Source organism: Ruegeria sp. THAF33 (assembly GCF_009363615.1).
In the GTDB taxonomy this organism is placed as follows: Bacteria; Pseudomonadota; Alphaproteobacteria; order Rhodobacterales; family Rhodobacteraceae; genus Ruegeria.
Genome location: NZ_CP045384.1, coordinates 879,559 through 993,461 on the forward strand (window position 1 = coordinate 879,559; position 113,903 = coordinate 993,461).

A 113,903-nucleotide genomic window follows, 5' to 3' on the forward strand; every position below is an offset into this window, starting at 1 on the left:
TGACACATACAACAGCGCATTGCCAACGGATTTTGCACGCTGAAACCTCAATAAGCAGGTTCATTTCAACGGATCAGGTGCAGATGGATTCGTAAGTTCCATGCATGCTGACCGTTTCGAAAATTGCACAAAAGCCTGTTCAAGCCTTGTGAGTGTTTACCAAATCGCCCTGGGAGCGCGCTGAGACGGCCCAAATTGGGCATAAATATGTCCGAAATAAGACAGTCCCGGTTTTTGATGCTAGCTGTTTTGCATAGTGAGTTTGTGCCAAAGGGGGTTAGGCACGTGTCTGAAGTTACGAGTATTTCTGTTTATCTTGATCAGTCGTCGGAAACTGATCCATCCGGTTTGAACCACGCAGTGAACGCGCGCCGTGGTGGTTTTTTGAGCGGCACGAAGGTTGCGACGACCAGCGGGTGGAAACCGGTTGAGCGCATTGCAGTCGGCGATCTTGTCCGAACTCTGGATCACGGGTTCAAAGAGGTGCGCCGCATCTCGACCAGCGTCGTGGTCATTCCTGCCGAAGAGCGCCGTTCCGAGTATTTGCCGGTTTTCGTACCGGCACGCGCCGCGTATAACGGGCGCCCCGTTTGGCTGATGCCCGAACAGGGCATTGCTCTGAACCTGTCGCAGATTGATGCCGATGTCAGCGGATGTTCCGTCGTATCCGCAAGACTGCTGAATGGCGTGGGTCGGTTTATGTCGCAGGCACCGGGATCGTCGTTTGAGGTCCGTTCCCTGTTTTTCGACGAAGATCAGGTGATTTTTGTCGAGGGCGGCCTGCAAGCTTACTGCCCTTCCGGCCTGTTCAACATGCGCGGCAGGGTCAGCGGGGCTGGTTACGATGTCGCCGATGAAGAGACCGGCACAAAGCTGGTCAACCTGATTGCAAGCAGGGGAGATATGTCAGCCCTTGCCAACCCATTGGGTGCCCTGCCTGCACCCATTCCGCAGGAACCGATATTTCCGATCCGTCCGCCCTCTGGGGTCAGGCGGCCGGGTCGACCGGGGCGTCCAAACGCGCCGGTGCTGTTTCTGCGGCCCGAATGGCAGATCTAACCAAACACTGACAAAAACGATGCAGGCGCGTGATTTCACGCGCCTGCGTCACTGATTCAGGCAGCCTTTGCTTCGGGGTTGAAACGCCCGTAGAAGGTTTGACCCTTTTCTGCCATCTCACGCAGCAGCGGCGGGCAGGCAAAGCGTTCGCCATACTTCTCGGCCAGCTGATCACATCTTTCGGCTGCGTAGGGCGTACCGATTATGTCGAGCCAGCTGAGCGGACCACCGGACCACGGCGCAAAGCCCCAGCCCAGAATGGCGCCCACGTCGCCTTCACGGATGTCTTCCAGCACACCTTCTTCCAGCGCCCGAACCGCTTCCAGAACCTGAGCGAACATCAGGCGTTCCTGTACCTTGATCAGGTCGGGCTGGTCTTTGGCAAGCGGATACTTATCCTGAAGACCCTTCCAGTATTCGACGCGCTTGCCTTTTTCGTCATAGTCGAAGAAGCCGGCGTTTGCCTTGCGGCCCAGACGGCCCTGTTCTTCCATCCAGAAGATCAGATCGTCCGAGGGGCTTTCCGGATAGGCATTGCCCATGGCGGCCTTGGTCGCACGGGCGATCTTGGCCCCCAGATCAATCGAGGTTTCATCGGTCAGCTGGATCGGACCAACCGGAAAGCCCAACTGACGTGCGGCGTTGTCGATCAGCACGGGGCTCACGCCTTCGGTGATCATCCGTGCGCCTTCGTTGATGTACGGAATGATGCAGCGATTGGCGTAGAAGAAGCGCGCATCGTTGACCACGATCGGCGTCTTGCGGATCTGGCGCACGTAGTCGAGCGCCTTGGCAACAGCGCGATCACCGGTTTCCTTGCCCTTGATGATCTCGACTAGCAACATCTTCTCGACCGGTGAGAAGAAGTGGATGCCGATGAATTGGTCGGGACGCACGCTTGCCTTGGCCAGATCGGTGATCGGCAGGGTCGAGGTGTTCGAGGCAAAGATGCAGTCCTCGGGGATGATCGCTTCGACCTTTTTGGTCATCTCGGCCTTTACGCCCATGTCTTCAAACACGGCTTCAATGATCAGGTCACACCCTTTCAGATGGTCCAGATCCGGTGTCGCCGTGATGCGGGCCAGCATGGCCTCTTTCTTTTCGGCCGTGACCTTGCCGCGCTTGATACCCTTGTCCAGATAGGTTTCGGTATAAGCTTTGCCTTTGTCGGCCGCCTCTTGATCGCGGTCGACCAGAACGACTTCCATGCCAGCTTGGGCAGAAACCAGCGCGATACCGGCCCCCATCATGCCAGCGCCCAGAACGCCGATCTTCTTGACACGCTGATCGGGCACATCTTTCGGACGGACCGCGCCTTTTTCAAGCGCTTCCTTGTTGAGGAACAGTGACCGGATCATCCCCGACGAGGACGGGTTCATCAGCACGTTGGTGAACCAGCGGGCTTCAATTTTCAAAGCGGTGTCAAAGTCGACCAGCGCGCCTTCATAGATCGCGCTCAGAAGGGCTTTGGCCGCGGGGAAGGCGCCTTGTGTTTTCCCGTGAACCATGGCGCTCGCGCCCACGAAGGTCATGAAACCGGCAGGGTGGTAGGGCGCGCCACCGGGCATCTTGTAGCCCTTCGCGTCCCAGGGTTTCACCAGATCAGCGTCCTTGGCATTCAGAACCCATTCCTTGGCTGCGGCAACCGGATCGTCGGCAACCGCGTCGATCAACTGCGCGCCCTTGGCCTTGGCCGGGTCCATCATCTTGCCTTCAAGCAGTACGGGGGCCGCCGCCATGGCGCCCACCATGCGGCTGTAACGGATGGTGCCGCCGCCGCCGGGGAAGATGCCCAGCAGGATTTCGGGCAGCCCGATCTTGGACTTTGGATTGCTTGTCATGACGCGGTGATGGCAGGCCAGTGCGATCTCGGTCCCGATCCCGGCGCAGGTTCCGTTGATCGCGCAGGCGATGGGCTTGCCACCTTTCTTGGTTTTGGGGTCCATGCCCGCCAATTCCAGCTTGCGCAGGATGTGATGCCCGCCCATGACGAAATCAAACAACGCCTGCGCAGGTTCGTCCCCGGCTTCCTGACGGATAGTGGCCAATGTGTTCAGGTCCATTCCGCCGGCAAACGAGCCTTCCTTGCCCGAGGTAATGACAATACCTTTGATCTCGTCGTCGCTCAGGGCCTGATCAATCAGTTGGCTGACTTCTTGAAAAGCCTCGCGGGTCAGCACGTTCATGGATTTTCCCTGGGCGTCCCAGGTCACAAAGGCGACGCCGTCCGCGTCTTTGGTCAGAGTGAAATCAGTCATTGTCATCTCCAATCTGGTCAGCCGTCAGCGGGCTGCCGTCTTTCCGGGTGAAAGAGAATCCGTTTTCATCATCCTTCACCATCATGTCTATGTCGCTGTAATAGCCGGTCTCGGTCGGGGTCCGCGTGCCCACCACCAGAAAGGTCGCGGGCGCATCGGTCTTGTTCACAAGGTGGTGGCCATTGGCCTCACCAGCGGGCCAAGCGGCGCAGTCACCGGGCAGCATCTCATGCTCACCATCGTCATCGATCAGCACGCATTTGCCGCTGAGCATGATGGCAAACTCGTCCTGCTCCATATGGTAGTGGCGCAGCGACGAGAGGCCCTGAGGCTCCAGCCGCACGATGTTGACCCCGTACTGGGTCAGCCCGCCCGCATCCCCGACGCGCTGCACGAAACGACCAGCGGTCGCCTCGGCCAGCTTGCCCGGATAGGACGAGCCCCCCTTGAACGGGATCTGAGAGAGATCCAGCTTGGGCATCAGACCCGCTCGATAATCGTTGCCGCACCCATGCCGGACGCAATGCAAAGCGTGGCCAGACCGGTTTCCTTGTCCTGACGCTCCAGTTCATCCAGCAAGGTGCCGATGATGATCGCACCGGTTGCGCCCAGCGGGTGACCCATCGCGATTGATCCGCCGTTGACGTTGACCAGCGCCGGATCGACGTCAAACGCTTGCTGGAACCGCAGCACGACCGAGGCAAAGGCTTCGTTGACCTCGAACAGGTCCAGATCGCTGATCTTCATGCCGTTGTCGGCCAGGATCTTCTCGGTCACAGGAACCGGGCCGGTCAGCATGATGGTCGGGTCGGTGCCGATTTTGGCGGTGGCCTTGATGCGGGCGCGCGGTTTCAGGCCGTATTTTTCACCAAATTCCTTGTTGCCGATCAGGACGGCCGCAGCCCCATCCACGATGCCCGAGCTGTTGCCCGCATGGTGGATGTGATTGATCCGCTCAAGATGCGGGTATTTCAGCATCGCCACTTTGTCGAAGCCGGGCATCTGCTCGCCCATCATCTGGAAGGACGGGTTCAGCGCGCCAAGGCTTTGCATGTCGGTGCCCGGCCGCATGTACTCGTCGCGGTCCAGAATGGGCAGGCCGTTCTGGTCTTTGACCGTGATGATCGACTTTTCGAACCGGTTTTCCGCCCAGGCTTCCGCCGCGCGCTTTTGCGACTCAACTGCCAGAGCGTCCGCGTCATCGCGGCTGAACCCGTATTCCGTGGCAATGATGTCGGCCGAGATGCCCTGCGGCACAAAGTAGGTCTCCATCGCCAGAGAGGGGTCAACGGCAATCGCCGCCCCGTCGCTGCCCATGGGAACACGGCCCATCATCTCAACGCCACCTGCGATGTAGGCGTCGCCAGCGCCGCCTTTGACCTGGTTTGCGGCCAGGTTCACGGCTTCCATCCCGCTCGCGCAGAAGCGGTTGATCGCCAGGCCGGGGATCGACTGGTCCAGATCCGAGGCCAGAACAGCCGAGCGCGCCAGACAGCCGCCTTGCTCCATCACTTGCGTGACGTTGCCCCAGATCACGTCCTCGACGGCGTGGCCTTCCAGGTTGTTGCGTTCCTTCATCGCATTCAGGGTCAGGGCGGACAGGCGCACCGAGGTCACCTCGTGCAGGCTGCCATCCTTGCGGCCCTTGCCGCGCGGGGTGCGCAGGGCGTCATAAATATAAGCTTCGGTCATGGGTCTTCTCCTCAAGCTCGATCCGACGGATTGCCGGGCATCAGGTCATAGGGGTGTTTCCAGCCGGGCTGTTCGGACAGGCGAGTCAACCAGGCGTCGATGTTGGGCCAGTCGGCACGGTCAAAGCCGAATGGTTCGGGGTAATACAGATAGCCGCAGCAGCTGAGATCGGCGTTGGTCACGCCGTCACCGACGATCCAGTCGCGGCCTTCCAGATGCGCGTTCAGCACCTGATAGGCGGCCTTCAGGCGGCCCTGGTTGAAGGCGATCACATCCGGGTTGCGGTGCTGTTCGGGCAGAAAGTTGATCAGGAACCGGGTCAGGCCCGCCATCGAGCTGAGCTTGTGATTGTCCCACAGCACCCAGCGTAGGACATCATAGTTCTCTTCCCGGTTTTTACCGCCGAACTTGCCGGATTTTTCAGTCACATAGGCTTGAATGGCACCGGATTGGGAGGTTTGGAAATCACCATCGACCATGAAGGGCGCTTCGCCCATCACGTTGATTTCCGAACGGAATTCGGGGCTGCGGGTGACGCCGTTGAAGAAATCGACAAAGACCGGTTCCCAATCGAGGCCGGACATCTCCAGCGCCAGAGCGGCCTTGTAGGAATTGCCGCTTTCTCCGAAGCAGTGCAGTTTTATGGTCATCCAATCGCCCCTCCCGTGGCGTTTTGTGCGTCTTTCATCCTAGCTTGGCGGTTTTGGTGCCTAGCGCTTGCGCGCCTCCAGCTCGGAATTGAAAAGACGCAATCGATGGGTAAGGTTGTCTTCATCAATGACGCTGTTGAAGTTTTCGAACAGAAAAGACAGCGCTTCGCCTTCATCTAATCCTGCCTCACGGGCAAAAGCCCTGAGCTTTCGATAGCCGTCCTCGGTCATGGCGACCGGGAATCGGCGGGTCAGGCGAAATCGTTTTGGCATTGTATCTCCTCCGAAAACCGGCTCCGGGGTGGGACCCCGGAACCGGAGAAAGATCAGAAGTTTGCAGCCTCCAGCGCCATGACCGTGTCTGCGCCGGTTTGAATGCGCGACAGATGCAACGCCGTGGCGGGCAGACGGCGGGCCATGTAGAAGCGGCCGGTGTTGATCTTGGTCTCGTAGAACTCTTTGTCCGACGTGCCACTGTCCAGCGCTTCTTGTGCGGCCTTGGCCATACGGGCCCACATCAGGCCCAGGCAGACATGACCGAACATGTGCATAAAATCGTAGGAACCGGACAGCGCGTTGTTCGGATTTTTCATGCCTTCCTGCATGAAATACATGCCAGCCGCCTGCAGATCCTTGGACGCAGCCTTCAGCGGTTCGATGAAGGCTTTGTCATAAGCCTCGTTCTGGCCTGCGTTTTCCTTGCAGAAGGTTTTGACCATGTCGAAGAAGGCCATGACGTGCTTACCGCCATCCTGCGCCAGTTTGCGGCCAACAAGGTCCAACGCCTGAACGCCGTTGGCGCCTTCATAGATCATGGCGATCCGGGCATCGCGGGTGTATTGCGACATGCCCCATTCTTCGATGTAGCCGTGCCCGCCATAGACTTGCTGCGCCTGAACGGTCATGTCGTAACCTTCATCCGTCAGGAAGCCCTTGATGACTGGGGTCAGAAGCGAGATCAGCCCGTCCGCGTCCTTGTCACCCGATCGGTGCGCTTTATCGATCATGGTCGCGCCCCAAAGGATGAACGCGCGTGCGCCTTCGGTGAAGCTTTTCTGATCCATCAGATTGCGACGGATGTCAGGGTGAACGATCAGCGGATCAGCCGGGCCATCGGGGTTCTTTACACCGGTTACATCGCGGCCCTGCAGGCGGTCTTTGGCGTATTCCAGAGCGTTCTGATACGCCGCTTCGGCCTGCGACAGGCCTTGCATGCCCACACCCAGACGCGCTTCGTTCATCATGGTGAACATCGCACGCATACCTTTGTGCTCTTCGCCCAGCAGCCAGCCGGTGGCCTCGTCATAGTTCATGACGCAGGTCGAGTTACCGTGGATGCCCATCTTTTCTTCGATCTTGCCGACCGAGACGCCGTTGCGTTCGCCCAAAGAGCCGTCTTCGTTGACGATGAACTTGGGCACGATGAACAGCGAAACGCCCTTAATGCCTTCGGGTCCGCCGGGGATTTTGGCCAGCACCAGGTGGATGATGTTATCGGCCATGTCGTGATCGCCAGCCGAGATAAAGATCTTCTGGCCAGAGATTTTGTAGCTTCCGTCGCCCTGCGGTTCCGCTTTGGTGCGCATCAGGCCCAGATCGGTGCCGCAATGCGGTTCGGTCAGGTTCATGGTACCGGTCCATTCACAGCTGACCATTTTGGGCAGGTACTTGTTCTTCTGCTCGTCCGTTCCGTGCGCCAGAATCGCCGAGGCCGCGCCGTGCGTCAGGCCCTGGTACATGGTGAAAGCCTGGTTTGAGCCCGAGAACATCTCACCCACAGCAGTGCCCAACACATAGGGCATGTTTTGGCCGCCATACTCTTCCGGCATGTCGAGGCCAGTCCAGCCGCCTTCCTTCATCTGCTCGAAGGCTTCCTTGAACCCGGTCGGGGTGTACACAATACCGTTTTCCAACCGGCATCCTTCGGTGTCGCCGACAACGTTCAGCGGATGCAGAACATTTGTGGCAACTTTGCCGGCTTCTTCCAGAACCGCGCCGGTAAACTCGGCTTCCAGTTCGTTATAGCCGGGTATGTCCGACTCTGAGACATTCAGCACGTCGTGCAGGATGAACTGCATGTCTTTGGTTGGCGCGTTGTAAACGGGCATGTGAAGCTCCCTTAATTCATATGTCCGGATGACAGGTCGAGGTTACTCGGCTGCCTTCTTTTCCTGTTTCATCGAGGCGATGACTTTCTCGCCCCAGCGCAACTGCTCTTTCAGATCGTCGATGGCCTGCGTCAGCTCTTCGCGGCGCGCTTCCATGTCCTCCAGACGCTCGCACGCGATTTCATAGGTGCGGGTCATCTGTGTGACCTGCTGGTCGCCTACATGGTACAAATCCAGCAGTTGTCGAATTTCTTCCAGGCTGAACCCAAATCGTTTGCCGCGCAGGATCAGTTTGAGCCGCGCCCGATCACGCTTGGTGAACAGACGTTTCTGGCCTTCACGGATCGGGAACAGAAGTTCCTTGGCCTCATAGAACCGCAAGGTGCGTGGCGTGACATCATAAGTCTCGCACATCTCACGGATGGTCATCACATCTTCGGTCATTCGTCATACTCTCGTCACTGGCGTCATGAGATATGAGTTGCGCAGTTGGTACGCGCTTTACAACATGAGAGTGACGTTTACGTAATCCAGACGCTGCGTCATTTCAAAGTTGACGTAACATCCGGTCACGTAAGCACGGTCTGACGCAATTTTCTTTCCGTAGCGTCATGCGGAATTTCCCGCCAAAGCTGTCGCAATTGCGGAAACACCGCGCATCTGCTTGCGCAGATTCAGGGTGATCAATTCGATTTTTCGGATGGGGGGCGGCTATCCCAAGGACTTGGCCGTCTGGTCGCGCAGACGCTTGAGTTCGTCCATGGCTTCGTCCAGTTGCTGGCGCTGCTGCTGAAGCTCGTTCATCTGGCGATCCGCCATCTCGACGAAGGTGGCCATTTGCGCCTCATTGCCCTGATCTTCGTAGATCAAAAGCCATTGGCGGATCTCTTCCAGGGGAAATCCGAACTTGCGGCCGCGCATGATCAGCTTCATCCGCGCGCATTCGCGCGGGCCGTAAAACCGGGACCGACCTTCACGGTCCGGTTGCAAAAGTTCGATGTATTCGTAATAGCGCAGAGTGCGCGGGGTCACGTCGAACTCGGCGCACATCTCTTTGAATGACAAACGGTTGTTGGACATTCCCGATCTCCTTGTCAGCAACCTAGGCGGTCCCGATCCCAAGCGCAACAGGTGGGCTTGCCCTTTGCGGAAACAGCGGCTCATAAAGGACGGGCAGAGAACAGGACGCAAACCAATGGTCGACAAGACAGTTTTAGCCCGCCAGTTTATTGAGGCGATCCCCCATGCGCGGGCATTGAACCTCAAGCTCACGCAGATCGGTGAGGGCGAGGCAGAGATCACTTTGCCCTACAATGAGGATCTGATCGGGGATCCGCGCACAGGGGTGATTCACGGTGGGGCGATTTCCACAATTCTGGACACATGCTGCGGTGCTGCTGTGATGAGCCACCCCTCGGCCCCCGGCGGGACAGCCACGATCGATCTGCGCATTGACTACATGCGCGCAGCGACACCGGGTCAGACGGTGACAGCGCATGCCGTCTGCTATCACATCACGCGGAACGTGGCGTTTGTACGAGCCACGGCTATGGACCATGACAAAGACCTGCCGGTGGCCACGGCCTCGGGGTCCTTTACGGTTGAGGGGAAATAACATGGCAAGACCTCGTCCCGAACCAATGCAGGTGGTCAAGCAGCGACGCGACGCAGCGTTGCGTGCGCTGGTTGACGGTGTCCCTTACATCCGATTTCTCAATATCAGCTTCGACCGGCGCGGGGATGAACTGACCGGCGTTCTGAACTTCGATGACAAGTTGATCGGCAACCCGTTCCTGCCTGCGATTCACGGCGGTGTAACCGCGGCATTCCTCGAAGTGACCGCTGTCATCACCCTTAGTTGGGAACATATGTTCCCGCGTATCGAAAGTGGCGAGATCGACGGAGAGGCCATTGTGACCGATCCGAATATCCGCTTTCCCAAGACCATCGACTTTACCGTCGACTATCTGCGCTCGGGCCTTCCACGGGACGCATATGCACGGGCTTTCATCAGCAGATCCGGGCGGCGGTATGCCTCGGTCCGAGTCGAAGCCTGGCAGGACAACCACGCGAAACTGTTCGCGCAGGCTTCCGGACATTTCCTGATGCCGCAACCTCCCAGAGACAAGAGCTGACCGTGCAGGACTCCTCGGCGCCCATCACGCACAGGCGGGTGCTGAAGATCGCGGTGCCCATAGTCCTGTCGAATGCCACCGTGCCGATACTGGGTGCGGTGGATACCGGCGTTGTCGGTCAGATGGGCGAGGCGGCCCCGATCGGGGCGGTCGGCATCGGGGCTGTGATCCTGTCCACAATTTATTGGATCTTCGGTTTCCTGCGGATGGGCACAACCGGGATGGCGGCGCAGGCACGCGGGGCAGGCGACACCGTTGAAACCCGGGCGCTGCTGATGCGCGGCCTGATCCTGGGAGGCGCGGCAGGACTGTTCTTTATCCTTGCGCAGGTGGCCGTGTTTGCGGGTGCATTCGCGCTTTCCCCGGCAAGCCCCGAAGTCGAAGCCCTGACCCGATCCTATCTGGAAATCCGCATCTGGGGGGCGCCTGCAACCATCGCGTTATATGCCGTTACCGGCTGGCTGATCGCCGTCGAGCGTACGCGCGGCGTGTTCATCCTTCAGGTCTGGATGAACGGGTTGAATATCGGTCTCGACCTGTGGTTCGTTTTGGGCCTTGGCTGGGGGGTCGAAGGGGTTGCGATTGCCACCCTGATCGCAGAATGGACCGGTTTGGCCTTGGGGGTGTGGCTTTGCCGGGATGGGTTCGCGGATGGAATCTGGCGCGATTGGGCTCGGGTTTTCGATGCCGCCCGGCTGCGGCGCATGTTGCAGGTCAACGGTGATATCATGCTGCGATCGGTTCTGTTGACCGGATCGTTCACGACATTCCTTTTTGTTGGCTCGGATCTGGGTGACGTGAATCTGGCGGCCAATCAAGTCTTGCTTCAATTTCTTGAAATCACCGCCTTTGCGCTTGATGGGTTCGCCTTTTCCGCCGAAGCGCTGGTCGGAGGCGCAGTCGGTGCCAGAGACAGGTATCAGGTGCGTCGCGCCTCTGTCATGGCCTCGCAATGGGGTGTGGGGGGGGCGCTGTTGCTGGCTGCGGTTTTCTTCGTTGCCGGTCCGGCGCTGATCGACCTGATGTCAACTTCACCGCAAGTGCGTGAAGCCGGGCGCGAATACCTGTTCTGGGCCGCAATCGCCCCGGTGATCGGAGTGGCAAGCTGGATGTTCGACGGTATCTACATCGGTGCCACCTGGACCCGCGCCATGCGAAACGCGATGATTCAGTCGGTGGCGATCTATGTGGTCGCTTTGTTCATGCTGGTGCCTGTCTTCGGCAATCACGGCCTGTGGGCCGCGCTGATGGTTCTCAATATCGCACGTGGTGTGACAATGGGCTGGCGCTATCCCAAGCTTGAAGCCCAGGTGGCCTAGAGCAACGTCAACAGGTTTTCCGGCGGACGTCCGATGGCGGCTTTGTCCCCGGCAATTGCAAGAGGGCGCTCGATCAGGATCGGGTTTTCGGCCATGGCACGGATCAGGTCTTCGTCGGGCGAGGTTTTGGCCAGCCCCAGTTCCTTGAACCGTTTTTCTCCTGTGCGCATCATTTCGATGGGCGACAGCCCAAGCGCGGATTGCGCAGCGCGCAACTCGTCGATTGACGGCGCGTCTTCTAGGTACTTTCGAACGCAGACCTGCGCACCGTTTTCTTCCAAAAGCGCCAGACCGGCGCGGGATTTGGAACAGCGGGGGTTGTGCCAGTATTCGATCACAGCCAATCCTCTCGTTTGCTGCCTACGGCTTGCGATACAGTGTCAAAACCGTCACGCGCCAGCAAGTCATCCAGCCCTTTGGCGATGTCGGCCGCCAGGGAAATGCCGCCATACACCATTGCGGTATAGAACTGCACGGCCGATGCCCCAGCACAGATCTTGGCATAGGCTTGCTCGGCAGTGCTGATGCCGCCCACGCCGATCAGGGGGATATCCCCGTCCGTCAGTTTGCTCAGCCGAGCCAGTACGCGGGTCGACTTTTCAAACAGCGGGGCGCCCGACAAACCACCACTTTCGTCTTTCTGCGCGCTGCGCAACCCGTCGCGGGACAAGGTGGTATTGGTGGCGATCACAGCGTCCACCCCGGTTTCGCGTGCGACTTCGGCGATGTCCTGCAATTCCGCCTCGGTGAGATCCGGAGCGATTTTCAGAAAGATCGGCAGCGGGCGCGGCAGCGCATCACGTGTCTCGATCACACCGCTCAACAACGCGGTGAGAGCGGCTTTGCCCTGCAAATCCCGCAGCTTCTCCGTATTCGGAGATGATACGTTGACGGTTGCAAAATCCAGGTGTTCGGCACAATGGGCCAGCACTTTGACAAAATCGCCCGCGCGGTCTTCGCTGTCCTTGTTGGCCCCCAGATTCAGGCCGATGACCGCGTCTTTGGGGCGGTCTGCAAGCCGTTTGGCCATCATCTCCATGCCTTCATTGTTGAAGCCAAAGCGGTTGATGGCTGCCTTGTCCTCGGTCAGGCGAAACAGGCGGGGTTTGGGGTTTCCCGGTTGCGGGCGCGGCGTGACCGCCCCGACCTCGACAAAACCGAACCCGGCGCGGGACAGCGGGGCCAAAACCTCACCATTCTTGTCGAACCCGGCGGCCAGCCCAACCGGGTTCGGCAGCGTCAGCCCGGCAACGACGGTTTTCAGGCGCGGGGTCGTTACCGGCCCGGGTGCGGGTGCAAGCCCTGCCTTCAACACTTTGATCGACATCCCGTGGGCTGTCTCGGGGTCCATGCGGTGCAGGGCGGCAAGGCCCAGTTTCTCTGTCAGTTTCATCCGAACGTCGCCCCGGCTTCACTTGAACCGCATCGGATTAGGCGCGACGTTTCCACCGCCGCCTGACGGTGGATCACCGCCGCCCGATAGGCTGGGTCGGTGACCATTTCCAGAAATGCGTGTGCCGTCGGATAGCGGGCGATGAAGACGGCATCCCACGCCTCGTCCGCCGGGCCAATCAGGGTTGATTCAAACACCCCACGCCAAAGGATGCGCGCCCCGATACGTTCAATGATCGGAGCGGTTTCGGCCCCGTAGTTCTGATAGGCTTGCGCTCCGGTCAGCCCTGCATTCTCCAGTTCATGCGCAGGTGGGTACTGCGCCTTGGCCCGAAACTTCACCAGGTTGAGCATTTCGATCGGCTGGTCCCGATCCAATGCCTTGAAGGCCTCGAACTGGTCGCGGTCCGGGTCGATATAGGATGTCATGACATGTCCTTTGGGAACTGGTGCGCGGTGCCGTCAAACGGCAGAGGGCGTGACCAAACAACATCGCTCATCCGGATCTGGCGATAGAGATGCGGGAACAGGGCACCGCCGCGCGAGACCTCCCATTTCAGGTCGTCGCCCATCGCATCTGCGTCACAGGCCAGCAAAACCAGACCATCGACACCGGCAAAATGTTTGGCTGCGGTTTCAGCTGCTTGTTCAGCGGTGGAAAAGTGGACAAACCCGTCAGCGACGTCGATCGGAGCACCGTTCGAGGCACCTTGGTCCTGCAAGGTGGCCCACTCTTCGGCTCGGAAAATCTTGTAAATCAGCATACGGACCTGATGCCCCGCGTACGCGTTGGAATCAAGCCGGATTTCTTCTTTGACTCTTTGGCGTCATCGGCGCACGATCCCTGCAAATTAAAACAGGGAGATTCAATATGTTGACGCGTTTCCTGGCTTCGGCTGCAATTCTTGGCCTGACCGCTGGCGTGGCGGCGGCAGAATACAAGCTGACCATTCTGCATACTAACGACATTCACAGTCGTATCGAGTCGATCAACAAATACGACTCGACCTGTGACGCAGAAGGCGAAGCCGAAGGTAAGTGTTTCGGCGGCGTTGCACGCCTCAAGACCATGGTAGACGCCCGACGCGATGCGCTGGCGGATCAGAATGTGCTGCTGCTGGATGCGGGGGATCCGTTCCAGGGATCGCTGTTCTACACAACATATAAGGGCGCGGCAGAGGCCGAGTTCATGGAAGCCATCGGTTACGATGTCATGGCTGTTGGCAACCACGAATTCGACGATGGCCCGGAAGGTCTGGCGTCGTTCATCGACGCGGTCAGTTTCCCAGTGATCTCGGGCAATCTGGACCTGTCGTCGTCGGCCGAGTTGAAGGACAAGGTCGGCAACCATGTTGTGCTTGACGTTGGCGGTCAGAAGGTCGGCATAATTTCAGCACTGGCAACGGACACGGTTGAAACGTCAAGCCCCGGCAAGGACGTAATTTTCAAGGATGAGATAGAAAGCCTGCAGGCTGATGTAGCTGCCTTGCAGGATGAAGGTGTCAATATCATCATTGCTTTGAACCATGTTGGATTGGCCAAGGATCTGGAGATCGCAGAGCAGGTGCCGGGGCTTGACCTTGTTGTCGGCGGCCATTCGCACACGCTGCTCTCGAACACGCAGGAAGGTGCGGCTGGGTCATATCCGATGATGGTCGGTGATGTCCCGATCGTGCAGGCCTATGCCTATTCCAAATATCTGGGCGAGATCACACTTACCTTTGATGATGACGGCAACCTGATTTCAGCGGAAGGTGAGCCTATCCTGCTTGACGCGTCTGTCACGCCCGATGCGGATATCGCTGCACGCGTGGCCGAGATGGGCGCACCGATCGAAGAAATGAAGCAACGCGTCGTTGCCAACTCGGCCGCTGCAATTGAAGGCGATCGGGCGGTTTGCCGCGTACAAGAATGCGAAATGGGTAACCTTGTCGCCGACGCCATGCTGGCGCGGGTTGCCGAACAGGGCGCTCAGATTGCGATTGCGAATTCTGGCGGTCTGCGCGCGTCGATTGACGAAGGCGAAGTGACCATGGGCGAAGTGCTGACCGTGCTGCCGTTTCAGAACACGCTGTCCACTTTTGAGATCACCGGGCAGACCGTCATTGACGCTCTGGAAAACGGCGTAAGCCAGGTTGAAGAGGTCAAGGGCCGGTTCCCGCAAGTGGCGGGCCTGCGCTTTACCTGGGATCCCAGCGTAGCGCCGAACGAAGGGCGTATCATTGATGTGATGGTCGCCGAGGGTGATGGGTTCGTTCCGATTGATCCGAACAAAACCTACCTGGTCGTAACCAACAACTACGTCCGCAACGGTGGCGATGGGTATTCGATGTTCGAGGGCGACGACAAGAACGCCTATGACTTCGGTCCGGATCTTGCGGATGTAACCGCGGAATATCTGGCCGAAAACGCGCCGTACCAGCCTTATGTCGACGGACGCATCCAGCAGAAGTGACTCTGTTTTTGAAAAGGAAAAAAGCCGCGTCATCATGATGCGGCTTTTCTGCTTCTGCGGATCAACTGAAATCGTATTCCGGCCAAAGTTCCGGGTCAAAGCCATCCAGCATCGGTTTGATCTGATCCGCGACCTCGCGCCAGCGCCCGATTGACTTGGTCGAGATCTTGTTGCGCACCTGATCCACGCTGGCCGTACGCACCTGTCTGGTGTTCTTTTCGGGGTGTACCATGGATTGGCACCACTCAATACCGCAAAACTCGGCAACGCGCTGGCTGTGGGTCAGGGGGTCCGCTACCAGATCTTCATAGGGCATTGTCAGAATGCGGTTTCCGAACAGCTTATCCCAATGAGACATGTAACGGCGATACAGATTTGCGGTATGCGCGATCGCTTCAAGGTTGGATGTGTCGTTCATGCCGTCTGCTAGGAACCGCTGGATCCATTTTGACAAACCGACATCGCGTGGATCCCGCAGCATGTTGATGATCCGGGCATTCGGGAAGGCTGCAAGAATGAAGCCGACATTTTGGTAGTTGTGCGGCATCTTGTCGACAAAGGCGATTGAATCCGTCGGAATCCCAGGCATCTGGTCCAGGTAGCTTTGGGCAATCGCCTTCGCGGCTTCTGAATCGAGCGACGTGCCGGACGTATAAAACTTGGCGGAAAGGTCGGTTATCAGCATCAGTTCACCGCAACCGGCGATACCGGGCGCAGAGCTCAGCATCATCTCCATCAAAGTGGTTCCGGATCGCGGCTGACCGATAACAAAAATTGGTACCGGCATACTGTTTTGCTCTGCATTGACCCGAGGCGATCCTTCAGGGAACAGGTCCAGAATATCGGATATTTTATTCTCTTCAGCTTCGGGGTCGTAGGGCAGGATGCTCTGTTGGATTGCGTTTGCCTTTGCAAATTGCGGCAACGCCTTGGCCAAGCCTTCGCTTTTTTCGATCAGATGTGCCTTGGCAAACTCGAGCTCTTGCAAAGGTTGATCTGTCTGAGCGATGGCCTCGTTCAACGCAAGGATCATCTGCGGCACGTTTTCCGGTGCGGTCAATATTGCGGATTGCAACAGGGCATTCGGGTTGTGGGGATCGGTTTCCAGGATGTTTTGCAGAACTTTGATCGCTTGGGCTCTGTCACCGGCCTGATGCAGATTGATGGCCATTTGCAATGCAATCGTTGTATTCTTTGCTGCCAGCTCGTACGCGCGTTGGATATCCCGCGTGCTTTCCTCGACAAAACCGATGCTTTGGTAGGCGCGGGCACGCTTTGAAAGCAATTCCGCGTTGTCCGGATCTGACGCCAGTTTGTGTGTAGTGAACTGGATGATGGATCGCCAGTTTTCCCCTTGGCGCTGTATTTCGTCAATGACTCTGGTGAGTTCCCGATTGTTTGGAAATCTTTCAATCTTTTTCTCTGCGTAGGTCAATGCCTGCACAATTTGCCCTGTTTGCATCAAGGCGTTAGCCAGATTCTCGGCAAATTGCGGATCATCGGGCTTCATCCGCGAGGCTTCAACAAAATACGGAATGGATTTCCTGTACTGCTTCATCTCTGTCAAAACGAAACCGGCGATGGCTTGGTAGTCCGAGTCCTTCGGGAATTTCTTGATACCCAGCTGGGCCTTTTTCAGCGCCTGTGACAGCTTGCCCGCATCCAAAAGGGCCATTGCTTTGCTCTTGAGGGATTGCGTTATTTGGTTTTCCATATGACCCCGTAAGATCCTGCGCCAGTATCAATTTAGTATCGGTGGTTCATTACCCATGTGCGGACGGTTTGCAATAACTCTTCCCAATGACGCGATGGCGCAGCTGTTCTCCGCGCGTCCGGCAAACGCGTTGCCGACAGTACCGAATTTCAATGTTTGCCCGACAAATCAGGTGCATGTGGTTCGGGGTGGTGACTCAGGTCGGCGTCTGGATGCGCTGCGCTGGGGGTTCCTGCCACATTGGTACAAGACGGAAACCGCCGGGCCTTTGCTGATCAACGCCCGCGCCGAGACTTTGGCGGAAAAGCCTGCCTTTCGCGATGCCTGCCGGTCGCGTCGCTGTCTGATTGTCGCAACGGGGTTCTACGAATGGACCAAGACGGACGAGGGAACGCGCTTGCCATGGTACATCCATCGTAGGGACGGCGCCCCCATTGCCTTTGCGGGGATCTGGCAGGATTGGGGGGTGGATGAAAACCGTCAGGGCACCTGTGCCATCGTGACGACGGCGGCCAACGAAAACCTTGGCACCATCCATCATCGGATGCCCCTGATCCTCGAACCCGAACATTGGTCCTTGTGGCTGGGAGAAGCGGGAAAAGGCGCTGCTCGTTTGATGCAGCCGGGGGCAGAGAATGTGCTGACGTTTCATCGCGTTGATCCAGTCGTGAACTCAAACCGGGCCAGCGGACCTGATCTGATCACGCCTTTGCACGAGTGAGGGCGTGCGGCCTTTTCTTTGCAGACGCGGCAAGCTAGACCATCGGCATGGCCCTGACCTTTTCTGATCTGACACAGCTTTATGCGCATGGTTTTGACACGGTCATCGATGTGCGCAGCCCGGCAGAGTTCGCTGAAGATCATCTGCCAGGCGCGATCAACCTGCCGGTTCTGAACAACGAGGAACGCGCCCGCGTCGGAACCATGTATGTACAGGAGAGCCCGTTTCTGGCGCGTAAACTCGGGGCCGCTTTGGTGTTCCGCAATGCGGCCAACCACATCGAGCAACATCTAAGTAACCACGAAGGCAGATGGCGCCCTCTGATCTATTGCTGGCGTGGCGGACAGCGTTCCGGGTCGTTCACTTGGATGCTGCAACAAATCGGCTGGCGAGCGGATGTGATCGAGGGCGGCTATCGCACCTACCGCAGGCTGGTGAATGCGTATTTGTACGATGATCCGTTGCCGCATCGGTTGGTGGCGCTGGATGGCTATACCGGAACGGCCAAGACAGAATTGCTGGCACGTTTGCAGTCACGCGGGGTGCAGGTTCTTGACCTCGAAGCACTAGCCAATCACCGAGGGTCTCTGCTGGGGGAAAGACCGGGCGGCCAGCCCAGCCAGAAAGCTTTTGAATCGGCCCTGGCAGGGGCGCTTTGTGCGATGGATACGGCGCGCCCGGTCGTCATCGAAGCGGAATCGTCCAAGATCGGCAGCCTGATACTGCCGCCCAGCCTGTGGAACGCTTTGTGCGCAGCCCCACGGGTGAACATCACGGCTCCGCTCGAGGCGCGCGCCGCCTATCTCGTTCAGGCCTATGACGACATCCTGTCTGACAGTGACCGTTTGAGGGACCGTTTGTCGCCGCTGCGCTTTCATCGCGGGCACGAGGTCGTGGATGGTTGGATGCAGCTGATCGAAGCAGGTCAAAAACAGGTGCTGACCCAGGCCCTGATGGAGCAGCATTACGACCCGGCATACGCAAAGTCGCGGCGATCCCGTTCCGTCAAGGTTCTGGCCGATATTGAGATCGCCCTTCTGAACGATGCCGGCCTGAGCGAGGCGGCCGCCCGGATCGAAACCCTGCTGGATCAGTCCTGAAGGCGCAGTCCCGGTGCATCGGTGAGCTCGCCGATTGCCATAGCCGGATATCCAGCGTTCCTGAGGTCATTCAGGACGGTATCGGCGTCCGCTGCCGCCACCGCGGCCAGCAGGCCGCCTGCTGTCTGCGGGTCGAATATCAGGGCGGCTTTGCCCTCGGCGGGCAGGGCAGGTGCTATTGCCCTGTTGTCTGCAAAAAGGGTTGATCGAACGCCCCGATCCGTCAGTTCCTGCGCGCCATCCATCACCTCCACGGCACCCAGATCCATCATGGCCCCGCATCCGGAAGCGTCGCAGATGCCTTGCAGATGTCCGGCCAGACCAAACCCGGTCACGTCGGTCATCGCATGGGCCCCGGCCAATATGCGGGCCGCCTTGCCCTGCGGCTGCGCCATGTGCCGGAAGGCTGCGGCCACCCAGGCGCCATTGGCCTGGCCTGCCATCTCGGCCGCCATAAGAACGCCGCTTCCTATGGGTTTGGTCAGGATCAGACAGTCGCTCGGTTGCCCGCCGGCCAGCGTAATCGGGTCGGCGTCGCACAGGCCGGTCAGTGTGAAACCGATTGTCATCTCGTCACCCATGGAACTGTGCCCGCCCACGATATCGGCACCGGCGTCCCGCATGACGTCTCCTGCGATCGACATGATTTCCGACATGGTACGGCGTTGCAGGGCAGCAGACATGCGCGGAAGGATGATCGTTGCCGTGGCAGCCTGAGGCGTGGCCCCCATGGCCCACACATCCCCCAGGGCATGTACAGCGGCGATGCGCGCCATAAGTGCGGGATCATTGGTAAAAGCCCGCAGGTGATCTGATGTCATGACCTGCCGAACCCCGCCCGTCTGAAGCAGAGCCGCGTCGTCGCCGGGCAGGGGGATGATATCCGGGCGAACGGGATCGGGCTGCGATTTCAGCGCCACCTGCAATGCTCCGCGCCCGACCTTGGCACCGCATCCGCCACACATCGGTTTTTCGCCCAGCACCTCGACAAGCCCGGCGGCATGTGCACGCGGCAGCGCGGGGGGCTTCATCTGCGGCAGGTCCCGGAACTTGTTCATGAAAGTCCGGTCGATGTGGTTCTTCCATTTCCACATCATCGCTCCGCTGTGGGACAACCCCAACCGCTCGCCCAGCGCTGATTTGCCGCCTAGCGAAATCAGCTTCAGGTAATCTTTCTGCGGGACGTACTTGCGCATCCGTCCAGCCCCCAGCGCCGCGCGCAGATTGTCGAACAGAACCGGTGCTTCGCGCACTGCATATACACCGGCTTTGGGTCTGGGATTGTCCGTCAGATGGGCGCAATCACCGGCGGCAAAAACCACGGGATCGCTGGATTGCAGGTAGCTGTTTACCCGGATGAAGCCATCCTCAAGGTCCAGCCCGGTCTTTTCGATCCAGCCATAGGGGCGGGCTCCGGCCGCCCCTGTCACGAAACCAGCCGGGATCTTGCGCCCGTCCTGCAATGCGACGTGATCCGAAGCGATCCGGTTGATCGCGGCGTTTTCGATCACCTCTACACCAAGATCCTGCATCGCACGGCGGATCGTCTCTGCTGCTTTGGGTTTGGTGGCCGTCAGGGCAATGGCATTGTCGATCAGCGTAACCTGCGCTGGCCGACCCTTGGCCCCGAGCGCGTGAGCCATCGCCATGACCAGTTCAACCCCGGCGATTCCACCGCCGATCACGACGACCGAGGCAGGGCCGCTGCCCGCCAGATAAGCAGCCCATTCTGCCGCGAATGGTCCCAGTGGTTTGGCCGGTACGGCATGTTCCGCAAAGCCGGGCATTGCGGGCATGTCCGAAGTGATCCCAACATTGACCGACGCCACATCGAAACCTACCGGAGGACGCCCGGGAACATGGATTTCCTGACGATCGGTATCGATTCCATCGACCGCGCCCAGAATGACGCGCGCGCCTGCGAAGCGGGCCAGTCTGACCAGATCGATGTCCAGCTCCGACCGGTCATAATGCCCGGCGACATAGCCTGGCAGCATCCCGGAATACGGGGCCGTCGGGCCGGGGTTTATCACGGTCACACGCGCCCCCGGCAACGGGTCCATCCCCCATTTGCGCAGCAGCAGCGCGTGGGTGTGACCTCCGCCAACAAGAACCAGATCGCGGGTCAGGGGCAGCGGAGGAATATGCATCGGTTTCAATTCGCGCTATGATCCGGAACGTCTTCGACCTGCTCGACGGCGTGGGTGGCCCAAAGTTCATCCTCGCCGGCATCCGGCAGGTCTTCGGGTTTTTCATGCCGGTGTATGTGCCACTTTGCAATGAACAGGGCCGTGATCGGAGCGGTCAGGAACAGGAACAGAGTGATCAGCAGCTCGTGCAGGGACAGCTTTCCTTCCAGAAGAACAGAATGCACGATCGAAGCCAGAAGCACGCCGCCCACCCCCAAGGTCGTTGCCTTGGTCGGGGCGTGCAGGCGGGACATCGGGTCTTTCAGCTTGATCATGCCAAAAGACCCGACAAAGCCGAAGATACCCGAGACGATCAGGAAAAAGGCGATCAGCAGTTCCACGATGAATGTCATCCCGCCCTCATTCGATAATGTTGCCGCGCAACATGAAGCGCGCATAGGCCACGGTGGAAACAAAACCGAGCATGGCAATGATCATGGCGGCCTCGAAAAAGATCTCGGTCCCCTGATCCAGCCCATATAGGATCATCAGGGCGATGGTGTTGATCACCATAGTGTCTAAGGCCAGAACCCGGGTGCCGACCCCGTCAGCGGTTATGATACGCCACAGACACATCATGATCGCCGCACCGAAACAGGCAAATGCAAAATAAATCGCGTAGTCGATCATTCGAAAATCTCCTTCAGGCGACGTTCATAGCGCTGTTTGATCTGGTCCCGCACGGCTTCGGGGTCCGGGGCATCAAGACAGTGCACCAGCAGATTATGCCCCTGAGCTGACAAATCACAACTGACGGTGCCCGGAGTCATCGTGATGGTGCCCGCAAGAACCGTGATCGCTTCGGGTGTGCGCAGTTCAAGCGGGACGCAGATCCAGTTGGGCTGGCGGCTATCATTGCGTTTGAACAGGATGATCCGGGCCACTGTCACGTTCGCAACCACGATATCCCAAAGCACCACCAACATGTATTCCACAACCATTGGCCAGTTGCGAAGCTTGGGACGATCCGGCCAGTAGGGTTGCGTGACGAACGGAATGATGATCCCGAGGATCAGACCAAAGATCAAAGAGTTCAGCGAAGGCTTGTTCGCCAGCAGAATCCAGACAAGCGTCAGCAAAATCGTCAGGTGGGGGTGCGGGAAAATTCGGCGCAGCAGTTTCATCACTCTTCCCTTCCCAAGACGGCAGAGATGTAGTTTTCAGGGGTAAACAACTGCTCTGCGGTTTTGCTCGTGTACTCCAGGGCCGGACCCGCGAACAGGGTCAGCAGGACCAGACCTGCCACGGCCCCGAACACAGCCGTAAAAGCAAGGCCGGGTTGCGGTTCGGGGGCGGCGGGTGCAGACGCGTTTTCGCCTTCGGCGGTTTCATCGGTTGTGACAACCTCAGCGTCGTAGCTTTTCCAGAAAATCAGCGTCCCGGCACGGGCCAGCCCGACGATGGTGACGAATGATCCAATCAGGATAACGGCCCAGACCGAGGTGGCATCGGATGCATCACGCGAAGCGTCCAGAACCAAAAGCTTGCCAACAAAGCCGGACAACGGCGGCATTCCAGCCATCGCGATGGCGCCGACAAAGAACAGGGCAGCAATCAACCCGCTTTGCGGCATCGGCGGCTTGGGGGCTATGGCCCCTCCCTGCCGTTCCATGATCAGGTCAGCAATGAGGAACAGCAACGCGGTCGCAAGTGTCGAATGGAACACGTAATAAAGGGCGGCTGCCGTCGCGCCGGGCGTGAACTGCGAAATCGCGATCAGCAAAGTACCCATGGACGCGATGGCGCAAAAGGCAACCATGCGGGCAATATGCTGCGATCCCAGAATGCCGATGGCACCGACGGCAAGCGTCAGCAGCGCCGCGGGTTGCAACCAATCGCCAACCAGACCCTGCGTGACTTCGACGTCGGGACCGAAGGCCAGAGTGTACATTCGCAGGATCGAATAGGCCCCTACCTTGGTCATGATTGCAAACAGGGCCGCAACAGGCAGCGGGGCGTTGGCATAGCTGGCGGGCAGCCAGAAGTGCAGCGGCAGAACGGCAGCCTTGATGCAGAAGACCAGCAGCAACAGCACCGCACCAACCCGCAGCAATGCGGTATCTTCAGCCGGAATCTCCGCAACGCGCAGGGCGATGTCCGCCATGTTCAGCGTACCGGTCACGCCATAGATCGTGCCAAGGGCAAACAGAAACAGGGTCGACCCCAACAGGTTATACGCCACATACTGCACACCCGCTTTCAACCGTACCGCGCCACCGCCATGTGTCATAAGGCCGTAAGACGCGATCAGCAGCACCTCGAAAAACACGAAAAGGTTGAAGGCGTCGCCGGTCAGGAAGGCGCCACAGACGCCCATGAGCTGGAAATGAAACAGCGCGTGGAAATGCTTGCCCCGGTCATCCCAGCCCGAGGCGATGGCATAAAGCACGATCGGCAGGGCCAGCAGGGCGGTCAGCAGAACCATCATTGCGGACATGCGATCCAGCACCATGACGATGCCAAAGGGGGCGGGCCAGTCGCCAAGCTCGTACACCTGAATGACCCCGCCCGAGGCCTGAGCCGTGATTGTCAGCGCAATCCCAAGCAAAGCCACGACGCCCGCGACCGAGAAGATGCGTTGCAGGTCCAGATGGTATCGCAGGACCATGATGATGAATGGGGCCAGAATCGCGGGCAGGACGATCGGCGCAACGATCCAGTGGTTCATGCGTCATCTCCCGGCGCGTCAACACTGTCCTGGGCGGTCATGTCGATATGGTCATTCTTGGCAGACAGGTATGCGCTGAGCGAGATCATCACGATCACGGCTGTCATCCCGAACGAGATCACGATGGCCGTCAGGACCAGCGCCTGTGGCAATGGGTCGGTATAGGGGACGTCCTCGTACTTGTTCAGAACCGCTGGTGCGTTCAGCGCCAGTCGTCCGGTCGCGAACAGGAAGACGTTCACCGCGTATGTGATCAGAGACAGGCCCAGAATGACCGGAAACGTCCGACGGCGCAGGATCAGGAAGATCCCGGCAGCGGTCATGATACCGACGGCAGAGGCTACGAGCGCTTCCATCAGGCCTGCTCCTTCTCTTGTTCTTCTTCCGGAGGGTTGTCTCGCAGCGGGTTGATATCCATCGGGAATTCCTGTGCCATCCCCGGTTGCCACGCAAAGCGGGACAGGCTGTCCAATGCCAGCATGACCGCACCCAGAACCGCCAGGAATACGCCTGTATCAAACAGCATGGCGGTGGCCCATTCGAATTCCTCCAGCGGAGGCCAGTTGATGTAGCCGAAATCGCTGGTCAGGAAGGGGCGTTCATTGAACCAAGCACCCAACCCGGTTGCCGCGGCGATCAGAACGCCCCAGCCGATGGTGCCGTGGTAATAGAACCTTTGCCGCTCGATGGCCCAGGTATAGCCGCTGGCCATGTATTGCATCAGATAGGCGATGGCGACGATCAGGCCGGCGATAAAGCCGCCACCGGGCTGGTTGTGCCCGCGGAAAAAGATGTAAGCCCCGACCATCAGTGCGATCGGCATCATGACACGGGTGACCACAACCATCATCAGCGGATGCGAATCCCCGGATTGCGGCCAATGCGGTTTGCGGTTCAGCAGATAGCTGCGGACATTTGTACCGAGAACGGATTCCGTCAGCGCAAAGATGATCAGTGCGGCAATGCCCAGAACGATGATCTCGCCAAAGGTATCAAAACCCCGGAAGTCGACAAGGATCACGTTGACCACATTGGTGCCGCCGCCGCCTTTGTAGGAATTGGCCAGATGGAACTCTGAAATCGTCGGGAACGCGAAATCGCGCATCATCATCGCGTAGATCAACGCACCGGTGCCAAGGCCCGCGACCACGGAAATCGCCGCGTCCCGCCAGCGCCGTGCCGCCGAACTGTCCCAGGGCGTTTCGGTCGGCAGGAAGTTCAGCGACAGCAACAAAAGGATCATTGTCACCACTTCGACCGAGATCTGCGTCAAGGCAAGATCGGGGGCCGAGAGATAGTTGAAGGCAACCGAAACGATCAGGCCGACGACACCGATCAATACCAGTGACAAAAGACGATTCCGGTGGAACCACATAATGCCCAGCGTCGCACCCACAAGACAGATCCAGCCAAGGATAGGAATGATCTGAGCCGGCAGCGGAACGCGGGTTTCTATGCCGATGGTTCCGGTCGAATACGCGTAATAACCCAGGCCAACGGTAAAGGCGACGAAGATGATTGCATAGCGGCTAAGGACCCCGTTGTGCAACTCATCCGTGATCCATCGGCTCAACCTGGTCAGCGCTTCTATGATTGCTTCAAAGATCTGCTTGGCTTCGGGGCGGGGCAGAGCGTTCCAGATCTGCTCACCTCGTCTGTGCAACGCCAGCAGGAACAGACCGCCCAGCGTGGCCACGACCGACATGTAAAGGGCCGGTGTGAAGCCATGCCAGAGTTTCAGCGAGTAATACGGAAGCTTCTCGCCGCCAATCACCGCGCTGGACACCACTGCGACCAATGGGCCGACAATGGCCGCGGAATAGAGGCCGATCAGGATGACAAGTACGACCAGGAACGCGGGCGCGATCCACAACCCAACGGGCGGATCATGCGGATGTGCCGGATAATCTTCCCGCTGTGGTCCAAGAAAGACGTGGCTGACGAAGCGGAAGGAATAAGCGGCCGAGAACAACGCAGCCAAAAGCGCCAGCCCCGGCACCAGGTAATGAGAGTGCAGCCATGTGGTGTGCACGGTTTCTTCAAGCATCATCTCTTTGGACAGGAAACCGTTCAGAGGCGGCAGCCCGGCCATTGAAAGGGCGGCAATCGTGCCGATTGTGAAGGTGATCGGCATCAGGTGGCGCAAGCCACCCAGTCTTTTGATATCGCGCGTGCCTGTTTCGTGATCCACGATCCCGGCGGTCATGAACAAGGCGGCTTTGAACGTTGCGTGGTTGATGATGTGGAACACGGCAGCGACGGCGGCAATTTTTGTGCCAAAGCCCAGCAGCATGGTGATGAGGCCAAGATGCGAAACGGTCGAAAACGCCAGCAGCGCCTTAAGGTCGTCCTTGAACAACGCGATAGACGCGCCAATCAGCATGGTGATCAGCCCCGTCGTGGCGACGATGTAGAACCACGCATCCGTGCCGGCCAGAACCGGCCACATCCGTGCCATCAGAAACAGGCCCGCTTTCACCATTGTGGCAGAGTGCAGATAGGCCGAAACCGGTGTTGGCGCGGCCATGGCGTGCGGTAGCCAGAAATGAAACGGGAACTGCGCCGACTTGGTGAAACAGCCCAGCAGGATCAGGATCAGCGCCGGCATGTAGTAGGGTGAGGCCTGGATCAGTTCTTTGTTCTGCAAAATGACGCTGAGGTCATAAGACCCCACGATATTGCCGAGGATCAGCATCCCGGCAATCATCGCTAAACCGCCAGAGCCAGTGACAGCCAAAGCCATGCGCGCGCCCTGACGACCCTCGGGAAGGTGCTTCCAATAGCCGATCAGCAGGAATGAGCTGAGCGATGTAAGCTCCCAGAATATAAGCAGAAGCAGGATGTTGTCGGACAGGACAATCCCGACCATCGCGCCCTGAAACAGCAAAAGATAGGTAAAGAACTGCCCCATAGGATCTTCGCGCGACAGATAGAACCTTGCATAAAGGATGATCAGCAGCCCTATGCCCAGGATCAGCAACGCGAACAAAAATCCCAGGCCGTCCAGCATGAAATTCGCGTTCAGCCCCAGCCCCGGTATCCAGTCGAACCGGGCGGTCACGACGTCTCCGCGCATCACCGCAGGGATATGGATCAACAGGCCCATCAGGGCCAGGAATGTGGTCAACCCGGCGGCGGATGCGGCTGCGTTCCGGCCTGCCCGGATCAGCAGGGCAGGAAAAACAGCGCCGAGAAAGGGAAGGGCCGCGATGAGGAATAGGGACAAGTGCGATACTCCGGTCTGGGCGGTCAGTGTGAAGCCAATTTTGTAAGGATATTTTCCCGACTGTCCAGATATTGTAACTTTTTTACAGAGTCCTATAGGCCGCATCAAAAACTCTGCAAGGATTCGAAAAAATGACGTGATCTTGATGCGGGTCGGGTTTTTCGACGCCCCGGTTTCAGACCATCTGTGATAGAACACATGTCAGCGAACAGGAGGCTGAATCTTGGCCGAGAAAGTGAACCGAGCCCGAAGATGGATGTTGATCGGCGCATGCGCGGCGATTGCAGGCGGGTTTGCGATCAGGGAATACCGTTTGATCCCCGAAGACCACGGCGGCGGCCGGATAACGGTTGCCGAGGCCCATGAGCAGGCCTCGAAGGGAAACGTTCTGTTGATCGATATCCGCACGCCGCGTGAATGGCGCGCATCGGGCATTGGCGAAGGTGCCGTGCCGCTGGACATGCGGCGCGAGGATTTTGTCAAAGCACTGACGGAATTGGCTGGCGGCGATCCGGCGACCCCGGTGGCCTTGATTTGCGCGCGCGGCGTGCGCTCGGCGCGCCTGAGCAACCGCCTGATCGAAGCTGGATTCACCAATGTGATCGACGTGCCCGAGGGTATGTTGGGTTCGGCCGCAGGGCCGGGATGGGTTCGGGCCGGATTGCCGGTGCGCAAATATGATAAGGATGCAGGATGATCCGGGAATTCAGCCTTGTTTTGGCCTTGGCAGTGACCGGGCAGATCGCTTTCGCGGGGTGTGCCGGACAAGAGGATACCTGTGAGACACCCATGGGGGCCTATCACATCGAACTGCCCGATGTGGACAATGCGCCCATGGTGGTGTTCCTGCATGGGTATGGCGGCAGCGGGTCGGGCACGATGCGCAACCGCGGGATGGTCGAACCGCTGTTGAGCCGCGGTTATGCGGTGATGGCCCCTGAGGGGTTGGAACGGCCCGACCGGGGCAGCACCAAAAGCTGGAATTTCTATCCCGGTTTTGGTGAGCGGGACGAAACCGCCTTTCTGGCCGAAGCGGTGCAAGATGCGGCACGGCGGTTTGGCATCGACGCTGACCGTGTCCTGCTGGGCGGGTTTTCCGCCGGCGCCTTCATGGTCAACTATCTGGCCTGCGAGAGCCCCGATACGTTTTCGGCCTATGTCCCGGTGTCCGGTGGTTTCTGGCGCCCGCACCCCGAAACCTGCAACGGTCCGATCCGCATGTTCCACACGCATGGCTGGACCGACAATGTGGTGCCGCTGGAAGGGCGCTTGCTGGGCGGAGGACGCTTTCAGCAGGGTGATATCCATGCGGGTCTCGAAATCTGGCGAGATGCGAACGGTTGCGTCGATCACAAACCGACCGGGTTCAGCACGACGGGGGATTTCATGCGCCGCCGCTGGACCACATGTGCCAAAGGCAGCGCGCTGGAATTTGCTCTGTTTCCCGGAGGGCACACCGTTCCCGCGGGCTGGGCCGATATGATAGTCGATTGGTACGAAGGGCTTCCCGGCAGTTGATCACTCGGCCGGGGTCATGTTGCCTTTGCCTTCGACCAGTCGCTTCAGTTCATCGCGATAGCGGCGCGCTGACCGGGTAATGGCGGGTTCGCTGAAGTCTTCCCGCATTCCGACCATCTTGCGCGCGGCACCTGCCGAGACACCGCTGAGCGCTGACAACGGGATAGCCAGCGCCAGACTGATTGCGATCGGGGCCAGCCAGATCGACACCAGCCCGGACAGGATACCGACACTCAGCGCCACTCCAATGATGGTTTCAAGCGCATGGCACAGGATCAGCGTTCGCAGACCATAGGTGCCACCGTCGCGCGCCTGAGGCGACCAGCCGCGCTGAATGCCGAAAGCCGTACGGAATACAGCGATCATCTGTTGCACCATCAGGATCGGAGCGTAAAGGATTGACAGCAGAACCTCGGCCAGGAAAGAGGCAAGGAATTTGCGCCCGCCACCGAAATCCGCGTAGCGTACACCGCTCAACGGCAGGGCTAGAACGCCCAGAACCTTGGGGGCCAACAACATCGCGTACATGACCAGAATGATCAGCACGTGACGGGTTTCCGACATCTCGGGCCATTGCGGGAACAAAGGATTGTCAGGGCTGAAATAATGCAGGACAGAGGCATCCTGACCCTGACCGATCAGCGCCCACATCAACAGTAGCGCAAACCACAACGGGGACATCAGATAGCCGACCGCGCCGTGGAACATGTGAAACCGCGACACGGCACGGAACCCGGAAGAACCCAGCAGTTTCAGGTGTTGCAGGTTGCCCTGACACCAGCGGCGGTCCCGCATGGCGTGATCGATGAGGGTCGGCGGTGTTTCTTCATATGACCCGCGAATACGCGGCAGGAATCGCACGGCCCACCCGGCGCGGCGCAGCAGGCCGGCCTCGACGAAGTCGTGGCTCATGATCAGCTTGTCCTGACCGCTGAACGACCGCAGCTTGGGCAGGCCGGCGCTGGTGGCAAAGGCCTTGGTGCGGATAATCGCGTTGTGGCCCCAATAGTTGCCCTCTTGCCCGCACCAACGGGCCAGACCTTCGGCAAAGGCGATGCCATAGACGCCATTTGCAAATTGCTGCATCCGGGCAAAGACCGACTGTGCGCCGATCAACTGCGGATAGCTTTGAATCAAGCCCGCACCCGGATCGCATGCCAGTGCATCGGTCAGGCGATGGATCGCGCGCCCGGTCATCAGGCTGTCGGCATCCAGCACCAGCATGGCATCCCAATCCGCGCCCCAGCGGCTGACCCAGTCGGCGATATTGCCGACTTTGCGGTCGGTATTCTGTTCGCGGCGGCGATAATACAGCTCGAGCCCGGGTGCCAGCGTGGTGCGCAGTGCTTCGACGCTGGCCTGTTCCTGCGCCGCAATCTCGGGATCGCGCGTGTCCGACAGAATGAACATGGCATAGTGGTGTTTGCCGCCGCGCGCCTGAAGATCCTCCAGCATGGTGCGGGCATTGCCCAACACGTTCCAGGGGACTTCATTGTACACCGGGGTCAGCAGGGCCACCCGCAGGGGTTGCGCCGCGGTCCGGCGCTCGGGGCGTTCCTGTTTCGCCAGCGACACCATGCCCAGCAAAACGGTGCAGACGGTGAAGGAAATCCAGAAGAAGTTGAACGAAATCAAAGCCAAAAGGATGGCTTCGACCACGTTTATGCCTTCCGCGCCGAACCAGTCGCACATGACCCACAGCAACGCCAGAGTGGCGGCCATGGCAGGCGAAAAAACCAGCGCGCGCCAGAATCCGGCAGTTGATTTGTGCTGACTGGAAGGCGCATCGGCATCCCGGAACCGTGCGCCAAAATTCTGCGCCGGCATCGCCAGAGGGGCCTCGGGCGGCATGATATGCAGATCGCGGCTCATGCGGTCCAACGGTACAGCCAGACTTCCGAGGCGGGCTGTTTGTCTTTCAACAATTGCGCGCGCAACTCGACATGGTTGCGTTCGCCGGGCTGGAATGAAAACGCCAGGCGTGGACCACCGGTATCCGGGTTGCGCTGCAAGACGCCTTCCGAAGTTTCCGCATGTGGCGAATCCACAAAGACAGTGATTGCGCCCAGGTCCTCGAACAGCTCGCTGTCTTCAAAATCGATGACGGCCAGCCGGCCTTCGCCAAAGGTGTTTTCGCCCATCGCGGTGTTGATCACGCGCGGCATCGGTGTGCGCTGGGGTTCTTCCCCCCAGATCAGGCGATAGGACAGATCAACCTGACTGCCTGCCGCATAGGGTTCAGCGGGCCTCCAGTAGGCGACGATGTTGTCATAGATTTCCTGATCTGCCGGGATCTCGACCAGCGTGACCGAGCCTTTGCCCCAGTCTTCCTGGGGCTCGACCCACAGGCCCGGGCGCTTGTGGTAATTGGCCTCGAGATCGGCATAGTCCGAAAACTCTCGTTTGCGCTGCATCAGACCAAACCCGCGCGGGTTTGTATCGACGAAGGATGAAACCTGCAATCGGGTCGGATTGGCCAACGGACGCCACAGGACCTCGCCCGCGCCATTGCGGATCATCAACCCGTCGCTGTCGTGCACAGCAGGGCGGAAATCGTCGAACCGGCTGTGGTTGGTCTGGTCGAACAGGAACATCGAAGTTCCCGGAGCGATACCCACATGGGGCAGGTCTTCGCGCGGGAACAGCGTTGCCTCGATATCCATGATGCAATCCGCGCCCGCCGTGACGTTGAAACGATAGGCGCCGGTCACGCTGGGGCTGTCCAACAATGCGTGCACGACCATGTTGCGTTGGCCCGGTTCGGGACGTTCCAGCCAGAAACGGATGAATTCGGGAAATTCCTCGCCATCCGGGTCGCCGGTTTTCAACGCCAGACCCCGCGCGGACAGTCCGTAAACCTCGTGCAGGCCAATGGCGCGGAAATAGCTGGCCCCCTGCCAGACGCAGAATTCATCTGTCTTGCCGGGGCGGTGCATTTCAGTGCGCAGGCGCAGGCCCGAGAAGCCCAGCGTGTCATCGATCGGCAGTTGCGGCACGTCTTCTGACTTGTCGAACATATCCAGATCGAAGGCGACCGGCTTGGTCATGCCGTTCTCGACCGTTTCCACCTTGACGGTGCGTGGGAAATACAGGCCGGGGGTGAAGAAATCCACGTTGAAGGGCGTCTCGGTTTCATACCACAGCGCCCGGTCAAGCCGGAACCGGATGGAACGGTATTGCTGATAGGTCAGGTCCTGCCATTCTTGCGGTACCATCTCGCGTTCCACATAGGGGCGGCTGGCCAGATCGCGGGCCATCTCGATCACATAGTCGCGGTCAAAAGGCGTCTCACCGCCCGTCGCATAGGCGGATGGAGCGAAGGCCAAAGCAGTCGTCGAGACGAGGAATGCGCGACGGGTAAAATTCATTTCTTCGACTTCCAGGGTTGTGACTTGAACCAAGCTGCCAGATAGGCAACGCCGATGATCATCGCAAACCCAATCATGTTGGCGATAAAGACAGTGGCGACATCCCGCCCAGCCTGATCCAGCGCGACGCCGATCAACCGGGCCGCGGCCATGGAAAACACGAAAACGGCAAGGGATTGCTGGCCGACCTTGGTGATAACGGCCAGCAGGAATTGCCAGATGCGTGCGCCCACACCATGACCCGTCGCGATCAGGCGGTGGCCGTGCTCGCCCGCTGCAACCCATCCCAGATAGGCCAGCGACAGAAAGTGGACATATCGAAGAAGGCCGAACTCGGTTTTGCCACGCAGCTCTTCGGTCAGGGGCCAGCCCTTGCGGATCACTGCGCCAAGCTCGGGTGCAGCCGTGTTGATCCAGGTGAAGACTTTCCATGACCCGAACGGGGCTGACAAAACGACGAAGGCAATCGCCACCCAGATCAAGGATTTCGACACGGGCGGGGCCGGAATCCAACCGCGCATGAAGGCGAAGCCGGTGAAAAACAGCAATTGCCATCCGAAGGGGTTGAAGAACCACTGGCGCTCGGACCAGGGTTCGGCGGGAAGGGCAAGCGCGCCGGTTTGGGCGATGAACCAGATGGCCACGCAAACTGCCGCCATCAGCCAGAAACTGACGCGGTAGAGCGCCATATAAAGCGGCATCAGCGCCAGTACGACCAGATACATCGGCAGGATATCGAAGTAGTTCGGCACATAGGTCAGTGTGAAAATCCCGACCAATTGCGGGGCCGGGTCATTGAAGAAATGCTGAAGGTTCAACGACGAGACATAGGTCTTCTCGAACGCGCCGGTCTGATCCAACGCGGCCATTGTCATTGCAACAAAGAAGAACAGGGCAATATGCGCCCAATAGACCTGCCAGATGCGGTAGGCCACTCGGGCGGTGCCCATCCACCATCCCTTGCGCAGAAATGCCCCGCCAAACGCAATGGCCGAGGCCATGCCCGAGCAGAACACAAAAATCTCGGTTGCGTCCGAGTACCCAAAGCGGGCAGGAATCCACTTTGCCCAGGGATCGTTGGGAATATGGGCGATCAGAATGATGAACATCGCGATGCCGCGATAGAAATCCAGACGCGGGTCACGCGCACTGGCAGGGGCTGCGGCCGGGGCCGCAGCGGGTACAAAATCAGAAGCGGGCGATATGGTCGCCATACGTTTTCTGTCCTTCTTGGTCTTCTTGTTATTCGGCAGGGACGCTTTGGACGTCACCGCTGTCGCGGGCCGCGTCGATCAGGGCGCGACGCGCGATGGCATAATTGTCTTCGCCCCCGGCGCGCTTGGCGCGACGGTCATCCAGAATGCGTTCCACCGCGTCCAGGCGACCCGCGCGCAGGCCGGAATCAATGGTAATGCGTTCAAATACATCACGTTGCGCGTGGCTGCCACCGGCCAGTTGCATGGAATCGCGCGCCGCGAGCAGATGATCAAACGCCGTTCCATAGTGGCCGTCACCAAAGGCCTCTAGGCCCATGGCCGCAGCGATACCGGGGTCTGCCATACGGCGGGTGGTGTCGTCGTCGGCGCGGGTCGCATCCTTGTTCATGCGGTTCAGCATCTTGGCCGTGGCATCGGCGCGATTGTCACCGGTCAGTGCCAGCAGATAGTGCAGATCGGCAAAGATCAGGCAGCCGTCTTCCGTTCGTGCGGCGCTTAGATCAGCCAGCTCTTCCCAGCGATTTCCGACATTCACGCCCTCAAGTTCAAGCCGCATCAGCAGCGAAGTACCGTTCGAGATGTCACGATAATCGTCGGTTTTGTCCTTGCGGATATGGTTGTCATACAGTTCCATCACCTGATCGACCTGACCCAGATCCAGATGCATCAGTGCCTTGTGCCACCACACGTGGTACCGGAAGTTGTTGCAGTGGGCCCAGGCCGCCTCGCGCCCGGCCAGCCAGTCTAGGCCCAGCTGCGCATTGCCCGTCATCTCATGGACATGGGCCACCGCGTGCAGGCCCCAGGCATCATCGGACACCATCCACAGCGCCTGACGGCCCGCGATTTCGGCTTTTTCATAAGCGCCTGTTTCTTCCAGCGCGAAGGAATGACATCCCAGCAGATAGCCGCGCCCGGGGTGGTCCGGCTTATAAGCGGGCATCACCCGCTCGATCGAGCGGCGCATTCCGTTTGCATCACCCAGAACGAAGCGGGTCGCATGGCTTAGTTTCATCGCCAGAGTGTCCTGCGGATGGTCTCGCAGAATCGCTTCGAATTTCTGAACCGCCTGTGCCTGTTGTCCGGCCAGATACAGGGCCAGCGCATCCACGTAGAGACGTTCGCGTTCAGTTGCAGGTTGACGTTCCATCGCCGCGTTGGCAGCAGCCAGCGCTTCGACAGCAACCGCCATCATCTCGCGCCGCCCAAGCAGCGCCATGAACAGACCTTTGACCGCTTGACCCAGCGCGAAGTCGGGCTCGAGTTCCAGCACTTTGCCCAAGTGCTGCGGCGTGACAGCGGCATGAGCCATGAACCCAAGCAGAACACCATTCCACGCTTCGACTGCCGCCGGCTGGGTCAGGGTGTTCATCTGTCCGAAAACGTCTTGTTTCATACTTGGGTCCAATCTGATTGCGATATTTGACACTGTTCGATGTACCAGAGTGTGCGAGAGGGACGTAACAGTATCGACGCTGCTCTCGAATTGGTGAAATGACGTGTGCGAAAAAGATGAAAAAAACCGCCGATTCAAGGGCATGTTTCAGCGACTTGCCGCCTAAATGTGCAAGTATTTCAATCCTCGAACGGGTTTTCGGCGTTCAGAACAGCCTCAGTATCGGCCCCACAGACCGGCGGGGCGTTACGATATGTTACAGGTGTCCGAGACAGGTTCAGAGGATTCCCGATCAGGTTGACCTGACCCGGCTGGGCCTGCATGGCAATCTGCATCTGTCTTGCGGCCACTTGTTCCGTGTTGAACACCTGATCCAGCGTCTGCACCGGGCCGACGGGCACTTTGACAGCCTCCAGACCGGAAATGACGGTCTGGGTGTCCAGCGCTTTCACAGCGGGGCGAAGAATCAAATTCAGCGCGTCACGATGCTCCAATCGGGCCGGGTTGGTCGCGAATCTCGGATCGTCTGCCAGTTCAGGAGCATTGATGAAGTTGCAGAGTTTTCTGAACTGGCCGTCATTTCCAACCGCGAGAATCACGTGCCCATCGGCGGTTTCGTAGACGTCATAAGGGACGATGTTGGGGTGCCCGTTTCCGCGCCGTTGCGGAACATTGCCTGACGTCAGATAGTTGACGCCTTCATTGATCAGCCAGGCGATCTGAGAATCCACCAGCGCCAGATCGATCTGCTGGCCCTCGCCGGTCAAGTCGCGGTGGCGCAGCGCGGCCAGGATACCCACGGTTGCATACATTCCGCACATCACGTCGGCGATGCCAACACCCACCTTCATGGGCGCGCCCTCGGGGTCGCCGGTCAGCGACATGATCCCGCCATAGCCCTGCGCCATCAGGTCATAGCCGGGCTTGCTGGCATTCGGGCCGGTTTGGCCGTAGCCCGAGATTGAACAGTATACGAGGCTTGGAAACGCTTGCGACAGGGTGGCATAGTCCAGCCCGTATTTGGTCAGCCCGCCCGGTTTGAAGTTTTCTATCAGGATGTCCGCATGTGACGCCAAGCGTCTGATTTCCGCCTGACCCTCGACCGAGGAGATATCCAGCGCGACGGATTTCTTGTTGCGGTTGGCAGACATGAAATAGGCGCTCAGATCCGAGCGGTTGCCCTCGGCATCGCTAACGTAGGGCGGGCCCCATTGCCGCGTGTCATCGCCCCCGGTTGCCGGGTTTTCGATCTTGATGACGCTTGCGCCCAGATCACCCAGAAGCTGCGTGCATGTCGGGCCTGCCAGGATCCGGCTAAGGTCCAGAACCTTGACACCCTTCAACGGGCCTTCAGATGCGGCCATCATAGCCTCCACGCTCAACTTCAGCAGCAATCACCGTAAATGTCTTAGCCTTTACAGCAGCTTCCAGCGCGGCGCGCAACTCTGGCCTGTTGCGAACCGTATGGCCATTGCCGCCAAAGGCCCGGCCCATGGCGGCAAAATCATGATGGCCGAAATCCACGCCTGTGTTGCGCATCTGTCGCTGGCGTTGTTTCAGCTCGATCAGGGCAAGGCTGGCATCCACGAAGACCAGAAAAATCGGGTTGCCGCCCATTTCAGCCGCTGTCGACAACTCGCCCGCAACCATCAGGAACCCCGCATCCCCCGAGAAGCTGATCACCGGGCGGTCGGGTTCGGCCAGTTTCAGGCCAATGGCCATGGGTAGGGCGCACCCCATCGTGCACAACGCCGAGGACTGGATCAGCCCGCGTTCTTCGCTGCACGCCCACATCTGGCTCAGCAGAATGCGGTGTGCGCCGCTGTCGGCCGTGGCCAGTGTTTCAGGCGGCAGGACGGCGCGGGTTTCGGCAATGACGGCAGCGGGCCCCCAGTTGTCATCGGTGGGGAAGGCCTTTGCCAGCGCGGCCTTGACCTGCTCGGGTTCGTTGCCCGGCCATGTTTCACGCGCCGGGTTGCCCTTGGCGATTGCCTCCAATGTCTCGCCCGTGTGGGCAACAAGGTTCAATCCAGCCTGATGCATGTAGTGGTCGTTGACCACGGCAGAGATATCGATGACGCGCTTTTCTTCCGGATCCCAGATCTCACGCCAGCCGGGGCGCATTTCGATCGGGTCATATCCCAGGCACAATACCAGATCCGATTGTTCGATCAGAGGCACAAGATGCTTGTCAGCCAGCGGCGACAGCCCCGCGCCACCCAGACACAGCGCGTGATCCTCGGGCACGACGCCTTTGGCCTTATAGGTCGTCACGAAAGGAATGCCAAAATGCTCAAGGAACGCCTGCACGACACTGCGCGAGTCGTCATAGAGGACATCCAGGCCGATGATGGCAATGGGGCGTTCGGCCTCGGCCACCCAGCGGCGGGCCTTCTCAAGGCATTCACCACCGGGGCTGACCGGCGCGACCTTGGCCAGCCGGCGGCGTTTCACGCCGTTAACAGGCGTGTCGGCAACCGAGATCGGGACGTCGATATGAACCGGACCGGGTCGTGGCTGCATGGCCAGCGACACCGCCTTGTCGGCAATGATATCCGCGCCTTTGGCTGTCAGCGTATAAGTGCCTTTGGTGATCGAGCGATAAACCCGGCTGTGATCCATGACCTGATGGGTATAGGTCAACGCTTCGTCCGCATCGACGCATCCGGTCAGAACGACCATCGGCACACGATCCTGCAAAGCGTTCGCCACGACATTGATCCCGTTCATTGCGCCCGGACCCAGAGTGGCCACCAGAATCGCAGGTGCACCGTCGCGATGATGAACGGCCTCGGCCATGAACCCGGCAGAGTTTTCGTGCTTGGTCAGATGAAAGGTGATCCCAGCCTTTTCCAGCGCATCGACCAGCGTCAGGACCTCGCCCCCCGGCATCCCGAATGCGTGTCGGCACCCCGCTTCATAAAGGCGTTGGGCCAGAATATCCGCAGAGCGGGGCGAGGGGTCTTGCATCAGTCATGCTCCGAAAAAAACCGTTTCAAGCAGATTGCGGAGGACGTTCCCGGACGCAAGGCGGTTCACGCCAGTGTGACTATTTGACTGCGCGTTCAGCGATCGATTGAAACGTCGAGTCAAGCTCGGCGGCAATATCCATCAGGTTCTGACCGCCTTCCGAGACGTAGGGCGCAAAGACGAAACTGGGGGTTTTATACGACAGGTTTGCCGTCCCGTCTTTGTTCTCGGTAATGTAAAACCGGATCGGGGCCTCGATCATCGCGTGGACCGAGGTTTCCAGAACCCGCACGGCGTAGTCATTGTTGAAAGCGCCGATCACGCGATTTCCGGGAATCGAAATCCCACGTGCTGCCGCCGCTTTGGTCGGGCCCGCCTGAGTCACGACGATCAGCCCGTTTTCCTTGATCGCGGCTTTGGTTGCGTCAACCAGTTCTGCATACGGTTTCCGGGTTGGGTATACGGCCCAGCCATCGGGCGCAGTCTGAGCCCACAGAGGTAAAGCGATCAGGCAGAGCAGGGGAATGAAGGCTTTCATCAACGCGTCTCCGGTATCTTGCTCTGACCTGTGTGCCAGACTGGAGCGTGCTGCGCAGTCACGAATCCGTGTTCGCCGCGCGCTGCTGCACGTCGCGTTTCTTCAGCAAGTAGATATCCATGATCCAGCCATGGTCGGCTCGGGCGCGGGCGCGCGTGTCAAGGATCCGCTGCGCGACCTGATCCAAAGGGCCGCTGATCAGCAGTTCTTCTTTCATGCCCACATAGGCCCCCCACCAGATGTCATACTCTGCCATCCTGAGGGACTGGAACGAACATTCCCCGTCCAGCATGACGGCGACTTTCGAAGCGGTTTCAGGCCAGCCTTCATCCCGGATACGGCGCCCGGTGGTCACGACATAGGGTGCGCCCAAGTCATTGATCGGGATCGCATGAGCCGCTGTCAAAGCCTGCAAGGCCGTGATGCCCGGGATCACCCTGGTGTTGGGCTTGGGGTCCAGCCGCGCCGCAATGCGCAGCGAACTATCATACAGGGACGGGTCGCCCCAAATCAGCAGCGCAATGTGCTGCGCCTCCGGGTGGGCCTCGATCGCCTCTTGCCAGCGCAGCGCAATGGCGTCGTGCCATTCGTCCACACCGCGCAGATAGCCGTCATCCGCCCGGCGCTTTGGGATGTCAAAATAGGCTACCCTTGGTGGTGTTTCGGTTACCCGATCAATGATGTCCTCACGCAGCCCGGCCAGATCGGCCTTGTTTTCGCCTTTGCGGGGGATCAGAATCAGATCGGCCGACCGGATCGCCTGCGCGCCCTGAAAGGTCACGTGATCCGGGTTGCCGGTGCCGATGCCAATCAGGCTCAGATCAATCATCTTCGAACTCCGCCAGCGGCCCGTAAAGGATCAGGGCCGGAGCCGTGCCGATCTCGGATTTCAGCTGTTCGGCCAGGGCACCGATGGTGGCGCGCGTCAGCTTCTGATCCGGGGTCGAAACAGATTCAGCCATCAAAGCAGGCGTATCCAAAGGCAGGCCGTGTGAATGCAGCGCTTCTGCCAGAAGCGGGAAAGTACGTTTACCCATGAATACGACAGTGGTGGCCTGAGAATCGGCCAAGGCTGTCAGGTTCAGGTCGTTCGGCAACGCGCCACTGACGTCATGTCCCGTCACGAACTGCACCCGCCGTGCGGTCAGACGACGCGTCAGCGGGATGCCTGCAGCAGCAGCGGCAGCCACCGCAGACGGTACGCCGGGGATGATCTCGAATTCAATGCCCGCATCACGAAGGGCAACAAGCTCTTCTTCAAGCCGCCCGAACATGCCGCCATCGCCGGATTTCAGCCGCACGACATGTTGGCCGGTCTGGGCGTAGTCCACTAGCAACCTGCTGACATGGTCCTGTTTGGGCGAGGGGCGACCTGCCCGTTTGCCCACGCCCACAAGATCGGCGTCCTCGCGCGCGTGGCTCAGAATCGGCCCGCTGCTGAGGTCATCGAACAAAATCGCATCGGCTTTTTTCATCCTGTCGACGGCCTTCAGCGTCAGCAGTTCCGGATCGCCGGGGCCCGAGCCGATGAAAGAGACAAATCCGCTCATGCAGTTGCCTCCGCAATCAGGTGAAAGAACGTACCTGTGACATTGCCGCGAACGGAGCCGGTCTGAGGTCCCTCTGCGCCTTCGGCATCAAACACACGGGCCAGCGGCGGGTCAGGCTGATCCACGATCGAGGAATAGTGGAACTCATGCCCGCGCAGCGCTGCATTCCGCGCAAATCCCGGCATCGGGGCCAAAAGTTCGGCCTTGCGATAGCCTAGGTTGAATTTGCGTTTTTGGTACGACGTCACCAGCCCCAGCAGGCCAGCCATTTCATGCCGCACGCCATCCTTGTCGATCAGCGCATGACCCAGCGCCATGTATCCACCGCACTCGCCATGCACAGGCCTTGTTTCCGCGTGCTTGCGCAGACCCGCGAGGAAGGTTTGGGCAGCAGCCAATGTCCCGGCATGCAGTTCAGGATATCCGCCGGGAAGCCAGACCAGATCGGCATCCGCCGCCGGGGCTTCATTAGCCAGTGGCGAGAAGGGTAGGATTTCGGCCCCGGCGGCGCGCCAGCCTTCCAGCAAATGTGGATATGTAAAAGAAAAAGCCGCATCCCGTGCCAATGCAATCCGCTGGGCTGGAGGGCGCGGCAGCGCGTCTGACGATGGCCCAATGGGGCCTGAGGAAGCCGCCCGTTTGATCGCCTCGAGATCCACATGTTCGCGCAGAAATGCGGCATAGCCCACGATGGCGCTTTCCAGATCCGGGTGTTCGACTGCCTGGATCAACCCCAGATGCCGCTCGGGTAGGGTCAGATCGCCTCGGCGCGGCAGCACACCCAGAACCGGCAGGCCTGCGCGTTCCATCCCCAGCCGGGTCAGGCGCTCGTGCCGGGGGCTGGCACAGCGGTTTAGAATGACGCCGGCAAAGGGCAGATCGGGGTTGTACATCCTGAACCCCAGCGCGGTTGCCGCCGCAGATTGCGCCTGGCCGCCGACATCCAGCACCAACACAACCGGCCAACCCATCCGTGCAGCGGTCTCGGCGCTGGACCCATGACCCAACTCACCCGGCTTGGCCACGCCATCGAACAGGCCCATCGAACCTTCTGCCACCACGATGTCGGCGCCTTCGGCCTGCGCGGAGATCGCGTTCAACAAAGGATCGCCCATCGCCCAGCTGTCAAGATTGAACGAAGCCCGCCCGGACGCGGCTCGGTGGAAGGCGGGGTCGATATAGTCCGGTCCGCTCTTGAACGGTTGAACGGTCAGGCCATCCTCGGCGAACGCGCGCAACAGGCCCAGCATGACCGTTGTCTTGCCCGTGCCCGAGGACGGTGCTGAAATCAGAAGGCCCGGAGGGTTAATCATCACCATGGCTCCAGCTTGACCAGGGGCTCTCGGCGCTTTGCGGGCGATAGCGGCGGTCGTAATCTTTCGAATACAGGCAGCTTTCGTCGAAACCTTCGCCCGCCAGCGCCGGACCAACCATGATCAACGCAGTCCGCGAGATGCTGTCATCCAGCGCCGCTTTTAGCGTTCCCAGCGTCGCGCGGATGATCCGTTCATCCGGCCAGCTTGCGCGATAGACCACGGCGACCGGACAGTCGGCCCCATAGGCCGGGGTCAGATCGGCAATGACATTGTCCAGATTGCCGATGGACAGATGAATGGCAAGTGTCGCCCCTGTGTGTGCGAAATTTTCCAACGTCTCGCCTTCGGGCATAGAAGATGCACGGCCCGGCGTTCGGGTCAGAACCACGGATTGCGCCAGCCCGGGCAGAGTCAGTTCGGTTCCCAAAGCCGCCGCAGCCGCCGCAAAGGACGGAACGCCTGGGGTCACGCTGACCGGGATGCCCATTTCCTTGAGGCGGCGGATCTGTTCCCCCATCGCCGACCAGACCGACAGGTCGCCCGAATGCAGACGGGCCACATCCTGGCCGGCCTGATGTGCGGCCTCGATCTCGGCCATGATCTGATCCAGATCCATTGGCGCGGTGTTCACGATCCTTGCGCCTTCGGGGCAGTGGCCAAGAATTTCTTCCGGAACTAGGGAACCCGCATAAAGGCAAACGGGGCAGGATGCGATGATGTCGCGCCCGCGCAGCGTCAGCAGGTCGGCGGCGCCCGGTCCGGCGCCGATGAAATGAACGGTCATGTCTGTCCTCCGATGGCTATGGCGCAGGTCGCCAGCCGGTCGTCTGAAATCTGTCTGGGTGAAAGCAGCCGCGCACCCGGGCCAAAAAGTTTTCCGGCGGCCGCCAATGCGGATGCTTCGGCCACGCTTCCGGTGCCATAGGTTGCGCGGCTGCGGTTCGAGCAGGTGAGTGTACGTTGACCGGCCAGATCGGCGGCGGCAACGAAATGCAGGGGAAGTGACAGTTCTTCGGCAAAGGTCGTCAGGGCCGAATGACCTTCCTTGTCGGCAACGGTTGCCAGGGCGGCGACATCGTGGTTTGCGGCCGCCGTGTCAAATACGGCGCGCAAGCTGTCAACAGTGGCGGCGGACGAGAATCCCAAACCGGCAACGATCATAGCGTCACGCTCCATTGCACGACCGGATAGGCGGATTTCCAGCCGCGGCGCGGTCCAAGCGGCGCTGACTGCGCGAGTTCGATCCGCAGAAGCTCTCCGCCCAGTTTCTCATGCCATTGGGTCAACGTGGCCTCGCTTTCCAAAGTCACGGCATTGGCAACCAGGCGGGTTCCGGACGGCAGGTTCTGGTGCAGCCAGTGCAGCAGGTCTGGATCAAGCCCCCCTCCGATGAACACCACGTCGGGCAGTTCCAACCCATCCAGTGCAGCGGGCGCGGTGCCATGGATGACATTCAGCCGATCCTGACCCAGTGCATCGGCATTCCGACGAATGCGCTCAGCCCTGTCAGCACGGGGTTCAATGCTGGTCGCGGTCAGGGTCGGATCGCACATCAGCCATTCGATGCTGATCGAGCCGGTGCCCCCTCCGATATCCCACAGGTGCTCGCCCCGTTGCGGAGCAAGCGCCGAGAGTGTCAGCGCGCGGATCGGGCGTTTGGTGATCTGCCCGTCCGTCTCGAAGATGTGGTCCGGTTTGCCAGACGCCTTGGAAAGGGCAGGTCCTGCACCGGAAACTTCCAGACCGACGCAGACCGGGTGGTCGAACGTACCCAACAGCGCCTCGGTCAGCGTGACTGTTCGGGTGTTTTCGCGCGGACCGCCAAGCGCCTGCATCACATGCAGGGCCGAGTCGGCAAAGCCTGTCTCGGTCAGATACCGAGCCAGTTCCGCCACGGACTTTCCGTCACGCAGCAACAAGATCGCGTGCGCTCCCGGCGCCAGATGAGGACGCAAACGGGTCAGCGGCGCGGCGTGCAGGCCGAAGGTCAATGTGCTTTCCAAAGGCCAGCCGAGCCGGGCAGCGGCCAGCGAGAAGGTGGATTGGCCGGGCAGGGCGGTCCATTCACCGGCATCGAAATTGCGCGCAATGACCGAACCCGCGCCAAACCAGAACGGATCGCCCGAGGCCAGAACAACCGTCTGCCGGCCACGCAATCCCTTCAGGATCGGCAGCCCTTCCGAGAACGGCACGGGCCATTCGACACGTTCCGCCCCTGTTTCGGGCAGCAACGACAGGTGGCGCGGCGGCCCCATGATCACTTCGGCCCGGTCCAGCACTTGACGGCTGGTTGACGACAGGCCATCAAACCCATCTTCGCCCAGTCCCAGAACGGTCAGCCACGGAGATTCAGACATGACAACCCTCCTGATCCTTGGCGGCACGACCGAGGCCAACGCGCTGGCCAAAGCTGTTTCGCGACAAGGGATTGCTGCTGTGTATTCCTACGCCGGACGGGTGGAAAACCCGCGACCGCAGCCCTTGCCGGTAAGGGTTGGCGGTTTCGGCGGTCCGGAAGGTCTGGCCGCCTATATCCATGAGAACGCCATCACCCATGTCTTGGACGCGACCCATCCATTTGCGGCCCGGATGAGCCGGAACGCGATCGAGGCATGCGCCGCGACGCGGACGCCATTGGCCGCGTTGACCCGCGCGGCCTGGGTGTCGCAGCCCGGCGATGTCTGGCGTCACGTGCCCGACATCGCTGCCGCCGTCGACGCATTGTCCGGTGATGCTCAGCGTGTCTTCCTTGCCGTTGGCCGCATGCATCTTGAAGATTTTTCGACCCGGCCTCAGCACAGTTACCTGCTGCGCCTTGTGGATGAGCCCGACACTTTGCCCTTGCCGAATGCAGAGGTGGTCGTCGCCCGAGGGCCGTTTACCGAAGCCGACGACCGGGCGTTGATGCAGCGCCATGGTACGCAGCTGGTCGTGTCCAAGAACGCCGGCGGCACGGGCGCGCGCGCCAAGCTGGACGCGGCGCGGGCGCTGGGCCTTCCCGTGCTGATGATCGACCGCCCGGTTCTGCCGAAGCGGACCGAGTTTTCGCAGGTCGCACAGGTTCTGGACTGGCTGTCTCATCCCTGATCCTCATCAGGGGTGAAGCGAGGGGTGTAAACGATGGGTGCGCCATCGCGCTCGATGACGCGCGTTCGGGATGACCCCACGATCACCACGGTCTGCATATCCGCCATGTCGGGCGTGGCTTCGGCCAGTGTCGAAATACGCATCTCTTCATCGGCCCGCGATACGGCGCGGGCGAACAGGATCAGACGTTCGGGCTCACACTCTTCACGCAGGATTTCCAGCGTTTTTACAAAGCCTTCCGGGCGGGACTTCGAGCGCGGATTGTAAAAGGCCATCGAGAAATCCGCCTGTGCAGCAAGGCGCAGGCGTTTTTCGATCAATGACCATGGTTTGAGGTTGTCGCTGAGGTTGATGGCGCAGAAATCATGCCCCATCGGGGCGCCCGCGCGCGCGGATGCAGCCAACATCGCCGTGATCCCCGGCAGCACATCGATCTGAAGGCCACGCCATTCCGCAGGGCCGTTTTCCAGTGCTTCGAAGACAGCCGCCGCCATGGCAAACACGCCGGGATCGCCCGAGGATACAACGACCACCCGTTTGCCATCGGCAGCCATTTGCAGCGCGTGCTGCGAGCGGTCGATTTCGACCCGGTTGTCACTTGCATGCAGTGTAAGGCCGGGGCGCTCGGCAATACGCGCCACATATGGGATATAGCCCACAACATCGGTGGCTTCGGCCAGCGCGGCTGTTACTTCTGGTGTAACAAGCGCCTCGTCACCCGGCCCCAGACCGGCAATCTTGACCCAGCCGCTCATGGTCGCCGTCCCTGACCGTGCACGACGATGATCGAGAAATACGGGGTGATCTTCTCGCAGGCTTCGGACAGCTTTGTCACCGTCTGGTTCGGCATCTGCGCATATTCCACGATCCACGCCCGGTCATACAGGCCAGCGGTCTTCAGAGCGCGCTTCACCTTGTCGATGTTGCGTCCGATTTTCATCACGACCAATGCATCGGTCAGAGCCATGCGTTCCGCCAGCGTGTCCTCGGGCAGGGTGCCAACCAGCACGGTCAGCACGTCATCACCCCAGGTGATCGGGTCTCCGGTCGCGGTCCATGCTCCGGACATGCCGGTAATGGCGGGTACAACTTCAACCGGCGCGTCTTGGCGCAAACGGCTGTAAAGATGCATGAACGAGCCATAGAAGAAAGGATCGCCCTCGCACAGAACAACCACGTCCTCACCCCGTTCTGACAGGGCTTTGAGATGGGCGGTGCAGTCTTCGTAGAATGCTGCCAGCAATTCGTTGTAACGCGGGTCTGTCACCGGGATCTCGGTGGTTACGGGATATTCCATCGGAAACTCGACCGCGCCTTCGGGGATCATCCCGTTAACGATCTTACGCGCCTGACCACTGCGACCGGGTTTGCGGAAATACGCTACATTCTTTGCATTGCGCAGCAGGCGATCAGCCCGGACGCTCATCAAATCCGGATCGCCGGGGCCAAGGCCCACACCGTATATGGTGCCCATCTTCATTCTGCCCGGCTTGCGATGGCGTTGATGGCCGCCACCGTGATGGCGCTGCCGCCCAGACGACCTTTGACGATGCAGGATGGCACCGGTTGCGCCTGCCACAGCGCATCCTTGGATTCCACCGCGCCGACGAAGCCAACCGGGCAGCCGATGATCGCGGCAGGGCGCGGGCAATCCGGATCTTCCAGCATGTTCAGCAAATGGAACAGTGCGGTGGGCGCATTGCCGATGGCGACCAGCGCGCCCTCCAGATGCGGACGCCACAGCTCCAGCGCCGCGGCGGAACGGGTGTTGCTCATCTCGGCGGCCAGCGGGCGTACGCGTTCGTCATGCAGGGTACAGATCACCTGGTTGTCGGCGGGCAGGCGGAAACGGGTGACACCTTCGCTGACCATGCGCGCATCACACAGGATCGGTGCGCCATTTTCCAATGCGGTGCGGGCCGTCTGCACGAAGCCGGGCGAGAAATGCACGAACTCTTCCAGCCCGACCATACCCGCGGCGTGGATCATGCGAACGGCAACCTGCTCTTCATCGGCATCAAAACGGGCCAGATCAGCCTCGGACCGGATGGTGGCAAAGCTTTCCTTGTAGATCGCCGCGCCATCGGTTTCGTATGTATAGGGCATCAGGTGAAGTCCATAGTCATGAGTGTTTCCGGGTCGAGCCCGCGTTGGCTGGGCTCATCCCCTGCGCGGCCCTGTTTGACAAGATCAAATCGTCCGTTTGCGCCCACCAATGTGATGTCGGCAGGACCCATGCGAGCGCATCCCTTGCTACAGCCCGAAACATGCAGGCGTACGGACACCCGCGAAGCCAACGCCCGGGCGATGTCGCGCGTCTCGGCCTGCGCTTGCGGGCAGAACGGCGCGCCGGGGCAGGCGTCGGTGGTCATCAACGGATCGGTTTCATTTTCGACAAAGGCCGGGGCAGGTATCGCCGCCCCGCCTTCCAGCAGGATCAGCCGCCACGGGGTGACGCGCAGGGCGCAAGCGCCGCTGTCCTCGATCAGGTCATACAGCTTGCGCGCAGGCAGCGACCCAAAAGCCGCGCCGTATAGGGCACCCAGTTCACAGCGGCCCGGTTGAAGCTTTGCGCCAACGGAACCGGGCGCACATCCTTGCCATTCCTGCGGCAGGGCGTCGATGACACGCGCCATGCGGCGTGTCTCGGGTGTGTAGGTTTCGGCAAACCACATTGCCAGCGCGATCACGTGATCAATGGCGTCGGTCTCGGTTACGCTCCGCCCGGTTGCGCACCCGTCAGCGCGCAGGATCAGGCTGCCTGCACCGGATTCCAGGCGAATATCGGCCGAATCCGACGCCAGCAGACGTTCGGGGCCGGTGTCGATTGCAAAGCCGAACTTTGCCGGCAGGGCCGGCAGCTCCGCAAGCCGGTCAATCAGTTCATGGGTCAGTCGAGCAGTCAAATCGCCCGCCTGATAGAGCGGCGTAACCAGAATATTGCGGCGTATTTCGATACCGGGTTCCGCATCCAGCAGGTTCAGCGCGGCAAGCTCTTTGAGCAGAGGCTGATGGTCTTCCTCTTCCACGCCCCGCAATTGCAGATTGGCGCGATTGGTCAAATCGATCGAGCCGTTGCCAAAGCGGTCCGCCAGATCGCACAGTCCCAGTGCCTGATCGGCCTCCAGACGCGCCAGCCGGGGCCTGACCCTGACGACCAGACCGTCACCGGACATCATCGGACGATGGGCGCCCGGGCACCAGCCCTGAACAATTGGTGCACTCATCTCAATCCCTCCAGATCAGCCCGGATAGAGTTCCGGCGCGTGTTCCAAAGCCCGGCCTCAAGCAGCGCGCGGAACCGGTCCTGCATGGCCTGGCGTGCCTTGGGATTGGCCTCTTGCAGGAACGCGTCGACCTCTTCGTTGCCCAGCGTGGCATCGTGGTAGAGGTCAAAAAGATGCGGTGCGACAGTGCCGGACAGATGCGCGAAAGAAGCCATATGATCCAGCGTTGCCGCGATTTCAGCCGCCCCCCGGAAACCATGGCGCTGCATTCCGGCGATCCAGCCGGGGTTGGCGGCACGGCCGTGGACGACGCGGCTGATTTCTTCACGCAAAGTGCGGGCACGCGGGTTTTCGGGGTAGGTGTTGTCCAGATGGTACAGCTGCGCGGTTCCGCCGGCGATCTTCTTGGCGGCGGCAAAGCCCGCCTCGTGCGTGGCATAATCGTTGGCCAGAAGAAGATCGGTTTCGGTCAGGTCCTGCAAGTGGACAAAGCTGTCCGCATTTGCAACGCGTTGGGTGATGCCGTCCTTGTCCTGCGAGATGTGTTCGCCTTCCAATGCAAAAGAACTGGCCTCAAGCCACGCTTCACCGGCCTGCGCACGGGCCTCGTCGGTATACACTTCGGAAAGTTCGGTCATGTTCACGCCATAGCTTCCGGGCGCAGGTCCATAGACCCGCGCTGCCGGCGCCTGCCCGGCATAGGGGTTCCAGTCCGTTGCCTCATCGCGCGCGGCCAATGCGCGAACCGCTTGGCCAAACAAGGCGGACAGCGTCGGGAAAACATCCCGGAACAGGCCCGAGACCCGCAGGGTCACGTCCAGGCGCGGGCGGCTCAGGTCGGTGATCGGCAGAACCTCGATGCCGGAAACCCTCTCGGACCCTTTGTCCCACACGGGTTTGACGCCCAGCAGGTGCAGGGCCATGGCGAATTCCTCGCCCGCCGTGCGCATCGTGGCTGACCCCCACAGATCGACGATCAGCCCCTTCGGGTAATCGCCTTCTTCCTGAAGATGGCGCCGCACCAGTTCCTCGGCCAGTTTCACACCCTGAGCATAGGCCGCACGGGTCGGAACCGACCGCGGATCGGTGGTGTAAAGGTTCCGCCCGGTGGGCAGAACATCTGACCGGCCACGATAGGGGGACCCCGAAGGTCCGGCATCAATCCGCTTGCCTTCGAGCGCTTTGATCAGCGCGTCGCGTTCGGCGTGGGCCGAAGGGGCCGGATCGAAACTGCCCGTCACCTCGGGCACGCGCCCGAAGATGTGCAGCCCGTCGCCAAACTGGCTTTCCTTGATGTCACAGACAAAGCGGTCGATGCGGGTGATGGCCTCGGCGGTGCAGGTTGCCTGATCGAGGCCGAGATCGCTTTCCAGCCCTATCGCCTGCGCCTCATCTCGGATATCTTCCTGCAAGCGGTCGCGGCGTTTGGGGTCAAGCCCGTCGGCGTTGGAAAACTCATCCAGCAGCGATTCAAGCCGCACCATCCGATCCGGCGTGCCGCTTTCCTTCATCGGGGGCGGGATGTGGCCCAGCGTGACGGCTCCGATCCGGCGCTTGGCTTGCGCGGCCTCGCCCGGGTCGTTCACGATAAACGGGTAGATCACCGGCAGATCGCCGATCAGCGCCTCGGGCCAACAATCGGCAGACAAGGCGACCGATTTTCCGGGCAACCATTCCAGCGTTCCGTGCGCGCCGATATGGATCAGCGCATCGGCACCCAACCCTTTGCGCAGCCACAGATAGAAGGCGACATAACCGTGGCGCGGGGTGCGCGAGAGGTCATGATAGTCGTCATCCCGCAACTCGGGCGTGCCGCGTTCGGGTTGCAGCGCGACCAGCGCCTTGCCGCGCCGAAGCGCGGTGAAATGGAAGGCCCCATCGGCACAGGCCGGATCATCTTCGGGCGCGCCCCAAACGGCGTGCAGATCAGCGCGCAGGGTTTCGGGCAATTCCGCAAGCGCATCCTGATAATCCCCGAGCGACCACGAAATCCGTGCGTCCAGAAGAGTGTCGGCAATCGGCTCGCCAGTCGCGATGTCATAGCCTTCTTCGTCAAGATCGGACAGCATCGCCTCGGCCGAGGCCAGCGCGTCGAGGCCAACCGCATGGGCCATCTGCCAGTCTTTGCCGGGATAGGTGGACAGGACCAACGCAGGAATCTGATCTGCCTTGGGTTTGTCGTTCAGTGCAAGCCAGCCTGATACACGGTCGATGATCGCTTCGATCCGGTCCGGTTCGGGCCGATGTGCAAAGCGCGCGTATTCCAGATGCGGATCGCGTTTTCCGGGTTCCTTGAAAGACGCAACTCCCGCCGAGATCCGTCCATCCACCTCGGGCAGTACCACATGCATGGCAAGATCGGCGGGGGACAAACCGCGTTCCGCCTCGGCCCAGGCTTTGCGGCGCGAGGTGGCGAGAGCGACCTGAAACACCGGCACGCCTGCCGCGTCCAGAGGCGACGTTCCCGACGCACCTTTTCCCGAAAACGAAGTGGCGTTGACAATGGCCGATGGGTTCAGCGCAACAACCTGTTCCCGCAACCAGTCGGCGGCCATGGGCGCCTTGAGAGATGGGGCAAACAGGCCCACCGCCGCGTATCCACGGGCGCGCAGGCTGCGGATCAGGGAGGCGATCGGGGCGGTGTCTGCCGAGGTCAGGTAAGCGCGGTAAAAGGTGACGAGGATTCGTTTGGCCTTGCTTTCGAACGCGGTTTCCACCGGGATTACGCCGCGATCCGGACACCACACGCCACATTCGGGCAAGGTCTTGGCGCCCATCACCGGACCGGCATAAAGCCCCGCCGCCAAAGCCATCTGCGCCAACGCCGCCTGTGCCGCGACCTCGCCGCCGGTATCGCACAGATGCGCCAGCCGCCGCAGGGTCGAGACCGGCAGGGTGGAATAGTCATCCAGCCGCGTGTCCTCGCGCCCGTCAGCGGGCAGCACCGCCAGCGCGATGCCCTTGGCCTGCGCCAGCGCCAGAACCTGCTGCAACCCATAAGCCCAGTAGGGGACGCCGCCGATCAGACGGATCAGAATGCCCTTAGCGCCCTCGAGCGTCTGTTCGACATAGGTGTCGACCGACAGCGGGTGTTTCAGCGCCGCCAGGTTGGCCAGCCGCAACGAGGGCATCCGTCCCTCGGGCCCGCCGCCGCGATGCCAGCCCGCCGCGAAAGCCCCCAGATCGCTGTCCGAAAACGACAGCACCACCAGTTCCGCCGGGCTCTGGCCCAGATCGGTTGGGGTCTCGGTTTCCTCGAGCCCGTGGCTTTCGCGGAAGACGACGTGCATGTGTCTTACTCGGCAGCCTCACGCACACCCACGAGGATTTCGCGGATTTCCGCCTCTTTGATATCGTCATGCTCGGCGATGACGACCAGACGCGAACGACGGTCTTCACCGGGTTCCCACGGGCGGTCATACTGGTGCCGTACCCGCGCGCCGACCGCCTGAACCAGCAGGCGCATGGGTTTGCCCTGAACGGCGGCATACCCTTTGACGCGCAGGATGTTCAGTTCATTGGCGAGGCGTTCGATATTGGCGATCAGTTGGGCCGGTTCGGTCTGCTCGGGCAGCTCGACGATGATGCTTTCGAAATCGTCATGCTCGTGATCGTGATGGCCGTCGTGATGCGAGGGTCGGGCGTCCATGTCATCCTCGGCGGCGGCTTCCAGACCCAGCACAACGCGCACGTCCACGGCACCTTCGGCCACTTCGACGACGGGCAGGGGGCGCGGCGCCTCGGCGGCGATGATCTCGCGCGCTTTGGCCACGCCTTCGGGGCCGGCGAGGTCGGGCTTGGTCAGCAGGATGATGTCGGCGCACGAGATCTGATCCTCGAACACCTCGGACAGGGGCGTTTCGTGGTCGATCGAGTCATCGGCCATGCGCTGGGCGTCCACCGCTTCGACATTGGGCGCGAAACGGCCTGCGGCCACAGCCTCGGCATCGGCCAAGGCGATCACGCCGTCAACGGTGATCTTCGAGCGGATGTCAGGCCAGTCGAATGCCTTGAGCAGCGGTTTCGGCAGGGCCAGACCGCTGGTTTCGATCAGGATATGATCCGGGCGCGGCTCCAACGCCATCAGGGCCTCGATGGTGGGAATGAAATCATCTGCCACGGTGCAGCAGATGCAGCCATTGGCCAGTTCCATGATGTTTTCCGCCGGGCAATCAGGAATGGCGCAGGATTTCAGGATGTCGCCATCGACGCCTACATCGCCGAACTCGTTGACCACGACGGCAAGGCGCTTGCCCTGCGGGTTCTGCATCAGGTGACGCACCAAAGTGGTCTTGCCCGAGCCCAGAAAGCCGGTGATCACTGTGACGGGGAGTTTTTCGAGGTTCGACATGTCAGGCTCCAATCGGGGGAATGCGCGAGGCACAGTTCTTGCGAAAATGTTCGGGGCGTTCGCGCCATTTCACCAAACCATCTTCAGTGGCCAGATACTTGGTCGCGCCGTCGACGATGACGTCGACATGATCTGTTTCGTTCAGGTTTTCATACACGAAGGTCCAGCGGCCCGGCCCGCGCAACACGATCGAACAGCCTTGATCGCAGTTTGACAGGCATTCAACGGCTTTCAGGGTGACACCGTCGGGCAGGTCTGCCTGTTCCAGGGCCTTGTGCAACAAAGCGCCCGGGCGTTGCGCGTCATCTTCGACAGGCAGGCCGCGACGGCAGGTGGTACAGACCAGCAACTCGACTGGTGCGGTCTCGGTCATGTCTCTCATCCCCCCAAATCCTCTTCGCGGGGGACGGGGTTTCATGCGGGCCACGATTGGTCATGGACCCGACACCGGAACACCCCGCCCGGTTTCAACTTCGGTTGTTGGCAGGTCTCCCGGCTTGCGGATGCCAGAGGCGGGCCTCTGTCGGATGTCCCGCCTTCCCGGCTTTCGAGCCAGTGGCATTGGGCATCCTCTCCGTTCACGGTCGCGGGGGCGGCTGCGTTTGGCGGCAAGACCGTTGACGCATTCCCTTTTCATCGGCTGTCACCGACACCAACGAAAGGGACATGCGGCACCGCTGGCCTGCTTGTCAAGCGAGTCGCGCGCAACAATTATGCAGAGGCATGGAAAGCGACCTGTGGGCGTCGATGGGCGGCATGGTGTGCCGGGACCCAGCCCGAGATGGGCCGGACGACGAACGGTATCTCAGCAAGGGGCGTAGACTATGGCCAACCGGTGCCTCGACTGAACCTGTCCAGATGATGGGTAAAGACCACCGAACACCCCGGATCCTCTTGCGCTAATAGATGACGTTTATCATGAGCAGCGAGACGACCAGAAACAGCGCCGTCATTATTCCGCCGGAGCGGACGAAATCCATCACCTTGTATCCGGCCGGACCCATGATCAACGCGTTTACCTGATGGGTTGGGATGATGAAGCTGTTCGAGGTCGATATGGCGACCGTCAGGGCAAAGACGGCTGGGTTTCCACCCGCCGCCACCGCAATTGATACCGCCAGAGGCACCAGCAGAACCGTGGCCCCCACGTTGGACATGACCAAAGAAAAGGCCGTCGCCAGAACGGCGATGCCGGTTTGCAGCGACCAGAGCGGCCAGCCGTCCAGAATTATCATGATCTGCTGCGCGATCCACGCGGCCGTGCCTGTGTTCTGCACGGCTTGTCCCAAAGGTATGAGGCAGGCGAGCAGGAATACGGTGTTCCATCCGACCGCGCGGTATGCCTCGTCCACGCTGAGCACACGGGTCAGCATCATGCCCACCGCGCCGGTAAGAAGACAGAGTGAAAGCCGGACATCCGTGAACAGGATCAACGACAGCGAAATGGCGAAGAATGCCAGGGCCCAGCCGACTTTTTGCGGCCGCAGCTCGTCCTGAGGAAAGTCCGTCGTCACGACGACGAAATCCGGATCTCGTTTGATCCGCATCAGGTTGTCCCATCTGGTATGTGCCACAAGCATGTCGCCCGCCTGAAACTTTTCGAGCCCGATCTGAGTGGATTCGTGATCCTCGGTCTCGACATGGCTCAGCGTCTCTTCGCCGCGGTGAATGGCCAGCAGCGACATCCCGTAGGTCTTGCGAAACAAAAGCTCGCGGGGGCATTTGCCGATCAGCTTGCTGTCGGGCGTGATGACCACCTCGGCCACGCCTGCATTGGTTGGGGCGAACTCTTCGACGAAAATGTCCAAATCCGGAAGAACGGTCAGCCCGTATTTCTCGGCGAACTTCTCGACCTCCCAACGGCGGCCGACGATGGCCAGCCGACACGGCGCTGCTATTTCCGCTGTCAAAACCTGAACCATCGAGGTTTTGCCGCGATAGAAGGTGGAAATGATGTACAGGTGGTTTTCGTGGTTGATGTCGGCCAGAATCTCGCCGACCAAGGGGCTGTCCTCGGGCACCACGACTTCGAACACATCGGCTTTGAGGCCATAGACCCTTTGCAGGTATTCCTGTGTCCCTTGTCCGGTACCCGTATTGTCAGGTCCTTCAGCCTCGGGCAAAACCCAGCGTCCCAACAGCAGAAAGTAACCAATTCCCGTCAGGATCAGAACCGCACCGATCGGCGTGACCGAGAACAGGCCGAAGGGCTCCATTTTCTGAGAGGCCGGCAGATTGTCATTTGCCGTCAGGATCAGATCGTTCAGCAGGATAAGAGGAGACGACCCCACCATCGTCATGGTGCCGCCCAAAATGGCGCAGAATCCCATCGGCATGAGCAGGCGCGACAGCGGTATGCCCGACCGTGTGGAAATTCGGCTGACAACCGGCAGAAACAGAGCAGCGGCGCCGACATTCTGCATGAACGAGGATATGACGCCAACGGTGCCGGAAATGATTGGTACAACCCTGCCTTCGGATTTGCCGCCGTATTTGAGGATGACGGCAGCCACCTTGTTCATGATCCCCGTCTTGTCCAGACCGGCCCCGACGATCATGACCGCAATGATCGAGATGACGGCATTGGATGCGAAGCCGTCGAACAGAAGGGTGACATCCGCCAGATTTCCCAGCCCGGGCGCGTAGCTGAGCAAGCCTATGAGAACCAGAACCAATATGGCGGAAAGGTCGATCCTAATGATCTCGGAAACGAACAGAAAAACGGTGAATGCCAGCAGGGTGCAAACGACCCCCATCTCGAAGGTAAAGGCAATGTGTTCCACAATACGTCCAGAACTTTTTCTTTGTTAGAGTCCTAGTTCATCCTTCCCGAGTTGTCATGAAGTTTCGTTTTTTGGCGATGTTGAGACATAAAATTGCTCAAAGGCTGCTGTGTGAGCAATGCTTTCGGGAACCCCGTTTGACGAACGCGTCAGAAAGAAGGATTGGACAAATTGCATGAAGAAGTCAGCACGCTTCGCGCAGGCGCGATGCCGTCCCAACCAGGTCGAAGCAGCACAGGTAATGGCAGGTCAATTCCAGCCATGGACGACAGACAATCCGACAGCTTTGTTTGCAGCACCATTCTGCCGCTGCGTGAACCGCGCAAAGGGCCTGCTTGGCCGTCCCTGATCGCAATCTGACTACAAGAAAGGTCTGTACCCAAATGGCTGGGACCAATGGTTCAGGTCACCAATTCTGATCATTTCAAGATGAAGATGCCCAGGAAGTACGGCGGGTGTTGCCTGAACGCAAGCTGGCGGCATATGTCCAGAATGCTCGCAGTCGGATGGAACAGAACAAGATCACAATACGAAAAATCCAATAGTTGGTTGGATATTGGACCTCGGGGAGGGAAAAAGTACCGCAAGTCAGTGGAGGTACTGGAGGCGAGTACCGGAATCGAACCGGTGTACACGGATTTGCAATCCGCTGCGTCACCACTCCGCCAACTCGCCTTTTCAAGTAAAATCAAATACTTGCCGTGGTGTGCTTGGGGTTTTAGCAGCTTTCCCAAGGGGCGTCCAGAGGATTGCGCGCAATTTTGTCGACGAGATGGAAATTTGCCGAAGCCCGCAACCGCAAACGCACAGGCGCGGGGGGTTGCGTCAACAGGGCCGTTGCTGGGCGTTTCAGGATGTGGCAAAAGCCGGGTAACTTTGGGAATGACTCGAGAGATCCTATGACAGATTTCGCTGCCCGGCGCCGCACTATGGTTGATACGCAAATCCGGCCTTCGGATGTTACAAAGTTCCCGATCATTGAGGCGATGTTGAACGTCCCGCGCGAAAACTTCGTGCCTGACGCACAGCGTGAGGCCGCCTATGCCGACAGTGTGATCGAACTGGGCAACGGGCGCTGTATGCTCGAGCCGAGAACGCTTGCTAAAATGCTGGATGCGCTCAACATTTCGAACGACGAGATGATTCTCGATATCGCTCCGGCGACGGGGTATTCCACTGCGGTTGCCGCGCGTATGGCCCAGTTGGTTGTTGGTGTGGAAAGCGACGACTCGCTGGCGTCCGAGGCGCAAAGCCTGTTGGCTGAGGCTGATGTGGACAATGCCATTATCCACGTCGGTCCTTTGGAGCAGGGTGCGGCTGAGCACGGTCCTTACGATGCGATCATGGTGCAGGGCGGTGTTGAACGGATTCCCGACGCGCTGTTGGATCAGCTCAAGGAACATGGCCGGATTGCATGCCTGTTTGTTGAAGGCAATCTTGGAACTGTGCGGATCGGTCGAAAGGCCGGAGGCCGGGTCAGCTGGCGGGATGCGTTCAACGCCAGTGCGCCGATACTAGAGAGCTTTTCGGCGGAGTGTGCATTTTCGCTATAGTTCGCCGATAGATTCTGCTGGCGCCTTGATTAGTTGAAAAGAAGACCGCAAACTGCCTTCAGGGCAGTGTAATTTCGTTTGAGAGGATTTCGGTATGCGTGGTTCAGCGACAGGCAAGCTGGTCAGGGCATTCGCAGTGACCGCAGGACTTGCCATCAGCGTTATGCCAGGGCGTCCGGCGTGGGCTGACAACATAACAGACGCCTTCATCGGCGCGTATAATACAAGCGGCTTGCTGGAGCAGAACCGGGCGCTGCTGCGCGCGGCAGATGAAGATGTGGCGATCGCGCTTTCCGCATTGCGACCGATCATCAACTGGACTGTACAGGTCAGCCAGGATTATACCCGGTCCCGGACCAACAATGTGGTCACAACGACCGAGCCGTCCCGGTTTTTCACCGGTCTGGGGCTAACTCAGCTTCTGTATGATGGTGGCGCTTCGGTTCTGGGCAAGCAATCGGCGCAGGAAACGGTTCTGTCGACCAGACAAACCCTGATCGACATTGAGCAACAGGTGCTCATCCGCGCTGCAAATGCTTATTTGGGCGTGCTGCTACAGGAAGAAACAGTCGCAATTCGCCAGAACAACGTGGATGTTTCGGCGGAAGAGCTTCGCGCATCAAATGATCGCTTCGAGGTTGGCGAAGTAACGCGCACGGACGTGGCGCTTTCAGAGGCGCAGTTGGCAAGTTCTCAAGCTGATCTGGCGGTCGCTCGTGGTGAACTGAGCATTGCGCAGGCTGAATATGTCAATGCGGTCGGCAAGGCGCCGGGGCGGACGGCCGGTCAACCCAGCCTGCCCAATCTGCCACGGAGTGAGGCAGAAGCGATCAGCCTCGCGCAACGCAACCACCCAGCGATTCTGTCGGCGCAGCATCAGGTCCGCGCTTTTGATCTGATTGTCCAGCAGCAGCGGGCCAACCTTGGGCCGAATGTCAGTTTGAACGCGGATGCGGGTGTGCGTGAAAGCTATGACAACAACGACTATGTGAATGACGCGACCGTGTCGCTGGACTTTACACAGCCGATTTACGCCGGTGGCCGGTTGGCCGCGAATGTACGGCGCGCTATGGCAAACCGGGATGCGTCTCGTGCGAATCTTCTGAACGTACAAAAGAATATCACACAGGGCGTTACGGACCGGTATGCAGCGTTCCAGGCAGCCAGTGCCAGCCTCAGGGCATCGACGGAACGGGTTCGCGCATCGCAGGTGGCATTTGATGGCATCAGGGAAGAAGCGACCTTGGGTGCCCGGACCACTTTGGACGTTCTGAATGCTCAGCAGGATTTGCTGGACGCGCAGCTGGCCGAAGTGGCGTCGCGAACGGAACGATCCCGCGCAGCGTATCAGCTGTTGCAGGCGCAGGGCCTTTTGACGGCAGAACGTCTTGGCCTGGCGGTTCAGATCTATGACCCGACTTTGTACTATAATCTGGTCAAGAAAGCCCCCGCGCGTGTCAGCAAACAGAGCAAGGATCTGGATCGAGTCCTCAAAGCGTTGCGTCGGGACTGACCGGCAATACTATTTGTTGTAGGGCTCGGATTGTTTGGCTACACTCGATCCAACGATAGAGCGGTAGAGAACAATGTCTGATAATGTCGTGAAAGCAGGGATCGAAGACGTTCTGTCTTCGGTCAAACGTCTGGTCAGTGAAGACAGTCGCGGTAAATCCTCCTCGGATCAACAGGGTGCAACGCGCAAGCCGGGGCGTTTGGTGCTGACGGACGCGCTGCGCATCAGCAAACCTGCTCAGCCCGAGATCATGCCCGCCAAGCCGTCTCCTGATGTTGCCGACTCGGCCAAGCCGATGCTGCTGCGTGCCTGTGACATCGTCAGGGCAGGTGATCCTGCCAACACTGCGGATGACGCGACCGAGGGGCATTCCGCGGAAACTGGCTCAACCGATGATCCCGCGATCAGCCTGAGTGCCAAGATCGAAGCGCTGGAAGCGGCGATTGCGCAAACCGAGGATCAATGGGAGCCGGATGGCGACAGCGCAGACGCCTATTCCGGCACACCGACGCATTCCCTGCCGTGGAACGTCGAAGAGGAGTTTGCGGCCGCAAGGACCGTCGTTCTGACTGATCAGGAAGATACGGACGATCCTCAGCCCGAGGCCGCTTCGATACAAAACGCAGAGTTCATCCGGGCGGGACGACCGGCTGAATCCGATCGTGCCACTGAAGTCGTTGAAGACGTTTCGACAACGGATTTGGATGAAGAAACATTGCGTGAGCTGATCGCGGAAGTTGTCCGCCAGGAGTTGCAAGGCGCGATGGGCGAGCGGATCACGCGAAACGTGCGCAAAATGGTTCGGCGGGAAATCGCGCGTGCGCTCGCCGCGAAAGATCTGGGATAAGACTCAGCCGCGCTGTGGTGGCTGTGCCAGGCTCAGCATCAGGTCAAGATTCATGTGGCGCTCCAGATGATCGGCCAGATCATCCAGCGCCTGCTCTACTCCGTCTTCGTAGGCAATGTCCGACGTCACGCCCAGCGTTGACAAATAGCGGGCACGAAATGCGTCTGACGAGAAAATTCCGTGCAGATAGCTGCCCTTGACCCGGCCGTTGCTGCTGGCTGCGCCTTCTGGTCTGCCTTCGACCTCAAGCCATGCGCGGGCGCGGTCCGGGCCGTCGGTATGGCCCATGTGGATTTCGTATCCGCTGACCGGTTCTCGGTCTGGCAGGGCATGGGCGGAACGCAGGATGACCTGTTTCTGCCCGCCCATTACGGTTTCGACGTTCAGCAACCCCAATCCATCAACTTTGCCGGGCCGGCCGTCCACGCCATCAGGATCGGAAATGGTCTTGCCCAGCATCTGATAGCCGCCGCACAACCCCAGGACATGTCCACCGCGGCGAACATGTGCATACAGGTCGATATCCCAGCCCTGTGCACGAAAATAGCTCAGATCTCCGATCGTGGATTTGCTGCCGGGAAGCAGAACCAGATCCGCATCGCCGGGCAGGGGACGTCCACCGGGGATGACCTCGACGCTCACGCCGGGCTCAGCAGACAACGGATCGAGATCGTCGAAATTGGCCATACGCTCCAGTTGGGGCACAACGACCTTGCACGCGCCGCCTGTATGGGAACGGATGTCCATCATGTCTTCGGCCGGCAGTTTCCAGGCGTCGTGAAACCAGGGCACAACCCCAAGGCAGGGCCAGCCTGTTCGGGCCGAGATGTCATCACGGCCTTCGTCAAACAGGGACACGTCGCCCTTGAAACGGTTGATGGCAAAACCCCTGATCTGCGCCACGTCGCCTTCGTCCAGAACGGCCTGAGTCCCAACGATCTGCGCAATCACCCCGCCACGATGGATGTCCCCGACCAGAACAACAGGAATGTCCGCTGCTCGGGCAAATCCCATATTGGCGATGTCACCTTTGCGCAGGTTGGTCTCAGCCGGGCTGCCAGCGCCCTCGATCAGAACCAGATCAGCGTCGGCGCAGAGCCTGTCAAAGCTTTCCAGCGCTGCGCCCAGTAGCTTGGATTTGTCCTTGCGATAGTCACCGGCCTTCATCGTGCCAGCGCGCTGCCCCTGAACGATAATCTGCGCGCCGGTATCCGTCTCGGGTTTGAGCAGAATAGGGTTCATGTCCGTGTGCGTTTCCCGCTTTGCCGCACGGGCCTGAAGGGCTTGTGCGCGGCCAATTTCGCCACCGTTTTCGGTGACGGCTGCATTGTTCGACATGTTTTGCGGTTTGAACGGCGCGACCCGAAGGCCCCGGCGCGTGTAGGCGCGCGCCAGCCCCGCCACCAGAACCGATTTTCCGACATTGCTGCCGGTCCCTTGAATCATGATGGCGCGAACCATGCCTTGTCTCCTATAAGTCTGGGCGCAGATGATCTGATTTGAGCCGAAAGGGAAAGCCCCGGATGAATACGCCTGCGCATCTTTTGATCGGGGCTGCCGTGTTCGCCCGGCCGCCGCAAGGACGTATCCTCTGGGCTGCGCTGCTGGGAGCGTTATTGCCGGATCTGTCCCTATACGTGATGGCGGGCGTATCCCTGTTTGTTCTGGGCATCCCCGAGCAGGTGGTCTTCGGGCAGCTTTACTTTTCCCCGGCGTGGCAGACCGTATTCGCCATAGACAATTCCTTTATACTATGGGGGCTGGCATTCCTGCTGGCAGTCTGGAGAGGTTGGCATGTTCTGGCTGTCGGTGCAGCGGCGGGTCTGTTGCATCTTGCGACAGATTTCCTGCTTCATGCGGGCGACGGACGGCCACAGTTCTGGCCCATCAGCGACTGGGTGTTCCACAGCCCTGTCAGCTATTGGGACAGCGACCATCATGCTTCGTGGGTGGCTCCGGTGTCAGCCTTTGTCTGTCTGGCCGCATATGTTCTGCTTTGGCAGCGTGGATTGCCGGTTTGGGGCAAAGCCCTGTTCGCAACCATGCTGGCGGCTGAATTCTGGGTGGTGCGGCAATGGTTGTTGTTCTTTTGAGCCATTGGCTTCATACCTGACGATCAGGCATAGAAAAACGCGCTCTGATAGGCAGAGCGCGTTTGTTCAATCCAAATCTACCTTGGTTCAGGCAGCTTCGGCCTGCTGAGCAGCGTTGCGGCGTTCGCTTTCTTCACGCGACAGTGCAACCGAGGTGCGGACACCGCGTCCAACGAATTCCATCAATCCGCTTACAACCCGTTCGTTCGGGTCAATTCCTGCGCAGGACAGAACTTCGCGCCCATCGCGCGAACGCGCCCAGCGGGCGATTTGTTCGGGGCCATTGCCGTATTTCTTGTCATCGGCGATAGCATCATCAAGCGCAGCCAGGACAACGGCCGCGAAAAGTTTGCGCGCACGATTGCCTTGCTCATTGTTAAAGGCAGTGCCGTCAACGAAATCTCTCATCTCGTCTTCCTTGTTGTTCTTGCTCTTGCATTTTCGGCGTGAGGGTCCTTATGACCGATTAGGTGCGATTCGGATACAGCTAAAATGCATAGTTGCGTTGCGTCACTTGCATGGCTCGCTGCACCCGCAGCACTAGGTGTCGTTGTCTTGTCAGGTGTGATCCCGCCAGATATAGGGACCGCAACTGATGCATCAACCGTTTGTGAAGGATTTATGTAATGCCCAAGATAAATGGGAACGAAATTCGCCCCGGCAATGTGCTTGAGCATAACGGTGGCCTGTGGGCAGCGGTCAAGGTCGACCATGTTAAGCCGGGCAAAGGCGGGGCTTTTGCACAGGTAGAACTGCGCAACCTGCGCAATGGCTCGAAATTGAACGAACGCTTCCGCTCGGCGGACAAGGTCGAACGCGTGCGTCTGGAGCAAAAGGATCAGCAATTCCTGTATGAATCCGACGGAATGCTGGTGTTCATGGATTCAGAAACCTACGAACAGATTGAATTACCAGCAGAATTACTGGGTGACCGCCGTCCGTTTCTGCAAGATGGCATGACCATTGTTGTCGAATTCTACGAAAGCGAGGCGCTGAACGCGACGTTGCCGCAGAAAGTGACCTGCAAGATCGTCGAGACCGAACCGGTGGTAAAAGGTCAAACGGCGGCGAACTCTTTCAAGCCCGCGGTGCTGGACAATGGCGTGAAAGTCATGGTTCCCCCCTTCATCGGCCAGGACGAAATGATCGTCGTGAACACGGAAACGATGGAATATTCCGAACGCGCGTGACGTTTCGTCACGTTACGCATCAGACCGCGCAGGCGCCCGCCGCGCGGTCTTTTTTTATGCGTTGGGTCGATAGCGATAGCGGGTTGGATCCGGGCCGAACAATTCCAGCATCAATTCGTACTTGATACGATTGGCGCTGACCTGACGATAGAATGCGATCAGAAAGGCAGTGGGTCCCTGAATGCGGCTGAGCCCACTGGTGGCGGCCACCACGGTGCCCACATCCGTTTTGCCCTGCAAGACCAGATATCCCCCCAGCATCAGGATGCCGACGGTGCCGGCCCCGTTGATCACGCTCAGCAGGAACTTTGCCGAAAGTTTCCACAGGAACATCCGCCGCCGCGTGTCGTAAATGTCATCGAACATGATGTTGATATCCCGCTCAACGGCTTCGATATCCTCGGTCGTCAGTCGGTCGGTGGCACCGCGCAGAATGCGAACCCGTTCCGCCACGAAAGTGTTCACTTTGCGCTGCGAGACCAGAACGATGATGATTTGCGGCACGATCATTGACAACGCAATCAACCCCAGACCTGGTTGCGTGGACGAGATATAGCCGATGACGCTGATCAGCGTTCCAATCTGAACGACCGGATCCGAAAAGGCTCCACCGGCAAACTTGCCCAACTCTTCGGCTTCGGCCGAAATGGCGGTGGTCATGGTGCCTTTGCGCAGGCCTTCGTCTGAATCCTTCAGGTCGGTCGAACGCCAAAGCAGGCGTTGGCGGATCAGCCGGATCATGTCTTCGCCCAAGGTTCCGGCGCGATAGCCCAGTACCCATTTCAGGGCGAGGCTCAGCAGGATGACGGCCATCATGCCGATGCCCAGTTGGATCAGTTTTTCAGTCCCGACATCGTCGGATGTCAGGTGGTTGACGATGTCGCGCTGAAACTCAAGCGGCACGGCGGCAAGGCCCGCAATTGCGACGGACAGCATGATGAGGATGATCTGCCGCCCCGCACTGGCGCGCCAGATCGCGGAATAAAGTCGAAACATGCGGGTATCCGGTTCGTCCTGTTTGCCTGCACTTTGGCAGTGCAGGACAACGGGTTCAAACTTTTCGATACAAGCTGATGCGCGGGTCGTGCCGATTTGGCAACAAGGTGGGCTCAGTCCTCCAGGCGCACTGTGGCGTCTCCGGCCTGCATCTCAGGGCCTGCACGATCAAATCGCAGATACGCGATCCCGTTTCCGCCGGCCTGTGTGTACAATGTTCCGACAGGTTTGCCATTTGCACTGACCTCGGTCCCCACCGGGGCCGAGCCCTGGACAACGACGCGTCGCAGACCTTTGCGCAATTCGGTTTTGTGCTTCATGCGTGCGGTCACTTCCTGCCCGACATAACATCCTTTTTTGAAATCCACGCCATTCAGCGCTTCGAAGCCGGATTCCAGGATGTAACTGTCCGGGGTCAGTTCAATGCCTGACTCGGGAATGCAGTGCCGGACGCGCAGTGCATCCCAGTCGGTTCCATCATCGCCCTCGGGTTCGGGGGAGTAGTTGCGCCAGCCCATGTCCGGGTGGCGGGGATCGGGCAGGGCGGTTTCCGGCGCAGCCTTGGTGCCGCGTTGCAGGTTCAGATCGGTTCCCTCGATCGTCACATCCGCACGCAACTTGTACATCGTCAGACGTTTGACCAGATCATCCGCAAGGTGTTCGGCCACGTCCAGAAGAACTCTGTCGTCATTTCGTTTCAGGAAGAAATCCGCCAGGTACTTTCCCTGCGGAGTAAGCAGAGCGGCGTAGACCAACCCGTTGTCCAACCCCTTAATGTCGTTGGTAATCAGATCCTGCAAAAAGCTTTCGGTATCCGAGCCGGACAGGCGCAGTATGCGGCGGGTGGGCATGGCTTGGTCCTCGTCATTTCCTCAGGCCTCGTGATATAGGAAGTTCCGATGCCAAGACCAGAGGTTATCAGACGTGCCCGCGCCTATTACCGTCGTAATCCCGACCCTCAACGCCGCCGATGCTTTGCCCGAATGTCTTGGGGCTTTGATGGAAGGGGTGCATGCCGGGTTGATCCGGGAATTGATCATCAGCGATGCCTGCTCAACCGATCACACGCCGGATATTGCGGAAGAGGCCGGTGCGACGGTCGTGACCGGCCCGCCATCCCGAGGCGGCCAGTTGCGCCGAGGGTGCGCGCAGGCCAAAGGGGATTGGCTGCTGATTCTTCATGCGGATACAGTGCTGCAAAAGGGGTGGAGCGAGACCGTCAGCGCCCACCTGCCTTCAGCCAAACCTGCTGCGTTTCAACTGGCGTTCCGCGCGCGCGGGATCGCGCCGGCCTGGGTGGCTGGCTGGGCCAATCTGCGCAGCAGGATGCTGGGCTTGCCCTACGGAGATCAGGGATTGCTGGTTCCGCGTCACACCTATCAAGCGGCAGGCGGGTTTCCCGACCAGCCGTTGATGGAAGATGTGGCTTTGGTGCGCGCGTTGCCAAAGGTAACTGTTCTGAACACACGCGCCTTTACGAGTGCGGAGCGGTATGAGCGGGCGGGGTGGATTCGGCGCGGTGCTCGGAACCTGTGGACTCTTCTGCGTTACTTTTTGGGGGCTGACCCGCAAGCTTTGGCGCAGACGTATCGTCGCTGAGCGTGGTGCGCAGCTCGACCACGGATTTCCCCAGCCGAAATGGTGCTGCAAAACTGACAAGGCATAGGGCCACGATTTGCAGGACAAGAATATGAGCATTGTCCTGTAGGTATTCCCATTCTTCTTTCAGCTTCCCGACCTGCGCGATCAGGTCATCGTAGCTCTGCGCAAGTATCAGGTAGTCGCCCGCAATCGCGGGAACCTTGCGACGCATGTTGTCAATGGCGGTCTGTGTGTTTTCGTCCAGTGATGTGAAGACTAGGAACTGGTCGATGTCAAAGGCATCGGCCTTGGCGGCCATGTCACGTATTTCCTCCTTTTCGTCCTTGGACTGACCCCCAACCAAGAAGTGAAGCCCCTGTAGGGGGGCCACTTCGTTCGTGACCGCGATGAACAGGGGCAGTTCCGAGTTGCTGGCGGTCGAAGCTGAAAGGAACTCAACCTTTTCGCATAATACGGCGGTATCCGGATCATAGGCCGGATCACAGAACCGCAGGCGGAACCGGGCCGCATCCCTGTCAAATGCCAGCGTCGCGGCATAGGCCACGTCGATCTGTCGGTCCAGTCGCGAGCTGTCCGAGGTGTAAAGCCCGGCCAAAACAGCCACCAATGCCCCGATGCCACCCAGCACAACCCATACCAGATCAGCCAGTTTCCACGCCCGGTGCCCTGCCGGTTTGCGAAACAGAAAGGCAGTGCCGATAGAGCCGATGACAAAGAACAGGATCAGCAGCGGCAATTGATTGTCGGTCACAAAACTCATGCGTCCAATCTTAGGACCTGTGCTTCGACCTGCAACAGGGATCACGGGCAGTTGTAACGTCTTACCATATCCCCATACTGTAGGCAGCGCAGGGGGGACTTCGATGACCAAAGAAATCGTTCTTATCCACGGAGCATTTGCCGGACCTTGGTGCATGCAGGATTACGCGGCCTTCTTTCGGGACCGAGGTTGGACGGTTCACGTTCCTGCCCTGCGTTACCATGACGGTGATCCGAAAGCGGACCCCGACCCGGGTCTGACTGATGCCAGTGTCATGGACTACACCAATGACATCGCCGATTTTGTACAGGGACTGGACCACAAACCTGTCATTTTGGGGCATGCCATTGCTGGGGTGGTGGCGCAACAAGTGGCGTCTCGTGGTTTGTCCAGCGCCATCGTTCTGATCAATCCAAATGCGCCTTGGGGCACCTTGCCCGAGACCGATGATGAACGGGCTGTACCGCGCACCTTGATGGAAGGCGGCCCATTCTGGAAGCAGCCGATGCGGGTCGGGTTCGATTTGATGGCCCCATTCGCCTTGAACAAGATGGATGAGTCGCAGCAACACGCTGTATTCGATCAATTGGGCGCGGAAAGCGGGCGCGTGATGTTTGAAATGTTCTTTTGGATGTTCGATGACCATCATGCAATCAAGGTTGATTTCGACAAGGTTGACTGCCCTGTTCTGGTGGTCTCGGGTGCCGAAGACAGGGCTGTTAACCCCGATACCTGCCGCGCACTGGCAACGCGCTATGGGGATCGCGGAACCTTTTTGCTGGTCAAAGATCATGCGCATTTCCTGTTCATGGAGCCGGGTTGGGAAGGGCCGGCCTCGAAGATCGAGAAATGGCTGACAACCCAGGTGATCTGAAACGGGCTTGACAACGATCCACCCTTTGCAGACATGGCGCCAATTGAATGGGGCAGTTGACCCTTTTGGCGCGAAATCTCTGCGGGAAAGGTCCGGACATGACCCTGTTCGTTGTCCTTATTATTCTTTCGGCTGCTTTGCTGCACGCGGTGTGGAATGCAATCGTGAAGACAGCGGCGGATCGAACCACCATGCTGGGTTTGGTCGCTTTGGGTCAAGTGCTGCCTGGGGCACTCATGGTGATGCTGCTGCCACTGCCAAACCCTGAGAGCTTTGTTTACATCCTGCTCTCGACCGTTGTGCATTTCGGCTATTACTTCATGCTGGGCAAAGCCTATCAGCATGGTGATCTGAGCGTGGTATACCCCATCGCCCGTGGAATTGTCCCGGCGCTGGTTTCGCTTTGGGCAATGGCCTTGGTCGGAGAAGTGCTGCCTTTTCAGGCCTGGACCGGTATCGCCCTGATTGCCCTGGGTATCCAGCTGAGCAGTTGGAAAGCTCTGCGCTCGGGCGTTGGGCGCAGCGCACTGATGTTTGCGCTGGGTACCGGGTTCTGCATTTCGGTCTATTCGGTCGTTGACGGGATCGGTGTTCGGCTGTCGGGTAACACGCTCAGCTATTGGGCGTGGGGTGCGTTTCTGCACCTGTTCATTGCCGGATTTGTCGGGGTGCGGAAACGTGCGACCCTGAAAGACCTGCCAGCCAAAGTGTGGAGGATCGGCATTCTTGGCGGGCTGGTATCGATGACAGCTTATGGTCTGGTACTGTACGCCAAGAATTTTGCACCGCTGGGCGCGGTTTCGGCGCTGCGGGAAACTTCGGTCATCTTTGCCGCACTGATCGGGTTCGTATTCCTCAAGGAAGGCAACTGGGCGCGACGGTTGGGTGCCGCGGTGCTCATGGCCGTGGGTGTCGCCCTGATCGGAATGGCAGTCTGATCCGGCTAAAAAGCCCTGGGCGACAGTGATATTTCTGGCTTAGCGGCCGACCTGAAACGTGCTTTGTGGCTTCCAGTGCATGGTGCCCTTGTCGCTGCTTACACATCGCAGCAGGCGTTCCTCGCGCGTGTTGATCGTGTCAGTCACGGTGTTGTCGCCAAAGATCACGATGAAGGAATCCGGTGAATAAGCCAGCCCCTTGTAATAGCAAAACCGTGTTTCCGCCCCGTCCGGGATCGGAGATGCCAGGCTAAGCGTCTGTTGCGCCGGGGCCTGGGTCGCCAGCATGGCAAAGGCCAGCCCATAGGTCAGTGTTTTCATGTCGTCCTCTCGTCCTGCAAATCGGTTGTCGATCAAAAAGGGTTTGGACGCCCGGACCTCAATCATGGTTTCTTGTTTCAGCAAGTTTGAACGAGATCAACGGGTTAGGCAACGAAAATCCTACACGCGCAGCGACAAGCCAAGGGGGCGATTTTTACGGTCGGTCACTTCTGTGGTAACATGGCTGCATTGTTTAAGGAGAATTGAGAGATGTTCAGACCCTCTGTGCAAGCGATTATGGACGTCATGTCCCAAAAGGGTTTTGTGGTTTTCGACACCCCAACTGTCGATTGGAACCTGAACATAGTGGGCATTCGCGCCCACCCGGTTTCACCCAAGAAATTCGATGATGTCATGACGGTGTTCCACCGGTTTCTAGGCGTTTGGGATATAGCGTATTACCCGATGACGGCCGATCCCAGCGATCATTACCTGAAAAACCCGATAAACCCGGATGGGACGGCCATTCTGGCGCCCGGGCAATATCGGTCCTGCTACAAGATCGATATTCATAAACGAGGCCGGCCCGGAGGCCACAAGGCGCTGTGTCAAAGGCTGGGAACCGTTGCCGTGTTTCGGGACAACAACAGGGATGGAAACCTGAACCTTGTTAATCCTCAAAGCGGGATGTTCGGCATAAATCTGCACAAGGGGCCAAACAACGGTGACGATGACACTGCGAATACGATCTATTCCGCCGGGTGTCAGGTATTCGCCGATCAGCGTCACTTTGCCGAGTTTCTGCTGAAATGCGAAGCCGGGCGCGACGCGTTTGGCAACAAGTTCACCTATACGCTGCTGGATCAGGCAGATTTCGAATAAGGCGATGCCTTGCAAAGGTTCTGCAAGCGCCGGGGCAGGACAGGGGCTGGGGGCGTGCCCGGATCTTAAACCGGGCCTTGGCCCTAGGTCTCGACTTCGGCCTGAAGGTCTCGGAAATACCGGATGGTTGCGTGCAGCCCTTCTTTCAGTTGCACTTTGGGTTCCCAGCCCAGCAGGGTCCGCGCCAGTGTGATATCTGGCTGACGCTGCTTCGGGTCATCCTCTGGCAACTCCTTGAAACTGACAGGGGTCTCGGCCCCCACAAGGGCCTGCACTTCGCGGGCCAGTTCGTTCATCGAGAATTCGTTGGGATTGCCTAGATTGACCGGGCCGGTCACGTCCGCGCCGGTCTCCATCAGCCGGATGAACCCTTCGATCAAATCATCCACGTAACAGAAAGACCGGGTCTGCGTACCGTCGCCAAAGATCGTGATCGGCTCGCCGGTCAGGGCCTGCATGATAAAGTTCGACACGACGCGCCCATCTGCGGGGTGCATTCTGGGCCCGTAGGTGTTGAAGATGCGAGCGACCTTGATCTCCAACCCCATCTGCCGGTGATAGTCGAAGAACAAGGTCTCGGCGCAGCGCTTGCCTTCGTCATAGCAGGATCGCGGGCCAACCGGGTTGACGTTGCCCCAATAATCTTCGGTCTGCGGATGGATGGTCGGGTCGCCATAGACCTCGGAGGTCGAGGCCTGAAAGATTTTGCATTTCAGCCGCTTCGCCAGCCCCAGCATGTTGATCGCGCCATGCACGCTGGTCTTGGTCGTCTGCACCGGGTCGTGCTGATAATGCACGGGCGAGGCGGGGCAGGCGAGGTTATAGATCTCGTCGACCTCCACAAACAGCGGGAAGGTCACGTCGTGGCGCATGAACTCGAACCGCGGGTTGTTGTGCAGATGGTCAATGTTGCGCTTGGTGCCGGTGAACAGGTTGTCGACGCACAAAACCTCGTGCCCCTGATCCAGAAGCCGGTCGCAGAGGTGCGAGCCCAGAAACCCAGCCCCACCGGTTACGAGAACACGTTTTCGACTGTCATAAAGGCGGGCCATTGCAAATCCTTAATCGTTAAATCCAAGCCAGCTTGTCACAGGGACGCCGGGTCTTGGTTTGATTAGTAAACCGAAGATGTTTGAATTGCAGTAGATTTTGGTTTTTTGAGGGCGCGTGTGGTGTTGGTGTGTCCCAAGTTCACCTAACATGTGAAGCGGGGCTATATGCCAGCAAGGCCCAAGATTCATAGCGAAGTAGAAGAAGTAGAGTAGGTGCCTTCAAATCGCTCGACAAAAGAAACACTATGGGTGCAAGTACCCATCTTACGCTTACCAAAGTACTTATTTTCCCTTCTCATTTGGAGGAAGCTCAGGTTTCAATTTCTCAATCACGCTTTCTATGTCACCTACTCGTTTGCCCGAAAGGTATCCTTTCCCAACTTTGTAAATACTAGAAAACGCAACCCAAGCGCAGACGAAAAGGCAACCGACAAAGAAACTCTGGATATTGTCCGCAGGGATCCCCCATATTGGATTAAAGCTGGAGGTTACCAAGGCAGCTAGAATCGAAACCCCAATCCCGACCGGTGCCCAAAGCGATCTTTGTTCACTTACGCATTCTTTGTGTTCGGTAAGAACCAGTCTTAATCTGTCGACAGTAACGTAGATCAATTCTTGACCTGTGTTGTCGAATGTTTTGTCAACAGGAACGGAAGTAGGAGTGACGTTTATCTGGTCAGTCATTTTTGTTTTCCTCCAGCATCAGCTGAAGAGTGACGTCGTTAACACTACCGATTGTTTTGTTCGAGCATAGAAAGAGAATTCTCTGACCAGTTTTCGTTACGCCCAACTCAAGTGGTTCAGTAGTTGCGGTCCCTAAGCTGTTGTTCCAATTGATCAATTCTATAGTGGGAACGCCGTCTATTCTGTCAACTTTCAAACGTTGTTCTCGATTGTTCGAATGGTTCGAAAACTTAACTGCAATTTCTAAGTTCGCGAAGTCGTTTTTTATCGAAAACAATGCAACTTCGTCGTTTGGTGTAAGTAGAGACCCAGCAAAGATTACCGTGTTCTTTCCAACCTTCATTTGGTTTTTATTCCTTCGAATACCTAAACATCCAACTCCTCAACAAACCGCGCGTTCTCCTGAATATATTGGAACCGCAGTTCGGGTTTTTTGCCCATCAGGCGCTCGACCAGATCGCCGGTCTCGCCGGGTTCGTCCTCGTCGATGGTGACCCGGATCAATTTCCGGGATTTGGGGTCCATCGTGGTCTCTTTCAGGTCCTTGGCGTCCATTTCGCCCAAACCCTTGAAGCGGGACACGTCGATCTTACCCTTGCCGCCCAGACCTTTCTCAAGCCATTCGTCGCGCTCGGCCTCGTCCAGACAATAGACGCGCTTGGCTCCTTGGGTCAGGCGGTACAGAGGCGGGCAGGCCAGATACAAATGGCCCGCGTCGATCATCGGCCGCATCTGGGTGAAGAAGAACGTCATCAGCAAGGACGCGATATGCGCCCCGTCCACATCCGCGTCGGTCATGATAATGACCTTGTCATAGCGCAGGTCGTCGACGTTGAACTTGGTGCCAAGGCCGACACCCAGCGCCTGGGTCAGATCGTTAATTTCGGCATTGGTGCCCAGTTTCGAACTGGCCGCGCCCAGCACGTTCAAGATCTTGCCGCGCAGGGGCAGCAGGGCTTGTGTTTTGCGATCGCGACCCATTTTCGCAGACCCGCCCGCAGAATCGCCCTCGACGATGAATAATTCCGTGCCGTCCCGTGTTGAACTACTACAGTCCACCAGCTTGCCGGGGAGACGAAGTTTCTTAGTGGCGGACTTGCGTTGTGTTTCCTTCTCGGCCCGTCGGCGCAGGCGTTCTTCGGCCCGCAGGATCAGGAAGTCGAGGATCGCGCCGGCGGATTTCGTATCGGCGGCCAGCCAGTTGTCGAAATGGTCGCGCACCGCGTTTTCGACCAGCCGCTGCGCCTCGACCGTGGCAAGGCGGTCTTTGGTCTGGCCGACGAATTCCGGCTCGCGGATGAAGCAGGACACCAGTGCGCAGCCCCCTGCAATCAGGTCTTCCCGCGTGATCTGGGCGGCTTTCTTGTTGTTGATCAACTCGCCATAAGCCTTGATCCCCTTGAGGATCGCGGCCCAGAACCCGGCCACATGGGTGCCGCCCTCGGGCGTCGGCACGGTGTTGCAGTAGGATTGGATGAACCCATCGCGTGAGGGCGTCCAGTTGATCGCCCATTCGACCTTGCCGGGGGTTCCGAATTTCTCCTGAAAGTCCACGGTTCCGGCAAAGGGCTGCTCGGCATAGGTCGATGAGCCATTCATCGTCTCTTTCAGGTAGTCCGACAGCCCGCCCGGGAAGTGGAAGGTGGCCTCAGTGGGCGTCTCGCCGTCATCGATGGCGGATTTCCAGCGGATTTCGACGCCCGAAAACAGGTAGGCCTTGGACCGGATGGATTTGAACAGGCGGGCGGGTTTGAACCGGTGGTGGCCAAAGATCTGGTCGTCAGCGTGGAAGGTGACTGTGGTGCCGCGCCGGTTGGGGGCGGCGCCGACCTTTTCCACTGGGCCCAAGGGGACACCGCGCGAGAAACGTTGTTCATAAAGTTGCTTGTCGCGGGCCACCTGAACGACCATCGAATCCGAAAGCGCGTTCACCACCGAGGCGCCCACGCCGTGCAGACCACCCGAGGTCTGATACGCTTTGCCCGAGAATTTGCCGCCCGCGTGCAGGGTGCACAGGATCACCTCGAGCGCGGATTTGTCCGGGAACTTCGGGTGCGGGTCGATCGGAATGCCGCGCCCGTTGTCGCGCACGGTCAGGGCGTAATCGGCGTGCAGTTCCACCTCGATCCGGTTGGCATGGCCTGCCACTGCCTCGTCCATCGAGTTGTCGAGGATCTCGGCCACCATATGGTGCAGAGCGCGCTCATCCGTGCCGCCGATATACATGCCGGGTCGCTTGCGGACCGGTTCCAAACCTTCGAGCACCTCGATCGAGGAGGCGTCATAAGTTGTGGTCGCTTCTGGCGTCAACAGATCGTCGGGCATGGGTGCTGCTCTTGTTTTTGAGTTTCCCCCATTATGGCAGGTGATGTGGTCCGGGGGAAGAGGGGCGCGAGGTGTTGTGGACGGATTGAAGGCGTGGGGCCGCGGGATGCTTGCACAATGTGGCGGCGTCCCGATTGGCGGTTTTGCTTGAAACCACCACCCCTCGCCGTGGCGCGGGAAGGTCCCGCACTGCCGTTGTCGACAGTTGGTCAGGGTCTGTATTCCGGGCTGCATTTCTCGCGACAAACCCGTCCGATAAAACCAGCGACGCGACAATTCCCACTACGCGGTCGGGTTGAAGTCAGCCTTGCGGCCTCTCCGGCTCATTGACGGAATCGCTTTAAAAATATATCGTGAAGGAAGACTCCCAAAGTATCTATCTATCAGTTCCAAGCGTTCAAGAGTTACGTTTATTTCGTAATTGGAAGGCTGCTATGGCTACGTTTCAGGACGTTCAAGCAGCAGTGCATGATATTGCTGCCCGTTTGAATGTCACCCCAGAGCTTGCTCGTGCTGCGCTGATTAACCCCGTGTTGGCGCTTGAGGAGCTTGGGTTCGATTTGGACCTGTCTGGCCGACTTGAGCTGGAGGACAGAGCGCGGTTTTCCAAGAAACAGATCGTTGTACGCAAAAGTTTGCGTAAAAAGATTTTCGCCGCGTCCGGGCATGAATTTGACCCCGGGCAGGAACACGATCTTGCTGTGGTACTTTTCGACGAGTTGAAGCTGGTCGATGAGGCTTCGAAACGCCCTGACCTGTCTCCCTTGTCCTTGCCGATGCGAAAAGTGCGCTATTCCACCTCCAAAGTGAAGGTGGCCAGGGTCAAGGCATCGGAAATCGCGCGTCGATTTCCCGGGAAAGCCAAAGGCAAATCCGTCGCCGGGATCGATCCAAGTTTGATCGAGCCCGTGAAGATTCCCGACCCGCTGGAAGCACTGGGCAAGGCGCACAAAATCATCGCTCCGTTACTTGCCTACCGGCAACTTGATGCATCGACACCGCGTTTTGCGACCGAGGCGCTGTATCGTGCCGTGCGAACCGGGAAACGTAGGCTAGTCAATATCACGCCCCGCGCCGTTTTTACCGGCACTGCTTGAAGACACCCGGGCGCGATTCCCTCGCGCCGTCACACCGAGGACGTCAGGATGGCAAATACAAGAGGATATCAAGTTGTCGTCGAAGCCTCGGAAGAGGTCCTGCGAAAGGTCATTCGGGGGGCGTGGAAGTCCGCGGAATGCGACGATGATCTCGGCGATGAAGGCCGCATTCCCGAATTCATGGATGTTCCCGCAGGTGAAACCTTTGGCGGTTTTGTTGTAGCTGACGGGTCGGTTCAGATTCCCGAAGACCAGTTGGACGCCAGCTTGCGCCCGGACATCACCGGTGCCGAAATTCAACTTGGTGTCCTGATCCAGATCGAAATCGAAAACCCCCCGGTTCCATCGGCGCAAATGCTGACGATGACGGCCGATCTTGCTGCGGCTGCGCCGATTGGTCTAATTCCCGGGCGTCAGGATGTGGGATGGCTGTTGGATGGCCTGCCTCGCAACCAGGTATCCGCCACGCTGACCAGCGGCGATCCGATTGCGTCCAATATCGAGTTGTTCGCAAGTGAATTCGTGGACAAAGCCTATGAGAACGGTGGACCCGGCGGACCGATCGATCCGGCCTTTCCCTCCATCCCCCATGTCATCGATGAGACCGAGCTGCAATTTGCCTTGGGAGCGTTGACGACTGATGTCCATGCGGAAATCTTCAACGACGCCTCGGACGCGGCGCACGATATTGAAACCACCGTGTCAGGCGGTGACATAACAATTTCGTTGCCGGTCTATCTGCGTATGTTCAACATTGTCGTTGGGCCGACGGTGCAGCTTTTTTTCAATCCGCAGGACCCCATGGGGATCGAAACGCGGATCAACATCACGGCACCTTTCAGTCGGGTCGGTTCGGAATTCCGAACGGATTTGAACGCGGCCACCGTTACCGTGGACGCGATCACCCCCGCCGGTCCGGAATATGGGCCAGAGGGTGACAATTACATCGACAACCGTGATCAACTGGCGGCGATCCCGTTGGTCGCGATTGACCTCGACGCCCAGATTTCCAGCGAACTGGTGTCGCGGGGGCAGGAATTGGCCAGTGGGCTGGGCGAGATTTCAATTGCGGCCCCGACAGTAGCCGAGATCGAAGAATTCATCGGCGACTTTTTTCATCAGGATCTTGAGGCCCGCGATTTCGTTTACATCTGGGGACCAGAGGCAACGGACGAAGAATTTGAAGTCGACAGCATCACCGTCGGCGTGACAAACGAGTTTCTGGCGATCGCCTTGAACGATGATGGCGGCGGTGACGTAGGCGGGCTTGCCAATTTCATTCCTGCTGACAGGGATTTTGCAATTGCCATCAGCGCGACCCAGGTCGAAGCTTCGATAGAAACGGCGCGCATCGAAGCCGAATTGTCGGATGACGACCTTCCAAAGACCTTTACACCTGACGGGCGCGAAGTCCGGCTGACCGATTTGGACGTCAGCCTCAGGGCGGGGGCGATCAGAATATCGGGCAAGGTGACGGTCGTAGACGCGATCCTGGGCAGCATTGATGTGGATGCCGACTTTTTTAATGATGTCGGATTGCGCTGGCAGCCGAATGGTTCGCTGGGCCCAACCGGTGGACAGCAAATGGATCACTTTGAAATCGACAGCGATGTCGATCCCGAAGAATCCGTGCTGCTTTGGGTGCTGACGGCAATCGCCGCGATATTGTCATTCGGCGCTTTCGGAATTCTGGGCGCATTGGTCGTTGTGATCGTGGCCCTTGTCGTCCGGGGAATTGCCGAAAGCATGGGCAGTGAAATCCTGTCAGATGAAGTTACGAATACGGTCACGGGTATCACCGGCTGGCCGGAGAACCTTGCCAGGATCGGGCGGGTCGAAGCGGTATTCTCGGACCCCATCGTGATTGATACCGACGGTCTTGAAATTGCCGGAGACTTCACTGTCATAAGCAGTTGCGAAGCCACGGATGTCGTCCCGGCGGATTCGGGCGGGGCACGGTCGGGTGCGGCCGCATCGGCCATGTCGCTTGCGGCTGCGAATGAACATCCTGACGCGGGGTACGAGTGGTTGCCGGGTGACGGAACACCGGCCGCGGTCTTGCCCTCGATTCAGCATGTCTATGCTGCAAGCGGTGTCTACACCGCAAAACATGCGCTGACGATCAACCAGCCGGGCGGAGCGCGCAGTCGCAGTTTCTCGCTTGTTACCGTCGAAAATGTGCCGCCGACAGTGGATGCCGGCCCTGATCTGACGGTGCAGGAGGGTGAAGAGGTCACTCTGGTCGCACGGTTCCGAGATGTCGAATACCCCGACACCCACGAGTCCATGTGGTATTTCGGTGATCACCACGCGCCCAAACCCGGCGTGATTTCTGAAACCAATGCTCCTCCTGCGGCGACAGGCACGTCGACCGTGACCCATGCCTGGTGCGACAATGGCGAATACACCGTCACGGTGCGTATTCGCGACGTCAACGGCGGCGAGGCCATCGACACCCTGCGTGTCACCGTTACCAATGTTCCGCCCGAGGTCGAAGCTGGCCCTGACCTTTATGCATATGTCTGCACACCGATTACGCTTGTCGCCGATTTCCGGGATCCCGGCTGGTGCGACACGCATACGGCCAAGTGGGATTTCGGCGATTGCAGTGAACCCCGCACCGCCCTGATCGAGGAAACGAACGAACCACCGGCAGCCGAAGGCACGGCGGCCGCCTCGCATATCTATGAAAAGTGTGGTGACTTCCGGGCCATCTGTACCGTCATGGATGACGATGGCGCCTTTGGTCAGGACGACCTGACCGTCCGGGTCGTGCATTTGCTGAACCCCGGTTTCGAAGATGGTTTCCGTTCGCTTCCAGCGGGCAATGTCGGTCGGTTCTGGACACCCTATGCATGGCTGACCGACTTGGCAGCCTTTCACGCCGGAAAGGGAAATCCCGTTCCGCAATTGGCCCCGATCCCTGCCGATGCCTTTGACTGCGAAGGTTGCATCGTCCGGACCGGGGACAGGTCCCAACGGGTCATCGCACAGCGCGGCCTTCGTGTCGGGCTGTGGCAATCGCTGGGTTCGAACCCGGGATGGGACTATGAATTCTCGTGTTGGTTCGCGAAGGAGGCCGGCGACGCAGGCGGCTATGCTTTGGGGTTGGATCCGCGCGGTGGTGATGATCCGCGGGCGCCCTGGGTGGAATGGTGGACCGGCGATCTGGACGGTGCCTGGCGGCAATTGCGGGGCCGCGTGACGGCGGAAGCCGAAGCCGTGACGGTATTTCTGGAGTTCAGCGGAGATGATCCGCGCAACGATGCGCTTGGCTACATTGATGATTGCGCTTTCATCGCGATTCAGCCGCATTGTCCGGAGCAGCCGAAGCCCGATCCGGAAATTCCCCCGCGTGAACGTTGCATTGATTTTCGCGGCCAGAAACTGCCTTCCCGCCATCCGGTATTGAACGTCGGCGGTGTGCGGTTCCTGCCGACCAAGGGCACCCTTCTTCAGATCATTGGCGGGTTCCAGCCGCAAGGCACACCCAAACTGTTGCTTTCCATCGCCGGTGTCTTTGCCCATCTGCCGGTCGTTGCTGACTGGGCCCGCCTCAAGCTGAGCTTTGCTGGCGGAAAGCCCATAACGATCATCGCACTTGATGCGGCGGGCAATGTCCTGACGACCCAGACAGGAACGCAGCAGCAGGGGGTACAGGTCATCGAGGTTCAGGCAAGCGGTATGGTGACCCTCGCCATGCGTGCGCAGGAAGCAGCGTTGATCGAACTGTGTTTCCGGCCGGAACACCTGCGCAGTACGCCTTCGGCAGAGCCTGAACCGGGGCCCGGCATTGTCGTGAACCCGCGCTTCGACCGTGCCGTCGCACCGGCCATGTTCAGTGCAGAGACGACCACGGAGGACAGAACCTTGACCGAAACCAACAGCCCCCATCCGTTCGGCCTGTCCGAGGCGGCTTGGGGCAAGCTGGACACGCAGCTGCAATCGGAATTGGCGAAGGCCGCAACAGACGGCGATGATGGGAACTCGGTGCAGGTCATATTGCGCTTGGCGCCAGACACAGAAGGCAATGCGCCCTCTTTCAGGCGCGCCGAAACGAAGGCCCGCGAAGATTATTTCCGCCGACGCACACGGCCCTTGTTCGGTACCCTGGAAAACCTGGGCGGTGTCGGGATTACCGAACTGTGGCTGATAGACAGTGTTGCCGTTGAACTTTCGCCCGGGGCCATCGCGACAATGGCCAACGATCCTTCCGTCGTGATGATCACCCATTCCACCAAACGTCAGGCCATTCCTGAAAACCCCACAAGACCATGATCTAAAGGAGCACGAAATGTCCGAGTTAAGCCGGGAACACGTTGATCGCTTCGAAAGAGCGGAACGTCGTGAAATCGAGAAGCTTCGTGCCGAGTTTGGCAGCGAGTCCATCTCGAAGATGGACAGCATTATCTTACGCGACCTCTTGGCCAACCGAAAAGAGGCGCGCCTGAACGCTCTGCTTGGCCAAACCGAAACCGCCCAGCTTCCCCGGCATCGCGTGCTTGTCTCGCTGCGCAGCGGCAGGGCATCGCCGGATCGCCCGCCCAGTGCGTTCGACCGGCGACAGCGCCGCCGTTCGATCATGCAACACCGACGCCATGGCGAAGACGTGGTGGGCAAAATCGCCAAAAGCTTTGAAGAGCGGGGGATTGAGGTCGAACGGTCGTTTTGGCTGACACACAGTCTGGTTGTTCTGGCCGATGACCAGCGCCTTACGGATATCGCGGGGCGCGCCGATGTCCTAAAGATGGCTCATTGCAAAAACCAGATCCTGATCGACCTGGACAACAGTCGTCCGCTGATCAATGCCGATGTCGTGGAAGCCAGCGGGATCAACGGTGCCGAAGTGGATGTTGCCGTTCTGGATACGGGCGTGGACCAGACACATCCCGAACTTGCCGGAAATTTCGGCACCCAACAGGATTTTACCGGCGAGGGCTTAGGCGACCTGAACGGGCACGGTACGCATTGTGCGGGTGTTGTCGCCAGCAATGGCGCGACGTTCCGTGGTGTCGCCACGGGGGCGGTGATCCACGACTACAAGCTGCTGGATCAGTTTGGCAGCGGGAACGCTCCCAACTGCGTTGCGGCAATCCAACAGGCCGTCGCGGACGGGATGGATGTTCTTTCCAATTCCTGGGGCTTTTCCCACAGAAACGGCAATTGGGTCGATCCGGACGGAACATGCGTTTTATGTGTCGCCGCTGATGCGGCTTCGACCGCCGGGGTGACCTTTGTGGTGGCCGCGGGCAACGAGGGAAATGACAGTTGCGGCACCTATGACACACGCATTCGCTGTCCGGGTATTGCGCAGAGCGTGATTACCGTCGGCGCAAGCGATGACAGCGACAACATGGCCGGTTTCTCCAGTCCCGGACCAACGCCGGATGGACGCGACAAACCGGATGTCACCGCCCCCGGCGTGGATATCGTGGCATCGCGATCGGCGACCGGCAATGATATGAATGGCGGCGCGACGGTGATAGATCCGCTTCATCTCGAGGCCAGCGGCACCTCGATGGCCTGTCCTCATGTCGCCGGGGTCGCGGCGCTGATGTTGCAGCGAAACCCGACACTTCTGCCGGCTGACATCAAGGCAGTTCTCATGGCCACCGCCGTCGATATCGGCGCACCGACCACGCAGCAGGGCGCCGGGCGTGTGGATGCTCGGGCGGCGGTCGGCTCGGTTTGATTTGGATATTTTGGAACGGAGGATACGAACGTGGCAGACTATGAACAGCGGATGCAGCCGGAAGAGGGTGCAAAGGCAGTCGAAAAACTGGCCGAAGATGCTTTGGCGGGTTTCAAGGCGGACGCCAAGAAGGAATATGCTGAACTGGTCAAGCAGTACGAGGGCGCCAGTGCAACGGTTGGTGTTTTTGGTATGGGGTCGGTCGAAGTTTCGGTGATGAGCGGTGAAGTTCTCATCAACCCGAGCCAAAAGCGCAAAGGGAAAGGCCGGGGCGTCGGCGCGATTTCACCGGAAGCACTTGTGGCCATATCCGAAGGCAGGATGACCGTAATGGACGCTTTCCACCGTGGTGAGATTGTCGTTCGCGCCGAGTCCGCAGCATTGCACGAGGGCTACGACAGTTTCATCAGGAACTCCGAAGCGGCGCTCAGGTCGAAGCGTTTGCAGAAGACGCTGGCGCAGTTCCGCAAGATTGCGGATGTCTGACTGGTTGCAAGACGAACAGGTCCGGGCCACGATACCCCAGGTTGAAGCATCCATGTTGGATGCCGTCGCCTCGGACCAGCCGGGATTCGAAGAGATAGCCCACTGGCTTATCGGGGCTGGCGGGAAACGGTTGCGGCCAATTCTTCTGCTGCTTACCGCGCGAAGCCTCACCGACACAGAAGGCCGCAACCGCGCAATTCAGGCGGCGGCGGCTGTCGAAATGATCCATGTGGCGTCGCTCTATCATGACGACGTCATGGACCGGGCCGAACTTCGGCGTGGAGCGGAAAGCGTGAACCGTCGCTGGTCTTCACCCATCGCCAGCTTCGCCGGAACATTCATTCTGGCCCGTGCAATAAACCTGTTGGATTCCATCAGCCCCAAGGCCTCGGAGCTGGCCGGCAAACACTGTGCTGCGCTGTGTCTGGGGCAGTTGCGCGAAGCAGAAAACGCCTACAACGCCGATTGGACCATTGAAGAGCATCTTGAAATGCTCGAGGGCAAGACGGCCGAACTGTTTGTTCTCGCCGCATCGCTGGGGGCGATGTTGGCGGACGTAAGTGATCAGGATCGAGACGCACTGATCACCTATTCAAAGTGCCTCGGCCTTGCATTTCAGCTGCGCGACGATGTTCTGGATTACATTGCAAGCAGCGTGGAGCTTGGAAAAGGGTCCGCCTCTGATCTGCGCGAAGGGGCCTATACGATGCCGGTGCTCCTGTGCCTGGGTCAGAACGGTCAGGCCGCCGATGAATTGCGGGCCAGGTTGAGGTTGGCTGAAATGCAGGATGCAGACGTTTCGCGTGCTGTGGAAATCATTCGCAATTCGGGTGCGGTTGAAGCCACGGAACAGCTGGCGCGGGACAAATCCGAGGCAGCCGTCACGGTCATCTCGGGGCTTGACGATCATGTGCTGCGCGCCTCGCTGGCAAACCTCGCCCGGCTTTCGGTCGAAAGGAGGGCCTGACATGGACGGTTACGGCCCTTTTGCCGAGGATCTGCCGCTTGCGACACCTGCCGAGGCCGCGGCCGAGACATGGGACGCCGTCATTGTCGGTGCGGGGCCCGGCGGCAGCGCTGCCGCCATCGAGCTGACGCGGAGAGGTCGAAAGGTCATTCTGATCGACCGTGAGGATTTCCCTCGGGACAAAAGCTGTGGAGACGGGATCACCCGGTCCGGTATCTCTCAGTTGAAACGCCTCGGCATTCTGCCTGCGCTTACAGATCAACAGGAGGTCGAAGGTGTGCGTGTCCATATGCGCAACAGGGGTCACCGGGATTTTCGATACGAGGGCGAAGACGACTATGGGCTGGTTGTACCCCGTTTGATACTGGATGACTGTCTTTTGCGTCAGGCCCGCGCGGAAGGAGCGGCTTTCTTGCCGAAATGCCGCGCCGACGATCTGGTAACGGATGAAAGCGGGACTGTCACAGGTGTCACCGCTCGGATGCAGGATGGCACGACGGTGGTTCTGACCGGGTACATGGTCATCGCCGCAGACGGGGCCGCGTCTCGATTGGCGAAAGCAGCGGGATTGCGGGAAACACCGGAACAAGGCTATGGCACCGCGCTTCGCGGTTATGTCGATGGCTGCGGAGACACTCCGCCACTGCTGGAAATAATGCTGCCGTTGACTGATGTTACGGACCGGTATTTGTTGCCGTCCTATGGCTGGGCGTTCCCAACGGGGAAGGGAACTGCAAATGTCGGTGTCGGGCTGTTTTGCAGGGCGTTTGATGCCAATGTCAGGACATTGTTCGATCAATTTCTGGACGTGCTCCGCAAGGATTATCCGGAATATTCGGGCATTCAGTTGTCCGGCACGACCTTGGGGGCACCGCTGAGATTCGATTTCGCACCGGAACGCGCCGCCCATTCGGGTCTGTTGCTGGTTGGGGACGCCGCCGGTCTTATCAGCCCGTTTACAGGCGAAGGAATCAGCTTTGCGCTGGAATCCGGTGCGCTTGCGGCGCAAACCACTGATCGATGTCTCCGCACCGGGGCAGGCCCTTGGGTGGCGGCAGACGACTACGCGCTTTTGTTGGGGGATCGCTTTGCCGGGTACTTCACGCTCGGGAACCGCGCAAGCCGCCGATACGAGTTCATCTGGCGCGTGTTGGACGATACGTTCGAAAGCGAAAAGCCGGTCCACAACATGCTGCGCCGCGCCGTTTTGGTGCCTGAAGGCACTGGCGGTGATGTGGAAAGCGCCATGTTGGACGATGTGTCGCCCCTTGTGCGCGTGCCCGAGATGCCGCTTGGGGACGACCTGCGCGATGTGGGCGCACGCCTCAATCACATCGTACGCACCGATTGGCCGTTTCTGACGCGCATGTTCTTCGCGGGCAAGCGGGCTGACATGGTTGCGTTTCGACCTTCGCTGTTGCTTTTGCTGACGTCCTATCTGGGTGATGTTGAGGCAAAACGACGTCGTGCCGCGGCCACGGCGCTGGAGCTTGCGTATCTGGGGTTTCTTGCCCAAAGCGGCATTCGAGGGATCGAGGCTGCGGCCGCAACAGCCGACGCCACGGCCAACTGGGGCGACAAGCTTGGGATACTCACAGGTGATTACCTTTTGGCGAAGGCGCATGAAGTCGGCGCACGGGACTGCCCGGATCTGGTGCCATCAATCCTGAGCGCCATGGCCTCGGCCTGTGAAGGCCGAGTGTCCGAGCTTCGGACTGCATGGCAACCGGATATGGCTGTCGAAAAGCGCATCGCGCAGATGCGGCAATGCATGGCTGCATTCTTCCGACTGCCTTGCGAACTCGGTGCGATGCTTGCCGAACAAAACGATCTGTCAGGTGCCCTTCGCGACTATGGCGAGAATCTTGGCCTGGCTTACCTGCTGAACGAGGATGAACTTGCCCTGGACCGCCCCCCGGGCAGCACCCCATTTGCGTCAGACCTCTCGAGCGGCCTGTTCAGCGTGCCTGTTCTCGAGGCAGCCCAGCGGCAAACGGGGGGCGCGGCAGTCCGTGCTTTCCTCAGTCACCGCGACCCTGCGCGGTTTTTGGCAGAGCTTTCTCCGGCCACGCGCCATATCAAGAGGCGGAAATTGCCTGAAGAATACCGCGATCAGGCAATAGCGGCGCTAAGCCCCTTGCCACGGGGCGGCGTGGCAAAATCGCTTTCGGCGCTTGCAGGTTACGCGGTAAGTCGACAGGTCCCAAAACGCCGCGTGCTGTAAAGGTGTGATCCAGGTTCCGAGGTGTCCCGCTGCCGGTCAAAAGCGCAGTGATCCACGTTGCCTTGCCCCATGCGCCGGAGCTTCATTCAGGGGCAGGGGGTATGTGTGGACAGCTCATGCTTCGGACGGAGGGTTCAGGTTCCAATCCGCTGCCATGAGTATGCCGCCTAGGGCGATTTCCACCCGTGGTTCAATTTGGTTCGATAATGTCGACACAGCGCCTCGTGGATGACTGCCTCTTCCGCGGCGGTTCCCCAGTGAAGGATCCGGTTGATGGACATATGAGCGAGGCTTCCCAGAACGTCGGCCAAGCTGTTTCCCAACCGGCCATCCTGTTCTTCTCGCTGAAGGAGTCCAATATCCGGATAAAGCCTGGCCGCACGTGCGTTCCAGCGCGATGGCCGCGAATGAATGCCTTTGCCTACACCGAGTTCACTCAGAACAACGCATGCACTTTTCCATTCCTTTCCAGTAGCACGACGCGCAATCCGGCGCGACGCCGGGCCGCCCCCGTAGTTTTGTGAACAGCGCTCGGAGATCGCCAGCCGAACACCTGTGGGCAGTTCCAAATCTTCGAACAGGGCATCGATACTGGCGGCTGACGCCATCCAACGTCTGGATCGGCCGATCTTCGGATCGTCGAGCACGTTAAGCGCAGCGATCGAGTCGGCGCCGAATATCCTCTCGCAGGCGCCGAGCCCAAGTTCTCCGCCGTAGCGCGCCGTTTCAGGCAGGTATTCGTCAACAAGAAACCTGTCCACCAATCCACCGGCCGTTTTCTGCAAGTGAACAAGCACCCGGTTCTTCAGAACTCTGTCCTGATCGTTTGAAAACTTGATGCGGAGGCGCAGTTCAAGCTCCGGGTCTGCATATCTTACGAAGAACCAGTTCTCGATCAGGGTGCGTTTCTGCCAAAGCGTCAACCTGTTCGATTGCAGTTTCAGGAACTGTTCCAGCTTTATGGCATCCCCGAAAAGCCGCAGATACAACCATGATCCGGCCTCATCAGTGCCGTGCCCCAGCGGTTGCCATGCGGTCGGGTTGGCATCGTAATCGACAAAGGACGTATAAACGGGCTTTGCTGGGGCATAAACCAGTTCAGAGGCCAATCGACCATGCGGCGAGTCGATCCACCAATCCTCGGGCGCCGGAAGGTACTCGCAGATCGAAAGCGGCCCTTTTTTCAACGTCTTGATCAGGTTGGCAGTGGAAAAGGGGTTGTCCAGATCCCATGGCGTGGCCATGTCGCTGGCCTCATCCGTAGGGGCCACATATCGCGGCAATTCCAGTTTTTGTCGGTTTGCTTCCAGCCAGAATTCCGCTTTGCCTGATCTAATCACCTCTGTCGGGATACAAAGCCGCCACCGTTGCGGCGCAAGGACCACATTTCCAGCACAGACCCTGGGCAGCCGGTTCCGATTGCTTTGCGATTGCCACGACCAGATCACAGACGGTTGCCGCATGTGCGTGGCGATGTCGATGAGCAGAAGATAGACAGCCGGCGCCCCGGGAGGGCTTTGGTGGGCAGCATGCAGCTGTGGAATGACCTCGACGCCTTGGCTGCCCCAGAACAGCCGGAACCGACTGCCATCGTGACGAATCCACAGATCGTGAAGCGGAATCCTCTGTTCGGACGGCAACCCGCTGTCGCCGAGGATCTCGATGACATACCGGGAAAGGCTGGCGCGTCTGAGGATGTTTGATGACCGGGGGTCCGTGGCGCACAGGATGTCTGCTTCGACAATTGTCGAATCCTCTTCACGCTTGGGGCTGTGTTGCATCAACGCGTCTGCGATCAACTGATTTCGCCTTGAGAAACGGCCGAAAATCGCCTTGGGCCCGCCCGGAAAAATTCCTTCGGGATAGGCCGTCCAGACGGGGTTGTGCCCGGAGCTGCGTCCTACCTTGCTCAGAAGAACGCCGTCCTGGATGGCGAAAGGGGCCTGATCCGTGTTGCGGGCATGCAGGATCTCGATATCCTGCGCGCAAAGCACCCACTTGCGCGCGTCCCAATCGGGTTCCAGAGGAAATTCCTGAAGGTTTTGCCTGGGGGCGTCACTTGACGACTCCGTACCTGTAACGAAATCCATTCGCAGCGGCATGCCGAGATATGCAAGCCCGCTTTCGGCATCCACGGCCTGACCCAGCAATACGGCGCGGTCACCGTAACGGTCAAGGAAACGCCGTTCAAATTCCAGAAAACGGTTTGGCTTTGGCACGCGAAAGCCGATCTTTTCCAAAATGTTCCATGCGTCGGTCAGTGCCTGCACCGCGCGCAGTGGAGTTTCCAACGTGCCGACGCAATGCGCATCGACATGCAGAAAATCACCTCTCCAACCCGGGGCGAAAGAGTCAGCTGTTCGCCCCAGTTGCTTTAACGCGATCATCGAAGGGATTTCACGCGCGGCATCAAGAGCATGCCCGAGCGCCGCCAAGCCTCTCTTTTGACGGGCGGTCATATCTCTTTCCAGCCGCTTCAGGGTTCTGGCGGTTGCGTCATGCCCCAGAAGTATTGGGTCTTTCTGTGGAATCAGAGCCTCGGACCGACAGAGATCCGAGATTGTCACGGCAGATTTGAAAGGGCGGTCTTTGAGGGCCGTTTCCAGATCGGAAATCGGGACGGAATCGACATCAAAGATGAACTCTGCCAGATCGGAATCCGCCGCTGCAATGATCTGTTCGTGGTTCCAGGGCCCGTCGAGATCACCGTTGGTTATCCAGTGCAGAACGTCCTGTTCCCACCAGGCCGATGGATTGCATCGCACCCTCGTGCTTTGCGTTTCGGCGAGTCCGGCGGCAATATGAGACAAAAACCCACAGTCCAGATCCATATCCAGATGGTGGTCTGCCACGGTGACGATGTCCTTGCCTGCAACAGGTATTGCCGTGCCCACTGCCGCGAATGCGCCGAACGGCGTCGGGCGAAAACACATTCTGTAAACAAACCGATACAATGTGCCGAGGACTGTGGGGGAGAGGTCTTCGCCTTTCTCGAGTTCCCGCATGACCTTCGAAAAGAAACCGGGTCGTGCAATGAACAGCGACAAGGCAAAGGCCGGATCGCGAATTAAATCTGAAGCACGCTTTTCCAGATCCTTTTTTCGGGTGCTTTTTGTGACTCCACCAAGATCGTGCTGCGGTGAACGCGTACAAACACGAATTCCGAGGAACGGACGAGAGCTGTGCGGTTCCGTATGGGACGGGCAGTGGACATTCTGTTCAACATCCAGCCCCATGAACTTCAGATATCCGAGGTAACCCGCGTCCCGTAGGGCAATCAGTGCCAACAAAACGCCGCTCGACCCGGTCAAAAGATCTGTCGATTGAAACGTCTTCCAGCCTGCGCCGATCGCGGGGAGCCCGTCCGGGCTCAATTCCCGTTCAACGAGGGACAAAAGCCGTTCGGCGTGCTTTTCGATCAGAGGATCGACGTCTGCTTTGGGAAAAAGCGATCGAATGGCAAGGGCCATCACGACAATTCCGGCATCGCCATGGCAAAGCCCGCCATCATTGATACCCGTCTCACGAAAAGGTCTGTCGACGCAGGATACCAGAACCCGCGATGCGACATCGCGTATTTCGTCCTCCATCCCCACCAGCCTCGCCGCCGCGAGCGCGGTGTATATGATGCCAAGGTCGCCATAACACCATGCAAGACGTGACGGTACCTCCCAGGCATGACTGAGCGCTGACATGCAGGGAAAGCAGGATGACAGGCCGCTGTCTGAAAATGCGCCCCGGTGCGAAAGGAGAAACAGGACCGCGTCTTTGAGGTCTTCGATGTGTCGCGGCGTGAACGCGTGCCGCCGACCCAGGCGGGCCAGAGCCAGAACGGCGCCGGGAGAACCATGCGCCAGCCCCATGTTGACGAGGTGCCGCGTTGTTTTCCGGGGGCCGGTCTCGTCTTCCGGAGAGGAAAAAGGTTCTGTCCACGCAAGCCCCCGTTCTGTGCGTGCCGAGTGCCTCCAAAGCTCCGCCGCCAAACGCAGGCACAGCGACTTTCCCCCAAGACGGGCCGTCCGGGATTTCGGTTCGCACAGAAATACGGATATACCCGCAAGACCGGACACGTGATCGAAGTGCCCCATCCAGGGGGCTTCGAGAAGGCGTTGCGCAACCGAACGCAGGGCACGGTCAAGCGCCAGTTGCGCTTCGGGATCGTGTGGATTGGCGTCCAGAGCATGACAGGCCAGCAACCCAAGGCCGGCGCGGCCATCGAACAGAGAAACAGGGGCTCCGCGCAGGTCTCGGTCGCAAGCCCAGATGGTCGCAAGGCGACCTGACGCGGCGGATCGCACGCGATCATCCTTCAGAAACTTGTCTGCCGCCAGCAATGCCAGCGCCTCTCCGGCGACGGCGCTTCCCAGTCCGATTGCATCAGTTCTGATCGGGGCCGCAGCAATCGACCCTGCAATGGACTGTATTGCCGCATCAATCCGCGTTGTCGAAATAGACATGGAACAAAACAATTTTCCCCGCCAAACGGGATTTGTCATTCAGCAGGCGTTTGGATGGCACCCTTTGCTGCTGGCACGGATGCTGCACCAATTCTTGCAGCAATTCTTGGCCCAACTGAACGTGCGGCGCGTCGGAGCGCCGACGCTGCCGGCGTCAACGAAGCCGAAGGCAGGACCGGTGGACGTGGGATTGAAATCAGAAGAATGATTACCCAGCTCGCCCAGGGATTCGATGGATGTCAAAAGCGCGTCCACGCGATGTTCGACGGTTTCCAGCCTGTCTTCCGGGCCTGGTTCCATGACGCGCATCAACTGGTCGAGGCGCTGCTCGATCGCGGTCAGCCTGTCATCGACAGACCGGCATTCCGGATCTGTCTTTTCGCTTTCGGTATAATCGTGTTCTTTGCGATTGTCGTTTTCGTCAGCACTCATTTCTCTCTCCGGAATCTGAGGTGGTCGAATAGTCGACTTGAGACCGCCTGTGGAAAAACGTGTCGTTCAAATATCAACTCCGATGGAATCGGAGCGTCTTTGTAATGAGAGATTTCAATAATATACGAAAATGACCGTTTTGTCATGGAGCCGTCAGAACAGCGCGCGGATACCTTGATGGCATTGCCCGCGATGCATGAGCCGGTTTCAGGCAGGCGAACCGGCGCGGTCCGCCTTGCCGACGGTTCTGTGCGTCAGCCGTTGTCCGCTTCTTTCAGCCCCTCGATCTGCAAATCGAACCCGGCCTGAATATGGGCGGTAAAGGTTTCCAGTGCTTCTGTCACGTCTCCGGTTTCAATCGCGTCGACAAGCGCCTGATGATCACCCAGAGACTGTGAAATGTCGACATTTTCGATGGCGGAAAACAGGTGAAAGGCCATGGCCTTGCCCCAGATCATGTCGAACATGTCCAGTAGGAATTTGTTTCCCGCTTCAACCATGAAGGCGCGGTGAATGCGCCGATTGGCAATGAAATAATCGCGCGTCGTGGGGTTGGTCAGATTTTCCTCACGACGAATCAGCTCGCGCAAACCCTCCAGAACTGCGGGGTCTGCGTGGGCCGCAAGAATCCGGGCGGCCTGACCTTCGATTGCGGCGCGGGCCTGATACAGTTGCCGGACTTCGGCTTGATCCATGCGTGCCAGCCGGAAACCACCGCTTGCGGCGACTTCCAGAACCCCTTCGGTTTCCAGCCGCATTAGGGCTTCGCGAACCGGGGTTCGGCTGATGTTCAGTTCCGCTGCCAGCTTTTCCTGAACCAATCGATCTTCTGCAGAGATTTCGCGGCTCATTATGGCTTCGACCAACTGATCATAAACCTCGTCCGCCAGTCGTCTGCGCTGTGTTTTTATCTGTTTCAGAGCCACTCAGAGCCTCTCTTTCCGTGTTTTGTGAATTCTGTATTCAAAAAAGCATCTGGTGCCAAGGCGAATGGGCTTGCTATTGTCCGTGTACTGTATACAGTATACAGACGCAGTTTAACAGGGAGCTCTTCATGTGTGGAATCGCTGGAAGGATTCTTACCGCACCCGGGCAGGTCGGGGCGGACCTGGTAGACCTGATGGATGCGCAGGAACACCGTGGCGCAGACAGCACCGGGTTTGCAGTTTATGGGCCGCCACGAGACACCGGATATGTTTTACGAGGGATGGGATTTGACAAATCCCGGCAGGATGCTGACCTGAATGCGTTTGAGGCGGTGTTGAAGGATCACAGCTCTGGCTTTCTGTCCGATCCGAAGATCGTAACCGATGAGAACCGGCACTATTGCTTTCGCGCGGAAATCTCGGACCCGACTGATTTGCAGGCCTGGGTGCGGGATGCAGATGAGCTGACGGACCGGTTCGAAGTGCAGTCCTGCGGCCGTAGTCTTGAGATCATCAAGGATATCGGCGGGGCCGAAGCGGTTGCCGATAAGCATGGCGTGCGCGACATGATCGGCACCCATGGTCTTGGCCACGCGCGGCTTGCGACGGAAAGCTCGGTTCTGCCCAACGCTTCACACCCGTTCTGGGCGCGGCCATTTTCGGATGTGGCGATCGTGCATAACGGCCAGATCACCGACTATTTCACTTGGCGCGACAAGTTGAGCCGAAAGGGCTATCGCTTTCTTACCGAGAATGACAGCGAGTTGATTGCGGTCTGGGTCAGTGACCAGATGAAAGCGGGCCTGACGATGGAACAGGCGCTGAAAAAGTCGATTACCTCTATCGACGGGGTATTCACCTACATGATCGCAACGCCGGACGGGATTGGATTTGCCAAGGATCGGTTCGCGATGAAGCCGCTGGTGGTGGTCAATCGCAATGGGGATCTGGCCGCCGCGACCGAAGAACAGGCTGTTCGTCGCGTGATGGCCGAGGAATGCGACGTTATCAACTATGATGGCCCATCGCTGACCGGCATCTGGGGTGTCGGCAACCGGAGCCTGGCAGCATGAGCGAGGTAGCAAGACAGATGGATGAAATCGTCATCGAAGTCGGCAAGCGGCACATTCGTGAGGTGAACCGGGATATCATGGCAGCCTGCGCATCTGGACGGCCGATCCGGGTTGTCGATACGCTGTCGCGACACAATCTGGGCGTGGGCCTTCCGGATAATGTGGACATCACTTTCGAAGGTTCGGTGGGATACTATTGCGGTGGACTGAACACTGGCGCCAACATCTCCATCGAACGCAATTGCGGGTGGGCCGTGGGCGAAGGGATGGCCAAGGGTCACATCACTGTCGGTGGCTATGCGGGCATGTCCTGCGGGGCGGCGATGATTGGCGGCACCATTCATGTCAAAGGTGATGCCGGGCCGCGTGTCGGTGTTGCCATGAAGGGCGGCAACATCGTGGTCGAGGGCAAGATCGGATACCAATCCGGTTTCATGGCGCATGCGGGCCGCATCATTGCGCTGGGCGGTGCGGGTGAATCCTGTGCGGACGCGTTGTGGCAAGGCGAGGTTTGGGTCGCAGGCGAAGTCGACAGTCTGGGTGTGGACGTCTCGGTGATCGAACCCACTGCCGAAGAGGTGGCCGAGGTCGATGCGATCCTAGACCCTCTGGGGCTTGTCGACAGCTCTCGTAACTGGCGCAAAATGGTCTCTGGCCAGCGCCTTTGGTATTTTGAAAGCAGGGACGCAAGCGCATGGCTCATGATCTGAGTAAACCTTATGACTACCCGTTCGAAGTCGCGTCAGAGGAAGAAATACGGTTCCGCGACGCAGGCGCGGTCGATGGGCGACCGGCTGGTGTGCCTTCGTCTTATGATGAAGGGGGATCAACCCGCTGGACGCCCGAAGCGATATCGGAAGTTCACGCTTTGGCGCAGCTTGGGCGGTATCAGGTGCGTGGCTACAACACGTTCAACAAGCAGTTGCCGACATTCGACGATCTGACATTTGTCCCGGCGACGATGACCCGCCTGCCGCTGGAAGGATACCGCGAAAGCTGCGATACGACGACGGTTCTGGGCGGCGGGCGCGGATTGGTGGAACGGCCACTGGAACTGAAAATCCCGATCTATATCGCATCGATGTCTTTCGGCGCGCTCTCGGCCTCGGCCAAGGCGTCGCTTGGTTATGGTGCCTCGAAGGTGGGCACCATGACCTGCACCGGCGAAGGCGGCATGCTGGAAGAGGAGCGCGAAGCCTCCCAACGCCTGCTCTACCAGATGTCGCCCGCCCGCTATGGGGTCGATCTGGATCACCTGCGCCGCGCCGATGCGCTTGAACTGGTGGTCGGGCAGGGGGCCAAACCGGGCACCGGCGGTCTGTTGCTGGGTATGAAGGTCAGCCCGCGGGTCAGCGAAATGCGAACTTTGCCCGAAGGGGTCGATCAGCGATCCACTATCCGGCATCCTGATTTCCTTGGGGCTGACGATCTGGCCGTCAAAATCGAGGAATTGCGCATCGCCACGAACTATCAGGTGCCGATCTTCATCAAGATGGGGGCCACGCGGCCGCGGTTCGACGTGGCCGTGGCTGCAAAGGCGGGCGCGGATGTGGTCGTGGTGGACGGGGCCGAGGGCGGCACCGGTGCGTCACCCGAGTTGCTGCTGAATCACACGGGCATACCGACCATGAGTGCCATACGCGCGGCACGCGAAGCGTTGGATGAGTGCGGGATGAGCGGCAAGGTCTCGCTTGTCGCCGCGGGGGGTATTCGATCAGGTGTGGACGCGGCCAAGTGTCTGGCGCTTGGGGCGGATGCTGTCATGATCGGGAATGCCGCGATGGTCGCGCTGGGATGCAATACTCCCAGATATCTGGACGATTACCAGGCGCTGGGAACATCGCCGGGGGCGTGTCATCACTGCCATACGGGCCGTTGCCCGGTTGGGATCGCAACGCAGGATCCTGACCTTGAGGCGCGAATGAACCCGCATGCAGGTGCAGAGCGCGTCGCGCGGTATCTGACCGCGATGACAATGGAGATCACGGCGCTTGCCAAGGCCTGCGGCAAATCTTCGGTGCACAATCTGGAAACCGAAGATCTGCGCGCGCTCAGCTTTCAGGCCTCGGCCTTTACCGGCGTCAAGATGGCGGGCATCGACCGGGCCTTCGACTGGTGAGGATCGCGCTTCTTGAGTTGACCCTTCATCCATTGCCGCTGCTTGAGGGGCTGCCGCGTACGGCCCAGCAGATCCGCGCATGGCTTGAACCACATCTGCCCGAAGCCCGATTTTCCACGGTGGATGTGGTCGACGGCGAGGCATTGCCTCAGCTCGGGGATTTTGATGGGGTTGTCGTCGGAGGGTCCGAATTCGGCGTCTATGATGACACGGAGTGGATGCGGCCCCTTCGCGATTTCCTGGAGTTGTGCCGGGACCATGCCAAGCCGGTCTTTGGCATCTGCTTTGGTCATCAGATCATGGCGGATGTCTATGGCGGCAAAGCCGAGAAGGCCGAGATCGGCAATGTCGTCGGCGCGCGAGGCTTTGACTATGGCGGGAGCAGCGTTGATGCCTTTGTCTGGCATCAGGATCAGGTCACGCAGGTTCCGCCTTCGGCGCGGGTGACAGGGTCGGCGGATCACTGCCCGGTAGGGGCCTTGGATTATGATTTCCCGGCCCGTTCCGTGCAATTCCACCCCGAATACCGGGCAAGCCATCTGCGTGAATTGTTCGTGCGCGGGCGCGACGTGTTCCTTGCACCGCAAGAGGCGGATGAGGGGCTGGCCTCGATTGAAATGGCACATGTGCCGAAGGATCTGGCCGCCGCGCAGACGGTTGACTTGTTTCGCAAGGCCTGCGGTCGGCCGTAAGACCTGAAAACCCGCTTGATCCTGATCAATTCCGGCTTTGAAACGCTGTGTATACTGTATCCATAACATGGTGGAGGAGGCCGTGAGATGTCGGGATACACAGATTTCTTTCAGAAAATAGCACGGATTGTCAGTACACCTCGGGATGAAAACCTGAGTGACCGAGAGCTTTCGGACCTCGGCTTGTCCCGCGCGGATCTGGCCATGTTGCGATCGGGTGCACCACAGGCACGAGAGCGTATACTCGCCATGGCCGGACAATTCGGACTGACCGAGGCAGACCTGAACGCGCACCCCGAGCTGGGATTGGAACTGGCGGAAAAATGCGGGCACTGCCTTCAGGCCGAAACCTGCCGTGACGCAATTCGGGCGGGCGCGCGTCTTCCCCAGGGCAAATGCCCGAATGCTGGAATTTATCGCGCCCTCCTGGATGGTTAGCGTCCGCTGGGGCTTTCCTTCGGGCTCAGCTTTCTGCGGCCGCTGATCTTGAACCGGTCCGCGGTTCCAAAATCCTTCAGCCCAACGCCTGCTGCAAATTCTGCAAACACCGGGGCGTGTTTGAACAAATGGCCAGAGCATCCGCCCGCGAACAGCACGTTTTCATGCTCAGGGTGCCAGTCGACAATGAAATGTGTATCCGGGGTCAGAATGATCTGGTTGAACTTGGAATCCACAACACGTTGCCCCTCCAAACCCGGAAGCCGGTGGCGGATATAGCTGCGTGTGCGGCCCAGCGTTTCCTGGCGGATCAGCCGTTCATCATTGTCCAGATCGATCTTGTCCGGGATGACGACCGCCGCCTTCACGCCGGATCCTTCGGACGAGGGCAGACCAAATGACCCTTGCCCGTGATCGATCCAACAGGGCATCCGGCTCATGTCGAAATCCTCCGACCCGTCGGGTGTCGAAGTGTAGAGGACATTGACGCCAACCACGGTCGAGATCAGCTTTATCGTTCTGGGAAACATGTCGGCCATCCATGGGCCGGTCGCCATGATGATCAGATCAGCCTCGAGCGGTTTGCCGTCAAGCATCGGACGTTCCGATCCATCCGTGGTGACGCGACCACGTTGTACTTTGCCTCCTGCCTTTCGGAACAGATCCAAACCGGTCAGAACGCATCGATGCGCCATCAGCATTCCGGCTTCGGGTTCGAACAGCGCATATTCGATGTCGGTGACCTTGAACTGAGGGAACCGCGATTCGATATCCGACCGACCGAATTTGTAATAGGGCACCCCGACCCGGTCGAAAGTTTGTGCGGTTGCGTCTTCCCAGTCGCAATGTCCCGCCGTCGCCAGAATCAAGGCGCCGCATTCATACATCAGGTTCTGGCCGCTTTCGGCTTGCAGCTCCAGCCAGCGCAGGCGGCTTTCGCGCGCCCAGCGTGTATAGAACTCGTCCCGCCCGGATATGGCGCGAATCACTCGGTTGTAATCTGTTGAAGATGCACGGGAATGTCCCGGCTCCCACCTGTCGATCAATGTCACGGCCTCGCCGCGCCGTTGCAGTGTAAGCGCTGTCATGACGCCGACTATGCCGCCTCCGACAACGATGACCGAGCTTTTGGACATGGCGCAGATTTTCCTTGTTTCCTGACTGGCTTTGTGAATACTGTATACAGAATACAGCAATTATAAAGCTAAAAACAGGGAGCACGCGCAAATGAGTTCGGGGTTTGATCTGCCCGAGGGCACACATACCGTCATTCTTGGTGTCGGGGATCTCAACGGCATCATGCGTGGCAAGCGCATTCCGGCCAGCCATTGGGATCATGTCTGCAAAAGCGGCAATGCTCTGTCGATTGCGCTGCTGGCGATCGATATGACCTGCGACGTCTGGGATACGCCTTACGTCAATTTCGACAACGGCTATCCCGACATGCATGTCTTTCCGATGACAAAGCCTGTCGCTGTCCCGTGGGAACCGGGCGTGGCCGTCTGTTTTGGCCGTGCTGAGGGCATGGATCACAAACCGGTGCCGATCGATCCGCGTCAAGCTTTGTTGCGGCAGGTGGACCGGGCCCGCGACATGGGGTTCGAGGTGAATGTCGGCACGGAACTGGAATTCTATCTGCTGGACCCGGAAACCGGCCAGCCGCGCGACACGGGCATCCAGGTCTATGGCCTGGGCCGCGCCGCCCGGATGGAACACATCGTTGGCCCGATCCGTCAGCAGATCAACGAATGTGGCATTCCCATCGAACAGTCGAACCCGGAATATGCGGCCGGCCAGATCGAGGTCAACATTCGCTATGGTGAAGCCTTGGCAGCTGCGGATCGTGTCGTTCTGTTCAAATCCCTGATCCGCCAGTTGGGGATCGCGCACGACTATCTGGCGACTTTCATGCCCAAGCCGTTTTTTGATCAATCGGGCAACGGGTTTCATACGCATTACTCGCTGTGGAAAGACGGCAAAAACGCCTTTGCCGACAACGGCAAGATCAACGACACCGGAAAATCCTTCATCGCAGGCTTGCAAAAGCGCATGTGCGAGACGGCGATTTGCGGCAGCGGCACGGTCAACGGATATCGCCGTCGCCAGCCCTATACGTTCTGCCCGATCAACGCGAGCTGGGGCTATGACAACCGGACGGTTGGTATCCGTGTCATCGAAGGCTCGGACAGTGCCGTGCGGGTGGAAAAGCGCGATGCCGGTGCAGACGCCAACCCGTATCTGTTGCTTGCGGCCGAGATTGCCGCCGGGCTTGACGGGATCGAACAGGGGCTGTCCCCTTCGGAGCCGACGACAGGCAACGGGTACGAGGAAGGGATCGGAGACCCAATTCCAACCGATTTGCCAACCGCCATCGATCTGGCGCGCGGATCGGAATGGCTGCGCGATGTCATGGGCGAAATGCAGTGGGAACTGGTCCTGCAACAGGCCGAGCGAGAGCTGGAATTCTTCAATCAACAGGTCACACAGGTCGAGCTGGACCGCTACCTGAGGGCGTTCTGATGCACTTGGGCAAGGTCGCTGGAACTGTCACGGCAACTGCCAAGGATGCCAGGCTGGTCGGAGCAAAGCTGCTGGTGACGGATCTGGTCGACAGCAAGGGCAGCCTGATCGATCCCGCGCGGGTTGCGGTCGATACCTGCGGCGCTGGGGTCGGGGATACGGTGCTGGTTGTCAGCGGGTCTGCCGCCCGCATGGCGGCCGGGCTGTCCACGGCCCCCGTGGACATGGCCATCATCGCGGTGATCGACCGCGTCTCGACGACCTGAATCACACTACGCGAAACATCTATTTTTGGAGGAACAGAAAATGGCGAAACCAGTGGCGGGGCAGATGGCCCTGGGCATGATCGAAACACGCGGCCTGGTCGGCGCGATTGAAGCCGCGGATGCGATGGTCAAGGCAGCCAACGTTGCCATCGTGGGTCAGACCAAAGCTGGCGGCGGGCTGGTGACGACCCTTGTCCGCGGCGAGGTCGGCGCGGTCAAAGCCGCCACCGATGCAGGCGCGACAGCGGCCAACAAGGTGGGCGAGGTGGTCTCGGTTCACGTGATCGCGCGGCCGCATGACGAGCTTGAGGCAATCATCGACGGGCTGGGTGCCGGGTCGTCGGCCTGATCAACCCCTTTGAGGAGGTACCATGTCAGCCGGTTTCGAGGATTTCACGCGCGCGGTGACACGTGGCGCGACACGGGATGCACCCGTTGCCCAAAGGTTTGAGCGCATTGCTGTATTGGGTGGCGGCCCGGATGCCCGTCTTCTGGCAGCGCTGTGTCTGGCCGAAGGGGCTGAGGTTACGCTGTTTTCGGCCTATGGGGCGGAACTGTCATTGCTTGCCCAATCCTCGGGCATCAGCATTCGCGGCGAAGGGCCTGTGGGCACGTATCAGGTGGATCGCGACGGGCCTTCGATCCGCACCACGGCAGAGTTGGATGCAGCAGTGCGGGACGCACAGGCGATCTTTCTGACCGGGCCGATCCACAAACAGCGCACCTATGCGATGGTGCTGGCCGATCATCTGCACGATGGGCAGGTTCTTGTTTTGGCGCCCGGTCGCTCTTTGGGCGCGGTCGAAGCGGTCTGGATGCTGCGAATAGGCGGCTGCATTGCCGACGTTACTCTGGTCGAGGCGCAGGGCCTGCCATACTGGTATCAGGCCGAAGGTGCGGGCCTGACCCTGACGCAGGCGGCACCGATGGCTGCTGCGACATTGCCCCGAGGCCGCGCGGACGTTCTTGAAGCGCTGCAACCCTATCTTTCGAATATCCAGCCGCTGGATTCGGTTCTGGCCTCAGGCTTTGCCGATCTTTCCGCAGCGGTCGAGATTCCGGCGTTGATCCTTAGTGGCGCGGGGCTGGGGTCCGGTGGACCAGAGGTGCCGATGGGCGGGGTGCCGCTGGAAGGCAACCGGACATTCTCTGCGCTCATAGGGCCGGAACAGCATGAGGTGATCCACCGGTTGGCTGGCGAAAGGCGGCAGGTCGCAAAGGCCTTTGGCGTTCGAAACCTGCCCGAGACCGATGACTGGATCGCGACCTATGCCGGCGCCGAGCGGGGGGCGGGCGCGCGTCCGGTCCCGGATCGGCAGGCCGCGCGCCAATTGATGCGCGACGGCGTCTTGGGATCACTGGTGCCCCTTGTTTCCGCCGCAAAGCTTGCAGGTTTGACTGCGCCTCTGACGGAAAGCCTGATCTGCATGACAGATCGCATCCTGGGTGCTGACGTGGCCGCATCCGGGCGCAGGCTGGAAACCATCGGAATTTCCGCAGGCGATGTCGATCAGGCCCGCCGTATCTTTGACACCATTGCCACCGGAGCCTCGTGATGGACGCTGATCTGAAATCCATCGCCGCCGCACGGCGCGCTGCTGAAACGGCTTTCGAAGCCTATCGCGCCTTTCTCGGCACCGACCCGGCACAGGTGGATGCCATCGTCGAAGCCATGGCTCGGGCGATCGAACCTGAAGCCGAACGGTTGGGGCAATTGGCGGTCGAGGAAACCGGGTACGGCAACGTAGCAGACAAGCGGGTCAAGAATCTGTTCAACGCCTTGTCGGTCGCCGATTACCTGCGGGACGTCACGACGCTGGGCCTGTTGTGGCGGGACGATGCGACAAAGATCGCGGCCTTCGGAGAGCCGATGGGTGTGGTCGCGGCGCTTATCCCGGTGACAAATCCGACATCCACGATCATCTACAAGGTTCTGTCTGCGGTGAAGGCGGGAAATGCCGTTGTCTGTGCCCCGCATCCGCGCGGCGTGGAATGCGGGAAGGAGACCGTCCGCATCATGGCGCGCGTTGCCGAACAGATGGGCGCGCCCAACGGGTTGATACAATGCCTGGACGCCGTGACCATTCAGGGCACCGCCGAATTGATGAAGCATCGCCGCACGTCGGTTGTCATGGCGACAGGTGGCCCTGCCATGGTCAAGGCCGCCTATTCCAGCGGCAAACCGACGCTTGCAGTCGGGGCGGGGAACGTGCCGTGTTACGTGCACAAGTCCAAGGCGCGCGATCTGTCCGAAGTTGCCGAGATGATCGTGACGTCAAAAAGCTTCGACTATGGCACGGCCTGTGTCAGTGAGCAGGCCGTGGTCGCCGATCCTGAAATTGCACGCGATCTGCGCCATGAACTGAAACTCAAAGGCGCATATTTCTGCACCCCGGCCGAGGCTGATCGGCTGGCGCGGGTCATCTTCAAGGGTGTTCGGGCAATGGATCCCGAACGCGTCGGCCAAAGCCCTCAGGCGCTGGCCGATGCTGCGGGGTTCTCGATTCCGCCGCGCACGCGCTGTGTGGTGTCGGAAGAAACCGAAGTGGGGTGGCAACGCCCGCTTTCGGCTGAAAAGCTGAACCCGGTGCTGGCCTTTTACGAGGCGAAGTCCACCGATCACGGCATCGAACTGGCGCAATCCATTGCCAAATTCGAAGGTTGGGGACATTCCTCGGTCATCCATTCCGATGATCCCGAGGTGGTCGCTCGGTTTTCCACCGTGCCCACGGGGCGGGTCCTGGTGAATACGCCGGGGATCATGGGCGGCATGGGGTATTCCACCGACCTTGAACCATCCTTCATGCTGGGTACCGGTACGTGGTCGGGGTCGATCACCTCGGACAATGTCACCGCCCTGCATCTCATCAACATCAAGCGGGTCGCGTATGAAAGCAGACCCTGGCGCGACATTTACGAGGAGTATGGCGCATGAGCGAGATCACGATCCGGGCGCTGATGCAGATCGACAACCTGCAACCGAAATTCGCCGCCTACAACGGCGCGACGGTGCAAGGGTCAGTGCCTTTGTCCGGTGACACCGTGCTGATCGGAGAGTTCGCGCCGGGCAATGGCGTGTTCTCGCTGATCGACCGGGCGCTCAAGGCGTCTTCGGTCGAAGCGACGACGCAGATGGTCGAGCGCGAATTCGGCTTCTTCATCCTCCGCTCACCTTCAAACGCCGAAGTATCCGCTGCACGGGACGCGATGCTGGCCGAACTTGGGGCTTCCATGACAGACCGGTTGAAGCCTGCCATCAGTTCCACGCAAATCATCACAAGTGTCGAACCCTATCAGGCGCAGCTTTTGAACAAATGGCGCAAGGGCGCGTTGATCGTGCCGGGGCAGACGTTGGGGATCGTGGAATGTGCGCCGGCCGCCTATATCTCGATTGCCGCGAACGAGGCCGAAAAGGCCGCCGAGATTGACATCGTCGAGGTGCGTGCGGTGGGGCGGTTTGGTCGCTTGTTCATCTCGGGGTCTGAAAATTCGGTCAAAACCGCCGTCGAGGCCGCGACGCGTGCAATCGAGGCGGTGGACGGACAGGACGGCTGATGGCGACCCCTCGCGTCATAGGCTCGGATGCGGTCGAGGATGCGCGCCGCCGGGGCAGGATCGTGTTCGAGGTTTTGCCGGGTGACATCGTGACGGCCCTTGCGCGCGAAACCGCAGAGCGTGTTGGTATCGCCTTGGTGGATGGCCCGCTGGAGCGACCGAAACCGCCGCGTACGGATGGTGCTGTTTCCATGCGCCGGGTGCTGTACCGCCGTTCACCCAAATGGGTTGCCCCTTCGCGTGTGCCGCGCAAAGCCCGCAGGCTGGGCAAACTTGCCTTGATCGGGGCAGGGGGTGTTGGCGGCAATGTCGCGCATCTGGCGGCGATGGCGGACATGGCGGATGAAATCGCGCTGATCGACATCACTCCGGGATTGGCGGCTTCGACTGCGCTGGATCTCAATCATACGTCCGGGATCACCGGTGCGCGGGCCCGATGTGTCGGTGGCGAAGCGATGGATCTGGTGGCCGGGGCGGATGTGGTCGTCGTCACGGCCGGACGAGCCCGCCGTCCGGGCATGACACGTGCCGATCTGATCGATGTGAATGCCCGCGTGATCCGTCAGTCAGCCGAAGCGATCCGGTCAGCCGCGCCAAATGCCATCGTGATCGTGGTGACCAACCCGCTGGACGAAATGACGGTCGAGATGCTGCGTGCAACAGGTTTCCCCCGCGAACAGGTTTTGGGTATGGCAGGAACTTTGGACAGCAGCCGGTTTCGCAACGCGCTGGCGATGGCCGCGGGTGTCACGCCTGCGGACGTCGAAGCCTTCACGCTTGGCAGCCATGGGGACGAAATGGCCCCGATCCCCAGCCGTGCCAGGATCAAAGGCCGTCCGCTGGATGTATTTCTGTCCCGCGAACAGATCGAAGCCTGTGTTCAGGATGCGATCACCGGGGGCGGTCAGGTGGTTGCGCTTCGGAAGTCAGGCTCTGCAACGATAGCTCCGGCTCATGCCTCGATCGAATTGATTGATCATATTCGGGGCGCGCGCGCGGGCCCGGTTCCGGTTTCGGTCATGCTGCACGGGGAATACGGCATCGACGGTGTCGTGCTGGGCGTGCCAGCTCATCTTGGTGCAGGCGGATTGGTTGAGGTCGAGGAGCTACGGCTGACCGCCGAAGAAAACGCGGCATTGCAAAACGCGGCCGAAGCGATCCGGGTGAGGCTGGGCCTGTGACCCTGCGTTTTTGGAAATCCGGCGGACGGTTTGAAGAGGTGGCCTCGTACTCTCGGGCCAAGCGCATCGGCCCCTTTGTCTGGGTTGCCGGGACAACGGCCATCGAGCCGACGGGCCGCATCCACGCGCCCGGGGACGTTGGTGCGCAGACCTTTTACATCCTGTCTCGCATCGAGGGCGCACTGAAAGAGGTTGGCGCCGAACTGCGACATGTGGGGCGGGTGCGCGCCTATCTGACCGATCTGTCCCAAGCGGGCGCGTTCGCGCGGGCGCATGGCGACGTTTTCAAGGGGATCGATCCGGTTCTGACGGCTGTTCAGGCTGGGCTGACACAGCCGGGGCTGATGGTGGAAATCGACGTGGATGCCGTGATCCACGATGAAAACGGCGAAATCAACGGATTCTGAACATGAGTCTTCAAGAAAGGAATTGATCGAACCATGTTCTTGTGTACTGTATACAGAATACAAGAAGGCATAATGAGACACAGGGAGCTAATGTGATGATCAAAACAGCGCTGCTCAGCGGAACATGCATCGCGCTCATGGCCTCGGCGGCCGGAGCGGAAATCAAGGTAGGATTCATTGGGTCGCTTTCCTCGGACACCGGATTGTCGACGCTGCGCGGGGCCGAGATTGCGATTGAAGAGCTCAACGCAAATGGCGGCGTGATGGGCGAACAGATCACCCTGGTCTCGGCGGATACCGGACAGGACCCGACCGAGGGCATCCGGGCCTATGAATATCTTGCGGAAACGGAAGAGGTCGATTTCATCATCTCGGGCTCGATTGACGATGTGTCGCTGGGATGGCTGCCCCGCATGCAGGAATACCGGATTCCGACGCTGGACACCTGGACATCCTATATCGGCATCATCGACATGGTGGTCGAAGACCCTGAAAGCATGGCGCCCTATTTCATGAACATCGCCTCGGATGAGGCGCTGGCCACGTTGTACATCAACTTTGGCGCGGATGTTCTGAAGGAAAAGATGGGGTGGGATTCCGTCGTCATTCTGGCGGAAGATACGGCCTTTGGCGAGGCGATCACCGGCCTTGTCACCGAAGCGCTTGCACCGGTTGCGGGTATCGAGGTCAAGGACATCATCACTTATGACGTCGCCACCGTCGATTTCGCTCCGATCTTCAGCCGTGCGCAAGACACCGGGGCGGACTTCATCTATCAGGTCTCGTCGGTCAATTCGCAGGTTGTGTCATCGCAATACGTGAAACTCCAGGTGCCGATGGCGATGACGGGCGTGAACGTCGCTGCGCTGGGTATGGAATATTGGGAAGATACGGGCGGTGCCGGGGGCGGTATCTCGACCTTGTCGCCAATTCCTTCGGTTGGGTTTCGGCTTGATCCGGCCAGCCAGAAATTTGTCGATACCTATCAGGCGAAGTATGACAGCCGCCCGCTGCTGCCGCATTTCAACGGGTTCAATGCCTATCATGGGCTGAAACAGGCGATGGCCGCAGCCGAAGAGGCCGGCGGTTTCGACAATGTCGAAGGCTGGGCCGATGCGATGAAGAAACAGGATCTGGTTCTGGAACTGGATGGCCAGCTGTGGCTGCGTTACGCCTTCTGGGGCGATGACGAGGTAGAGCCCGTGACTGGCCGGACTTACCCGCACAATATCCGTTTTGATCTGTCCGAGCCGTTCGACGATGCCGCGCCGTCAATGGTCGTGGTCCAATGGTACGAGGACGGCACCGCCGCCGTTGTCTATCCCGAGAAATACGCGACGGGTGAATTCACCTTGCCAAGCTGGGTCAAACAGTAACCTGTCCGTTCGCTTAGCTTGAAATGGGTGCGCGGGGGCGCGCACCCGCAGCCAGGGATCCTTACATGTTGCAAATACTGATCCAGGGGCTTTTGCTCAGCGGTCTCTATGCGCTTATCGCAATGGGTTTCACGCTGATCTTCAGCATCGGTCGGGTCCTGAACCTGGCCTACGGTGCCTATCTGATGGTCGGCGGGTACATGTATTTCTGGGTGTCCCAGACGCTGGGAATGCCAAAGCTGATGGGCGTTGCGGTGGCCGTGGTTCTGGGCGTTCTGATGGGGGTTCTGAAATACCGCCTGATCGTCAAGACCCTGAAAGGGGATCACGTAGCCGTCGAGATATCGACTCTGATCCTGGCGGTCGTGATTCAGGCCGGGATCGTTCTTGTCTTTGGCGACAGCAGCAAGATCCTGCTGCCGATCGTGCCGGGCGTGATCAACGTGGCCGGAGCGTCCGTCACCCATAATATCCTGATTGCAACGCTGATCAGTTGGGCTGTTTTGCTGGGCCTGTATGCCTTTGTCCGCCTGACACATACAGGGCGGGCGATGCAGGCGGTGTCGATGGACGCCAAGGGGGCCGCGATTTCAGGGATCGACCCGGATCGGATCAACCTGATCACATGGGGTATCTCAGGGGCACTGGGTGCGCTGGGCGGCGTGTTTTTCGCCAGCTATACACAGCTTTCGCCGTCAATGTGGGTTGCGCCTTTGATCATCTCGGTGGCCGTCGTCATTGTGGGCGGCATCGGGTCGATCATCGGCACGCTGGTCGTTGCTCATATCGTCGGCTTTCTCGAAGTCATCGTTGTCGCCACCCTGGCGCCGGAACTGCGCGGTGTCTTCACCATGCTGCTGATCATCGGCGTGCTGGTGACGCGACCGCAGGGCCTGTTCGGCCGCGAGGAGTTGTAACATGGGTCTGCGCTGGTTTCACTTTGTCCTTTGGGGCGGCCTGATTGCGGGGATGCTGCTGCTGCCCCAGGTCGTTTCGAACGGGACGCTGCGCACGATGATCTTTGCCAACTATCTGGCCATCTTCGCCATCAGCTGGGATGTGCTGTCGGGCAGGACCGGGTATGTGAGTTTCGGGCATCCCTTCCTGATCGGTATCGGGGCCTATACGACTGCCATCCTGACCAAACGGTTTGACGTGCCGGTCGAAATCTCAATCCCTGTGGCCGTGTTGGTTACAATGATCGCAGGCCTGATTGTGTTGTTGCCCGCTCTGCGCATTCGCGGCAGCTACTTCGCGCTGGTCACGCTGGCTTTCATGGAACTGCTCTATCAGCTGGTTCAGGTGATCCGCCCGGATCTGACCGGCGGCACACGTGGGATGTCGGGAATTCAAACTCTGACACGCGGCGCTGCAAACGGCTACTACCTGTCCACGGCCTTGATGCTCGGCGTGGCGGTCAGCATGTGGCTGCTGATGAAAACCCGGCTGGGCACTGCACTGGCCGCCATCGGGATGAATGAAGAAAGCGTGCGCGGTTCGGGGCTCAGCACCACGCGGTTGAAGGCCTTTGCGTTTTTGACCAGCGCGTTCATCGCAGGTCTGGGTGGGGCGTTCTATGTCCATTACCTAGGCTCACTTGCGCCCCGCGCGCTGTTTGACATCAACTTTCTTTTCACCATCATCGTGGCGGCATTGCTGGGCGGAACATCGACCATTATCGGCCCCATGATCGGTGCGTTCTTCATGACGTTCCTTCTGGAATACCTGCGCCCCGTGCTTCCCGGGGCTGAACGGTATTTCGTCTACGGTGCCATAGCACTGCTTCTCTACATGTATCAGCCAAAGGGATTGGTTGAACTTGTACAACGCGGCTTTCAAAGACTGCGGAAAGGGGGGGTGGCATGACCGTTGCGCTGAAAGTTTCCGGTCTCGTCAAACGGTTCGGCGGGCTGGTGGCCACGAATGATCTGTCCTTTTCGCTGCAAGAAGGAGAGTCGCTGGGCCTGATCGGTCCGAATGGCGCGGGAAAGACGACGGTATTCAGCCAGATCATGGGCGAATTGCGGCAGAACAGCGGTACGATCGAGCTGTTCGGCAATGAGATTTCGGCACTGTCGACGCCTCAGCGTATCCGGGCCGGGGTCAGTAGAACCTATCAGATACCTCGGCCGTTCGGCGACATGAGTATTGCAGAAAACATCAGGGTGGGCCTGATGCCGGACGACATCTGGCGCATGATCGTTTCGCCGCCGGATACGGACAGGGAAAAAGAGCTTGCGCTGAGTGTCGGGTTCACGGAAACGGATCTGAGCCGCTCCCCCGCCGAACTGGCCATGGGTGATCTGCGCAAGCTCGAAATGGCCCGAACCATGGCCACGGCACCGCGAGTCATGTTGCTGGACGAGGTGTTTGCAGGTTTGACAGTTGGTGAAATCGCGCAGATTTCCGATCTCATACAATCCATGCGCAAGGACGGGATGACCTTTTTGATCGTCAGCCATGATTTGCCGGCGCTGGAACCGCTGATCGACCGCGCCATCGCCATCGAGCGGGGCACCATGATTGCCGAAGGCGCGTTCAGCGACGTGATGAACGACACGGCCGTTCAGGCCTCGTATCTGGGGAGCGTCTGATGTCCTATCTGGAAATCGAGAACCTGTCCGCGTTTTACGGCAAGGCCCAGGCGTTGACCGATATTTCGATCACGGTGCAGCCCGGTGAGATTGTCGCCGTGGTCGGCCCGAACGGTGCAGGTAAATCCACCTTGTTGGACAGCATCATGGGCCTTGTGAAAATCGAAGGCGACATCCGCTTGCGCGGGCACAGCCTTGCCGGTCGAAGCCCTTCGGAAATCGTGCGTCACGGGGTGGGCTATGCGCCCGAGCGGTTCAACCTGTTTCCCTATATGTCGGTGCGCGACAACCTGATGGTGGGGGCCTTCACCGCACGAGACGACATCGAAAACAACCTTGAGATGGTGCACAGTCTTTTCCCGCGTCTGCAAGAACGGGAAGGGCAGGAGACGTCGACCCAATCCGGCGGGGAAAGGCAGATGGTGTCCTTTGGCAGGGCCTTGATGACCAGCCCGGAACTGCTGCTTGTCGATGAGCCGACGATCGGTCTTGCCCCGAAAATCTGTCACGAGATTGCCGAAGTCGTCCGTCAGCTGAACAAGGAATACGGGCTGACCGTCGTCATCACGGAACAGAATGCCAATTTTGCCTTGTCGCTTGCCAGCCGCATCTATGTGCTGGAGTCCGGGCGGATGCAGACGTCGGGCACGGCCGACGAATTGAGAAATGACAAACGCTTGCTCGAGGCCTATTTCGGCGGCCATTGAGTGGCGTGGTTGGCAAGCCGGGCAGGTGCTGTCCGGCCATTCGATGGCGGGTGATTTCAGTTTCAGCCAAGTGCGGCCAGAACCTCGGTGCTCACGTCGATGCCATGGGCTTCGGCGGCTGCCCGTTTTGCAAGGCGACCGTCCCCCGGAACCCGGGCGGATCCGTTGCCGGAAATCTCGGCGCAGATGCGGGCGACATATTCGTTGAAGGCCGCGTTGCCGAACCGGGTGGGATCGATGGCAATCAGGGTCGCACCACCTTTGATGTTCAGGGCGGCGAAGGATTCGCGCTCTTTGTTGTCCATGGACAGGGTCCCACCGGCCAGTGCTGCGCCCAACACCTCAACCATGAAGGCGATCGCGGCCCCCTTATGCTCTCCGAACGGCAATAGGCTGCGGGTTTCAAGGATGGCATTCGGGTCTGTTGAGGGCTCGCCTTGGGGATCAAGACCGGCAGGGCGGGGCAGGTCGTGCCCCTCGGCAGCGGCCATGCGGATATCCATGAGGGCCACCATGGACGAGGCCTGATCCCAGACCACGGGCGCGTCGCCGTCACGCGGGCAGGCAAAAGACATGGGGTTGGTGCCAAAAACCGGGCGAACCCCACCTTGCGGAACCACCATGGACAACGAGTTGATCACGGCAAAGGCCACCAAGCCGGCTTCGGCCAAAGGTTCGGTGTCAAACCGTAACGCACCCAGATGGTGGCAGTTCGCACAGGTGAACGCGGCAATCCCGTTTTCCCGGGCCATCGCGATCAGGTCCTCGCGGGCCGCTGCCGCTGCGACCTGATAATACCCGTTGTCGGCATCACAGCGCAAAACGCCCGGGGCAACCTTTTCGGTTTTGGGCTTCGCGTGCCCGTTGGCATAGCCGGACGTGAAGCTTTGGACATAGACCGGCAACATGCGTAACCCGTGACTGCGCGGGCCGTCCCGTTCAGACCGGGTGACGATATCGGCAAGTACATCACTGCTGCGCGTGTCCGCTCCGGCAGAAACAAGAACCGATTTGGCCAAGTCCCGAACTTTGGCAAGTGAAAGCGTTTTTGTCGGTTGTTCGGTCATCCGTTCGAGTCCAGTCTTTCTGTTTTCGCACTCAAGCGCGCGGGCGTGTGTTTGCGGGATCAACAGCACATGTGTCGATGACCACGGCGTCGCGCATCTCATTGTGGACCAGCACCTGCATTTTCGTTCCGGGCGCCGTCATGTTCTGTGGCACTAGTGCCATCGCAATGTCGTGGTTGCAATAATAAGAGAACCCGCCCGAGGTGACACGGCCGATCAGCTTGCCCTGAGCATAGACACCCTCGTCAAACATCACCGATGTTTCGCCAAAGGGCAGTTTCAGCGTGACCAACCGCCGGTACGTCCCTTCCTTTTTCTGTTTCAAAAGAGCGGCCTTGCCTATGAAGTCGCGACCATCAGTTGCCACGAACCGATCAAGGCCGGCCTCGTATGGCGTCATGTCCTTGCAAATTTCGCGATTGATGGCGCGATAGGATTTTTCAAGACGCATGGATTCCAGTGCCTCAAGCCCGAAAGGTTTCACACCGGCCTTCAGCAGCAGGTCGACAAGATGGCGGTTGTAACCGACCGGGTGATGCAGTTCCCACCCAAGCTCGCCGGTATAGGACACGCGAAGCAGATGAACGCCCTTGGCGTACCCCACTTCACCCATTTGCGCAGAAAGCCACGGGAAGGTTTCGTTCGACAGATCATTGTCGGTCAATGGTTGCAGGATCTCTCGTGCCTTGGGGCCAGCCAGAGCAATCACGCCCAATTGTTCTGAAACATCTTCAAGAAGGACAGAGCTGTCATTGGGCAGCAAACGTCGCAGTTGATCCCAGTTGTAGGCGCGCCAGTTCGGGGTGGAAACCAGGTAAAAATCATTCTCGGCATGGCGGACGACCGTATATTCCGCATCCATGCTGCCCTTTGGGTTCAACAAAAGCGACAGGGTCATTCGCCCCACTTTGGGCAGCTTGTTCGCCATGAGGCCATCCAGCCATTCGGCGGCCTCGGGTCCGCGCACGGTGAACTTGGTCATCGGCGACATCTCGATGAAACCGGCCACGTCACGGGTGGTGCGCACCTCTTCCTGAACGCGTTCCATGTGGTTGGTGCGACGGAAGGAATGTTCCGGAACAGCTTCCTCGCGCGATTTGGCGAACCAGCGCGGAAACTCATATCCGTTGAAGCTGGTCCAGACGGCACCGTGGGCGCTCAGCAGGTCATAGGACCCCATCGTTTTCATCGGGCGCGCGTCGGGAAAGTCTTCTCCGGGAATGTGCGCGTTCATGTGGGTCCCCCACGTTTCACGCACCTTGTCCATGGTCCACCGCTTGGACGCGTAATCCGAAAAACGGCGTGGGTCGAGTTCAGACATGTCCATGCCCGGATCCCCATCGACAATCCAGCGGGCCAGGCGTTCACCGACAGTGCCACCCCACAATATGCCGCCGGGCATGCCTTCGGCCAGCCACAGGTTTTCATACCCCGGCGCAGGCCCCGCAAGCGGCAACTCGTCCGGCGTCATCTGGAACGGACCTCGGGTGTTGGCCTTGATACCCACCTCTGCAAGTGTTGGAACCCGCTCGATGGCGCGTTCCCACTGCGTTTGGACCGCGTCGAAATCTTCGGGCAAGAGGTCGGCACCAAAGTCAGGCGGCACGCGATCTTCGGCAAATAGCTTGAGGTCTTTGGTGAACTCATAAGGACCGAACTGAATGCCGCCCACATCTTCGCGCAGATAGGCACCGTAATCTTCATCCCGCAGGATCGGGAACTCGGGCAACCCCTGCGCGCGGCGTTCTTTCAGCAGCGGAACGGTTTCCGTTGTCCAATATTGGTGAACGATTGGAATGCAAGGCAGATCCAGACCAACACGACGCGCGTTTTCGCGGGCATAGTTTCCGGTCGCGAAGACAAGATGTTCGCAAGTGATCTCACCCTGATTGGTTGTAACCTTCCAAAGACCGTTTTCCAGTTTTTCATAAGCCTGCGCTTCGGTGTTCTGAAACACTTTGGCGCCTTTCTCGCGCGCCAGCCTGGCCATCGCCATGGTGATGTCGGCCGGGTTCACATAGCCGTCCTTGGTATGCAGGATGCCGCCGCGAATATGTTCCGATTGGTTGAGCAGAGGGTGCAGTTCGGCGATTTCTTCTGGCGTCAGCAGTTTGCAGGGCACACCGGCAGCTTCGGCAATCGAGACATAGGACAGGAACTCGTCCCAGCGTTCCTCCGTATTGGCGACGCGCAACTGGCCCACCTGGCGCAGCCCGACCGAGGCGCCGATCTTCTTTTCGACTTCGGAATAGATGCGGATGGTCTCCATCGTCATCTTCGAAACGTTGTGGGACCGCACGAATGTGACCAGCAGACCCGCCGCATGCCAGGTAGAGCCGGAGGTCAGCGTCGTTCTCTCCAGCATGACTGCATCTGTGCATCCATGCTGCGTCAGACCATAAAGAACCGAAGCCCCAACGCATCCGCCTCCAACGACGACAACCTTGGCATTTGACTGCATTCCACGCATTCCTTCCTGAGGCTGATTTCGTTTCTAGAGGGTCAGTCAAAACGAAATCAGCGGGCCGAGAACTGATTGAACTGTTTACGTGAAATCCGCGTCAGGCAATTCGAAAAATTTTCCGGTCCAGCTGAGTTCAGTTAAACCATGATCGGGTTTGCCGATGATCTCGCGCGGTCTGTGAGGCGGTGCGCAAAAATACCGGCCTTCTCTTGTTTGGAATTGTTGTGTTAGCGCAAACTGTGCTGGTAAGGTCTGACATCGGCTTGGGGTGCGCTTTGTAGCGCCCGCGATCCGTGCGGCATACGAAGGGGGAAATCGCGTGTATCTCGGTCTGGATTTGGGGACGTCAGGTCTTCGGGGAATTGTGGTCAGCGAAGAGGGCAAAGTCGTCGCCGAAGCCGAAGCAGGTGTCGAGACATCGATTTTGCATCCCGGCTGGTCGGAACAAGATCCGTCCGATTGGGTAGAGGCCTGCCAAAACGTCGTTGCTCAATTACGCGCGTTGAACGGTTCCGCATTTTCTGCGGTGCGCGGCGTTGGTCTGAGCGGCCACATGCACGGTGCCACGTTGCTGGATCGGGATGGCAGTGTGCTGCGGCCCTGTATCCTTTGGAACGACACGAGATCAGCGCAGGAAGCTGCGGAGTTGGATGGTCTGCCGTCGATGCGCGCGATCACCGGGAACATCGTTTTTCCGGGCTTCACCGCACCCAAGCTGGAATGGGTGCGCGGTCATGAGCCTGACATGTATGCGAAGACATCCAAGGTGTTGCTTCCGAAAGATTATCTGCGTTTCTGGCTCACCGGTTCCTATGTCAGCGACATGTCCGACAGCGCCGGTACGGCGTGGCTGGACGTTGGAAAACGTGAATGGTCAGATACCGCGCTGGATCTAAGCCACATGCGCTGGGACCAAATGCCAGAGCTGGTAGAAGGCAGTGCGGCAGGCGGAGAACTGCGGTCAGAGATCCTTAGGCAATGGGGCCTGACCGGGCCCGTCGTGGTTGCCGGTGGGGCCGGTGACAATGCGGCGGCGGCCTGCGGTATCGGAAGTATTGGCGAGGGCAGCGGATTTCTTTCCTTGGGCACTTCGGGTGTGCTGCTGGTCGCAAAGGAAAGCTATGCGCCCGCGCCGGAAACAGCCGTTCATTGTTTTTGTCACGCGGTTCCGGATCGCTGGATTCAAATGGGTGTGATCCTGTCGGCCACCAACAGTCTCAACTGGCTGTCGCGCCATCTCGGTCAACCGGTCGGTGCGCTGGCGTCGACCCTGCCGGATTCGGTGAAGGGGCCTTCAAAGATTACATTCCTTCCGTACCTGTCCGGTGAACGGACGCCTCACAACGACAGCGACATACGCGGGGCATTCCTGGGGCTGGATATCGCATCGGAACCCGCTGATCTGACGCAATCCGTGACAGAAGGGGTTTCCTTTGCCATGCGCGATTGTTTGGAGGCGCTCAAAAGCACGGGCACCAATCCCGAAAGTCTTCTGGTCGTCGGTGGCGGTGCGCGGTCGCGGTTTTGGCTGGAAACGCTGGCCACGGTTCTGAACACGCCGCTTGCTGTGCCCCATGGAAGTGGGTTCGGCGCAGCCATAGGCGCAGCGCGTCTTGCTGCATGTGCGGTGGACGGCACCGACCCCAGGGATGTCATGCTGGCCCCGGAAGTCGCTGAGCGTGTTGAACCACGTGTCGAGCTGTCCGGCGCATATGAGGCGGAATATCAGCGGTATCGCGAATACTATGCTGCTTTGTCCCCTTTGGCCGCGCGCTGATGGCTGATCCCAAATCCATGCCTGTCGAGCAGGTCCTTCTGGAAGACGGCAACATGTCCGTTTCCCTGTTGAACTATGGCGCAATCACGCAAGGCTGGTGGCTTGGCGAAACACCTTTGATATTGGGCTACGAAAACCCGCAGGATTACCTGTCGGACCCGTTTTACCTTGGCGCGATGGTCGGGCGAGTGGCCAACCGCATCGGCGGGGCACAGTTTGCATTGCAGGGGCGCGTTCATCACCTGACAGCAAACGAAGGGCCGACCACGCTGCATGGTGGTCCGAGCGGGCTGTCGCGCAAATACTGGGATATCGTGAAAACCTCTCCAAATCAGGCGGTTCTGTCCTTGACTTCACCTGAAGGTGAAGGCGGTTTTCCCGGTGAAGTCAAATTCGAGGTGCATGTCGAACTGACCTGTCCGCGTCTGATCTACACAATCAGGGCGCGCCCGGATCGCCCGACGCCGATCAGCATCGCGCAGCACAATTATTACACTCTGGGCTGTCCTGAGGATATCCTGGACTGCCGGCTCAGGCTGAGGTCGAACCGGGTGCTGGAGCTGGACGCGCGTTCCGTTCCTTCCGGAGATATCTCAGCCGTCGGCGACAGTGTGCCAGATTTCGCGTTGTCACGCACCGTCGGGGCAAAGGGGCGCGAGCTGGACCATTATTTTGTGTTTGATGACGGTGGAACCCATGATCATGCGGTCGCAGAGGTCAGGGCACCTTCGGGATTGAGGATGAACCTGTATTCAGATCAACCCGGTGCACAGGTCTATGCCGGAGCACATCTGTCAGGCCGATTTAGCCCGTGTGCGGGGCTGTGCATTGAACCGTCAGGATATCCGAACGCCGTGAATGTCCCCGCGTTCCCGACCGTCATCCATACGCCGGACAACCCGTATCAACAAACTCTGACACTTGAGATTTCCGAGGAACGATCATGAGACTTCAGATTGCAGCACATGCCGTAGGCATCTGGATGTCGCTTTCAGTTGCTCAGGCGCAAGACCTTGGTCCGAAACCTGAATTCACCGAACCTGACTTTTCAAACGCAGAGTTGGGGCAACTGCTGTTCTACGATCCGATCCTGTCGGGCAACAAGAACATCAGCTGCGCAACCTGTCATCATCCGAAGCTGGGAACGTCCGACGGGCTTTCACTGGGTATCGGCGAAGGTGGGGCTGGGCTGGGTGGTCAGCGCAAGGTCACACAAGACAACAGACCCGAGCAGCGCATTCCCCGGAACTCGCCCGCGATGTGGAACCTCGGGGCGCTGGAATTCACGACGTTTTTCCATGACGGCCGCCTTGAGACGGACCCGTCACAGCCCAATGGCATCAGAACCCCGTTGGGGACGCATATGAGGCCCGGGTTCAAATCGGCTTTGGCGGCGCAGGCGATGTTTCCGGTGCTGTCACCTGACGAAATGGCGGGGCATTATTCTGAAAACGAGGTGAGCAAGGCCGTACGACTCGGCTTGCTGACCCAAGAGGGTGGCGCCTGGGATCTGATCGCCGCGCGCGTGGCGGCGATACCAGAGTATCAAAGGCGATTTAATGACATTGCGCCCGGAGAAGACATCTCCTTTACCGCAATCGCCAATGTCATTGCCGATTTCATCGCGTTTGAGTGGCGGGCTGACAACAGCCTGTTTGATCGTGCGATGCGAGGCGAAGATAGGCTGCCCGAACAAGCGCAGCTGGGGATGGAGCTGTTCTACGGAAAGGCTGGATGCAGTGCCTGCCATTCCGGCTGGTTCCAGACCGATCACGGGTTCTATTCCATCGCCATGCCTCAGATCGGCCCCGGAAAATCAGCCCGTTTCGAAAATCATGTACGGGATGACGGGCGACTGCGCGTCACGGGCGACGAGGATGATGCGTTCGCATTCCGCACGCCTTCGCTGCGCAACGTGACCCTGACGGCGCCATATGGCCACAGCGGTGCCTACGCACGGCTTGAGGATGTCGTGCGTCATCATCTGGATCCGGTTTCCGCTTTGCGGAACTACGCCATCGAAATGGCTGACCTGCCAGAGTTTTTCGGGGCAGAGGATCAAAAGGCTTTGCTTGATCCCCGGCATGTCGAAGCCATAGCTGCGTCAAACGATCTGGCGCCCATCGACCTGAGTGATGACGAGGTCGATGCCATCCTGAGTTTTCTGGGCACGCTGGAAGATCCGGCAGTTCGGTTGGGTGTTCCCCAATCGGTTCCCAGCGGATTGCCCGTCGATCAATGATCAACGGCTGAGGCGGATCACCTGATTGGCATCTACCTTCTGCCAATCTCCATGTTCACCATCAGGCCAGATCACCCGTACTTCTGCGGTTTCGAGGTCTCCCAGACCAAAGTGGTGGAACCCGGCAATTCCGCTGGCGTGCCCCCCGCCAATGGTCACTTCACGGGTTTGAATGCCCTCGGGCGTCTTGACTTCAATAAAACTGCCGACTGCCTGTCTGTTGGGGTGGCTCTGGCCGAGATCAATCATGAGCCAGTTGCCGGTCGTCGGCTCATTCTGAAAAACCTCGAGGTCCGAGCCGCGATTGACCACCACCAAATCCAGCCATCCATCCCCGTTGAAATCCGCCAGAGCCCCGCCGCGGGACTTTGCCATGGACGCGACACCAGCCTCTGATGCTGTTTCGACAAACTGACCGGTGAAAGTCTGCATCAACAGATTGTTGGGGTCGTTCTGCGCCGCGTCGGGCATCTGCTCAACATTGCCTTTGGCGACGAAAATGTCGTCCAGCCCGTCATTGTTGACGTCCCCGAACTGTGCATGCCAGCCGGTCGAGGGGCGGCCGTCTCCTCCTGCATGTGGCCTGTGTGCCGTTGTTCCACGGTCGTAGGTTGCATCCCGCCATGTCGGCCCATCTGGTGCAGGATCAAAAACCTGGAATTTCTGGTCCCCCATGGACGTCAGATAAACATCGGAAAACCCGTCACCGGTCAGATCCCGCGAGGCGATCCCCATGCCCCAGATCGAATAGGGTAGCCATCCATCGGCCTCGCTGTACAGGCGCGGGGTGTCTTCCATGGCCCACAATTGCTCTTGCCCGCCACGCACATAATAGTGGCGGTCATTGCTGACACGCAGATCCGCGCGACCCGTGCGCGCCCAGTCGGAAAACAGGATCGACAGGGAACAGTGACCGGGTTCCAAACGGACAGGATCGCCGTATTTTTCGCCTTGGGGTTGGTACAGAAGCGTCGGCCCGCAAGCCTCAAAAGGTCCATTCGGATTGCTTCGGTCGACATAGGTTCCAAAGGCCAGCGTTGGCAGGGTTTGCCCACGTTCCCAAGTGGCGGAAAAGCCGGTTGTCCAATGGTCCTGAGATTGAAAACTCAGTGCCGTGAACGGCTCGAACGCGCAGTTCGGTTTGCCACGAAGCAACAGGTCTTTGCCTACGCGCAAAACCGCAAGGTCCAGGAACCCATCGCCGTCAATATCCACCGGGTATGCGCCGGTCACACGGGTCAAGGATAGATGGCCGGGATTATCCTGAAGAAAACGGACCTCTGTGTCGGATGTGTTGATGAACAATTGCGCTGGGCTTGATCCGCCTGCCACGAACATTTCAGGGCGGTCGTCATCATTGCAGTCGAAGACCGCGACACCCCCGCCGACGAAATGTTCCCAGCCGCCATCGTAAACATGGCCGGGGGTTTCCATCTTTTGAAAGCGGGGTGGAACGGTGTCCGCAGCGGCAGCGGAACCTGCCGCAAGCAAGATTGCCATCTTAGTTCGCATGAGCCGCCAGTTCCCTGACCTTCAGGATAGAGACTTGTTCAATTCCATAAGCCGC

Annotated in this window: 107 protein-coding genes, 1 tRNA gene, 1 pseudogene and 1 riboswitch (2 of these 110 only partly in view); of the genes and pseudogenes, 49 read left to right on the top strand and 60 right to left on the bottom strand. The window is 59.3% G+C overall.

Annotation, left to right across the window (positions count from 1 at the left end):
- A protein-coding gene (locus tag FIU92_RS04485) for a DMT family transporter (RefSeq protein ID WP_152457417.1) crosses the window boundary here: on the top strand, positions 1–3 show its end. The gene continues 933 nt to the left of window position 1, outside the view; the window shows 3 of its 936 coding nt (coding positions 934–936); its start codon lies beyond the left edge, outside the window; its stop codon occupies positions 1–3.
- Between the two features lie 282 nt (positions 4–285).
- Complete coding sequence (locus FIU92_RS04490; RefSeq protein WP_254705357.1) at positions 286–1,059, top strand: Hint domain-containing protein; 774 nt, start codon at positions 286–288, stop codon at positions 1,057–1,059.
- Positions 1,060–1,115: 56 nt separating this feature from the next.
- On the opposite strand, the gene FIU92_RS04495 is transcribed toward FIU92_RS04490, so the two are convergent.
- From FIU92_RS04495 to FIU92_RS04530, 8 genes are all read right to left on the bottom strand, one after another.
- Positions 1,116–3,317, bottom strand: a complete 2,202-nt coding sequence (locus FIU92_RS04495; RefSeq protein WP_152457418.1) for a 3-hydroxyacyl-CoA dehydrogenase NAD-binding domain-containing protein — start codon at positions 3,315–3,317, stop codon at positions 1,116–1,118.
- Positions 3,310–3,798, bottom strand: coding sequence for a cupin domain-containing protein (locus FIU92_RS04500; RefSeq protein ID WP_152457419.1), 489 nt, complete (start codon positions 3,796–3,798; stop codon positions 3,310–3,312). Before FIU92_RS04500 ends, FIU92_RS04495 begins: the two co-directional genes overlap by 8 nt.
- A complete protein-coding gene (locus tag FIU92_RS04505; RefSeq protein WP_152457420.1) occupies positions 3,798–5,009 on the bottom strand; it encodes an acetyl-CoA C-acetyltransferase in 1,212 nt (403 codons plus the stop codon). The genes FIU92_RS04500 and FIU92_RS04505 overlap by 1 nt, the downstream gene beginning before the upstream one ends.
- 11 nt (positions 5,010–5,020) lie before the next feature.
- The gene (locus FIU92_RS04510) at positions 5,021–5,659 is read right to left on the bottom strand and encodes a glutathione S-transferase family protein (RefSeq protein ID WP_152457421.1); all 639 of its coding nucleotides are present in this window, start codon (positions 5,657–5,659) and stop codon (positions 5,021–5,023) included.
- 60 nt (positions 5,660–5,719) lie between these two features.
- Positions 5,720–5,932, bottom strand: a complete 213-nt coding sequence (locus FIU92_RS04515; protein ID WP_152457422.1) for a hypothetical protein — start codon at positions 5,930–5,932, stop codon at positions 5,720–5,722.
- 53 nt (positions 5,933–5,985) lie between these two features.
- Positions 5,986–7,767, bottom strand: a complete 1,782-nt coding sequence (locus FIU92_RS04520; RefSeq protein ID WP_152457423.1) for an acyl-CoA dehydrogenase C-terminal domain-containing protein — start codon at positions 7,765–7,767, stop codon at positions 5,986–5,988.
- A gap of 42 nt (positions 7,768–7,809) precedes the next feature.
- Positions 7,810–8,211, bottom strand: a complete 402-nt coding sequence (locus FIU92_RS04525) for a MerR family DNA-binding transcriptional regulator (RefSeq protein ID WP_152457424.1) — start codon at positions 8,209–8,211, stop codon at positions 7,810–7,812.
- Positions 8,212–8,478: 267 nt separating this feature from the next.
- Entirely contained in the window at positions 8,479–8,847 is a 369-nt protein-coding gene (locus tag FIU92_RS04530) for a MerR family DNA-binding transcriptional regulator (protein WP_152457425.1), read from the bottom strand.
- A gap of 115 nt (positions 8,848–8,962) precedes the next feature.
- On the opposite strand from FIU92_RS04530, the gene FIU92_RS04535 reads away from it, so the two are divergent.
- Genes FIU92_RS04535 through FIU92_RS04545 form a run of 3 tightly spaced genes read left to right on the top strand, consistent with a single transcriptional unit; the run spans position 8,963 to position 11,221 of the window.
- On the top strand, positions 8,963–9,382 hold the full coding sequence (locus FIU92_RS04535) for a PaaI family thioesterase (RefSeq protein ID WP_152457426.1): 420 nt from the start codon (positions 8,963–8,965) through the stop codon (positions 9,380–9,382).
- A 1-nt stretch (position 9,383) separates the two neighbouring features.
- Entirely contained in the window at positions 9,384–9,902 is a 519-nt protein-coding gene (locus tag FIU92_RS04540; RefSeq protein WP_152457427.1) for a PaaI family thioesterase, read from the top strand.
- A 2-nt stretch (positions 9,903–9,904) separates the two neighbouring features.
- Positions 9,905–11,221 carry an MATE family efflux transporter gene (locus FIU92_RS04545; protein ID WP_152457428.1) on the top strand — a complete coding sequence of 439 codons (1,317 nt, stop codon included), beginning with the start codon at positions 9,905–9,907 and terminating at the stop codon, positions 11,219–11,221.
- Here FIU92_RS04545 and arsC read toward each other — a convergent pair.
- From arsC to FIU92_RS04565, 4 genes are read right to left on the bottom strand one after another with little or no spacing between them, the layout of a single operon-like run.
- The gene (arsC, locus tag FIU92_RS04550) at positions 11,218–11,559 is read right to left on the bottom strand and encodes an arsenate reductase (glutaredoxin) (RefSeq protein WP_152457429.1); all 342 of its coding nucleotides are present in this window, start codon (positions 11,557–11,559) and stop codon (positions 11,218–11,220) included. The genes FIU92_RS04545 and arsC overlap by 4 nt on opposite strands.
- Positions 11,556–12,614, bottom strand: a complete 1,059-nt coding sequence (locus FIU92_RS04555; protein WP_152457430.1) for a quinone-dependent dihydroorotate dehydrogenase — start codon at positions 12,612–12,614, stop codon at positions 11,556–11,558. The genes arsC and FIU92_RS04555 overlap by 4 nt, the downstream gene beginning before the upstream one ends.
- Positions 12,611–13,042, bottom strand: a complete 432-nt coding sequence (locus FIU92_RS04560; RefSeq protein ID WP_152457431.1) for a DUF1330 domain-containing protein — start codon at positions 13,040–13,042, stop codon at positions 12,611–12,613. Before FIU92_RS04560 ends, FIU92_RS04555 begins: the two co-directional genes overlap by 4 nt.
- Entirely contained in the window at positions 13,039–13,377 is a 339-nt protein-coding gene (locus FIU92_RS04565) for a DUF952 domain-containing protein (protein WP_152457432.1), read from the bottom strand. Before FIU92_RS04565 ends, FIU92_RS04560 begins: the two co-directional genes overlap by 4 nt.
- Positions 13,378–13,484: 107 nt before the next feature.
- Here FIU92_RS04565 and FIU92_RS04570 point away from each other — a divergent pair, with 107 nt between their 5' ends.
- Positions 13,485–15,068, top strand: coding sequence for a bifunctional UDP-sugar hydrolase/5'-nucleotidase (locus FIU92_RS04570; RefSeq protein ID WP_152457433.1), 1,584 nt, complete (start codon positions 13,485–13,487; stop codon positions 15,066–15,068).
- 61 nt (positions 15,069–15,129) lie between these two features.
- Here the strand turns inward: FIU92_RS04570 and FIU92_RS04575 are convergent, their stop codons facing one another.
- A complete protein-coding gene (locus FIU92_RS04575) occupies positions 15,130–16,743 on the bottom strand; it encodes a tetratricopeptide repeat-containing sulfotransferase family protein (RefSeq protein WP_254705358.1) in 1,614 nt (537 codons plus the stop codon).
- A gap of 94 nt (positions 16,744–16,837) precedes the next feature.
- Here FIU92_RS04575 and FIU92_RS04580 point away from each other — a divergent pair, with 94 nt between their 5' ends.
- Both FIU92_RS04580 and mnmH read left to right on the top strand, forming a co-directional pair.
- Positions 16,838–17,503, top strand: a complete 666-nt coding sequence (locus FIU92_RS04580) for an SOS response-associated peptidase (RefSeq protein WP_152457435.1) — start codon at positions 16,838–16,840, stop codon at positions 17,501–17,503.
- Positions 17,504–17,550: 47 nt separating this feature from the next.
- On the top strand, positions 17,551–18,603 hold the full coding sequence (mnmH, locus tag FIU92_RS04585) for a tRNA 2-selenouridine(34) synthase MnmH (RefSeq protein WP_152457436.1): 1,053 nt from the start codon (positions 17,551–17,553) through the stop codon (positions 18,601–18,603).
- Here the strand turns inward: mnmH and selD are convergent.
- From selD to FIU92_RS04620, 7 genes are read right to left on the bottom strand one after another with little or no spacing between them, the layout of a single operon-like run.
- Positions 18,594–20,753 carry a selenide, water dikinase SelD gene (gene selD, locus FIU92_RS04590; protein WP_152457437.1) on the bottom strand — a complete coding sequence of 720 codons (2,160 nt, stop codon included), beginning with the start codon at positions 20,751–20,753 and terminating at the stop codon, positions 18,594–18,596. The two genes, mnmH and selD, sit on opposite strands and share 10 nt — an antisense overlap.
- Positions 20,754–20,758: 5 nt before the next feature.
- Complete coding sequence (locus tag FIU92_RS04595; protein WP_152457438.1) at positions 20,759–21,145, bottom strand: Na+/H+ antiporter subunit G; 387 nt, start codon at positions 21,143–21,145, stop codon at positions 20,759–20,761.
- Positions 21,146–21,152: 7 nt separating this feature from the next.
- Positions 21,153–21,422: a K+/H+ antiporter subunit F gene (locus FIU92_RS04600; protein WP_152457439.1), complete on the bottom strand. Its 270-nt coding sequence runs from the start codon at positions 21,420–21,422 to the stop codon at positions 21,153–21,155.
- Positions 21,419–21,916 carry a Na+/H+ antiporter subunit E gene (locus FIU92_RS04605; protein WP_152457440.1) on the bottom strand — a complete coding sequence of 166 codons (498 nt, stop codon included), beginning with the start codon at positions 21,914–21,916 and terminating at the stop codon, positions 21,419–21,421. The genes FIU92_RS04600 and FIU92_RS04605 overlap by 4 nt, the downstream gene beginning before the upstream one ends.
- A complete protein-coding gene (locus FIU92_RS04610; protein ID WP_152457441.1) occupies positions 21,916–23,460 on the bottom strand; it encodes a monovalent cation/H+ antiporter subunit D in 1,545 nt (514 codons plus the stop codon). Before FIU92_RS04610 ends, FIU92_RS04605 begins: the two co-directional genes overlap by 1 nt.
- Complete coding sequence (locus tag FIU92_RS04615; RefSeq protein WP_152457442.1) at positions 23,457–23,816, bottom strand: Na+/H+ antiporter subunit C; 360 nt, start codon at positions 23,814–23,816, stop codon at positions 23,457–23,459. The genes FIU92_RS04610 and FIU92_RS04615 overlap by 4 nt, the downstream gene beginning before the upstream one ends.
- Complete coding sequence (locus FIU92_RS04620) at positions 23,816–26,686, bottom strand: monovalent cation/H+ antiporter subunit A (RefSeq protein ID WP_152457443.1); 2,871 nt, start codon at positions 26,684–26,686, stop codon at positions 23,816–23,818. Before FIU92_RS04620 ends, FIU92_RS04615 begins: the two co-directional genes overlap by 1 nt.
- Before the next feature lie 256 nt (positions 26,687–26,942).
- Here FIU92_RS04620 and FIU92_RS04625 point away from each other — a divergent pair, with 256 nt between their 5' ends.
- Together FIU92_RS04625 and FIU92_RS04630 are read left to right on the top strand one after the other, a co-directional pair.
- Positions 26,943–27,383, top strand: coding sequence for a rhodanese-like domain-containing protein (locus tag FIU92_RS04625; RefSeq protein ID WP_152459835.1), 441 nt, complete (start codon positions 26,943–26,945; stop codon positions 27,381–27,383).
- Positions 27,380–28,204: a PHB depolymerase family esterase gene (locus FIU92_RS04630; RefSeq protein ID WP_152457444.1), complete on the top strand. Its 825-nt coding sequence runs from the start codon at positions 27,380–27,382 to the stop codon at positions 28,202–28,204. Before FIU92_RS04625 ends, FIU92_RS04630 begins: the two co-directional genes overlap by 4 nt.
- On the opposite strand, the gene mdoH is transcribed toward FIU92_RS04630, so the two are convergent.
- The 13 genes from mdoH to cbiE all read right to left on the bottom strand — a co-directional run bounded on the left by mdoH (position 28,205) and on the right by cbiE (position 42,916).
- The gene (mdoH, locus tag FIU92_RS04635; RefSeq protein WP_152457445.1) at positions 28,205–30,076 is read right to left on the bottom strand and encodes a glucans biosynthesis glucosyltransferase MdoH; all 1,872 of its coding nucleotides are present in this window, start codon (positions 30,074–30,076) and stop codon (positions 28,205–28,207) included.
- Positions 30,073–31,572, bottom strand: a complete 1,500-nt coding sequence (locus tag FIU92_RS04640; protein WP_152457446.1) for a glucan biosynthesis protein — start codon at positions 31,570–31,572, stop codon at positions 30,073–30,075. Before FIU92_RS04640 ends, mdoH begins: the two co-directional genes overlap by 4 nt.
- A complete protein-coding gene (locus tag FIU92_RS04645) occupies positions 31,569–32,786 on the bottom strand; it encodes an OpgC family protein (RefSeq protein ID WP_152457447.1) in 1,218 nt (405 codons plus the stop codon). Before FIU92_RS04645 ends, FIU92_RS04640 begins: the two co-directional genes overlap by 4 nt.
- A gap of 28 nt (positions 32,787–32,814) precedes the next feature.
- Complete coding sequence (locus FIU92_RS04650) at positions 32,815–34,185, bottom strand: tetratricopeptide repeat protein (RefSeq protein ID WP_152457448.1); 1,371 nt, start codon at positions 34,183–34,185, stop codon at positions 32,815–32,817.
- Positions 34,186–34,364: 179 nt separating this feature from the next.
- On the bottom strand, positions 34,365–35,549 hold the full coding sequence (locus FIU92_RS04655; RefSeq protein ID WP_152457449.1) for a CaiB/BaiF CoA-transferase family protein: 1,185 nt from the start codon (positions 35,547–35,549) through the stop codon (positions 34,365–34,367).
- Positions 35,536–37,155, bottom strand: coding sequence for a thiamine pyrophosphate-binding protein (locus FIU92_RS04660; RefSeq protein WP_152457450.1), 1,620 nt, complete (start codon positions 37,153–37,155; stop codon positions 35,536–35,538). The genes FIU92_RS04655 and FIU92_RS04660 overlap by 14 nt, the downstream gene beginning before the upstream one ends.
- Before the next feature lie 79 nt (positions 37,156–37,234).
- On the bottom strand, positions 37,235–37,693 hold the full coding sequence (locus tag FIU92_RS04665) for a DUF302 domain-containing protein (RefSeq protein WP_152457451.1): 459 nt from the start codon (positions 37,691–37,693) through the stop codon (positions 37,235–37,237).
- Positions 37,694–37,751: 58 nt separating this feature from the next.
- Positions 37,752–38,522: a precorrin-6A synthase (deacetylating) gene (gene cobF, locus FIU92_RS04670; RefSeq protein WP_152457452.1), complete on the bottom strand. Its 771-nt coding sequence runs from the start codon at positions 38,520–38,522 to the stop codon at positions 37,752–37,754.
- Positions 38,515–39,243, bottom strand: a complete 729-nt coding sequence (gene cobA, locus FIU92_RS04675) for a uroporphyrinogen-III C-methyltransferase (RefSeq protein ID WP_152457453.1) — start codon at positions 39,241–39,243, stop codon at positions 38,515–38,517. The genes cobF and cobA overlap by 8 nt, the downstream gene beginning before the upstream one ends.
- Positions 39,240–40,562 carry a cobyrinate a,c-diamide synthase gene (locus FIU92_RS04680; RefSeq protein ID WP_152457454.1) on the bottom strand — a complete coding sequence of 441 codons (1,323 nt, stop codon included), beginning with the start codon at positions 40,560–40,562 and terminating at the stop codon, positions 39,240–39,242. The genes cobA and FIU92_RS04680 overlap by 4 nt, the downstream gene beginning before the upstream one ends.
- Positions 40,549–41,343 carry a precorrin-4 C(11)-methyltransferase gene (cobM, locus tag FIU92_RS04685; RefSeq protein WP_152457455.1) on the bottom strand — a complete coding sequence of 265 codons (795 nt, stop codon included), beginning with the start codon at positions 41,341–41,343 and terminating at the stop codon, positions 40,549–40,551. Before cobM ends, FIU92_RS04680 begins: the two co-directional genes overlap by 14 nt.
- Positions 41,340–41,720, bottom strand: a complete 381-nt coding sequence (locus FIU92_RS04690) for a cobalamin biosynthesis protein (protein ID WP_152459836.1) — start codon at positions 41,718–41,720, stop codon at positions 41,340–41,342. Before FIU92_RS04690 ends, cobM begins: the two co-directional genes overlap by 4 nt.
- On the bottom strand, positions 41,717–42,916 hold the full coding sequence (gene cbiE / locus FIU92_RS04695) for a precorrin-6y C5,15-methyltransferase (decarboxylating) subunit CbiE (RefSeq protein WP_152457456.1): 1,200 nt from the start codon (positions 42,914–42,916) through the stop codon (positions 41,717–41,719). Before cbiE ends, FIU92_RS04690 begins: the two co-directional genes overlap by 4 nt.
- On the opposite strand from cbiE, the gene FIU92_RS04700 reads away from it, so the two are divergent.
- Positions 42,915–43,646 carry a cobalt-precorrin-6A reductase gene (locus FIU92_RS04700; protein WP_152457457.1) on the top strand — a complete coding sequence of 244 codons (732 nt, stop codon included), beginning with the start codon at positions 42,915–42,917 and terminating at the stop codon, positions 43,644–43,646. The two genes, cbiE and FIU92_RS04700, sit on opposite strands and share 2 nt — an antisense overlap.
- On the opposite strand, the gene cobJ is transcribed toward FIU92_RS04700, so the two are convergent.
- The 7 genes from cobJ to FIU92_RS04735 are packed head-to-tail and all read right to left on the bottom strand — an operon-like array spanning position 43,637 to position 51,597.
- Positions 43,637–44,401: a precorrin-3B C(17)-methyltransferase gene (cobJ, locus tag FIU92_RS04705; RefSeq protein ID WP_152457458.1), complete on the bottom strand. Its 765-nt coding sequence runs from the start codon at positions 44,399–44,401 to the stop codon at positions 43,637–43,639. The two genes, FIU92_RS04700 and cobJ, sit on opposite strands and share 10 nt — an antisense overlap.
- On the bottom strand, positions 44,398–45,126 hold the full coding sequence (locus FIU92_RS04710) for a precorrin-2 C(20)-methyltransferase (protein ID WP_152457459.1): 729 nt from the start codon (positions 45,124–45,126) through the stop codon (positions 44,398–44,400). Before FIU92_RS04710 ends, cobJ begins: the two co-directional genes overlap by 4 nt.
- Entirely contained in the window at positions 45,123–45,752 is a 630-nt protein-coding gene (locus tag FIU92_RS04715) for a precorrin-8X methylmutase (protein WP_152457460.1), read from the bottom strand. The genes FIU92_RS04710 and FIU92_RS04715 overlap by 4 nt, the downstream gene beginning before the upstream one ends.
- Entirely contained in the window at positions 45,752–46,873 is a 1,122-nt protein-coding gene (locus tag FIU92_RS04720) for a cobalamin biosynthesis protein CobG (RefSeq protein WP_152457461.1), read from the bottom strand. The genes FIU92_RS04715 and FIU92_RS04720 overlap by 1 nt, the downstream gene beginning before the upstream one ends.
- Positions 46,870–50,163 (bottom strand): cobaltochelatase subunit CobN, encoded by a 3,294-nt coding sequence (cobN, locus tag FIU92_RS04725; RefSeq protein ID WP_152457462.1) that lies wholly within the window; start codon positions 50,161–50,163, stop codon positions 46,870–46,872. The genes FIU92_RS04720 and cobN overlap by 4 nt, the downstream gene beginning before the upstream one ends.
- Before the next feature lie 5 nt (positions 50,164–50,168).
- On the bottom strand, positions 50,169–51,224 hold the full coding sequence (gene cobW / locus FIU92_RS04730) for a cobalamin biosynthesis protein CobW (RefSeq protein WP_152457463.1): 1,056 nt from the start codon (positions 51,222–51,224) through the stop codon (positions 50,169–50,171).
- A 1-nt stretch (position 51,225) separates the two neighbouring features.
- A complete protein-coding gene (locus FIU92_RS04735) occupies positions 51,226–51,597 on the bottom strand; it encodes a DUF1636 domain-containing protein (RefSeq protein ID WP_152457464.1) in 372 nt (123 codons plus the stop codon).
- 91 nt (positions 51,598–51,688) lie between these two features.
- A riboswitch (cobalamin riboswitch) is annotated at positions 51,689–51,896 on the bottom strand.
- 51 nt (positions 51,897–51,947) lie between these two features.
- On the opposite strand from FIU92_RS04735, the gene FIU92_RS22720 reads away from it, so the two are divergent.
- On the top strand, positions 51,948–52,127 hold the full coding sequence (locus tag FIU92_RS22720; protein WP_171231960.1) for a hypothetical protein: 180 nt from the start codon (positions 51,948–51,950) through the stop codon (positions 52,125–52,127).
- Here FIU92_RS22720 and FIU92_RS04740 read toward each other — a convergent pair.
- Complete coding sequence (locus FIU92_RS04740; RefSeq protein WP_152459837.1) at positions 52,124–53,980, bottom strand: SLC13 family permease; 1,857 nt, start codon at positions 53,978–53,980, stop codon at positions 52,124–52,126. The two genes, FIU92_RS22720 and FIU92_RS04740, sit on opposite strands and share 4 nt — an antisense overlap.
- A gap of 202 nt (positions 53,981–54,182) precedes the next feature.
- Here FIU92_RS04740 and FIU92_RS22725 point away from each other — a divergent pair, with 202 nt between their 5' ends.
- Positions 54,183–54,356, top strand: a complete 174-nt coding sequence (locus FIU92_RS22725) for a hypothetical protein (protein ID WP_172978467.1) — start codon at positions 54,183–54,185, stop codon at positions 54,354–54,356.
- 252 nt (positions 54,357–54,608) lie between these two features.
- Here the strand turns inward: FIU92_RS22725 and FIU92_RS04745 are convergent.
- A tRNA-Cys gene (locus FIU92_RS04745) sits at positions 54,609–54,682 on the bottom strand.
- A 224-nt stretch (positions 54,683–54,906) separates the two neighbouring features.
- On the opposite strand from FIU92_RS04745, the gene FIU92_RS04750 reads away from it, so the two are divergent.
- The 3 genes from FIU92_RS04750 to FIU92_RS04760 all read left to right on the top strand — a co-directional run bounded on the left by FIU92_RS04750 (position 54,907) and on the right by FIU92_RS04760 (position 57,920).
- Entirely contained in the window at positions 54,907–55,560 is a 654-nt protein-coding gene (locus tag FIU92_RS04750) for a protein-L-isoaspartate O-methyltransferase (RefSeq protein ID WP_152457465.1), read from the top strand.
- 94 nt (positions 55,561–55,654) lie between these two features.
- Positions 55,655–57,073 carry a TolC family outer membrane protein gene (locus FIU92_RS04755; protein WP_152457466.1) on the top strand — a complete coding sequence of 473 codons (1,419 nt, stop codon included), beginning with the start codon at positions 55,655–55,657 and terminating at the stop codon, positions 57,071–57,073.
- Positions 57,074–57,146: 73 nt separating this feature from the next.
- Positions 57,147–57,920: a hypothetical protein gene (locus FIU92_RS04760; RefSeq protein WP_152457467.1), complete on the top strand. Its 774-nt coding sequence runs from the start codon at positions 57,147–57,149 to the stop codon at positions 57,918–57,920.
- A 3-nt stretch (positions 57,921–57,923) separates the two neighbouring features.
- On the opposite strand, the gene FIU92_RS04765 is transcribed toward FIU92_RS04760, so the two are convergent.
- Entirely contained in the window at positions 57,924–59,381 is a 1,458-nt protein-coding gene (locus FIU92_RS04765) for a cobyric acid synthase (RefSeq protein WP_152457468.1), read from the bottom strand.
- A gap of 62 nt (positions 59,382–59,443) precedes the next feature.
- On the opposite strand from FIU92_RS04765, the gene FIU92_RS04770 reads away from it, so the two are divergent.
- The gene (locus FIU92_RS04770) at positions 59,444–60,013 is read left to right on the top strand and encodes a cobalamin biosynthesis protein CobQ (RefSeq protein WP_152457469.1); all 570 of its coding nucleotides are present in this window, start codon (positions 59,444–59,446) and stop codon (positions 60,011–60,013) included.
- Positions 60,014–60,100: 87 nt separating this feature from the next.
- On the opposite strand, the gene FIU92_RS04775 is transcribed toward FIU92_RS04770, so the two are convergent.
- A complete protein-coding gene (locus FIU92_RS04775) occupies positions 60,101–60,421 on the bottom strand; it encodes a DUF6280 family protein (protein ID WP_037310273.1) in 321 nt (106 codons plus the stop codon).
- A 218-nt stretch (positions 60,422–60,639) separates the two neighbouring features.
- Here FIU92_RS04775 and efp point away from each other — a divergent pair, with 218 nt between their 5' ends.
- Positions 60,640–61,203, top strand: a complete 564-nt coding sequence (efp, locus tag FIU92_RS04780) for an elongation factor P (protein WP_152457470.1) — start codon at positions 60,640–60,642, stop codon at positions 61,201–61,203.
- Positions 61,204–61,257: 54 nt separating this feature from the next.
- Here the strand turns inward: efp and FIU92_RS04785 are convergent, their stop codons facing one another.
- Together FIU92_RS04785 and FIU92_RS04790 are read right to left on the bottom strand one after the other, a co-directional pair.
- Entirely contained in the window at positions 61,258–62,199 is a 942-nt protein-coding gene (locus FIU92_RS04785) for an ABC transporter transmembrane domain-containing protein (RefSeq protein ID WP_152457471.1), read from the bottom strand.
- 113 nt (positions 62,200–62,312) lie between these two features.
- Positions 62,313–63,050 (bottom strand): folate-binding protein YgfZ, encoded by a 738-nt coding sequence (locus tag FIU92_RS04790; protein ID WP_152457472.1) that lies wholly within the window; start codon positions 63,048–63,050, stop codon positions 62,313–62,315.
- 73 nt (positions 63,051–63,123) lie between these two features.
- Between FIU92_RS04790 and FIU92_RS04795 the strand changes: the two genes are divergently transcribed.
- Entirely contained in the window at positions 63,124–63,798 is a 675-nt protein-coding gene (locus FIU92_RS04795) for a TIGR04283 family arsenosugar biosynthesis glycosyltransferase (protein WP_152457473.1), read from the top strand.
- 7 nt (positions 63,799–63,805) lie between these two features.
- Here the strand turns inward: FIU92_RS04795 and FIU92_RS04800 are convergent.
- Positions 63,806–64,561: pseudogene (locus FIU92_RS04800) on the bottom strand (hypothetical protein); the annotation flags it as partial.
- A 103-nt stretch (positions 64,562–64,664) separates the two neighbouring features.
- On the opposite strand from FIU92_RS04800, the gene FIU92_RS04805 reads away from it, so the two are divergent.
- Both FIU92_RS04805 and FIU92_RS04810 read left to right on the top strand, forming a co-directional pair.
- Entirely contained in the window at positions 64,665–65,435 is a 771-nt protein-coding gene (locus FIU92_RS04805; RefSeq protein WP_152457474.1) for an alpha/beta hydrolase, read from the top strand.
- A 98-nt stretch (positions 65,436–65,533) separates the two neighbouring features.
- On the top strand, positions 65,534–66,373 hold the full coding sequence (locus FIU92_RS04810) for a DMT family transporter (protein ID WP_152457475.1): 840 nt from the start codon (positions 65,534–65,536) through the stop codon (positions 66,371–66,373).
- A gap of 39 nt (positions 66,374–66,412) precedes the next feature.
- On the opposite strand, the gene FIU92_RS04815 is transcribed toward FIU92_RS04810, so the two are convergent.
- Positions 66,413–66,694, bottom strand: a complete 282-nt coding sequence (locus FIU92_RS04815) for a hypothetical protein (protein ID WP_152457476.1) — start codon at positions 66,692–66,694, stop codon at positions 66,413–66,415.
- A gap of 210 nt (positions 66,695–66,904) precedes the next feature.
- On the opposite strand from FIU92_RS04815, the gene FIU92_RS04820 reads away from it, so the two are divergent.
- Positions 66,905–67,516, top strand: coding sequence for a hypothetical protein (locus FIU92_RS04820; protein ID WP_152457477.1), 612 nt, complete (start codon positions 66,905–66,907; stop codon positions 67,514–67,516).
- Between the two features lie 83 nt (positions 67,517–67,599).
- Here the strand turns inward: FIU92_RS04820 and FIU92_RS04825 are convergent, their stop codons facing one another.
- From FIU92_RS04825 to parE, 4 genes are all read right to left on the bottom strand, one after another.
- Complete coding sequence (locus FIU92_RS04825) at positions 67,600–68,568, bottom strand: UDP-glucuronic acid decarboxylase family protein (RefSeq protein WP_152457478.1); 969 nt, start codon at positions 68,566–68,568, stop codon at positions 67,600–67,602.
- 282 nt (positions 68,569–68,850) lie between these two features.
- Positions 68,851–69,252, bottom strand: a complete 402-nt coding sequence (locus FIU92_RS04830; protein ID WP_152457479.1) for a hypothetical protein — start codon at positions 69,250–69,252, stop codon at positions 68,851–68,853.
- Positions 69,245–69,595: a DUF6864 domain-containing function gene (locus tag FIU92_RS23180; protein ID WP_371419732.1), complete on the bottom strand. Its 351-nt coding sequence runs from the start codon at positions 69,593–69,595 to the stop codon at positions 69,245–69,247. The genes FIU92_RS04830 and FIU92_RS23180 overlap by 8 nt, the downstream gene beginning before the upstream one ends.
- A 23-nt stretch (positions 69,596–69,618) precedes the next feature.
- The gene (parE, locus tag FIU92_RS04835) at positions 69,619–71,577 is read right to left on the bottom strand and encodes a DNA topoisomerase IV subunit B (RefSeq protein ID WP_152457480.1); all 1,959 of its coding nucleotides are present in this window, start codon (positions 71,575–71,577) and stop codon (positions 69,619–69,621) included.
- 353 nt (positions 71,578–71,930) lie between these two features.
- On the opposite strand from parE, the gene FIU92_RS04840 reads away from it, so the two are divergent.
- The 6 genes from FIU92_RS04840 to FIU92_RS04865 are packed head-to-tail and all read left to right on the top strand — an operon-like array spanning position 71,931 to position 82,043.
- A complete protein-coding gene (locus FIU92_RS04840) occupies positions 71,931–72,674 on the top strand; it encodes a hypothetical protein (RefSeq protein ID WP_152457481.1) in 744 nt (247 codons plus the stop codon).
- Positions 72,675–72,722: 48 nt separating this feature from the next.
- Positions 72,723–76,952: a PKD domain-containing protein gene (locus FIU92_RS04845; RefSeq protein ID WP_152457482.1), complete on the top strand. Its 4,230-nt coding sequence runs from the start codon at positions 72,723–72,725 to the stop codon at positions 76,950–76,952.
- 16 nt (positions 76,953–76,968) lie between these two features.
- Positions 76,969–78,366, top strand: coding sequence for a S8 family serine peptidase (locus FIU92_RS04850; protein WP_152457483.1), 1,398 nt, complete (start codon positions 76,969–76,971; stop codon positions 78,364–78,366).
- Positions 78,367–78,396: 30 nt separating this feature from the next.
- Complete coding sequence (locus FIU92_RS04855; protein WP_152457484.1) at positions 78,397–78,852, top strand: hypothetical protein; 456 nt, start codon at positions 78,397–78,399, stop codon at positions 78,850–78,852.
- Positions 78,845–79,819 (top strand): polyprenyl synthetase family protein, encoded by a 975-nt coding sequence (locus FIU92_RS04860; protein WP_152457485.1) that lies wholly within the window; start codon positions 78,845–78,847, stop codon positions 79,817–79,819. The genes FIU92_RS04855 and FIU92_RS04860 overlap by 8 nt, the downstream gene beginning before the upstream one ends.
- 1 nt (position 79,820) lies before the next feature.
- Positions 79,821–82,043, top strand: a complete 2,223-nt coding sequence (locus tag FIU92_RS04865; RefSeq protein ID WP_172978468.1) for a geranylgeranyl reductase family protein — start codon at positions 79,821–79,823, stop codon at positions 82,041–82,043.
- 167 nt (positions 82,044–82,210) lie between these two features.
- Here the strand turns inward: FIU92_RS04865 and FIU92_RS04870 are convergent, their stop codons facing one another.
- From FIU92_RS04870 to FIU92_RS04880, 3 genes are all read right to left on the bottom strand, one after another.
- Positions 82,211–86,500, bottom strand: coding sequence for a thiopeptide-type bacteriocin biosynthesis protein (locus FIU92_RS04870; protein ID WP_172978469.1), 4,290 nt, complete (start codon positions 86,498–86,500; stop codon positions 82,211–82,213).
- Positions 86,501–86,539: 39 nt separating this feature from the next.
- Entirely contained in the window at positions 86,540–86,932 is a 393-nt protein-coding gene (locus tag FIU92_RS04875; protein WP_152457488.1) for a hypothetical protein, read from the bottom strand.
- Between the two features lie 254 nt (positions 86,933–87,186).
- On the bottom strand, positions 87,187–87,858 hold the full coding sequence (locus FIU92_RS04880; RefSeq protein ID WP_152457489.1) for a GntR family transcriptional regulator: 672 nt from the start codon (positions 87,856–87,858) through the stop codon (positions 87,187–87,189).
- Between the two features lie 128 nt (positions 87,859–87,986).
- Between FIU92_RS04880 and FIU92_RS04885 the strand changes: the two genes are divergently transcribed.
- The 5 genes from FIU92_RS04885 to FIU92_RS04905 all read left to right on the top strand — a co-directional run bounded on the left by FIU92_RS04885 (position 87,987) and on the right by FIU92_RS04905 (position 92,180).
- Complete coding sequence (locus FIU92_RS04885) at positions 87,987–88,931, top strand: glutamine amidotransferase (RefSeq protein WP_152457490.1); 945 nt, start codon at positions 87,987–87,989, stop codon at positions 88,929–88,931.
- A complete protein-coding gene (locus FIU92_RS04890; RefSeq protein WP_152457491.1) occupies positions 88,928–89,641 on the top strand; it encodes a glutamate synthase in 714 nt (237 codons plus the stop codon). The genes FIU92_RS04885 and FIU92_RS04890 overlap by 4 nt, the downstream gene beginning before the upstream one ends.
- Positions 89,626–91,050, top strand: a complete 1,425-nt coding sequence (locus FIU92_RS04895) for an FMN-binding glutamate synthase family protein (RefSeq protein ID WP_152457492.1) — start codon at positions 89,626–89,628, stop codon at positions 91,048–91,050. Before FIU92_RS04890 ends, FIU92_RS04895 begins: the two co-directional genes overlap by 16 nt.
- On the top strand, positions 91,047–91,742 hold the full coding sequence (locus FIU92_RS04900; protein WP_172978470.1) for a type 1 glutamine amidotransferase: 696 nt from the start codon (positions 91,047–91,049) through the stop codon (positions 91,740–91,742). The genes FIU92_RS04895 and FIU92_RS04900 overlap by 4 nt, the downstream gene beginning before the upstream one ends.
- An 87-nt stretch (positions 91,743–91,829) precedes the next feature.
- On the top strand, positions 91,830–92,180 hold the full coding sequence (locus FIU92_RS04905; RefSeq protein ID WP_152457494.1) for a DUF1127 domain-containing protein: 351 nt from the start codon (positions 91,830–91,832) through the stop codon (positions 92,178–92,180).
- Here FIU92_RS04905 and FIU92_RS04910 read toward each other — a convergent pair.
- Entirely contained in the window at positions 92,177–93,316 is a 1,140-nt protein-coding gene (locus FIU92_RS04910) for an FAD-dependent oxidoreductase (protein ID WP_152457495.1), read from the bottom strand. The genes FIU92_RS04905 and FIU92_RS04910 overlap by 4 nt on opposite strands.
- A 91-nt stretch (positions 93,317–93,407) precedes the next feature.
- On the opposite strand from FIU92_RS04910, the gene FIU92_RS04915 reads away from it, so the two are divergent.
- The 13 genes from FIU92_RS04915 to FIU92_RS04975 all read left to right on the top strand — a co-directional run bounded on the left by FIU92_RS04915 (position 93,408) and on the right by FIU92_RS04975 (position 104,786).
- The gene (locus FIU92_RS04915) at positions 93,408–94,700 is read left to right on the top strand and encodes a glutamine synthetase family protein (protein ID WP_152457496.1); all 1,293 of its coding nucleotides are present in this window, start codon (positions 93,408–93,410) and stop codon (positions 94,698–94,700) included.
- Entirely contained in the window at positions 94,700–94,966 is a 267-nt protein-coding gene (locus FIU92_RS04920) for a EutN/CcmL family microcompartment protein (protein ID WP_152457497.1), read from the top strand. Before FIU92_RS04915 ends, FIU92_RS04920 begins: the two co-directional genes overlap by 1 nt.
- 40 nt (positions 94,967–95,006) lie before the next feature.
- On the top strand, positions 95,007–95,315 hold the full coding sequence (locus FIU92_RS04925) for a BMC domain-containing protein (RefSeq protein WP_152457498.1): 309 nt from the start codon (positions 95,007–95,009) through the stop codon (positions 95,313–95,315).
- A 22-nt stretch (positions 95,316–95,337) separates the two neighbouring features.
- On the top strand, positions 95,338–96,522 hold the full coding sequence (locus FIU92_RS04930) for a hypothetical protein (protein ID WP_152457499.1): 1,185 nt from the start codon (positions 95,338–95,340) through the stop codon (positions 96,520–96,522).
- Positions 96,522–97,901: an aldehyde dehydrogenase family protein gene (locus FIU92_RS04935; protein WP_152457500.1), complete on the top strand. Its 1,380-nt coding sequence runs from the start codon at positions 96,522–96,524 to the stop codon at positions 97,899–97,901. The genes FIU92_RS04930 and FIU92_RS04935 overlap by 1 nt, the downstream gene beginning before the upstream one ends.
- On the top strand, positions 97,898–98,521 hold the full coding sequence (locus FIU92_RS04940) for a BMC domain-containing protein (protein ID WP_152457501.1): 624 nt from the start codon (positions 97,898–97,900) through the stop codon (positions 98,519–98,521). The genes FIU92_RS04935 and FIU92_RS04940 overlap by 4 nt, the downstream gene beginning before the upstream one ends.
- The gene (locus FIU92_RS04945) at positions 98,521–99,702 is read left to right on the top strand and encodes a malate dehydrogenase (RefSeq protein ID WP_152457502.1); all 1,182 of its coding nucleotides are present in this window, start codon (positions 98,521–98,523) and stop codon (positions 99,700–99,702) included. Before FIU92_RS04940 ends, FIU92_RS04945 begins: the two co-directional genes overlap by 1 nt.
- On the top strand, positions 99,699–100,109 hold the full coding sequence (locus tag FIU92_RS04950; protein ID WP_152457503.1) for a Rid family hydrolase: 411 nt from the start codon (positions 99,699–99,701) through the stop codon (positions 100,107–100,109). Before FIU92_RS04945 ends, FIU92_RS04950 begins: the two co-directional genes overlap by 4 nt.
- Before the next feature lie 95 nt (positions 100,110–100,204).
- On the top strand, positions 100,205–101,485 hold the full coding sequence (locus FIU92_RS04955) for an ABC transporter substrate-binding protein (RefSeq protein ID WP_152457504.1): 1,281 nt from the start codon (positions 100,205–100,207) through the stop codon (positions 101,483–101,485).
- A 65-nt stretch (positions 101,486–101,550) separates the two neighbouring features.
- Positions 101,551–102,402, top strand: coding sequence for a branched-chain amino acid ABC transporter permease (locus FIU92_RS04960; RefSeq protein WP_172978471.1), 852 nt, complete (start codon positions 101,551–101,553; stop codon positions 102,400–102,402).
- 1 nt (position 102,403) lies between these two features.
- Positions 102,404–103,351 (top strand): branched-chain amino acid ABC transporter permease, encoded by a 948-nt coding sequence (locus FIU92_RS04965; RefSeq protein WP_152457506.1) that lies wholly within the window; start codon positions 102,404–102,406, stop codon positions 103,349–103,351.
- The gene (locus tag FIU92_RS04970) at positions 103,348–104,079 is read left to right on the top strand and encodes an ABC transporter ATP-binding protein (protein WP_152457507.1); all 732 of its coding nucleotides are present in this window, start codon (positions 103,348–103,350) and stop codon (positions 104,077–104,079) included. The genes FIU92_RS04965 and FIU92_RS04970 overlap by 4 nt, the downstream gene beginning before the upstream one ends.
- The gene (locus tag FIU92_RS04975; protein WP_152457508.1) at positions 104,079–104,786 is read left to right on the top strand and encodes an ABC transporter ATP-binding protein; all 708 of its coding nucleotides are present in this window, start codon (positions 104,079–104,081) and stop codon (positions 104,784–104,786) included. The genes FIU92_RS04970 and FIU92_RS04975 overlap by 1 nt, the downstream gene beginning before the upstream one ends.
- 62 nt (positions 104,787–104,848) lie before the next feature.
- On the opposite strand, the gene FIU92_RS04980 is transcribed toward FIU92_RS04975, so the two are convergent.
- Together FIU92_RS04980 and FIU92_RS04985 are read right to left on the bottom strand one after the other, a co-directional pair.
- Positions 104,849–105,853: an Ldh family oxidoreductase gene (locus FIU92_RS04980; protein WP_152457509.1), complete on the bottom strand. Its 1,005-nt coding sequence runs from the start codon at positions 105,851–105,853 to the stop codon at positions 104,849–104,851.
- 31 nt (positions 105,854–105,884) lie between these two features.
- Entirely contained in the window at positions 105,885–108,314 is a 2,430-nt protein-coding gene (locus FIU92_RS04985) for an FAD-dependent oxidoreductase (protein ID WP_152457510.1), read from the bottom strand.
- A 322-nt stretch (positions 108,315–108,636) separates the two neighbouring features.
- On the opposite strand from FIU92_RS04985, the gene xylB reads away from it, so the two are divergent.
- The 3 genes from xylB to FIU92_RS05000 are packed head-to-tail and all read left to right on the top strand — an operon-like array spanning position 108,637 to position 112,336.
- Positions 108,637–110,094, top strand: a complete 1,458-nt coding sequence (gene xylB, locus FIU92_RS04990) for a xylulokinase (RefSeq protein WP_152457511.1) — start codon at positions 108,637–108,639, stop codon at positions 110,092–110,094.
- Positions 110,094–111,041 (top strand): aldose epimerase family protein, encoded by a 948-nt coding sequence (locus tag FIU92_RS04995; protein ID WP_152457512.1) that lies wholly within the window; start codon positions 110,094–110,096, stop codon positions 111,039–111,041. The genes xylB and FIU92_RS04995 overlap by 1 nt, the downstream gene beginning before the upstream one ends.
- The gene (locus FIU92_RS05000; protein WP_371419733.1) at positions 111,038–112,336 is read left to right on the top strand and encodes a cytochrome-c peroxidase; all 1,299 of its coding nucleotides are present in this window, start codon (positions 111,038–111,040) and stop codon (positions 112,334–112,336) included. The genes FIU92_RS04995 and FIU92_RS05000 overlap by 4 nt, the downstream gene beginning before the upstream one ends.
- On the opposite strand, the gene FIU92_RS05005 is transcribed toward FIU92_RS05000, so the two are convergent.
- Both FIU92_RS05005 and FIU92_RS05010 read right to left on the bottom strand, forming a co-directional pair.
- A complete protein-coding gene (locus FIU92_RS05005; RefSeq protein WP_254705359.1) occupies positions 112,337–113,836 on the bottom strand; it encodes a CRTAC1 family protein in 1,500 nt (499 codons plus the stop codon).
- Position 113,837: 1 nt separating this feature from the next.
- On the bottom strand, positions 113,838–113,903 hold the end of the coding sequence (locus FIU92_RS05010; RefSeq protein WP_152457514.1) for an ROK family transcriptional regulator. The gene runs 1,152 nt beyond the window's last position; 66 of the gene's 1,218 nt are visible here — the last part of the coding sequence; the start codon falls outside the window, past its right edge; its stop codon occupies positions 113,838–113,840.

Bases quoted from the DNA above. Each gene is read 5' to 3' on its own strand.
- FIU92_RS04495 (WP_152457418.1), bottom strand. From the start codon at position 3,317: ATGACTGATTTCACTCTGACCAAAGACGCGGACGGCGTCGCCTTTGTG.
- FIU92_RS04500 (WP_152457419.1), bottom strand. From the start codon at position 3,798: ATGCCCAAGCTGGATCTCTCTCAGATCCCGTTCAAGGGGGGCTCGTCC.
- FIU92_RS04505 (WP_152457420.1), bottom strand. From the start codon at position 5,009: ATGACCGAAGCTTATATTTATGACGCCCTGCGCACCCCGCGCGGCAAG.
- FIU92_RS04510 (WP_152457421.1), bottom strand. From the start codon at position 5,659: ATGACCATAAAACTGCACTGCTTCGGAGAAAGCGGCAATTCCTACAAG.
- FIU92_RS04515 (WP_152457422.1), bottom strand. From the start codon at position 5,932: ATGCCAAAACGATTTCGCCTGACCCGCCGATTCCCGGTCGCCATGACC.
- FIU92_RS04520 (WP_152457423.1), bottom strand. From the start codon at position 7,767: ATGCCCGTTTACAACGCGCCAACCAAAGACATGCAGTTCATCCTGCAC.
- FIU92_RS04525 (WP_152457424.1), bottom strand. From the start codon at position 8,211: ATGACCGAAGATGTGATGACCATCCGTGAGATGTGCGAGACTTATGAT.
- FIU92_RS04530 (WP_152457425.1), bottom strand. From the start codon at position 8,847: ATGTCCAACAACCGTTTGTCATTCAAAGAGATGTGCGCCGAGTTCGAC.
- FIU92_RS04535 (WP_152457426.1), top strand. From the start codon at position 8,963: ATGGTCGACAAGACAGTTTTAGCCCGCCAGTTTATTGAGGCGATCCCC.
- FIU92_RS04540 (WP_152457427.1), top strand. From the start codon at position 9,384: ATGGCAAGACCTCGTCCCGAACCAATGCAGGTGGTCAAGCAGCGACGC.
- FIU92_RS04555 (WP_152457430.1), bottom strand. From the start codon at position 12,614: ATGAAACTGACAGAGAAACTGGGCCTTGCCGCCCTGCACCGCATGGAC.
- FIU92_RS04560 (WP_152457431.1), bottom strand. From the start codon at position 13,042: ATGACATCCTATATCGACCCGGACCGCGACCAGTTCGAGGCCTTCAAG.
- FIU92_RS04565 (WP_152457432.1), bottom strand. From the start codon at position 13,377: ATGCTGATTTACAAGATTTTCCGAGCCGAAGAGTGGGCCACCTTGCAG.
- FIU92_RS04570 (WP_152457433.1), top strand. From the start codon at position 13,485: ATGTTGACGCGTTTCCTGGCTTCGGCTGCAATTCTTGGCCTGACCGCT.
- FIU92_RS04575 (WP_254705358.1), bottom strand. From the start codon at position 16,743: ATGGCCCTTTTGGATGCGGGCAAGCTGTCACAGGCGCTGAAAAAGGCC.
- FIU92_RS04580 (WP_152457435.1), top strand. From the start codon at position 16,838: ATGTGCGGACGGTTTGCAATAACTCTTCCCAATGACGCGATGGCGCAG.
- mnmH (WP_152457436.1), top strand. From the start codon at position 17,551: ATGGCCCTGACCTTTTCTGATCTGACACAGCTTTATGCGCATGGTTTT.
- selD (WP_152457437.1), bottom strand. From the start codon at position 20,753: ATGCATATTCCTCCGCTGCCCCTGACCCGCGATCTGGTTCTTGTTGGC.
- FIU92_RS04595 (WP_152457438.1), bottom strand. From the start codon at position 21,145: ATGACATTCATCGTGGAACTGCTGATCGCCTTTTTCCTGATCGTCTCG.
- FIU92_RS04600 (WP_152457439.1), bottom strand. From the start codon at position 21,422: ATGATCGACTACGCGATTTATTTTGCATTTGCCTGTTTCGGTGCGGCG.
- FIU92_RS04605 (WP_152457440.1), bottom strand. From the start codon at position 21,916: ATGAAACTGCTGCGCCGAATTTTCCCGCACCCCCACCTGACGATTTTG.
- FIU92_RS04610 (WP_152457441.1), bottom strand. From the start codon at position 23,460: ATGAACCACTGGATCGTTGCGCCGATCGTCCTGCCCGCGATTCTGGCC.
- FIU92_RS04615 (WP_152457442.1), bottom strand. From the start codon at position 23,816: ATGGAAGCGCTCGTAGCCTCTGCCGTCGGTATCATGACCGCTGCCGGG.
- FIU92_RS04625 (WP_152459835.1), top strand. From the start codon at position 26,943: ATGTTGATCGGCGCATGCGCGGCGATTGCAGGCGGGTTTGCGATCAGG.
- FIU92_RS04630 (WP_152457444.1), top strand. From the start codon at position 27,380: ATGATCCGGGAATTCAGCCTTGTTTTGGCCTTGGCAGTGACCGGGCAG.
- mdoH (WP_152457445.1), bottom strand. From the start codon at position 30,076: ATGAGCCGCGATCTGCATATCATGCCGCCCGAGGCCCCTCTGGCGATG.
- FIU92_RS04640 (WP_152457446.1), bottom strand. From the start codon at position 31,572: ATGAATTTTACCCGTCGCGCATTCCTCGTCTCGACGACTGCTTTGGCC.
- FIU92_RS04645 (WP_152457447.1), bottom strand. From the start codon at position 32,786: ATGGCGACCATATCGCCCGCTTCTGATTTTGTACCCGCTGCGGCCCCG.
- FIU92_RS04650 (WP_152457448.1), bottom strand. From the start codon at position 34,185: ATGAAACAAGACGTTTTCGGACAGATGAACACCCTGACCCAGCCGGCG.
- FIU92_RS04655 (WP_152457449.1), bottom strand. From the start codon at position 35,549: ATGGCCGCATCTGAAGGCCCGTTGAAGGGTGTCAAGGTTCTGGACCTT.
- FIU92_RS04660 (WP_152457450.1), bottom strand. From the start codon at position 37,155: ATGCAAGACCCCTCGCCCCGCTCTGCGGATATTCTGGCCCAACGCCTT.
- FIU92_RS04665 (WP_152457451.1), bottom strand. From the start codon at position 37,693: ATGAAAGCCTTCATTCCCCTGCTCTGCCTGATCGCTTTACCTCTGTGG.
- cobF (WP_152457452.1), bottom strand. From the start codon at position 38,522: ATGATTGATCTGAGCCTGATTGGCATCGGCACCGGCAACCCGGATCAC.
- cobA (WP_152457453.1), bottom strand. From the start codon at position 39,243: ATGAGCGGATTTGTCTCTTTCATCGGCTCGGGCCCCGGCGATCCGGAA.
- FIU92_RS04680 (WP_152457454.1), bottom strand. From the start codon at position 40,562: ATGGTGATGATTAACCCTCCGGGCCTTCTGATTTCAGCACCGTCCTCG.
- cobM (WP_152457455.1), bottom strand. From the start codon at position 41,343: ATGACCGTTCATTTCATCGGCGCCGGACCGGGCGCCGCCGACCTGCTG.
- FIU92_RS04690 (WP_152459836.1), bottom strand. From the start codon at position 41,720: ATGATCGTTGCCGGTTTGGGATTCTCGTCCGCCGCCACTGTTGACAGC.
- FIU92_RS04700 (WP_152457457.1), top strand. From the start codon at position 42,915: ATGACAACCCTCCTGATCCTTGGCGGCACGACCGAGGCCAACGCGCTG.
- cbiE (WP_152457456.1), bottom strand. From the start codon at position 42,916: ATGTCTGAATCTCCGTGGCTGACCGTTCTGGGACTGGGCGAAGATGGG.
- cobJ (WP_152457458.1), bottom strand. From the start codon at position 44,401: ATGAGCGGCTGGGTCAAGATTGCCGGTCTGGGGCCGGGTGACGAGGCG.
- FIU92_RS04710 (WP_152457459.1), bottom strand. From the start codon at position 45,126: ATGAAGATGGGCACCATATACGGTGTGGGCCTTGGCCCCGGCGATCCG.
- FIU92_RS04715 (WP_152457460.1), bottom strand. From the start codon at position 45,752: ATGCCCTATACATACGAAACCGATGGCGCGGCGATCTACAAGGAAAGC.
- FIU92_RS04720 (WP_152457461.1), bottom strand. From the start codon at position 46,873: ATGAGTGCACCAATTGTTCAGGGCTGGTGCCCGGGCGCCCATCGTCCG.
- cobN (WP_152457462.1), bottom strand. From the start codon at position 50,163: ATGCACGTCGTCTTCCGCGAAAGCCACGGGCTCGAGGAAACCGAGACC.
- cobW (WP_152457463.1), bottom strand. From the start codon at position 51,224: ATGTCGAACCTCGAAAAACTCCCCGTCACAGTGATCACCGGCTTTCTG.
- FIU92_RS04735 (WP_152457464.1), bottom strand. From the start codon at position 51,597: ATGACCGAGACCGCACCAGTCGAGTTGCTGGTCTGTACCACCTGCCGT.
- FIU92_RS22720 (WP_171231960.1), top strand. From the start codon at position 51,948: ATGGAAAGCGACCTGTGGGCGTCGATGGGCGGCATGGTGTGCCGGGAC.
- FIU92_RS04740 (WP_152459837.1), bottom strand. From the start codon at position 53,980: ATGGGGGTCGTTTGCACCCTGCTGGCATTCACCGTTTTTCTGTTCGTT.
- FIU92_RS22725 (WP_172978467.1), top strand. From the start codon at position 54,183: ATGAAGAAGTCAGCACGCTTCGCGCAGGCGCGATGCCGTCCCAACCAG.
- FIU92_RS04750 (WP_152457465.1), top strand. From the start codon at position 54,907: ATGACAGATTTCGCTGCCCGGCGCCGCACTATGGTTGATACGCAAATC.
- FIU92_RS04755 (WP_152457466.1), top strand. From the start codon at position 55,655: ATGCGTGGTTCAGCGACAGGCAAGCTGGTCAGGGCATTCGCAGTGACC.
- FIU92_RS04760 (WP_152457467.1), top strand. From the start codon at position 57,147: ATGTCTGATAATGTCGTGAAAGCAGGGATCGAAGACGTTCTGTCTTCG.
- FIU92_RS04765 (WP_152457468.1), bottom strand. From the start codon at position 59,381: ATGGTTCGCGCCATCATGATTCAAGGGACCGGCAGCAATGTCGGAAAA.
- FIU92_RS04770 (WP_152457469.1), top strand. From the start codon at position 59,444: ATGAATACGCCTGCGCATCTTTTGATCGGGGCTGCCGTGTTCGCCCGG.
- FIU92_RS04775 (WP_037310273.1), bottom strand. From the start codon at position 60,421: ATGAGAGATTTCGTTGACGGCACTGCCTTTAACAATGAGCAAGGCAAT.
- efp (WP_152457470.1), top strand. From the start codon at position 60,640: ATGCCCAAGATAAATGGGAACGAAATTCGCCCCGGCAATGTGCTTGAG.
- FIU92_RS04785 (WP_152457471.1), bottom strand. From the start codon at position 62,199: ATGTTTCGACTTTATTCCGCGATCTGGCGCGCCAGTGCGGGGCGGCAG.
- FIU92_RS04790 (WP_152457472.1), bottom strand. From the start codon at position 63,050: ATGCCCACCCGCCGCATACTGCGCCTGTCCGGCTCGGATACCGAAAGC.
- FIU92_RS04805 (WP_152457474.1), top strand. From the start codon at position 64,665: ATGACCAAAGAAATCGTTCTTATCCACGGAGCATTTGCCGGACCTTGG.
- FIU92_RS04810 (WP_152457475.1), top strand. From the start codon at position 65,534: ATGACCCTGTTCGTTGTCCTTATTATTCTTTCGGCTGCTTTGCTGCAC.
- FIU92_RS04815 (WP_152457476.1), bottom strand. From the start codon at position 66,694: ATGAAAACACTGACCTATGGGCTGGCCTTTGCCATGCTGGCGACCCAG.
- FIU92_RS04820 (WP_152457477.1), top strand. From the start codon at position 66,905: ATGTTCAGACCCTCTGTGCAAGCGATTATGGACGTCATGTCCCAAAAG.
- FIU92_RS04825 (WP_152457478.1), bottom strand. From the start codon at position 68,568: ATGGCCCGCCTTTATGACAGTCGAAAACGTGTTCTCGTAACCGGTGGG.
- FIU92_RS04830 (WP_152457479.1), bottom strand. From the start codon at position 69,252: ATGACTGACCAGATAAACGTCACTCCTACTTCCGTTCCTGTTGACAAA.
- FIU92_RS23180 (WP_371419732.1), bottom strand. From the start codon at position 69,595: ATGAAGGTTGGAAAGAACACGGTAATCTTTGCTGGGTCTCTACTTACA.
- parE (WP_152457480.1), bottom strand. From the start codon at position 71,577: ATGCCCGACGATCTGTTGACGCCAGAAGCGACCACAACTTATGACGCC.
- FIU92_RS04845 (WP_152457482.1), top strand. From the start codon at position 72,723: ATGGCAAATACAAGAGGATATCAAGTTGTCGTCGAAGCCTCGGAAGAG.
- FIU92_RS04850 (WP_152457483.1), top strand. From the start codon at position 76,969: ATGTCCGAGTTAAGCCGGGAACACGTTGATCGCTTCGAAAGAGCGGAA.
- FIU92_RS04860 (WP_152457485.1), top strand. From the start codon at position 78,845: ATGTCTGACTGGTTGCAAGACGAACAGGTCCGGGCCACGATACCCCAG.
- FIU92_RS04865 (WP_172978468.1), top strand. From the start codon at position 79,821: ATGGACGGTTACGGCCCTTTTGCCGAGGATCTGCCGCTTGCGACACCT.
- FIU92_RS04870 (WP_172978469.1), bottom strand. From the start codon at position 86,500: ATGTCTATTTCGACAACGCGGATTGATGCGGCAATACAGTCCATTGCA.
- FIU92_RS04875 (WP_152457488.1), bottom strand. From the start codon at position 86,932: ATGAGTGCTGACGAAAACGACAATCGCAAAGAACACGATTATACCGAA.
- FIU92_RS04885 (WP_152457490.1), top strand. From the start codon at position 87,987: ATGTGTGGAATCGCTGGAAGGATTCTTACCGCACCCGGGCAGGTCGGG.
- FIU92_RS04890 (WP_152457491.1), top strand. From the start codon at position 88,928: ATGAGCGAGGTAGCAAGACAGATGGATGAAATCGTCATCGAAGTCGGC.
- FIU92_RS04895 (WP_152457492.1), top strand. From the start codon at position 89,626: ATGGCTCATGATCTGAGTAAACCTTATGACTACCCGTTCGAAGTCGCG.
- FIU92_RS04905 (WP_152457494.1), top strand. From the start codon at position 91,830: ATGTCGGGATACACAGATTTCTTTCAGAAAATAGCACGGATTGTCAGT.
- FIU92_RS04910 (WP_152457495.1), bottom strand. From the start codon at position 93,316: ATGTCCAAAAGCTCGGTCATCGTTGTCGGAGGCGGCATAGTCGGCGTC.
- FIU92_RS04915 (WP_152457496.1), top strand. From the start codon at position 93,408: ATGAGTTCGGGGTTTGATCTGCCCGAGGGCACACATACCGTCATTCTT.
- FIU92_RS04920 (WP_152457497.1), top strand. From the start codon at position 94,700: ATGCACTTGGGCAAGGTCGCTGGAACTGTCACGGCAACTGCCAAGGAT.
- FIU92_RS04925 (WP_152457498.1), top strand. From the start codon at position 95,007: ATGGCGAAACCAGTGGCGGGGCAGATGGCCCTGGGCATGATCGAAACA.
- FIU92_RS04930 (WP_152457499.1), top strand. From the start codon at position 95,338: ATGTCAGCCGGTTTCGAGGATTTCACGCGCGCGGTGACACGTGGCGCG.
- FIU92_RS04935 (WP_152457500.1), top strand. From the start codon at position 96,522: ATGGACGCTGATCTGAAATCCATCGCCGCCGCACGGCGCGCTGCTGAA.
- FIU92_RS04940 (WP_152457501.1), top strand. From the start codon at position 97,898: ATGAGCGAGATCACGATCCGGGCGCTGATGCAGATCGACAACCTGCAA.
- FIU92_RS04945 (WP_152457502.1), top strand. From the start codon at position 98,521: ATGGCGACCCCTCGCGTCATAGGCTCGGATGCGGTCGAGGATGCGCGC.
- FIU92_RS04955 (WP_152457504.1), top strand. From the start codon at position 100,205: ATGATCAAAACAGCGCTGCTCAGCGGAACATGCATCGCGCTCATGGCC.
- FIU92_RS04960 (WP_172978471.1), top strand. From the start codon at position 101,551: ATGTTGCAAATACTGATCCAGGGGCTTTTGCTCAGCGGTCTCTATGCG.
- FIU92_RS04965 (WP_152457506.1), top strand. From the start codon at position 102,404: ATGGGTCTGCGCTGGTTTCACTTTGTCCTTTGGGGCGGCCTGATTGCG.
- FIU92_RS04970 (WP_152457507.1), top strand. From the start codon at position 103,348: ATGACCGTTGCGCTGAAAGTTTCCGGTCTCGTCAAACGGTTCGGCGGG.
- FIU92_RS04975 (WP_152457508.1), top strand. From the start codon at position 104,079: ATGTCCTATCTGGAAATCGAGAACCTGTCCGCGTTTTACGGCAAGGCC.
- FIU92_RS04980 (WP_152457509.1), bottom strand. From the start codon at position 105,853: ATGACCGAACAACCGACAAAAACGCTTTCACTTGCCAAAGTTCGGGAC.
- FIU92_RS04985 (WP_152457510.1), bottom strand. From the start codon at position 108,314: ATGCAGTCAAATGCCAAGGTTGTCGTCGTTGGAGGCGGATGCGTTGGG.
- FIU92_RS04995 (WP_152457512.1), top strand. From the start codon at position 110,094: ATGGCTGATCCCAAATCCATGCCTGTCGAGCAGGTCCTTCTGGAAGAC.
- FIU92_RS05000 (WP_371419733.1), top strand. From the start codon at position 111,038: ATGAGACTTCAGATTGCAGCACATGCCGTAGGCATCTGGATGTCGCTT.
- FIU92_RS05005 (WP_254705359.1), bottom strand. From the start codon at position 113,836: ATGGCAATCTTGCTTGCGGCAGGTTCCGCTGCCGCTGCGGACACCGTT.